Source organism: Brevibacillus ginsengisoli (assembly GCF_050113715.1).
GTDB lineage: Bacteria > Bacillota > Bacilli > Brevibacillales > Brevibacillaceae > Brevibacillus_H > Brevibacillus_H ginsengisoli.
Genome location: NZ_JBNJQR010000003.1, coordinates 171,536 through 284,069 on the forward strand (window position 1 = coordinate 171,536; position 112,534 = coordinate 284,069).

The window sequence follows — 112,534 nt, forward strand, 5'->3', positions numbered from 1 at the left end:
CGGATGTTGACAAGCGTCATGAGCAAGGTAAGCCCAATAATCCAAGTCCAACCGGGAACATTGGGAAATGCAGCTGACATATAGATTTTGCAAAGAAGGGCATTAATCATAGGGAGGAACAAGTAATCAAGTAGGGAAGCCCAACCTACCATAAAACCAAGATGAGGATTTAACGTTTTGCGTGTGTAGGTATATGCGGAACCCGCGGAGGGGAATTCTTTCACCATTTTGCCGTAGCTGGCTGCAGTAAATAACATGGACACAAGGGCCAAGATATAGGAGAGGGGAACATGTCCGCCGGTTTCATCGGTTACGATTCCAAATGTATCAAAAACTGTCATCGGTGTAAGATAACCCAGACCCAAAATAATGACATGAGGAAGTCGCAAGCTTCTCCTTAATTGAGGAGGTTCCATCTTTTGAGTAGTTATTTCCATGTATCTAAGCCCCTTTCAGTCTCCAATCAGACCAGATAATTTCTCGGTAAATAATTTTCAATTTAAAAAATTCAGATAAATGTAAGCGGTTTAGTGTTCTGGCAACAAAGAAAACTTGGCGATGCCAAGCCTCTGGCGCCGGTAGAGCCTTAGTTGCACTTGGATCGAAAAGAATTTTTATAGATTCTTTTCGACCAAAAAAATGAGTCATGCACTTCTTCGATTTTGCGATAATCAACTCCTTTACTTGCGAGTGACATTATTGATACCATTTTCTGAATTTAGCAAATTTCATGCCAAATTAGCGAATAGAGAAGGAAATGTTAATTTTCTGTGATTTTTTGGACTTTTTTCAAAAATGATCATGCAATTTTGAATAAGAATGCGTTTTTGCATAATTGTTTTTGCTTACAAGCAAATAGGCGATGACTTGTTGATTCGTTGGCATGATACTTGCTCTAACAAGGCATGTGTGAGCTGTACCATTATGTGCACTTTCTAGGAGGGTTAAAAAATGGGGAAACAACGTCGATTTGTCTCGGTCAAATCAGGGGTACCTGGTCCTCAATCAGCGGAGCTTATTCAACAAAGGCAGCAATTTGTCCCAAAAGGTGTCGGGAATAATACCCCAGTTTTCGTCAAGTCAGCCAACGGTGCTCTTCTGGAGGATGTAGACGGGAATGTGTTTCTTGATTTTGTGGGAGCTATCGGAACCTTAAACGTCGGGCATTGTCCGGTGGAGGTCGTACAAGCTATTCAAAAGCAGGCGGAACAGTACATTCATACTTGCTTTCATGTGGCGATGTATGAACCGTATGTGGCTTTGGCCAAGAAGTTAGCGGAGATCACCCCTGGTTCATTCGAGAAAAAAACAATTCTCTTGAACAGCGGAGCAGAAGCGGTGGAGAATGCTGTAAAGATCGCTCGCAAATATACAGGAAAACCTGGGATCGTCTCGTTTACACGCGGATTTCATGGGCGCACGCTTTTGGGGATGTCTCTTACCAGTAAAGTGAAGCCGTACAAGTTTAAAATGGGGCCATTTGCTCCCTCAATCTATAAAGCGCAGTATCCTTATCCATTGCATCGCCCAGAAAGCATGACGGAAGAAGAGTATGCCTCCTATTGCATCAAACAGTTTGAGGATTTTCTTTTGACGGAAGTCTCTGCTGAGGAAGTAGCGGCCGTAATTATGGAGCCTGTACAAGGTGAGGGCGGCTTCATTGTGCCACCGAAGGAATTTGTTCAAGGAATCTATCGAATCTGTAAGGAGAATAATATTCTGTTTATTGCCGATGAGATCCAGACGGGATTTGCTAGAACAGGAACCATGTTTGCTTCTACTCAGTTTGAGATTGAGCCTGACATCATTACCATGTCCAAATCAATTGCGGCAGGGATTCCAATTAGTGCCGTAACTGGCCGCGCGGAAATCATGGACGCTCCCAACCCTGGCGAAATCGGAGGTACATACGGGGGAAGCCCATTAGGGTGTGTGGCTGCTTTAGCTGTTATTGAAAAGATTGAAAAGGAACAACTAACTGAACGCTCACAAGAAATTGGCGATACGATTCGCAACTATTTTGTGAATTTGCAGCAAGAGGTACCAGAGGTTGCCGAAGTGAGAGGACTCGGAGCTATGTGTGCGATCGAGTTTTTGCATCCTGTCACGAAACAACCGATGAAGGAATTCGTGGCCAAATTACTGAAAGGATGCCTGGAGGAAGGCGTGATTCTCCTGAGTGCCGGTGTACACAGCAATGTAGTCCGTTTCCTTGTTCCGTTGGTGGTTACCGACGAACAGCTGCAAGAGGGCCTGGACATCATTGCCGAAGTTTTGCGTAAAGTAGGAAAAGAAGAAGTGGGAGCGGGGGTATAACGATGGAACAAAAACAGATCTTTATCAATGGACAATGGGTGAAGACTAACTCCTATATGGAACTAACTTCTCCTTATTCACACGAGGCAATCGCACTGGTTGCTCAGGCGGAAGAGCAAGAGACCGAAGACGCCATTCAAGCAGCGGTTCAAGCTAGCAAAATCATGGCGAAGATGCCAGCGCATGAGCGGGCCAGCATTCTAGAGAAAGCCGCATCGATTATGGAACAAAGAAAAGAAGAACTTACCCGAATCTTGGCTTTGGAAGCGGCGAAACCCGTGAAAACAGCTCGAGTTGAAATCAATCGGACGATCCAGACCTACAAATTTGCCGCCGAGGAAGCGAAACGGATTCACGGAGAAACGGTTCCAATGGATGCTGCTCCTGGCGGGGAAGGACGACTCGCCTTTATTTTGCGTAAGCCTATCGGTGTGATCGGTGCAATTACACCGTTTAACTTCCCGTCCAACCTGGTCGCGCATAAAGTCGGTCCCGCGATTGCCGCAGGGAACTCCGTTGTCTTAAAACCAGCCAGTCAGACGCCGCTCTCTTCCTTGGCCTTAGCGGAGATCATGCACGAAGCAGGTCTTCCCGCCGGAGCGCTGAATGTCATCCCAGGCAAGGGAGCCGTTGTAGGAGAGAAGTTGGTGACGGATAAGCGGATTGCGGCCATTACCTTTACCGGAAGTCCGGAAGTGGGCATCGCGATGAAGAACAAGGCGGGTTTGAAGCGTGTTACCCTTGAGCTGGGATCTAATGCAGCCGTTATTATTGATAAAGGTGTGGAAATCACTAAGGCGCTTATTGATAGATGCATCACCGGCGCATTTTCTTTTAGCGGTCAAGTCTGTATTTCCATTCAGCGTGTCTACGTCCACGAGAGCTCCTATGAAGAATTCCGTGAGAAGTTTACGCGTGCGGCAACAGAATTGATCATAGGAGACCCTCTTGAGGAGTCAACGGATGTGTCTTCAGTGATCTCTACCAAAGAGGCAGACCGGATCTCTTCTTGGGTAGAGCATGCAATCGCGGAAGGAGCAACCCTTCTGACAGGCGGGAAGAAGTTAGAAGGTAGTCTGTATCTGCCTACAGTGTTGGAGAATGTGAAGGAAGATTCCAAGGTATCTTGTCAAGAAGTGTTCGGACCAGTGGCCATCCTTGCTCCATTCTCTGCATTGGATGAAGCGATTGCCAAAGTAAATGATTCTCGCTACGGATTACAAGCGGGTATCTATACCAAAGATATCTCATTAGCCCTGAAAGCGGCAGAAGAACTGGAAGTCGGCGGTGTGATGATCAATGATATTCCGACATTCCGTGTAGATAACATGCCGTATGGCGGTGTGAAAGAAAGTGGAATTGGTCGCGAAGGATTGAAATACGCGGTAGAAGAAATGACCGAGATGAAACTGATTATGATGAAGTTATAAAAATGAGGCCTTTCCTGGCGAGTATCGCAGGGAAGGCCTCTTGTATTATTGGAAAGTTCAATTGCTTTACAGCGGTAAAGTAATTGAACTTTCCTTCCATTCGCGTAAGCCCGCAATAGAAAAGACTTCGACCGCTTGCAGTCTCCTTGGGAGTGAAACTCAGCGAAGGAAAGGAGAAAGGGATAAAAGGCGCCACCCAACCCGAAGGGCGCGAAGCGTTTGGCGACTTCCTTTCGGATTGAGAGAGCGGACTTTTATACATCATTGCGAACTTCCATAGAGCGACGTTTCAGTCCTCCGATGAGAGGGGAAAAGGGGCGAAGTCTTTTCTCATCGTAGGAGTTTTTTCATATTTAATGCGACCAGGCTGGAAAATTCATGAATTAAGGTGGCAGCCAGTAAGGAAGTGATTTGTGTCGGATCATAGGATGGAAGAACCTCTACCAAATCAAAGCCAATGTAATTAAGGTCAGTCAGTGAACGGACGAGTGCAAGCGTGTCTGTGCTGCTAAAGCCGCCAACCTCTGGTGTGCCAGTTCCCGGGGCAAAAGCTGGATCAACAAAATCAATATCAAAAGTCAAAAAACAGGGAGTATCCCGAATGGTATCCTTTACCTGTTTCATGACGTCAGCAAATCCACGTTGCCTAAGCTCTTGGGAGGTGATGACGTTATAGCCTAGCTCATTGCTTGCCTCCAGATCACCAGGATGATTTAACGTCCCTCTTATACCGATTTGAAAAACTTTGCTCGGCTGTAAGAGCCCTTCTTCATGTGCGCGAATAAAGGGTGAGCCATGCCAATACTTTTCTTCGTAGTACGTATCCCAGGTATCGGTATGGGAATCAAATTGGATCAGGGCAACCGGTCCATAAATCTTGGAGGCCGCTCGCAAACTGGCTAGCGTGATGGAGTGGTCACCTCCTAATCCGATCGGAACAATCCCTTTATGCATGAAATCAAGAATGGTTTTCTCGATTGTCTCATAGCTTCGGTGGATATTATGGGGAATAACGGGAACGTCTCCGATATCGATAGCGCGAGTTTCTTCAAATGGGTACACCTGATGGATCGGATGATAAGGAAATAAAGTCATAGACGCTTGCCGAATGGCTTGGGGAGCGAACCGTGCGCCTACACGAAAAGAAACGGCCGTATCAAATGGAATTCCAACAATGGCAAGCTTAGCGTTATCCCTAACAGCGGGGAGTCGCATAAATGAACCCGTCGAACAAAACTCTGGCTTGATATCTGGAGAAAGTGGATATTGCATTGGATTTGCCTCCTTTCCTCTTTAATCGCTCCCAAGGCATATTTCATGAAGTTTTTCCTCCAATGTTGCAAGGGTAGTCTCCGGTTCTATAACAGATCCTTCTGTAATTTCAAGGGAAACGAGTTGTCCGCTAAAGGAAGAGCAGATTTCTACCGGCTGACCATCACCATTTTGAATGACAGCAAGGACATCGCCTTCAAATATGTAATGGTCCGCTTGAGGAATCACTTTTTGCACAGTTCCTTTCCACGGGCTCGTAATCTCAAATGTAACAACCATTTTCATTCCTCCCAAACTTCCTTTCTAACAGGTATATGCAGGGACTATGCCAACAGAAGGGAGCGGGAAAAAGGGAGGAAAGACCAAGTTAACCTCTTGGATTATTCAAAATTTCAAGGGTTATGCATTTTTGCATGATTGCTTGATGCAGTTTGCCATATTGCCTACGGAAATCAGCATCATACTATACTGGCATCAAAATTGCTTCAACTCACCTGCAAAGAAAAACAAAGGGGTGTAGCGATTATGACGACAGGTTTGCAACACAATGTACAAAGGGAAGTAGAAGAGGAAAATCCTTTAACGGCTTTTCAGATGTTACTGAGAAAAGCGACGGACATTCTTCGTTATCCGTCAGAAGTGTACGAGTTTTTAAAAGAACCGATGCGTTTTTTGGAGGTTCATTTTCCGGTTCGAATGGATGATGGAAGCACGCGGATTTTTACAGGGTATCGCGCTCAACACAATGATTCTGTAGGGCCGACAAAAGGAGGAATTCGTTTTCATCCGGAAGTTACAGCGGATGAAGTGAAAGCGCTTTCTGGGTGGATGAGTTTGAAGTGCGGGATTTCTGACCTTCCTTACGGGGGTGGAAAAGGCGGAGTTATTTGCAATCCCCAAGCGTTATCGATGACAGAACTTGAGCGAGTCAGTCGTGGATATGTGCGGGCCGTCAGCCAAATTGTAGGACCAAGTAAAGACATTCCCGCTCCGGACGTTTTCACGAATGCTCAAATTATGGCATGGATGTTAGATGAATATGATCATATCCGTGAATTTGATTCGCCCAACTTTATCACAGGGAAGCCAATTGCTTTGGGTGGGTCGCTCGGTCGAGAAACCGCTACATCCAAAGGAGTGCTGCACGTTCTGGAATTAGCCTGCAAGGAGAAGCGGTTGGATTTACAACAACTTCGCGTGATTGTCCAAGGGTTCGGAAATGTGGGCAGCTATTTAGCCAAAATGCTTTATGATAAAGGGGCCAAAGTTATTGGTATTTCGGATGTGTACGGTGCCATCTACGATGAACGTGGCTTGGATATTCCTTCGCTCATGGAACGCAGAGACTCATTCGGAGCGGTAACCCATTTGTTTGCGAATAAAATAACAAACCAGGAATTGTTGGAAAAGGAATGCGATGTGCTGGTGCCAGCGGCCTTGGGTAACCAAATAACTGGAGAGAATGCGGATCGGATCAAGTGTAAAATTGTGGTAGAGGCAGCCAATGGTCCTACGACAACCGAGGCTCATGAGATACTAAGTGAGCGCGGAATTATGGTTGTTCCCGACGTTTTGGCCAATTCGGGCGGTGTTGTGGTTTCTTACTTTGAGTGGGTACAGAATAATCAAGGCTTTTATTGGACAGAGAGGGATGTAGCAGAGAAATTACAGCAGAAAATGGAGCAAGGCTTTGCAAAAGTGTTGGAAACTTCCGTTAGATATCAGGTTGATTTACGGACAGCAGCTTACGTGGTCGGAGTCAGAAGATTGGCTGAGGCGTCGTTTTATCGGGGCTGGATTCAACTAAACTGATTGATTGAGCTGAAAAAATAGGAGCGGGCACGCTTAAACTATAGGTGAATGTCCGTTTCGGGCGGTCAGATCAAAAACATAGTATAGTATGCCTACAGGACGAGGCAAAACAGTCAGCCATCTTTGGGATGTTACCAAGGATGGCTTTTTAATTGGATCAAATATCGAGTGAATGTTCGGATGACTTTGATGATTTGAGTGGTTTGAACATTCTGGAGATGACGAAGGGCAAATAAAGCAAGAAGAATATCACGACGGCAACCACTTCAAGTGAGAGGATGTACCAAGGATAAGGCCCCAAGTAATCGATCAAGCTGGGATTGCCAGGCTTATGGGATACGAACATATAATTGCCGCCTGTCCCTTTATTTACAATCAAGGCAACCACTAGCAATCCATTAAGAAGGCCCATCGTTTTCCAAATGGAAACAAGCGTCGGTTGGTATTGCTTTACCCAAGTCATGTACAGGCTGGCCCAGATGATCGCAGCATGCGCAATAAAAAAATGAAAGAATCGCACATGTGGAAACGGATAAAACAATTCGGGAGTAAACATTGCCGATGCTGCGCCGCCAAGCCCAATAAAGTAGGTAATCTCAAATAGACGATAACTATTCGTTAACAACATCCAGATGGAAAACAATAAGGACACGCTGCATAGCTGTAACGGCAACGTATAGGCGGACGACCAATATCCGGTCCAGAGGTGCCAGAGTTGGAAGAAGATCTCCGTTAATAGTAAGAGTCCCGCAAGTATATACCGAACAAGACGATCCGTAATAGTCTCTTGCAATCTCTTACGGAAGAGATAAATCAGAATGGAAACAGCTAGGCATACCGCTAGTGCAACGAGATGCGGCAGAGAAAATAGCCGAAACGGCTCTCCGGTAAGTTCATAGGAAAAGAAGCGTAGCTCCATTGGAATGTCCTCCTTGGCTTATTCACTTTCTTCGTTGAAAAGTGGTCACCGTTTAAGTTGGGAATAGTCGTAATCGTCGTTGATTCCTTGTTTATGTAAATAGACAGAATTTTTTACACGGTAATATTGTCCCATCACGGTTAGGAAAGCCACGAAAAAGAGGATGATCCCATAGGCAAGCATAAATCTGTCGGTGGAAAAGCAGAAAACAATCGTTGCCAGTGCAAGAGTAATCAAGGCATAAAGAATTTTCTTCATCATCAAAAGGACCTCCGCTTAAGTTTGAGTAAACGCCAACCTGTCACCTAATATATGGTAATATAAGTAAGGCGGTTTGTTTAGTTTTTTTCAAGGGGTGATTGATCTTGATGACCTTTACAGAAGCTCAGATCTATACGAACTTTGTCGTGCTTGAACCAACGGATCTTCCGGAAGCTTCCAGGGTGTCGAGTTTTAGCGTCCGAAAAGAGACCGAGCAAATCCGTTCTTCCATTCGTTTTGAAGTCGCGGATGAGAGCAGAGTGTATCAACAGCATGACTATTATGTACATATTCGGGCCAATCATCGACTGACGGAAGAGCAGGTGCTTAATCTGATGCGACAGATGATCGTTACTTCTGCTTTGAGTTCAAAACCTCATGAATGATTTGGGCAATTTCAGGACTCTCGATAAAATAGGCGATAGTACGTGATTGAGAATTATCCCTGCGCTGCACTTCTGGTCTTGTCCCGCATCCGCCTAACGAGATTCTTTGTCCGTTTTTCAAATTGATAAAGGCATGACAACCATATGTTGGTCCTGCAAACTCGTCGTTATCGTCGACGAATTTGGCTGAGTTGAATGCTTCAACCGTGGCGAGCTGTTGTTCTTTGGTAAAAGTAAACTCACCTTTTAACTCATCCCATACAGTTACACTGGCAACCTGTTCGATTGGAATTTTCGTATGATAAAGGGATGCTTTTTGAATAAAAACACCAACAATCAGAACAACTAGAACAGTAACCACTACTAACTTCTTCACGACGAACACTCCTGTTATGTGAAAATTAGGAATTTTTCTCTTTTAATTATTCAAGCTAGTAGGCTCTCTCTCCTTTGTGAATACACCGCCAATCACTGGTGAAAACTGGTGGTAAAACACAATGGAGGTGTTCATTATTCAAGGCTTTATTATGAAAGTCATTTTGGTTCCAGTCCTTTTGGTATTATCTGATTATGTATTTCCCAATTTGAATTACGGCAACTTGACGCAGGCGGTACTCACGGGTCTTGTGATTGCGGTAATAGGTCAGTTAATGGAAGTCATGCTCCTTCACAAAGGGACCGTGTTTACGAGTACCGTACTTGATTTTTTCGTATCCTTTCTTGTGATTTACCTTAGTCAATTCGTCTTGGCTGGCACTCGAATTACATTAGTCGGCGCATTTATGGCTGCACTCGTCATAGGAGTCGTTGAGCATGTCGAACATATCTGGCTTGTCCAAAGTGGACGCACGGAGAAAGGACAATAATCGTCTGGACATGAAACTATTCGTTAAGCGGGTGGTTTAAATTTTTAAAAAGTTTATCTGCTTTACATTGGTAAAGCAGTTAAACTTTTTTTCTTTTCGTGTAAACCTGCTGTAGAAAAGACTTCGTCACTGGAGACTCATTTTAAGCGAAACAAAGCGCAGAGAACGAAGGAAGGGAAAGAGTCGGCATTCTTTACGTCAATGAGAAGCGAAGTGATTTTCTTGTCGACTCCCTTCCGTAGTGAACGAAGCGGACAGTATATGCTACAAGCGAGCTTAAACAGAGCGTAGAGGGACGAAGTCTTTTCTTAGCGCTCACATTGTCATGAATTGTCGGAGCATAGGAAGAATAAGTGCAGAATATTCTTTATTACAGAATAGCGTATTGTCCAGCGCATCCACCCTTGATTGGACAACACATGTTGAATAGGCCACAGCAAATTTTACCTTGAAAGGACTGAGAAAGAATGGTGGTTTCCCCATGCTGTGGCGCCCCGGTGAAAATGGCCAAACGGCCTGATCACCCTCTCGTGTATGATGACACCTATGATTTTCAGACGTCTGTTTACTTCTGTACGATGTGTGGCAAGGAATTGGTTCAGTCTCCCGTTTCAGATCCAACGATGCGAGAAAATTCGGTGGATAAGGAAAATTTGATGTAGAGGAGAATGGGTATGCATTTGCAGAGAGCCTTGACCCCAAGCAACAGAGCGGACTTCTTGGTGGAAATGGTTCAGACGGTCAGTGGCTTGTTGTTGGTTGGGTTTCTTTGGACGCATATGTTGTTTGTAGCCAGTATCTTGTTAGGAGTGAATGCTTTTAACGCGCTGGCTTCTTTTATGGAGCAATTCAAGCTGTTGCACGTGGCGGTTGTCTTTATCATTTTGGCGGGATTATCTCATGTGGGGGCTGTGCTACGGCGTATTCCTGGAAGGTGGCAGGAACAGAAGGTCGTATGGAATCATGCCAAAATCATCAAACATCGGGATACCTGGTCGTGGCTGTTTCAGGCGGTAACGGGAAGCGCAATGCTGATCCTGATCATCATTCATGTGTTTGTGGTGGTCTATGCGGGTATAGATGCGAAGCTGAGCGCCAATCGGGTGGATTCATGGATGCTTGGTTTTTATATTGTTTTTCTTTTGTTAGCGGAGTATCACGCGAGTGTGGGAATCTATCGGACTCTCGCCAAATGGGGCTTTGTGAATCGGCACAGCGTGAAAAAAGTATTATCGGTGGTAACCGTCTGCACAGTCCTGCTCGGGCTAGTGAGCTTGTTGGTATTTTATAAGCTGGGGGGTTCCGTATGAGTCGTTACGACATTTTTACCACAGACGTATTAATTGTCGGAGCAGGGCTGGCAGGGGAACGCGCGGCTGTAGAGGCGGCGGATCATGGCTTGAATGTCATCCTTCTCAGTATGGTTCCGCCCAGACGGTCCCACAGCTCGGCTGCTCAAGGGGGGATGCAGGCTTCTCTTGGCAACAGCGCAATGGGCAAAGGGGATAATCCGGATGTTCATTTTGCCGATACGGTCAAAGGATCGGATTGGGGCTGTGATCAGGCGGTAGCCCGGATGTTTACGGAGACGGCCCCAATTGCGGTACGTCAAATGTCCTACTGGGGCGTACCGTGGAATCGCATTCAAGCGGGTTCTCATGTGTATGACGGGCAAGAGATTCGCGAAGATCCCGAGAAAAAAGGGCTGATTACCGCTCGTAATTTCGGTGGAACGGCCAAGTGGCGCACCTGCTATACCTCAGATGGGACGGGTCACACTCTTCTTTATACGATGGACAGTATTGTGTTGAAGCTGGGGATCACCGTGCATGATCGAACGGAAGTGATCTCACTTATTCACGATGGCAAGAAGTGTCATGGGGTTGTCTCCAGGTGCTTGCGAACCGGGAAACTGCGAGTGTACATCGCCAAAACAACAGTGATTGCGACCGGCGGATATGGAAGGCTGTACGGCGCTTCGACCAACGCGATTATCAATGAAGGGAACGGAATGTTTGTCGCGTTGGAAACAGGCGTCGTGCCACTCGGAAATATGGAAGCTGTTCAATTCCATCCGACGGGGATTGTTCCTTCATGGATTTTGATTACAGAGGGAGCTCGTGGGGATGGCGGGTATCTTCTCGATAAGGATCACCACCGCTTCATGCCAGACTATGAGCCGAAAAAGAAGGAATTGGCTTCTCGTGACGTGGTATCGCGTCGGATCATGCAGCATATTCAAAAAGGCTTCGGGGTGGCAAGTCCATACGGAGAGCATGTCTGGTTGGATATCCGGCATCTAGGCGAAAAACATATCAATACCAACCTGCGAGAGATCGCCAACATCTCCCGCAACTTCACGGGGATTGATCCCGTGCATGACTTGATCCCTGTTCGGCCTACACAGCACTACAGTATGGGCGGCATTCGCACGAATCGAGACGGAATGGCCTACGGACTGGAGGGCTTGTTCGCACTGGGAGAAGCGGCTTGCTGGGATTTGCACGGATTTAACCGATTAGGTGGCAATTCCTTGGCCGAGACGATTGTTGCCGGCATGATCGTCGGAAAGAAAATCGCCGAGTACACCAAAGACGCAACGTTGCACGTATCGAGTCGTCTGATCGAAGAGGAAGTGCGGGTACAGGAAGATCGCATACAAGCGTTGATTCAAGGGCGCAACGGGAATGAGAATGTCTATAAATTGCGGAGTGAAATGGAAAAGACATTAAGTGAAAATGTAGGCATTTTCCGCTCCGAGCAACCGTTGCAGTCCGCTGTGACCAAATTGCAAGAATTGCTTCAGCGTTCCTATCACGTGGGACTTCGCAGCGGGGGACAAGGCGCCGATCCCGAACTGGCTTCGGCTCTTAGGATCAAGGGGATGCTGCGCCTCGCTTATTGTATCGCGGCGGGGGCTCTAGCAAGGAAGGAGAGCCGAGGCAGTCATTATCGAGAGGATTATCCCAAACGAGATGACGACAATTGGCTCAAGCGAACGCTCGCTTACTGGCCGCAGGGTGCCGATCGTCCAGACCTTCAATATGAGCCAGTGGAAATCACCGAGTTGCCGCCAGGTGATCGGGGCTACGGAGAGGCGAGCGCTCAGGCTGTTACCGCCAAACCATAATCCAGGCACGATCAGGTAAGACAGGACACTGTACCAATCAGTTTGATAAATGGAGGAGAAGAGGATGGCCCAGCGGCAATTGACCTTTCATATCTTTCGCTATAACCCCGAAGTTAATGATTTCACGCCAAAAACAGAGTCTTTTCAGGTAAAAGAAGAAGTAGGAATGACGTTGTTTATTGCTCTGAACAAAATTCGAGAAGAACAGGATCCCACCCTGAAATTCGATTTCGTCTGTCGGGCTGGTATCTGCGGCTCTTGCGGCATGCTGATCAACGGCAAACCCAGCTTGGCTTGCAAAACTTTGACCAAAGACTTGCCAGACGAGATTACGCTCATGCCGCTGCCTGTGTTCAAGCTGCTTGGAGACTTGTCGGTCGACACGGGTACGTGGTTCCGCGATGTGTCTTTGCGAACGGAATCGTGGGTTCACACGGAACGTGCGTTTGACCCCACTGCCGAAGAGGAACGGATGAAAAATGAGACCGCGTTGAATATTTACGAGGCGGAACGCTGTATCGAGTGCGGCTGCTGCATTGGCGGTTGTGCGACGGCCAATATCAAGCCGAATTTCATTGGGGCGGCGGGTGTCAATCGAGTAGCGCGGTTCATGGTCGATCCTAGGGATGAGCGGAATCAGCAAGAGTATTTTGATATTGTTGGTTCTGAAGAAGGAATATTTGGCTGTATTGGATTGATGGCTTGCGACGATAATTGCCCGATTGGCATACCGCTTCAAGAACAGCTGGCATTTGTGCGCAGAAAAATGGCGGTAGCGGGCTGGAAGCGATAAGTGAAGCGAGAAAAACCCTTGGTGCTCAAGGGTTTTTTTTATTTTCAAGCGTCTATCGAACTTATTTGGAATGACTCTCTCCATCCACAGCGAGAACATCCAAGGAAAAGGTAAATCAATTGATTTTCAAAAATATGTTGACTCTCTTTTTGTATCAGTGTACTATGTCATTAGTACACTATAACACGAACACAAAGGAGCGGCGTTTAATGGATGCATGCCTTCGATTACTAGGAAAAGAATTAAAGTTGATGAAAGGATGGATGTTGGGAAGTATAGCTATACTGGTTACCGTAGGGCTACTTGGTGCATGGTCTGCTTATCAAAAACCTATAGGCTTAATCAGTCTTTTGATGATTGTCATTCTCTTTATCCATGTCTTTTATGTACCGGCCTATCTATGGATTAGTTTGTCGAAAGAATGGAAAGGAACCTATCTCAATTGGCTTCAATTCCCTCAATCCGGGTGGACATTATTGGCAACAAAAATGCTTAGTGCTGTGATTAGCCTATGTATCTCGTACGCTATCGCCTACGCTTTTTTCTTTGGTATCGGCCACTTAGACCTGAACAATACTCATTTGCCAGCACAATTAGTCGATCCGAATGGGTTTGATCCAAGCGTCAATATCCGTTATATGCAAGGTTCCTTTTTATCAGTGTTTTCTATGGTTCTGTACATGAGTCTGAGTCTTGGCGTTTGGATTCTTTTACTCAATATCACGATTCAGGCGGTAAGACGCAAACTACAAAAGTTTAGCGGGTTTGTTACATTCGTGCTTTTCACCTTTTTGTTTTGGGCAGAATTGACATTTAGTGGCACAAAGATGTATAGCGCTTTAACGAAATGGGGAGCTTTTTCGGGGGATTCCGTCTGGGCGCACCTTCAGATGCACGCGGGAGAAATTGTATTTGGACTACTAGAAATGGCAGTGTTTTTCTTTGTTGCGGGATGGTTACTGGACAGGAAGGTAGAGGTGTAATAATGGGCGAAGAGTTTAACGCTTCACAACCGATTTATCAGCAGATTGTGGCGCGAATCTGCCGACAAATTGTTCGAGAGGAAATAAAACCTGGTGAGAAACTTCCCTCTGTGAGGGAGATGGCCATACAATCAGGAGTCAATCCAAATACGGTACAACGTGTCTATTCTGAACTTGAGCGAATGAAAATTATCGAGGCAAGAAGAGGCCAAGGGTCATTCGTGACAGAGAATATGGAAGAATTGGAGCGATTGCGCGTGCAGCTTAAGGTTGAATATATCGGAGATTTTGTAAGGAATATGCAGGAAATGGGTTTTTCGTCTGCCGAGATTGTGGAAGGCATCCTGAATTATTTGGGACTGGAAAAATAATACACGCGGTCAGGAGTGAGGATTCTATGTCAGATGTGCTGGTGAAATTTCAGCATGTATCCAAAAAATACCGGCGTCAAGTTGCCCTTCGTGATATAAGTTTTGAATTGCCAAGAGGTAAAATCATTGGGCTTATCGGCACGAATGGGAGTGGGAAATCGACAACGTTGAAACTGATGGCTGGGTTGATCAGGCCAAACAGTGGAACGGTTATGATTAATGGGGAGGTGATCAAAAGGCGGATTCCAGAACAGGTTTCATTTTTACCGGATAGCGATCATTTATATCCATTCTATACGGTGAACCAGACGATTGAATTTTTCAGCAGTATCTATCGTGATTTTGATAAGAAGAAAGCAGTAGAGATGTTGGCATTTATGGAGTTGCCGGGTGATCAGCTTGTAAAAGGACTATCAAAAGGCAACAAAGGGCGGTTAAAGATTATTCTGGCGCTATCCCGCCAAGTGCCGCTAATTGTGATGGATGAACCATTGTCTGGGCTTGATCCAATTGTTCGAAGCTCCATTATCAAAAGTTTGATTTCTTTCATTGATATTGAAAGCCAGACTGTTATCATGTCTACGCATGAAGTCGCAGAAATCGAACCGCTTCTTGATATGGTAGTGCTTATTCAAAATGGCGAACTTCAAATGGTTCAAGAGGTTGAGCAGATTCGTTTAACCAGCAACATGAGTCTTGTTGAATGGATGAAGAAATCCGCCGAGTAGATTAAGATACTTAGCAAATTTCTAAAAAAGAGGAGAAATTAAAATGAAAAAAATGAAGAGAATTTTAGCAAGTGCAGGTGCAACCATCGTATTATTGACTGGCTGTTCGTCTGTTGGGAACATGGATTTTACTCAATATGCAGTAAACCAATTGGAAATCAAATCATTGGAGTCTAATGGAGTAACTACTTTCCATTTGAAATATGACGAGAAAAAAGTTAAAGATGAAAAAGCATTGAAGCTGTTGAAGTTATTCAGTGACATAAAAATCACTGCTCACATGATCAGTGAAAATGACGACACCATGTCAATTGAGGGTACAATGACCGTGAAGAAGGGTGACATTCCATTTAAGTTGTTCCTTAAACAAAATGAATTCATTCTTCAGTTAGATAACGCAAGTAAGCCGATTCGAATTATTGATAAATCAGGTTCACCAACTGCTAACACCGATCATTTTGTTGCTGCCATAAAAAAACTTACTCCGTACATTGTCAAACATTTGCCGAATCCATCAACACTTGAAGTAACGTCCAAGCAGGATAAAGTAATGGGTGAGAACATAAATGGGAAAAATGTGCATGTAGAAATATATGGAGATGAAATTCCTTCTCTTATTCTTAGCTTTATGGAAGGAATAAGTAAAGATAAGGAAGCGATCGAGATTCTGGTCAATGCCATTAATCAAGCAGATGATTCAGTAAAACTGACAACACAATCATTCAAAAATGAGCTGGATACAATGGTTGTGAAACTGAAAGAACAACTTCCTACGCTGAAGCAAGATAAAACATTTCAGCAAGTCTTCAGTAAAAATAATTATATGAAGGCTGATATTCTACTTGATAACAAACTCCATGAACGCAAGTCCAATCTGACATTCCATTTCGCATTTCCGACCCCTAATGTAAGCGGAATTGAATCCATGGAGATCAATACGACAGCTGAAAACTGGAATATAAACCAATCTGTAAAAGCTCGAAATATTTCCGCAGCTCAGTATCTTACGGATGAACAGCTTGCAGATGGTAAAAAAGGCAAAGCTTTCTTAGATACCTTAAATAAGGATCATAGCGTTTTATACGATATTCTTGTGAATGATTTGAAGGTAAATGTAGATAAAGAAAAATAGTGGTTTATCAATTTCTGACGTGACGGTTTCCTCTTCTTATGCAAACAGTTGGCCAAACCTTCATACGAGATGTAAGGTATAATGAGGTCAGCAGCAAATAGTGATAAGAAGAGGTGACCATGATCCATGAGAAAAGGAAAAGCATTAAGGCAAGGTGACACGATAGGAGTTCTTGCCGCTTCCAGTCCATGTCCACCTGAAGTGGTACAAAAGGCCAAGGCAGAGCTGGAAGCGTTGGGTTTTCGAGTCAAGCTAAGTGAAACCTGCTGGGAGGATCTCGGCGGTTTTTTGGCGGGAACCCCTCAACATCGAGCGTGTGAACTTGAGGCTATGTTTACGGATCCTGAAGTGGATGCGATTCTCTGCTTGCGTGGAGGGTATGGTTCACCACAGATTTTGCCTCTACTGGATTACGAGTGCATCGCTAAGCATCCCAAACTTTTCATCGGTTATAGCGACGTAACGGCATTACATACAGCGCTTGGACAATGTTCCAATCTCGCTACCTTGCACGGGCCGATGGCTTCGATTGGTTGGATCACGGGTGTTGATCCATTTTCCAGGGAGTATCTTCACAGGGCCATAACTTCTGCTGATCCACTGGGACAGATCGTCAATCCACCAGGTGAAGAGATGATGTGTCTGGTTGGAGGAGAAGCCAGTGGCCCCATCGTGGGTGGGAATCTCTCCTTGATCGCTTCCTTGATGGGTACGCCGTATGAACTGGATACCCGCGGAAAAATCCTGTTCATTGAAGACGTGGGAGAGGAACCGTACCGAATTGACCGAATGTTGACCCAATTGTCGCTAGCCGGTAAATTCGCCGATGCAAGCGGAATCCTCATTGGAACCTGGGCCGATTGTTCACCCGATAAGTACCCGGATGGATTTGATGTGTTAGATGTAGTCAAGGCCATCGTCACTCCCTATCAGAAGCCTACGATTTGGAATGTGCAAGCAGGACATGGGGAATACAACATAGCGCTTCCGTTCGGGGTTCAATCCTACATGAATGCGAGTACATGCACCGTAATCATTGAAGAGAGCTTAGTGAATGATGATGAATAACCAAAGGATTTGGCAAGAGTCCCAACGCCTTCTTCCATGGTTGCGAGAGATCAGACGAGATTTTCATCAGTACCCGGAGCTTGGGCTAGAGGAGTTTCGAACAAGGGATCAAATTGTTCACTATCTTACAGAGCTCAACATCCCGTGCAAAGTGGTAGCCAAAACGGGAGTACTCGGATGGATTGAAGGAACTGCTCTGAACGAGCAAAGCGCAAAAGGGAGAACAGTTGCGCTTCGTGCTGATATGGATGCCTTGCCAATCCTTGAACAAAATAACATCTCGTATCGCTCCACGGCGGATGGCAAAATGCACGCGTGCGGACATGACGTTCATATGACGGTGCAGCTCGGTGTAGCACGTATTTTAAGCGAACAACGAGAGAACTTCTCGGGAACAGTCAAATTACTATTTCAACCAGCCGAGGAGACAGTAGGCGGAGCAGTGCCGATGATTCAGGAGGGTGTACTGGATAATCCGCAGGTTGACGCGATCTTTGGCCTGCATGTAGCTCCTGACTTGCCGGTTGGTCACATTGGGGTGAAATACGGGCAGATGAATGCCTCTTCAGACACGCTCCACCTCAAAATTCGTGGGGAAAACGCTCATGGGGCTTACCCACATATGGGCAGGGATGCCATAGTCATAGCCGCGCAAGTCATTGTTGCCCTTCAAACCGTTGTCAGCCGCAACGTCGATCCCAGGCAATCTGCGGTTGTTTCACTGGGAACGATTCAAGGTGGAACTCAAGGAAACATCATGGCGGGTGAAGTCAGACTGACGGGAACCGTGCGAACCTTGGACGCCCGAGTCCGTACCTTGGTGAAACAGCGAGTGAGAGAAGTGGCTCAGTTAACCGCACAAGGACTGGGTGGAGAAGCGATCGTGGAATGGGAGGAAGGGTATACGTCTTTGGTCAATCATTCAAGCATGGTTGATTTGGTCAATGCTTGCGGTGAGAACCTGCTGGGCAAGGAAAAGGTCCGCGTGAATGAATGGCCATCACTTGGGGTGGAGGACTTCGCCTTCTTTTTGGAACGAGTTCCCGGCGCTTTTTATCAATTAGGCTGTCGGAATGAGACGCTTGGAATTACGTATCCGCTCCATCATCCCCGATTTGGGGTGGACGAAGGCTGTCTTGCGATAGGAGCAGCGATGCAGGTGTGTAATGTATTGAGCTTTTTGAGGATGGAGAATATGCCGAGCCAATAAAGTAGAAGTGTCGGTCGAGCAAATATCCTCTCATGTAAAATGGCCCGGAGCTATGCTCCGGGTTTTCTTGGGTAATCCTCTCTGTTATAACTTGTCCTGAGTATTACAAGGATTGCATGGTTGCCTGAGCTTTTCAAATGAATGCAATTGGAGGGGTAGCGTGAAGAAGGTACTAGTTTTAGGGGCAAGCGGGTTTCTCGGGGGGAGGATCCTGAGGGAATTACAGAGCCAATCAGAGGTGGAAGCATTGGGAACATACTGCCGCAGTGGTTCCCTTGGGTTAAAGCAGCTCGATGTGACAGCCGAGGGGGAATTCGCCAAGCTGTACGAGTCCTTTCAACCTGCTGTCGTCATCTGGTCGGTGATGAGCGGTGTGAATGAAGACGACTTAATCAGTCGAGGGCTTCCTCGGGTGGTTGAATCGCTTGATCCAGCCACGAAACTCGTTTATTTATCAACGGATGGCGTATTTTCGGACGGGCTTGGTAACTACAACGAAACGCACCAGCCCTCTTATATGCAAGTGGACACCCCATTGGCGCACTATTCAAATGCCAAGCTTCAAGGGGAAGAGCTGATTCTAAAGTGTCATTCTGAGCATGTCATCGTACGGACGGGGCCGATTTATGGCACCGATGTGAACGGTGAATGGGACAAGCGTATTGCCCAACTGATAGAAGAACTGACAGCAGGAAGACAAATCGTTCGATCAACCAATCTCTATCGAAGCTTTATTCATGTGGAAGATTTGGCGAAAGCCACCGCGGAGATCGCAATTGGAGAGCTGAGCGGATATCTGCACGTTGGACCTGACCAGAAGGAGAGCTACTACACCTTCAATCGTAAAATGGCGATCAAGCTTGGACTTCCAGCTGATCTCGTGGTGGGATCGACTGTTGATCCTGTGGAAGCAAAAGAAAAGGGACTCCCACTGGATACCTCCCTCGACACATTTCATGCAAGATCCAGTCTGCGAACCATTTTCCGAAGGGTGTAGGAACGCATGATTGAATTCACAAAGTTCAGTAAGAAACAGCCTTTCAAAATTGGAGGGCTGTTTTTTTACCTCAACTTCCAGAGAATGACGACTAAAAAAATGAATTTTTTGTGTCCTCTCCGTATAGACTTTCGATATAGAAGATGCTAATCTAATAAGTAATAAACTTGATTTCATGCGGATTTCGTCATATCTTCTTGTCTTTTGTACGTGGACATTTGTTTTTGCGGAAATGACTCCTAATGAATAGACATAATGAATGACGCTGCAGCTGATCTAAGTGAGGAGGGGTAACCTTGGCAAGTAAGATTCTCGATCAATTCTTACAGGAAAATTTAGCCGATTTGAAGAGCAAAGGACTCTACAATGTTATCGACCCATTAGAAAGTCCCAACGGTCCGAAGATTAAAATCGCGGGCAAAGAACTGATTAACTTATCATCCAATAACTATTTGGGCTTGGCAACGGACCCTCGTCTTCAGGAAGCTGCCATTGAAGCGATTCATCGATACGGCGTGGGTGCCGGAGCCGTTCGCACAATCAACGGAACGCTTGATATTCACATCAAGCTGGAGAAAAAACTGGCGGAATTCAAGCACACAGAAGCGGCTATCGCCTACCAATCGGGCTTTAACTGCAACATGGCGGCAATCTCCGCGGTGATGGATAAAGACGATGCGATTCTCTCTGATGAGCTGAACCACGCTTCCATTATCGATGGATGTCGTCTATCCAAAGCCAAAATCATTCCTTTCAAACATTCAGACATGGAAGACTTGCGGGCCAAAGCGAAAGCGGCTAAAGAGTCTGGCTTATATAAAAAAATCATGGTCATTACCGATGGCGTTTTCTCCATGGACGGGGATATCGCCAAGCTTCCGGAACTCGTTCAAATCGCCGAGGAATTCGATCTCATTACCTATGTGGACGATGCACATGGTTCAGGCGTATTGGGCAAAGGTGCGGGAACTGTGAAGCACTTCGGGTTATCCGATCGTATCGACTTCCAAATCGGTACACTTTCCAAAGCCATTGGGGTCGTGGGTGGTTATGTAGCGGGTAAACAAGATTTGATCGACTGGTTAAAAGTTCGCAGCCGTCCATTCCTGTTCTCCACCGCGCTTACTCCAGGGGATGTTGGTGCTATTATCAAAGCGATTGATATTTTGACAGAGAGCACAGAGCTGCACGACAAACTCTGGGAGAACGGCAACTACTTCAAACAAGGCCTAAAAGCGATCGGCTTCAACATTGGTGAGAGCGAAACGCCAATTACGCCTACCATAATCGGAGAAGAGAAATTGACTCAAGAGTTCAGTAAACGTCTCTATGCGGAAGGCGTATACGCTAAAGCGATTGTATTCCCAACGGTTCCAAGGGGCACAGGGCGGGTTCGCAACATGCCAACGGCCGCACACACCAAGGAAATGCTGGATCAAGCCATTGCGATCTATGAAAAAGTAGGCAAAGAAATGGGGATTATCTAGATGAAAAAAATCGTCGTCACTGGGGCGCTGGGACAAATCGGATCTGAGCTTGTCATGAAAATGCGTGACGTGTACGGTGCGGATAACGTCGTCGCTACGGACATTCGGCAACTAGAAGGAAACAAAGTCGTAGAATCAGGTCCGTTCGAAATTCTCGACGTGACTAATGCGGAAGCGATGTTTGAAATTGCCAAAAAACATCAGGTGGATACCGTGATTCATCTCGCCGCATTGCTTTCAGCGACGGCGGAAGCGAAGCCTCTTTTGGCTTGGAACTTGAACATGGGCGGTTTGGTGAACGCGCTAGAGGTATCACGTGAGCTTGGCTGCCAGTTTTTCACGCCGAGTTCCATTGGCGCTTTTGGTCCAAGTACGCCAAAGGACAACACACCGCAGGACACGATTCAACGTCCAACCACGATGTATGGCGTGAACAAAGTGTCTGGTGAACTATTGTGCGATTACTACAATCATAAATTCGGCGTGGATACGAGAGGGCTTCGTTTCCCTGGACTGATCTCCTATGATACGCCTCCGGGCGGCGGCACGACGGATTATGCCGTTGAAATTTACTACGAAGCAATCAAAGCGGGCAAGTACACTTCCTACATCGGTCAAGGAACCTACATGGATATGATGTACATGCCAGACGCGTTGAACGCGATCATTAACTTGATGGAAGCGGACGCATCCAAGCTGATTCACCGCAATGCGTTTAACGTAACAGCGATGAGCATCGAGCCAGAAGATGTAGCGGCGGCGATTCGCAAACATATCCCGACCTTCGAGATGAGCTACAATGTTGACCCGATCCGTCAAGCGATTGCCAACAGCTGGCCAAATTCCATTGACTCAACAGCCGCTCAAGCGGAATGGGGTTTCAAAGCCGAGTATGATCTGGATAAGATGACAGAGGATATGTTGTCTAAGCTTGGAGAGAAATTTCTTCACAGCGTAAATTAATTTAAAAGCTTTAAAGATAAAGCGAAAGAGGTCTTCTACGAGAGAAGACCTCTTTTTTATTCAATCGGAAAGTTCAATCCCTTCCCTATTCGATGCGATTCGGGCTTGCTTAATGAGAATCACTCCGTACATGACGACAAACAAAACCATGAAGAACGAGGACATTTCATACATCCCCGCATAACCTGTTCGAGTCGCCACCATGCCAAGCAGAGTGGAACCAATGGCGATGCCGAGGTCAATTGAATTAAGGAAGGTGCCGTTCGCCATTCCCCGTTGTTCGGCAGAAACCCGTTTAATCATCCATGCCTGAATGGAAGGCTGAAGGATACCATAGCCAAGCCCATAAAACAAAGCAGAAGTAAGCATCAGCGAAGTATTGCGGGAATTAGACAGCAGCACCAATCCAATAATCACAAAAACAGCCCCGGGAATCAGGACAGCGGCTGGCCCTTTGCGATCGAATACCTTGCCGGAAATAGGGCGAATGAGGACGATGGCCATGGCGTTGCAAAGGAAAAACCACCCGACGTTGGGGATATGCGTCTCCATTCCAAATAGCGCCAAAAAGCTCAAAAGTCCGCCATAAGTAACGGACAGTAAAAAGTTAAGGAAAGAAGGCAAAAGCAGTTTTTTGTTGAACCAGTCCGATCTGGTTGTTGGTTGCTTCCGAAGATTCTCTTGGGGCTTCGTCCGATTGCCTAGACTCGGCAGATTGACTAACAATAAGAGCGGCAGGATCAGAACGACGGCAAGTGAAGAGGAGAAGATGAGAGATCCGAAACCGAATTGATCGAGCAAGGTTAAACCAAGTATCGGTCCCAATGACAAGGCCAAGCTGGTGGAGAACCCGTAGTATCCCATCCCTTCGCCCATTCGTTGGTTCGGGATGCGATCGGATACCATGGTCGGAAATGTCGTGCTTGCGATGCCGAATCCCACACCGTATAGGACACGACAGCCAATCAACATGGTGACGGAAGTGGCCCAGAAAGCGCCCGCCGTCGATAAAGCTGAGATGGCGAGTCCAATCAGGAGAATCACGGCTTTATTGCCCCGCTTCAGCCATTCCCCGGTCACGATGCGAGCCAGTACCGCTGCCAGCGCGAACAGGCTGATCACCAGACTAATTATGGTGTTGTCGGCTTGAAAGGTGCTTTTGACATAAGCGGGAAGCGGGCTAATCACCATTTGCAAATTCAAAAACAACAAAAAATTGCTCAGCGTAAGTAAAATAAATTCTTTTGTCCATAGTTTCTCTTGCTGTTGCACTCCATAGCACTCCTATTTCTCTCTGTTTGTAAGATTCTCAATGATTTGAACCAAAAGCTTGTGAAAAAGCTCCCGCTGTTCGGAGGTTAAACCGCTTTGCATCTCCTCAATCGTTTCACGTTCGATCGGGCTAATTTTATCCAAGAGGCAGTTTCCCTTATCTGTCAGATAGATGCGGAAGGCTCGCCGATCATTGGGGCATAGCTGTTTCTTTACAAATCCTTTTTTCTCCAGTGCGTCAAGGATGCGTGTGATGGTAGGCTGATCCTTGGCGCTTCTTCTGGCGATTTCCTTTTGATTAATGCCATCCTGCTTGCTTAAGCGATAGAGCACCGACCATTGCTCGGGGGTTATATCATATTCTTTTAGCCTAACGTTTAATACTCCGAGTAGCTTGCGATAGCTCAAGCCGAGTAAAAAACCAAGCGATTCATCTGCTACATCCAACCCCACGTCATGAACCTCCTTTCATCTTCATATACTTGTCATGACAATTATATTTAAAGCAACTAATTTTGTAAATGAAAAAAGACCATGAGTGCTCTCAAGGTCTACACGAGTACTAGTACAGGTACGGCTCACCGTCATAGCCGAAGATGGAGCGTACTTTGCTATATTGTCTTACGTTCACATCCGGGAACACAATGCCAATTTCCCCCCACGGTAAGGACTTCAAGGAATAGGGTAGCTTGGCTGTATCCAGTTTTCGCACAATGAGCGGGGCATCACGCCAGGTGACGGTGTAGAAGAAGGACTTATCGAATGGCATGGCACATACACACTCCTCACGTCATATATTCCTAGATTACCCAACTGAGTTGAAAAATAAATAACATGCTGGATGAATTGCAGATACATAGAGGAGAGTATCGAAAATATCAAGATCAATGACTTTTGGAATATTTAGAAAATATACAATAAATGCTAAGATAGTTTATAGATTCCAAACAAAGCCCCACACTAGTAAAGGAGGGTCATATGCGAAAAACGAAAAGCAGATGGTGGAAACTTATTCTCATGTGCAGCTTGTCTATTCAACTGATGCTTGTGCCCGCGTACGCTGAGGCGGCGAGTGCTCCGGCAGCCATTGAACCGCTAGCTCACAATGTAGAGAAGCTGCTCTTGGATTTGACCAAGGATGTTAACAGCATGGGGATGCAGCCAGCGATCTCTGTCTATGATGTGACGAAACAAGAGGTACTGTATCAGCACAATGCCCAGAAATCCTTGATTCCTGCCTCCAACATGAAGCTGTTCACGACGGTTGCGGCGTTGGAGAAGCTGGGGCCAGAGTACCAGTTCAAAACGGAGGTGTATCTGGATGGTACCCCTCTGCCCAACGGAAAAGTAAAAGGTGATCTCATTTTAAAAGGGTATGGAGATCCTTCACTATCTGTGGAAGATTTGCAGAAAATGGCCAAAGAATTGAAGGACCAAGGAATTGAACGGATAGATGGACGGATATTGGTAGACGAAAGCTATTTTGATTCTGTCCGATTGGGCTATGGCTGGATGTGGGATGATGAACCGTTTGGTTACAGCGCCCAGCTAAGTGCGCTTGCCTTACATAAAAATAACCTGACACTCACCATCACACCTGATCATGCTGTTTCTGAGGCGCCTACAGTCTCAATCGAACCACAAACATCTTATGTACAAATTGTCAATCAGGTTAAGATCGTCGACGGCGAAGAATCTGATATCACGGTAACGAGAAGTCGGGCACATAATGTTGTGACACTTAGCGGGACGATTGGCAAACAGGCGGAGCCGTATCAAGAGGACGTGACGATGGAAGATCCGGCGATGTTTGTCGCCAAAGAGTGGGCCAAACAATTGGAAGCAGCGGGGATTACACTCGGAAAGCACGATGGGCCTGGGAAGACCACCCTTCAAACGGGAACCCCGATGGTCACACATCTTTCCAAACCGCTGCAAGATATCTTGGTCGAGCTTAACAAAGAAAGCGACAACTTCTATGCGGAAACGTTGCTAAAAACCTTGGGAGCCACACAGAAGGGAGTCGGAACCGCTCAAGCAGGCACACAGGTCGTGGCGGAGGTCTTGAAGGAAGCGGGAGTAGAAGCCGGGTTTCAACAAGTGGACGGTTCGGGGTTGTCTCGCCTTGATCTCATCACAGCAGACCAGATGGTAAAATTGCTGGTGTTTGCGGACGGACGTGACTACCGAGATCTTTTTGAAAAGACTCTGCCGATCGCCGGAGTTGATGGGACGCTGAAAACGAGAATGAAGGGTACGCCAGCCGAAAACAAACTGATCGCCAAGACAGGCTCGATGGGCGGTGTGTATTGCCTTTCTGGTTATGTAAACGCAAGGAATAACGATAAGCTGGCCTTCTCCATTCTGATCAACGGGGTCTACAAATCCAAATATGCGAGAGAACTACAAGATAAAATAGGGGTCATTCTCGCAACATACCCGGAGATAGCAGATATGGATTACCAAGCCCCAGTCAAACCAACCTACAAGCTCTCTGCCTTGTTGGATCCCATTTTGGAGCAAAAGCAAGCCACGGGTCTTACCGCAGGTGTCATCGTTAAGGCATTGGATGGCAAACCGGAAGATTCCGTATGGTATGAGCATGAAGCGGATCAACTGCTGACGCCAGCTTCCAATTTGAAGCTGTTGACGGCTGCGTCAGCCTTGAAGCAGTTAGGAGAAGACTACCGCTTCAAAACGGAGCTTTATGCTTCTGAAGCAATCCCAGGCAACGGCGTGCTGAAAGGAAACCTGTACCTAAAAGGGTATGGAGATCCAACATTGCATACGGAAGATCGCTTGAAGGTGCAAGATGGTGTTTCCATCGAGGGAATTGTCAAATGGCTCAAGGATCGGGGCGTCAAAAAAGTGAATGGAGACTTGATTCTCGACGAGAGTTTTTTTGATCGTGAGCGGTTAGGTCTAGGCTGGGCGTGGGATGATGAAAGCTACTACTTTAATCCGTTGCTTGGCGGATTAGCCTTGAACCGTGGCACCGTGATGGTCGAGTATCAACCGGGGAATAAAGCGGGCGAACCAGTGAAGCTTGCGCTCTTGCCGAAAACTCAATACGTGAAAGTGATCAACGAGGCGCACACAGTCGAAGCGGGGCAGGAGAACACGCTGGCGATTGAACGAGAACGCGCAACCAACGTCATTCATGTGAAGGGGAATCTGCCGTTGGGTACACAAGGAGATTACGAGCGAGTGCCTGTGGAAGAACCGGCACTCTACGTGGGAACCGTGCTCAAGGAGAAACTGTTTGAAGCGGGTATTGTCATGAATCCCAAGAGTCGCATCGTAATCGGAGAGGTTCCTCAAACGGCAGTGAAGCTGCAAGAGTTTACCTCTGTACCTCTACGAGAGCTTGTGTCCTACATGCTGAAAAAAAGTGACAACTTCTATGCCGAAATGCTGCTGAAAACATTGGGAGCATCAAGCAAGCAGCCAGGCACTTCTACGGCAGGAGTAGAGTCTGTAATGAAGACGATACAAGCGTTTGGAGTAGCGACCAATTTTGACATGGTGGATGGCTCTGGCTTAACCAGATACAACCAGATATCGACTCGTCATATTGCTTCTGTTCTGGAAGGGATGTCGAAGGAACCAACCTTCCAGACCTATTATGATTCACTGCCGATCGCTGGAGTAGACGGTACACTCAAATCAAGGTTGAAGGGAACACCAGCCGAGAAGAACGCGCACGCCAAAACAGGCTCGATGACAGGAGTGAACAGCTTGTCCGGTTATGTGACAACCCGAAGTGGAGAGAAGTTGGTCTTCTCCATCATTCTGAACGGTTACACGGAGAATGATGATGTGTTGACAGCCATTCAAGACCAGATTGTGACTGTGCTTGCTTCCTATCAACAGCCGTAAATAAGAGAGCCGGAAGAAGGGAGATTTTCGACCCCTTCTTCCGGTTCTATAATATTGGAATGATTAATTACTTTACAGATTTAAAATAATTAATCATTCCTTTCATTTGCGCATGCCAAGCAAGAATAGAGGGACGATATCTTTTCTTATCTTGGGAATTGTTAAAGGACTGTCAAATTCAGCCTTTTCCTCCTATGGTACAATATGGGATAGTGTAGGGGGTATGGGCATGAAGCTGGAGGAACAAGAAGTAGAAGAATATTCTGAAAAACAAATCCATCAATTTGATCAAATTGATGATGAAAAATCAGAACAGGTTGCGCGAAAAAAGTACCAAAAAATATTCTGGGCCGTCATCATCGCCAGTGCGCTGGCGTTTGTCATTTTTGATACCGTTTTGATTGTGAATATTGTAATGCGCTAGGCGTCAACCCGATTCGGGGTGGCGTCTTTTTTTGGAGAGAAATAAGAAAATATGAATATAAATGCCTAATTATTGGCAGGTAAAAGCGAGGAATTTGTAGAATTATTGGGGATTGTGGTGTTTTTTTACATAAAAATTCATAACCAATGACAACTGCTAAAGGAGGGTTTTCTCGCGAATAGTTGTAGCATCCATCGTAAATGAAAGAGTAAGTGAAAAAATTATCGGTAAACAGGAGGAGCACGAGATGGCGTATTGTATCGAATGTGGAAAGTCAATTGAAGATGGTAAGGTATTTTGTTCGGAGCATGAGAATGAAGAGATCGCTAGTACGCAAGCGGCTGATACAGCATCAGTCGGGCCTGCATTGAATCAGGTATCTAACTACCTCAATCAATGGCTTCCTATTCTCAAGCAAATTGTCTTGCAACCATACACAGGATTACGAAGTGTAGGGAAACTGCCAAATCCGTTTTTGGGAATATCTTTGATTGTTCTGGGCGCATTGCTTAAGGCCATTATTTTATCATCAATTTTGGATAGCTTTGCTAGAAAAATGGGACGAATGCTCGGTATGGGAATGATGACGATGGGTGATCTTTCCGATGTAATGGAGAATGATTTTACCAATCATATTTTCTTTAAAGTATTCCTGTATGACGTTGTTGAATTGCTACTCTTTGCTGTTGTTTCCTTTGCGGTACTTAAATTTATTTGTAAGAATCATGAGATATCCTTTACACACGCGTGCAACGGAATCGGTATTACACAAGTTTATATCATTCCTGGACTTTTAATTGGATTACTTTTGATAAAAATTTCCGCAATTGTTGGATTTCCATACTTGTTTGGATTATTTCTGTTTGTCCCTACTGTGTTACATGCTTATTTCCGTGAGAATGGTTGGATCAAGCCGGCAAATGTATATGCGATCCCGCTCATCTTTTTCTTCACCATATTCATTACGGCTATTTTCTTGTAGGGGTAGGGGGAGTCTATGAGTTATTGTAACCATTGTGGGAGTAATATTCGTAATGCGAAATTCTGTAATCAGTGTGGGAAGCCCGCTATTGTCTTTACTGAGGTGGCTACTTCTGTACAAGCACCAATCGTACCTTCCTTCCAATGGAAGAGTCTCGGCCAATGGAATTGGAAACGAATTTTACCCGTAATCGGGATTGTTGTTGTATGCGTTATTTTTTACACGCTGGGAAGCGCCTCGGCTGATCCGAAGAAAGTCGTTGAGAATTTTGAACGGGCTGTTAAGGAGAATAACTCGGCTCTAATGCTGGAACAGCTAACCTTGCCTGAACAGATAGAAGATAAGTCAGTACTTACCGAAGAGGTTGCCAAAGCGATTCTAGCCGACATTCAATCCAATAGAATGCTAGAAATGTATAAAGCAGATTTCTTGCAATCAGCAAATAACCTACATGACAAACCGGACGTTACCTTAAAGCATGACAAGCAGCGAGAAGCAGCAAGACTGACGTTTGTGAAGGACGGGCACAAGTGGTTGTTCTTTGACAATTACAAAATCCTGATTTCTCCGGCGTACTCTACGCTCCGTGTCCCAAACAAGGTTAAGCTAGAGACGAAGGAAAAGGGGATTCAAATTGAGTCAATGATAGAAGGATCGTCCGAAGAACAGAAGAATTATATCATTGGACCTCTCTTACCTGGCAAACATACGTTGGTCGCTCGATTTACATCTGATTTATTTGGGGACATGACGGCGGATACGCCCTTTGAGGTGAAACTACGGATGTATCCAGACATTCCGCTTCATTTGTCTACAAAACAAGTCGAGATCAGCGTCGATTCAAACGAGACGAAGCTTTACTACAAAGACAAGCAGATACCTGTACAGTATCAGGAATCATGGAACGGCTTTAGGGCAGAATTGGATGAAGTTCCTACCATGCCAATTTCGCTAACGTACAAGGTGGTCACACCATTTGGCGAAATTACTCACGAACAAACACTCGGTGAACAAGACCGGCTGCTTCAATGTCCTGCTTCCCTTGCAGAAGCGCCTGAATTTAAGAAGGTAGTAGGCGATTTGATGCGTGATTACAACCTAGCCTGGGTGATCTATGCTCAGTCCAAGAGTAATCTGGATGGACTCAAACCGTTCCTCACACCTAATTCGCCAACTTTAAACCAATATACGGAAGAGATTGCTCAACCTGCTTCGAGGGTTTTTGTGGGTAAGCTCACGAATTTGGCCATTGACTATCAATCGGCCAAATTAAAAGACGCGACCCATCTGACAGTACCGGTTATCGAAACATACGATGACCAATGGAAGAATGTTTCGACTGGGGAAATTAGCTCGAATGGCAGTAAAGAAGTGTTTTGGCGATACACGCTGGAATTGACGGACGGAAAGTGGAAGATATCGCAAAACGAGACATTGTTTAGTTGGGGACTGAATCGGGATCAATTCGAGGCTATTCCATTAGACAAAGGAAGTTCACCAACTTCTGCTACGTCACAATCGATCTCCAGTAATTCTCAGGAAAAGCAATTGTATCAGGTTGATCCTGCATCAAGAAAGCTAAAAGTCGATTCAAATTTCTTGAAGGTAGCCCAGCAGGGAAAGCTTCAGGGAATAGTTTTTGGACTCTCTGATGATTTTAAGAAGATTGACAATTGGTGGGGAAAACCTGAAGTTCAATACGATGAAGGGACCAATGGACACTACTACGGAAATATCGAGTTTAGGGAAACCGCTGAAGACTCCAATAAAATTGCGGATATGTGGGTATCTGAAGATATTGCCTTGAAAAAGGACGAGCTTATCAAGATATTTGGTAACCCAAAAGACTCATCGATTAACGATATGACGGGAAAATATGAAATGAGTTATCCTGCGGGAAAAAATGAAGTGACATTCATCTTTTCTGATGAGAAGAGCAATGTCTCACAGGTTCGACTTAGCCCTATTAAGTAATGTAAGGAAAGACTTAGATACGAAGAGAGTACCCGAGATAGGTACTCTCTATTTATTATCGTTGCCTTCTAAACCCCTTATACCGCGTCCCTTGATAGGTTAGCGTTCCGGTATCTCCCTCGATAAGTAAGCCGAACTCGTCTCCCGATACATGAAACTCAGCTCTCTCTCCAGTGTCATATTCAAAGGTCAAATAATAAGAGGTACTCACACTTGAATTACCAGAGCCTCCAGAGGTTCGTGTTCGCTTGCCAATCACTTTGGCTGAAACCGTAAGGATCGGAGACGCGTTATTTTTCGACCAAGTGATCAATCCCTTCATGATAGCGTATAGAAAGATGCTTAGAATAATGCCGAAAACCAACAGAAACCACCACGGAGCCCCATGTAAGAAGAGAGAGAAAGTAGACTCATAGGGAGGTTGAAAATCATTTGATTCAAACAAGTCAAATCACCTCATGTCTATCATTAAATCTGCGTTTATTCAACAGCGAACAGCTCTCTTATCTTGTTGACTGTCTCTCCAATTCCCGCATGAATCACAACCTCAAACATCTCTTCGAACTCAGCAGGGTCACGATTAATGAGCAGAAGGTGACGCTTCGAATCGGAATTGGCGATGGGTACAAGCTGGTTCACTGGTGTTACTTTAAGTGAACTTCCCATCACGATGAAAAGGTCAGCGTTCTCGACAGCGGCAACAGATGGTTCCAATTCCTGCACGGCGTCACCGAACAATACGATATTGGGCTTCAGGATTTCCTTACAGTACTCATTGGTGCAGACGGGTACATCCATTTTCATGATGTAGTCAAGCGGATAAGGGGTCATACAGGCATGACAATGAGCTCCCTTGGCGTTGCCATGTACTTCGTAGACGCGAGTGCTGCCAGCTTTTTGATGAAGTCCGTCAATATTTTGCGTGATAATGGTTACGTCTTTTCCCAGCGACTCCAATTCAACAAGGAAACGATGTCCAGCGTTCGGTTGAAAAGTTTCGGCGACTTTTAACGAAAATAATTCCTTATAAAACTTCCAGAAGTCCTTCGGGTTATAGTAAAAGTACTCTGACGAGAGCTTATGCTCTGTATGGCGATTCCAGAGACCCGCGTCTGAACGAAAATCAGGGATTCCTGACTCTGTACTAATACCTGCTCCGGTTAGAACGGCGATTCGATTCGCTTGTTGCAAAAGTTGTGCGGCGTGCGATAGCTGCATACGAAATACCCCTTTCATCCGATCGATTCCCTATCTTCAAGAATATACCAATCTGGTAACCGTGTGTAAGCTATTTTTTACAGCTTATCGAACAAGGAATACTCACTCCTTCGACCAATTTGTGATAGCATTAGATACGTAAGATTCCAAAAAAAGTTGCAACTCCAAAGCAAACAGGAGCTAGGGAGAGAGGAGAATTCAGGAAGGAGAACGCAATGCCAGCACAACATTCTAACGGGCAAACCGCCATCCTCGTAATTCACGAAATATACGGAATGAATCGGCATATGACGGATTGGAGTGAACAGCTGAAAGCTCTGGGATACAAAGTGTATCTACCGGATCTGTTAGCGGGACATCCACCATTTGACTATACCGAGGCGAATGAAGCGTATCGTTATTTCACCGAGCAAGTAGGGTTCGAACAGGCTGCGCAAATCGTAAAAGAATTAGCGATTTCCCTTCGTCCAAGCTATGACCAAATTATTCTCATTGGGTGTAGCGTCGGTGCCACGATTGCTTGGTTGGCAAGTGAAGAGGAAGGCCTTTGCGACAAAATGGTCGGTTTCTATGGCTCACGAATCAGGGATTATCTGGATCACGAGCCTCACTGTCCAAGCTTGTTGCTGTTTCCTGAACGGGAAAGCTCATTTGATGTCCATCAATTAATCAGGGAGCTTCGCACCAAAGCAAATGTACACGTCAATGCCTATGCGGGTGAACACGGCTTTGCCGATCAGTATAGCAATCACTACCTGGAGGAATCAGCGAAACGCGCGTGGGATGAGATGTTGGCGTTTATTCAACCTGTGAGACCCAAATAGCAATCATCATTGAAACGGCAAGACATCTCAGAGGGGGAAGAATCATGAAGCTAGAAAGAGAAATACTGTTGACCAAATTACTAAATCTTGGAATTAGCGAAGCATGCGGCAAGCCAGTGGAAGAAGCATCGATTAACGATCTTCAAACGGAATGGGCGAAGAATGAACCGACTTACGAAAAGATGAGTCGCTCCAATAAAAAAGCAGAATAACTAGTAGGAACCAAATAGAGTATGAAGATAGGAGGAACCATCATGCCAATCGCAAGAGTACGAGAATATGTACAGCAGTACGAACCGGCGATTGAACCGCTTGTTTTTGAAGAAGAGCTCCACACTTCTCAAGCAGCAGCTGACGCATTAGGTGTCGAGGTTGGACAAATTGCCAAATCCATTTTATTTGCTTCACAAGGAGAGTATGCGTTGTTTGTAGCTTCGGGTGATGTGAGGATCAATAGCAAAAAGATGAAGGAGCTCTTGGGAAATAAGGCAAAGATGGCAACTCCTGAGGAAGTTGTGGAGGTTACGGGCTTCATCGTAGGAGCTGTCTGTCCGTTTGCCTTGCGACAGGAGATTCCGATATACATAGATGAGACGCTTGTACGGTTTGATCGAATCTACACGGCAGCAGGGATTCCTGAGTCGGTGCTGCCGCTGACATTCGAGCAATTGGTTCGCATTTCAGGAGGAAGCGTAACCGCTGTGTGATGATATGACCATTCGGATAGAGGTGTAGAAGGGGAGAGAATGATGATCGAATTACAACACATGAATCGTAGTCACAAGGATACGTTGCGCAATCTGTTTGAGCTGTACACCTATGACTTTAGTGAATACATGAACGCTGAAGTGGATGATCATGGAAGATATTCAGTGAATTATAGCGATCAATATTTAATGGATGAGAGTTATTCCACCTTTCTTGTGTTGATCGACGGTCGTACGGCAGGATTTGCAGTAGTGAAGGCTGATCATCATGAAACCTTTTCGATCTCTCAATTCTTCATTATGCGAAAATATCGACGAACAGGAGCAGGAAAACTTGTGGCCACCAAATTGTTTGACCAGTACCGAGGAAATTGGAGAGTGGCCCAAATTGCCAAGAATTTGCCCGCGCAAGCATTCTGGCGTAAGGTGATTGCCGAATATACGAAAAGCAATTATACGGAAAGATACCAGCAGGATCGTATCTGGAGTGGGCCCGTTCAAGAATTCAACAATCGATAATGTAAACGATCAAAAAAAGGTTGAACCACTACCCGAAATTCCTTCACAATCCGAGTCGTTTGTTTGCGACGGATCGGAAAATCGGGTGGTTATTCAACCTTTTCATATAGGAATGGACGGGCTAGTGGATGCTGTTCTTTTTGAAACGACCGCCCCGCACATCGTGAATATTGCCCACTGCGAGAAACGCCCCAGGGTCAACATCTTCGACGATCAACTTCAGCTTGGCCTCCTCCAGACGGGTGATGATACAGAAGATGACTTTTTTATCATCACCGGTATACCCGCCTTCTCCGTTCATATACGTAACTCCACGACCCAGACGCGCCAAAATGACGTCGCCAATTTCACGGTAGTGATCACTGATAATCCAGACCGATTTGGACTCCTGAAATCCTTCAATCGTGAGGTCAATCATCTTAAAGGCAATATAATAGGCGATTAAGGAATACATCGCGTGATCCCATCCAAAGACAAATCCGGCGCTGCCCAAAATAAACAGATTGAAGAACATGACGGTTTCACCGACTGAAAACGGGAGCTTCTTGTTGAAGAGGATCGCGACAATCTCCGTACCATCCAAAGAACCACCGTAACGGATGACAAGACCAACGCCGATCCCGAGAATAATCCCGCCAAACACTGCCGCCAGAAGCGGATCCTCGGTTAACTCCTTAACAGGGTGCAAGAGTGCCGTACCAATGGACATTGTCGTAACTGCGAACAGTGTAGAGAGGGCAAATGTCTTCCCGATTTGTTTATAGCCGATCAGCAAAAATGGCAAATTGAGCAGGAACAAAAAAATACCCAGTGCCAACCCTGACAGGTGAGAGAGGATAATTGAAATCCCTACAATTCCTCCATCAATAATGTGATTTGGTACCAAAAAAATTTCCAAACCAACGGATACCAGTGAAGCCCCCAAAAATATAGCGATAATTCGCTTGGCAAGTTTCCCGAAGCTTAGTTTATGGTGCTGTGTCTTTTTTAAGACTTCATTCAACGTTAACTCAGCCTCCTTATGAAATGGAATAAAAAAACTCCTCCTTTCATTATAACGAAAGAAGGATGGATGATGAACTGATTGTCAATTCAAAAGATTATAGTAAAATCGACAACCAGATTTTCAGTGCGGTAAGTCCAATTAGAACCGCGAGTAAATAGCGAAGGACGCTGACATCTAGTTTTTGGCTTACCAATGCGCCGAGCGGCGCGCCGACCAAGCTTCCGATAACCACAATCAGAGTGGGGAGAAGCGGGATATGACCGGCGATGATTTTACCGATCACACCGCCAATGGCCGACAGAAACACAATGGATAGAGATGAGGAAATCACCTTACGCGTCGGTATCTTAAACACCGCCAGCATAACAGGAACGAGCAGGAATGCACCGCCAGCCCCGACAATTCCCGCTACCAAGCCGATCAAGGAGGTAAGCGTAATCGCCAGCGGTTTATTGATTTGAACAGGTGACAGTTCGCCAACGTCATTGGCTTTGGCCGGTTTGAGCATAAACAATAGAGCCAACAGAGCCAATATGCCATAAACAACATTAATCGCTTCTCCACTGACATAGTGAGAAATCAATCCCCCTGCCAGACTCCCCAGCATCAAGGGAATACCCATTAACCAAATCAGCGAGTTGGATGGCTGATCTTCCTCTATCTTGGCTTTACGGTAAGCAAGGACCCCCGATAAAGAAGCGAAAAACACCTGAAACATGCTGATGGAGGAGACCTCCTGAGACGTAAATGGTGTAAATCCGAACCAGAGCGGGAAAAACAAAAGCATTGGAAAATTAATAATGGCTCCTCCAATGCCTAAGAGACCTGAGAAGAACGAACCGGTTAAGCCGATGGCCATCAAGAGTGCAATCTCGCCGAAATTCATAGGAACCCCCAAGATGTAAAAAAAATAGTATGTGGTAACCGAAAAATGCTATATAATAATTCCGAGTAAACTAATGGGATAAATGAGGAATGTCCGATGATGAGGTTTTTTATGAATTGCTTTAAAGAAAAATGCCCAATCTGCCACGGACCGCTTCAATCCGAGAAGACCCGAACCTGCTCCGCCAGGATTTGCGAGCATGGACACTATAAAGTAGAAACTTATCATCATCTCGGTGTCCGAATTGTTTATGAGAAGGAACACCTGTGAAAAGTATAGCACTTTGCCCAAAATGAAAACATCCCCGAGCTAGCCGCCAGGGGATGTTGCCGTTAAGCAGTCTTCAATTGTCACAAGCTTTCCGCTTTGTATCCGCAGTATTTTCTCGCCGAGTTTTTGCGCTTCATTGGCATCGTGCGTAACCATTAGCACCGGAATACTCCATTGCTGGTGAAGTCGTAACAAAATATCATGGCACTGGGAGCGGGTTTCTTGATCCAGCGCCGAGAAGGGCTCATCCAATAGAAGCAGGTCGGGTTGGAACGCCAAAGCCCGGGCTAAAGCGACCCGTTGCTTTTCGCCTCCGGAAATTTGTGACGGAAAGCTCCTAAGCAGATGCTCAATTCCGATCACTTCGAGAATCTGCTGGATGAGCGGTGAATCGATGGAGAGGCCCTTCGCTTTTGCTCCGTACATGATATTTTGCGCGACACTCATATGTGGAAACAGCGCATACTCTTGAAACAAGTAGCCAATGTTTCGTTTCTGAATCGGGAGCGGTCGCTTGTTGGATTGGTAAAAGAACTGATCGTCTAGCGAGATGAAGCCGGAATCAGGGTGGGTGATGCCCGCGATACTGTTGAGGATCGTGGATTTACCAGACCCGGATGGACCGAACAGTACGACAATCTCATCAGCGACCGTGAACGTGACATCAAGTGTATAATGGGACAAGGCTTTTTGGATGGCGACATTCAGCATGATGATCCCTCCTGATTCACGAGTGGCGACCGGGCAGTTTGCTCTTGGTCCACCAGTTTAACCACATGATTGTACTAAAGCTGAGAGCGACGATGATCACGACCCAGAACGACGCTTTCTGCATGTCCCCGCCTTCTACCGCAAAATAAATGGCAATCGGGATAGTATCGGTTTTGCCTGGGATGTAGCCCGCCAGCATGAGCGTTGCCCCGAATTCCCCAAGAGCTCGGGCGAACGCGAGGACAAGCCCTGCAAGCACGCCTGGCCAAGCCAGCGGGAATGAAACGGTCCAGAAGATCCGCCATTCTGAGGCTCCCAATGTGCGAGCCGCAATCTCCAGCTTTTTGTCTACCGTTTGAAACGCAGCCGTTGCGCTCTGATACATGAGCGGGAATGAAACGATCGTCGATGCGATCACAGCCCCGACCCATGTAAACACGATGGTCACGTCAAACTGCTCTAACAGCCATTTGCCAATCAGGCCATTTTTCCCGAATAAAAGCAGCAAGCCAAAACCTACGACAGTAGGAGGCAACACTAATGGCAATAAAAGACAAGCTTCCAGAAGGCTTTTGCCCAAGAATTCTTTACGAGCCATTAAGCGCGCCAATACCACTCCAAGGAAGAAGACCAGAATCGTGGCGATTCCCGCTACTTTTAACGATAGGAATAAGGGGGTATAGTCTGTCTGTACCATAAAAGCAACCGTCCTATCAATCGCTTACATTCAAGTGTTATAAGCTTATTTTACATAAAAACCATGCTTTTGCAGAATGGAGATTCCCTTCGCGCTGTTCAAATAATCGAGAAAGACATCGGCTTGAGCAGGATGCTTGGAAGCACTGATCACAGCACCCGGATATTGAATAGGCTTGTGCCATTCCGGTTTGGCAATTGCAAGAATTTTGATTTTATCCGTGCTTAACGCGTCAGAAACGAAGACAATTCCCGCGTCAACATTACCTGATTCCACGTAGGTAAGAACCTGACGCACATCGCTTCCGTAAACAACCTTGTCTTTTAAGCTATCCCACAGCTTTAAGTTTTCCAATGTTTCTTTTCCATAACGTCCAGCCGGTACGCTATCTGGATTTCCCATGGTCATTTGGTGAATCGATGCTGGGTTCAACTGGTCGAAACCGACAACTGGCAGTTTGGTATCTTTTGGAGCGACAAGTGCCAATTGGTTATGCGCGAAAATAATACGGCTGCTTTGAAGAATGAGGTTACTTGATTGCAGCGTATCCATCTCTTTTGGGCTAGCGGACAAGAACACGTCAGCAGGAGCGCCTTGTTGAATTTGAGTCGCCAATTTACCAGAGGCTCCGAATGTGAAGGTCAACGGGTAGTTCGGAAAATCTGTTTGAAACGATTGTTTAAGCTCATTTAACGCGTCTGTCAGACTGGCCGCGGCGGAAATGGTCAATTCCGCTTTTTGGTTCTGTAAGGCGGGAGTGACAATCGACACTGTACTTGAGTGCGAATTCCAGATTACTTTGGCACCCAAGGATTCACTGATGAAGCGAACTGGCACCATGGTTTTGCTGTGGATGATTTGTGCGGGAACTTCAAGAGAGACGCTCTTCTTGTCTATTTTTGCAGTTTTTTCGCCTATTTTCAATTCAATTGAAGTAGATCCTTTTGTTCCGGCAACAATTTTGGATGAAGGATTGTAAGTTACCTTGGCTCCCAATGCTTCAAATATGTCTCGCATAGGGACAAGCGTTTGTCCGTTTATGATCACTGGCGGCTGACTGACGGTTTGAGTTTTTCCATCAATTTTGAGAGAAATGGAGCTGGCTGCTTCCACCTGAGTGGTAAAGAGGGGGGTTACTTGTGTTAGTAATAAGCTAAAAGTTAATAAGACGAAAAATGCGATGGATTTGAATTGTCTGAACAATGTCCTCACTCCTGTAATCGTATGTACGTATTGAAGATTGCGTATTGAAGATAAACCCGCTACACCGTTGCGATCTATTTCTTGATCAAACACCCCCTAATTATAATTGGATATAACTAATTATAATTAGTTATAATACATTAGTTTTTTAATAATGAATACTAGGGAATTCCCTGATCTTTGTCGAGAAAGTGACCAAAAAAAGGTGCTTCTATTTCAACCATAGAAGCACCTGTACTGTCATTATGCGGTTGTTTACTATTGAAATCCGTATTTGTGTAGAATGGCTTGCCCTTTCTCACTCTGCAAATAGTGAAGGAATGTCTCCGCTTCCTTCCGATGTGTCGTGCTGCCGAGGATCGCTCCCGGATAGACGATCGGATCATGCCATTCTGGTTTTGCTGTAGCCAGCACCTTCACATTCTTGGAAACGAGTGCATCTGAAGCGTATACAACGCCTGCGTCCGCGTTGCCTGACTCCACAAACGTCAGCACTTGGCGCACATCGGAACCGAATACGAGCTTAGACTGCAGCTTGTCCCATTGTCCGAGCTTCGTTAACACTTGTTTGGTATAACGTCCTGCGGGTACGCTATTAGGCTCTCCAACGGCCAGGTGTTGGATGGAGGCTTGATTCATCTCTTCAAACGAATGTAGAGCGAGCGGGGAATCTTTTCGGGTAATCAGAACCAACTCATTGTGGGCGATGGTAGTAATTGATTCGGGAGCTACCAGTTTGTTGTCTGTAAGCTTGTCCATATCTTTCTTGCTAGCAGACAAGAAGAGGTCAACAGGAGCCCCTTGCGTAATTTGTTGAGCCAGTTTTCCAGATCCGCCAAAGGAATACGTGAGCGTGATGTTCTGATTTTCCTGTTCAAAAGTTTGCTTCATTTCTTTCAACGCGTCTGTTAAACTAGCGGCAGCAGCAATTATCAGCTCGCTTTTTGCCAAAGACGATTGGTCAGGTTGGTTTGTTTGAACGGGTGCTGGTTGTGACGATTGCGGGTTAACATTGCCGCATCCAACTGGGATAAGTAAGAGACATGCGGCAAGACCAAGTTGTAATAAGCGGGTAAACATATGTTACCTCCGGTGTTTTTTATTTAAGTATAACGGATTATGTTCAAATTAGTTATAAATAAATATGACAGTCTATAAGTAATGATGGTTAAGTGTTGTGAAAGCAGGTGAAAGCAGAATGAACCAAGAGGTCTCGTATACGACCGAAGAGATTGCTCAGATTTTACGTGTTTCTAAACTGACGGTCTATGATTTGATCAAAAAAGGAGAGTTGCCCGCATACCGCGTAGGTCGGCAAATGCGCGTGGATGCCGCAGATTTGGAAGCATACAAACTGCGGTCGAAGGGTGGCACCAAACCAACAGCTCCCCAACCTAACTGGTCCGAACCGACTGCTGTAAGACATCCCAACGTCTCTGATCAAGAGAAACGATCAAGTCATGCTCTAACGAATCAGGCGGTGATCATCAGTGGTCAAGATATTAGCCTGGACTTGTTGGCGAACAAAATTGAAAAGCTCGGGAATGGGATTCGTCCCTTACGATCGTATAACGGCAGCTTGAATAGTTTGCTCGCCATGTACAAGGGGGAATCCGATGTCGTTAGCACCCATCTGCTGGACGCGGACACCAATGAGTACAACATCCCCTACATTCGTAAAATACTGGTTGGTCAATCGTATCTGGTCGTCAACCTGATGAGCAGGTGGGCGGGTTTGTATGTCCAGAAGAACAACCCCAAACAACTGAGTAAATGGGAAGACCTGGGGCAAAGCGGTATGCGTCTCGTCAATCGTGAAAAAGGATCGGGAGCACGCGTCTTACTAGATGAACAATTGCGTATTCATAAAATATCCAAGTACGGCATATTCGGCTATCATCAAGAGGAAACAAGTCATCTTGGGGTAGCCAGTGTCATTGCGGCGGGACATGCCGATGTCGGAGTGGGGATTGAAAAAGCGGCGCAAATTGTCGGAGTTGATTTCATCCCGATGATCAAGGAAAGCTATGATTTAGTCATCCTGAAATCCCAGGAAAATCAAAGGTTGATTGAAGGTATCCTGGAGATTTTGCAATCCACCGCTTTTCAACAGGAGATACAGGCCATCGGAGGATATGATGTCTCCAGAACGGGCACAATCGTGTACGAGACGGAGTAAAAGGAGACTTGAGATGAAAATTCTAGTGTTAAATGGCAGCTCGCGAGAACGAGGAAATACGGAGCGGCTAACGCAAGCGGTTCTTCGGGACCTTCCGCATACTGTGATTAACTTGCGTGAGAAGCGCATCCTGCCGATCGATGACAAACGACATACGGAAGAGGGTTTTCAGCCGGTCGATGATGAGTTCGATGAAGTGATCACACAGATGCTCAGTCATGATCTGCTGATTTTTGCCACGCCACTATATTGGTACGGCATGTCCGGGTTAATGAAGAACTTCGTGGATCGGTGGTCTCAGGCGCTCCGTGATTCCCGTTATACCTTCAAGGATGACATGATGAAAAAAGAAGCATACGTCGTGATCGTTGGCGGGGACAATCCAAGGATCAAAGCGTTGCCGCTGGTTCAGCAATTTCAGTACATTTTCGGGTTTGTTTCGACTCCATTCCGTGGCTATGTGATTGGTGAAGGCGGCAAACCAGGCGATGTGGAAAACGACGAACGCGCGATGCTGGAAGCGGAAGCTCTACATAAGCAGTTGAACATGAAGCTCCACGGATAATACGAAAAAAGGCGGTAGGCTATAATGCCTGCCGCCTTGCTGTTATTGTGGTTCAAACTATTTCCCCGCCTTTCGGAAGCCCGCATCCTTAGCTTCTTGCTCGGTACAGAACCATTCTTCCGGTTTGGTCTTTTCATAAGCAGGGCTATCCGGGAGATGATAGATTTTCTCGCCCTTCTTGTTGATGTTACCTTTAATTTGCGGATTGGCACAACCAGCTTTAGGGACTGCCGATTGTGATGGATTGGATTGCTTTGGTTGTTGCGATTTGTTCGATTCGTGCGTAGACTTGTTCGCTTTGTCAATCACTTCCGGGTGATACCCGTCCTGTCTGGCATAATCCTCGATGGACCAGATCCCAAGGCCTTTTTTCTGTGCTTCTGACTGGATGGCGCGATATTTGTCCACGTATTTAACATTGGGGGCATAAATGTAGGCGACGCGAGCTAGGCCTTGTTCAAGCAGCATTTCCTGAACCGACTTCCCGTTTACATAGATGTAATAGAGGTATCGACCATATTTGTCAGGGCCAGGGGAGACGTCCTTCTCTAGCTCAATCTCTTGACCGTCTAACAGCTTTTTGGTAAATTGGGACGCTTCCTCTCCGAAGGGCTGTTTGCCGAGTCGCGGATGGTGCGTCTCCGGTGTATCAACCAAGAGAAAACGGATGGTGGCTGTCTTGTTGTCGAAGCGGGCTTTAATCGTGTCTCCGTCAATCACCTCTACTACTTGAGCGGGGATCCGATTGGGATCTGATTTGGCGGTAGATTGAGAACAAGCCGTCAAAAGAAGAATGAGAGCCAAAAGATAGAATGTGAGTATTTTCTTGGTTCGCATGTTTTCACCTTTTCTATGTAAGTTTCTTTCTGGTGGTGTCTACCATTATAAATTTTCATGAAAAAAGAAGCAAAAGCAACAGAAACAAATCCGAAGAACGTGACGTAAAAAGTAACGGACCGAAGACTTATTGGCGTAATCAACATGGGGAATAGAACAGCCGATAATGAAATAGACGCATCTTCTTCAGATACGTCTTGATTTTCAGGGGAGGTATTATTGAGATGGAACTGTTTCGCTTTGATCGAGAGGTTGGCCGAGAAATTAAGGCATTTAATAGCACCAATTTCATTATGAGTAGAATCGGCCATTTGGAGGAAGTTCACCTTGGTCTTATGCACATTGGCGAGAATGGGGTGGTTGGTTACCATCAGGCGGTGACTCCTCAGATGTTTCTGGTTGTTGCGGGTGAAGGCTGGGTGCGTGGTGAAGAGCAGGAACGTACGCCAATCAGGGCAGGTCAAGCGGCTTTTTGGCAAACGGGTGAGTGGCATGAATCAGGCTCTCTTCATGGCATGACGGTGATTGTGATTGAATCCAGTTCCTTGGATTCCACGCTTTGGGATCAACTCTAATTTCCTCTGTTCGCAGTCAAATGGATTAGGTTGATGGTGTTGATTTGATGCAATTTCTGAAAGAGGAAAGCTCTTACTTTTGAAAAATACGTATTAGACTATTCAATCCTTCCGTACGAAAAGCCACAATATGCCACCTCACTGGCATTGCATAAATCCTGTCGCCTCTCATCTTCCGTCAGCGGAAGTGAGCGGCGACAAGATGATCCGATAAAGACAAAGGGCTTTCCAAGTGCCATATACTCCTTGATAGCAAGGAAGTCATCTTGGATAACCCTGTAGTTGTAAGCACTTCTACGTTTATGGTACCTGGCCGGTTTCTGCCTTGCGCAAATACGCCCCCGTTATCGAATGCTCGGCAGCAGAAAGCTGGACAGGAGTGCCTTGGAATACAATTCGGCCACCCCGGTGGCCGCCCTCGGGACCCATGTCAATGATCCAGTCTGCGCTCTTGATCACATCCAGGTTGTGTTCGATGACCACCACCGTGTTGCCCCCGTCGACCAAGCGGTTCATAATGTCCATCAGACGAGAGATATCGGACATATGCAGTCCGGTTGTCGGCTCGTCCATTATATAGAGACTGCCTTCCTTGTGAAGTTCCCCGGCCAGTTTGATGCGTTGGCATTCCCCGCCCGATAAGGTGCTCAGAGGCTGGCCCAGCGTTACGTATCCGAGTCCCACATCCTCCAGCGTTTGCAATTGACGGAGCAGTTCCTTCCTGCTGAAGAACTCCGAAGCTTCCCGTACCGTCATGGCGAGGACGTCGCTGATGGATTTTCCGTTCAGCTTATACTCTAGCACTTCATCGCTGAACCGCCTGCCCGCGCAAATTTCACAAGTCGTCCTTATTGGATCGAGAAAGGCCAAATCCGTGTATATCATCCCGAGACCCTGACAGTTGGAACAAGCTCCCTTGGAGTTGAAGCTGAACAACGATGCGCTCACCTTGTTGGCGGCTGCGAACAGCCGCCGGATCTCGTCCATCATCCCCGTATAAGTGGCCGGATTGGAGCGGATGGATGTGCCCACGGCTGACTGGTCGATGACAATCGACTCTGGATGCAATGGCAGGAATGCTCCGTTAATCAACGTACTTTTGCCTGAGCCGGCTACACCCGTTACCACGGTCAGTACACCGACCGGGATATCGACGGTCACATCCTTCAGATTGTGAAGCTTGGCGCTGGTGACGGTCATCCAGTCCATAGGCACCCTGGTTGAAGTTTTCAAGGGCAGACTTTGCTTCAAGTACCGTCCTGTCAAGGTATCCGCGCGGAGCAAGCCCGCAAAGTCGCCTTCGTAGACGATTTCTCCGCCGCGGGTTCCCGCATAAGGTCCGACATCAATGATGTAATCGGCGATCACCATTACTTCGCGGTCGTGTTCGACGACGAGCACGGTATTCCCTTTGTCCCGGAGCTGGCACAGCATGCCGTTCAGACGATGGACATCCCGCGGATGCAGCCCGACGCTCGGCTCGTCGAAAATGTAGATCATGTCGGTAAGACTGCTGCTCAGATGACGGACCATCTTGATGCGCTGCGACTCCCCGCCCGACAAAGTTGAGGTCTGTCGGTCCAGACTCAGATACTCCAGCCCGATGGAGACCAGATGGTTCAGCCGGGTCAGAATCCCGTCAATCATCGGGCCGGCAACGGGATCCCGAATGGCTCCGATCATACGAATAAGCTCTCCAATCTCCATCGCTGCGCATTGGGCTATGTTGTAACCGTTAATCCGGCAGCCCAAGGCCTCTTGATTAAGCCGGCTTCCCCCGCAAAGGCTGCATTCGCTGTAGGACAGGAACCGGTCAATAGATTCGCGTTTGGCTTCGGACATCTCGCTGCTGTCCCGCTTCAAATACAGGCGGGTGAATTTGGGCAGCAGACCTTCGTAATCCGATTCGATTGCCCCGCCTTTGGTGTGGTAAACGATCTTGCTCTCTTTACCGTGAAGGAGGACATCCCACTCTTCCGGCGTATAGTCAGCGAGCCGCTTGTCGTTGTCGAACAAGCCAGAATGGGCATAAGTATTCCATAACCAGCTCCCCACTTTAAATGCGGGGAACAGGATCGCGCCTTCATTCAGCGACTTGGACCTGTCAAGCAGCTTATCTACATCGAACTGCACCACCTGTCCGACTCCGGAACATTCCGGGCACATACCGGCCGGGTCGTTAAACGAGAATACATGCGAATTGCCGGCAAAAGGTTTACCGATTCTGGAGAACAGCAGCCGGAGCATTGCATAAATATCCGTGATCGTGCCGACCGTCGAACGTGAGTTGCCGCCGAGCCTTTTCTGATCGATCACAACCACCGTAGACAAGTTCTGGATGAGATCGGTATCCGGCTGACTAAACCGGGGCAGCCGATTGCGGATGAATGCGGAAAACGTCTCGTTAAGCTGCCGCTGAGCTTCGGCGCTAATGGTGTCGAAGACCAAGGAAGATTTGCCCGATCCCGAGACGCCGGTGAAGATCGTGATTTTTCGCTTCGGGATGCGGACATTCACGTTTTTCAGGTTATTCTCGCGTGCTCCTTCAATTACGATATCATTGACGTCCATAGACTCCACCTCGGATTTCTATTTTCTAAGCTTTCACAGTATAACTGAAGAATCATGACAACAAGTGTCATGATTAGACGAATGATTTCATAAAGTTTGTTCGGCACCTGGAAGGCTGACGATGCAGAGACTCGCCAGAGCAACCGGGGCGAAAATAAGTTTTAGACTGAACCCCATAAATGAAAAAGCGGCGGTCGAAGACCAAAAAATAAAGTCTTAGACTTGCCGCTAAACTAACGATTTTATCATTGGAATGTGTAATATTATTTGTTCGCATCAAAATGATAAATTAGTTGTACAACGCCTGAGGAGAACGTTCTGGTATTAACCATTTTTAAATTCAACCTCTGTTTTATATCCGCAAACAGCGGTTTCCCTTCTCCCAAAACAACAGGGTGAACAGATAATCTAAATTCATCAACAAGTCCTAAATTGATAAAAGTTGTAATCAGACTTGCTCCACCATATAGCCAGATGTCTTTACCAGGCTTATTCTTTATTTTATTTACTTCTTCGAGAATACTATCATTTATGAATACTGCTTTATTATCAGTCCCCTTTTGCGTCCTGGAAAACACATATTTCTCTTTACTATGAACCAATTGCCAAAATTCTTTTTCAAAATCCGTAGGTTCGATTTCCGGAGTAAATTGTCCCCATAAATCATAGCTTTTTCTTCCATAGAAAATGGCATCAATTTGATTTAAAAAATTTTTAAACCCCAGCTCAGAGTCCATAATGCACCAATCAACTTCACCATTTTTCCCTTCAATAAAACCATCTAAAGTAACTGCTAAATCTAAAATAATTCTTCGTTTCATGATTTATTACTCCTTTCGTTAATCTACCACCCATTATAGACCTCAAATACGTCACCTTATGTCATATTAAAAAGAGAGGATATCTTTTTAACAATGCTGTCCGTCAGAGCGATTCCCTAAAAGCAATACAAGCATTTCTTCTACGTGGGTTCTCATCAACCATTGAAAATAGTTTCAACACGAAAGTAAGTTGTATCCACCGTTGAAATCCTTTTTAGGGCATACGGGAATAGAAGAAACGCTCTTGAACATTTCCCTAGAGCTGTTATCTACTGCACACATTCTCCACAAGATGCCCTGAAGTTTACCATCCCATGGCTCAACGGGTCTAAGCCCTTACATTCCATTAGACAATACACCTTTTAATAATATTAGTTCAATTCCTGTGTTGTTATTATTGAATAGATCGGTTATACATCCATGCTTTTCACGTCTAACAACTTGAGGCGAAATGAATTTCTTAAGTAAGAAACTTCATTACCTCTTTAATATAACGTTCAGGCTCTTCGATACTTGGGGCATGACCAGAATGCATAAATTCAATGAAGGTCGTATCAGATATCAGGGAAGCGGTCTCTTTACCTCTATCTGGAGGATTCAAACCGTCATATTTTCCACTAATGACTAATGTGAGTGCGGTAATTTTATTCAAATTATCTCGGAAATCAAATCCTTCTAGTGCTTTGTTTGATGCTTCTTGCTCTTGAGGCAATGTCAGCATTGCCTGTTGATCATTAAAATCGCTAAAAGCTTTCTGAACAGCTGTGTAATTATGAAAGATATACTTGAAAGCACGGTTGAATTTTTCTTCAAAAGAGAGTCCCTCTAGTTCCTCTGCATGACGGGCGAAAAGCTCTTGCATGGAAGATGTTTTGCCATGGCTTTTCGGGACAACGAGAATCAGCTTCTTTATTCGATCGGGGACGGCAATCGCCACACCATGCGCGATATAACTCCCCATGGAGATTCCCATAAGATCTACAGTTTCATCCCCGAGATGATCCAACAGGTTAATCACATCTTGTACATGCTCTTCCATCGTATAATGGGGGGGGCGGGCTGACTTTCCATGTCCGCGCGAATCTAGTGCAATAATACGAAAATGTTCTTTCAGCCAGTTGATTTCATGCCTCATCATCTTGCTGCTACCATGAAGACCATGAAGTAAAACTAAAGGAGAACCTTCTCCTTCTTCATAATAATAAAGTTGTGCACCGTTTGAAGTAAAAGTCGGCATTTTTGTCACCCCGTTGAATTATAGAAGTATATTCTTTTCGTGAATAATCGCCACTTTATTAATCTTAAAACACCGTTCTGGGTTGTAAATATTTCCATTTCCATATCACTACGCTAACCTGCCCGGTAGCTGAATAACTTACTGTCAGTCTAGAACGTTATTATCACATAACATCCTCAACAAGTTACCTCAGCCAAAGTGAGAGAATTCAAGCGACAAATCCTAACCAAATCAGAATGATGAGGATTCCGGCAATCTAATTACTGCCTTGTTGTTTTCTTTCATCACAAACAGCTTGGCATGCAGCGGTGTCTTTGGATCACGATAGGCTCAGATTTAAAAAATGCTCCGCTAAACGCCGGAGCATTCCACTTCCTGTATGAGATTTTTCACCTTTTGGCGGAGCTCATCTGACTCATCCAAATTGACATCGATAGTAAAATGCAGCGACTTTAGTTTGTTCAAGGTTGATTCCTTGGTAATACATCGGAGGGTGTGGTCTATCATGGTGCATTCAAGTTCCTGCGTGACATACCTTCTCAGTTGATTGCGATTCACGCAAATCCACCTCCACATTCTCATTATCTCCATCATAATCGTTCAGTTGCGCAAAGACTGTCGAGATATGTAAGGACGATGGGAAAATGTGAAATGGAAATTCACAGGATACATGCGACACATGTGGGAAGACTAACACCGAATCGCTGATCTGTGTCGAGGAGGGCAATATGGAGATGAACATGGGAAACCATATGGAAACCAAAGAGATTCCGCACGTCGATATCCCCGATGAATTCACACAAGTGGACAGGCCTGAGGTGGAAATTACCACCCCACACCCACAGCCTACGAATCCGCAAGTGGCAAGCAGCACATCTGGACTGAGTACGGTTGATCAGGAAGAGCAGACAGCTGAAATGATTGGCTTTACCCGCTCATAACGTTGAGCAAGATTGTATAAAGACTCATCCCTTCCACCAAGGTTGAAATGGCAGAGAAGTTTGCACGCTTTCCCAATTCCCGTCAAAACGAATAGCCCGATCGTCGATATAGGCGCTCGCTTTGGGCTTGGTGTTGGTGACGGGAATGTATGGGAAAGCGTTTTTTTGTAGCCATTCGATGATTCTCTGCGGTTTTCGTACGGTATATATCACGAATTGATAACTCGACTGATTCGCGTTGATAAATTCAAGCGCACCAGGGATGGGGTTGCCCATATGGTGTTCGCCTTGCCAGCCAGAATACTCCGCAAGTACCCCATCAAAATCTAACGCAATGATCGGCCTTTTTGCCATGATGCATCCCTCCGTTTACACGACTCCCGATTAGTATCCAACGATCTCACTAGCTTTCACTCAGGAAAAAGGTAACAGTCAACTTCAAACAAGAAGAGCAAACACTACACTCAAGAGAACAGAGGAGGCAAGTGAATGCACACAACGTGGAAAGGCTCCATCAGCTTCGGACTAGTGCACATTCCGATCAAATTGTTCACGGCTACTGAAGAAAAGGATATTCGCATGCGTCAGCTTCACCGCGAATGTCATAGTCCCATCGAATATCACAAGTTTTGTCCGGTCTGTAACAGGGAGATTGAAATGAATGAAATCGTCAAGGCTTACGAGCATCAACCTGGGCAGTTTGTCATCCTTGAGCAATCCGAACTCGAGAACCTAGCGGCGGAGAAGAACAAAAACATTGAGATCATCGACTTTGTCAATCTGGAGGAGATTGACCCGATCTATTTCAATAAATCGTATTTCATTGGTCCGAGCGAAGCAGGTCATAAAGCATACTCCTTGTTACGTCAAGCGATGCAGGAGACAGGCAAGATCGGAGTGGCCAAAATTACCATGCGATCCAAACAGAATCTGGCGGTAATCCGCGTTTATGATAAAGGCTTAATGATGGAAACGATCTTCTATCCGGATGAGGTTCGCAACGTCGACCAGGTCCCCGGTGTGCTGGATAATCTGAACGTAGAGGTTAACCAAAAAGAAATGGAGATCGCTAAGCAGCTGATCGAACAATTAACGGTTTCCTTTGATCCCTCCAAATACACCGACGAGTATCGATTGTCTCTGATGAATCTTATTGAAGCAAAGATAAATCATGCAGAGATCAAGGTAGCCAAAGAAGCGCCAGCGTCCAATATTATCAACCTGATGGAAGCCCTTCAGGCGAGTATCAACCAAGCCCAAAAACAAGCCATTTCCGTGAAAACGCCCAAGGAAGATAAGCGAGAGGAGATTAAGGAAGAAAAGCTGGAGGTGCTCAAAGAAATGACCAAGGGTGAATCCAAAAAGAAAAAAGCAGCGAAGAACAAATCCGCGAAGGAGAAAGCAGCCAAATGAAGGGCGATCGGCTCCTGCTTGAACCAATCATTCCTTTTGAACCTGTCAGTACAGATGTGATCCCACAAGGGGAACAGTGGATTGCCCAGATCAAATGGGATGGTGTTCGGATTCTCACTTATTGGGATGGACAACAGGTATCGCTTTATAACCGGAAGCGTAATCCAAGATCTGTTCAATTTCCGGAACTGCTTGACATCAAGCGATATTGCAAGGCATCTTCTATTATCCTGGACGGTGAAGTGATCGCGTTTGATAACGGACGCCCTTCTTTTCACGAGGTCATGAAGCGGGATGGTATACGAAAAGAAGCAAACGTAGAACGTGCCAAGGAGCAAACTCCGATCGCCTATATGATTTTTGATGTTTTGTTTTGCAATGGTGAATGGGTCACGCATTTGCCGCTCCAGTCAAGGATGGAACTTCTGTCCGAGTGGATTGTGCCGCAAGAGGATGTTCTGATCGTGGAGAGCTTCCATGACCCGGAGGTTTTATATCAAGTCACCGTGCAACATGAACTGGAAGGTATCGTCTGTAAGGATCTCACGAGTATATACAGCGTGAACGAGAAGAATCGACGTTGGCAGAAGAAAAAAATATTTCGAGATCTGAATGCGGTGGTCGGTGGTTTTACGCTGAGCAATGGTCTTATCAATGCGCTGTTATTTGGCGTTTATGATGAGCTTGGACAGCTTCAATACATCGGACACGCGGGTAGAGGCAAAATGAAACAAGCCGAGTGGGAGGCTTTAAGTGAAATGCTGAAGCAGTTGATTCAGCCAAAGAAAGCGTTTGTAAACCAACCAGAGCGATATAAAGAAGCGGTATGGGTTAAGCCTTTGCTTACTGCCAAACTTCAATTTTTGGAATGGACGAAGGGCAGAACACTTCGACAGCCTGTGATACAGGCTTTTGTGAATGTATCGCCGGAAGAATGTAAATCCCCTCCCATCAAATTGTGAGAGGGGGAACAGTCATGACCTTTTTAATGCAATTTTTCCATCAGGTGTTTCAGCATATGCGTGATCCACGTATTTTTAGTCGGTTCCTGACGCAGTTCCCCCAGCAACATGAAATATTCGTCGACCGCGGCTCTGATAGAGGCTGCGATCTGAGCTTGTTCCCTTGGCGTCAGTAAACGGTGTCGATCAGACACATTACTTAAATACCCCATCTCCACGATAATCGAGGGACAAATCGAATGACGAAGCAAATAATACGTTTTCCCCACTTGTGGCTTGCCATGTACCTTATACAGGAGGTTAAGTGAGTTCTGCATCAGTTCAGCCAACATGTAACTTTGGCTGTTGTGCTGATAAAGGACAAGCGGCCCGCTGGCTCTGCTTGAATTTGACCAGTTAACATGCAGGCTGACCAATATCTGTGGTTGCAACTCCATCGCAAGGTGTCTTCGCTGAGCGAGATCCTTAAGGTGGCGTGAACGACTTTTTGACCAATGGTTTTCATCGCTTAGCGCATAATCTCCATCGCGATTCATTACCACATGATAACCTTTTTCAGCTAAAGCCTGATAAAGCTGCTTCCCGATGGCCATGTTGATGTCTTTCTCAAGAATGTTACCATAGGTGGTTCCACTGTCTACCCCTCCGTGTCCCACATCAATTAAGACGTCGATTGGATAATCTGATGGGGAGGCTTGAACAGTTGAAACCGGGAGTAAGAGTCCGATCATAAGACAGAATCCCATCACTTTTTGCTTCATATTAATCACCTGATACTAGCGAATTTGGCTCTCTTATCCTTCCCTTTTACTCAGCAGTCATACGGAAACCATGGTGTAAATCAATTGTAGAAAAGCCAAACTACCCGTACGGCAAAATTTTGTGTAAAGGAGTGTCGAGATGAGGCAAGCTTCGATTAAATACAGGGCTTTAATCGCATATGGTCTTCTGATCATTCTGCTTGTAACGGATAGTGGAAGCACTAATGCCGCCCCATTAGATAACCCTGATCCTAAGAGAATCGCCATCGTCATTGATGATTTTGGAAACAACATGCTAGGGACAGAAGAAATGTTGAAGCTCCCTTTTCCCTTAACCGTTGCCGTTATGCCATTTTTGTCGACCACCAAGCGGGATGCCGAGTGGGCTCATCGCTTGGGACATGAGGTTTTTGTTCATATGCCGATGGAGCCGTTGCGGGGAAAGGCTTCCTGGTTGGGACCCGGCGCTATTACTACCGACCTCTCAAATGAAGAGATTAAAAAAAGAGTAAATGCCGCTTTTGAAAATGTTCCTTACGCAGTGGGGATCAGCAACCACATGGGCTCCAAAGCGACAGCCGATGTACGAGTCATGCGCGCAGTCATGGAGGTGTGCAGAGACCGTGGAAAAGTGTATTTGGACAGCCATACGACCTACTTTAGTGTAGTGGAAAAGGTAGCCCGCGAAATGGGTGTGCCTTATATTCAGAACAATCTCTTTCTCGATAATCAATATAGCAAACGGCATATCGCCAAAAAGGTGTATTCCCTGCACGACTATTTAAAGACCAATTCAAATTGCATCGCGATTGGACACGTTGGAATCCAAGGGAAGAAGACAGCCTCAGTTTTAAAGGAGAATAGTTCCTTTTTAAAAAATGAAGGCAAGCTGGTGACTGCCACCCAGTTAATGGATCCGAATTATCACGTGATTGGTAAGCGTGAACGAAAGGAAGGGAACAAATGACATCAGCAACGATGGAACGTGTTGAGCTGATGGTGGATGGAACGCCCGTTGGTATTTCCAATCCGGACAAGCTGTTATGGCCGCAGAAGCCTATCAGCAAAGTCCAGTATCTCGAATATTTAATTCAGGTGGCTCCATATATGCTTCCTCATGTAATGGATCGGGTATTAACAGTCATTCGCTTTCCTGACGGGGTAACCAAAGAGAAGTTTTATCAAAAACACTGTCCGTCATATGCTCCCGATTTTGTCCAAACCTATCTTGTGGAAGATATTCGGTATATTCTCTGCAATGATTTAGCCACTTTAATTTGGTTGGGGAACCAAGCCTCCATCGAATTGCACGTTCCATTTGTCACCATCCATTCCACTAAACCGCAAGAAATCGTATTTGATCTTGACCCTCCGTCACAGAAAGAATTTGCTCTGGCTGTACATGCGGCCTTGATGATGAAAGAGATTTTTGATCAGTTGAAGCTTGTCTCGTTCGTCAAAACATCAGGAAACAAAGGCTTGCAAGTGTACATTCCGCTTCCTAAAGAACAATATACATTTGAAGAAACCAGAAGCTTCACCAAATTCGTTGCCGATTATTTGACTGCGCGCGAACCCTCCCTTTTCACAACGGAACGATTAAAAAAGAATCGCGCCAACCGACTGTATCTGGATTATGTTCAACATGCGGAAGGAAAGACGATTATTGCTCCCTACTCGGCTCGAGGCAACGAGGACGCATTGATCGCCACACCATTAATCTGGCAGGAAGTGAACGAAAAACTTCGTCCTCATGACTTCACGCTAGAGATGCTACCTAGGCGGATTCAACAGAACGGCTGTCCATTTGCACAGATGGAGGAGAGCAGATCCCGGCAGAATTTTGACTATTGCCTGGAATGGATTTCTAAACAAAAAACAAGTTAATCACCAATAGCCACTTCAGAGGTATAATATATAGATGTATAGGAGGTGGCTTCTTTGATTTATCTTAAATCAGAGGAAGAGATTAATAAGATGCACGCGGCGGGCCAGATTCTGGCAGCTTGTCATCAAGAGATTGCGAAATTAATCAAGCCGGGAATTACGACTTGGGAAATCGATCAGTTTGTGGAAAAATTTCTGGCTAAACATAACGCAACACCCGAACAAAAAGGATACCAAGGATACGAGTACGCAACCTGCGCGTCGGTCAATGATGTGATCTGTCACGGATTTCCTTCCAAAAAGGAGTTGCGCGAAGGAGATATTGTGACCATTGATATGGTTGTCAGGTTAAATGATTGGTTGGCAGACTCCGCTTGGTCATATGCGGTAGGCAAAGTGTCCACCGAGGCACAGCGTCTGTTGGATGTGACCAAGCAGGCCCTTTTTGTCGGGATCGAAAAAGCGGTGATCGGCAACCGTTTGGGAGACATTTCTCACGCGATACAGGAATACGGGGAGTCTCAAGGGTATTCGCTTGTTCGTGATTTCTGTGGACACGGAATCGGCAAGGAGATGCATGAAGATCCGGTTGTTCCCCATTTCGGACCTCCCGGACGAGGCGTTCGTCTCAAAGAAGGCATGGTGATTACGATTGAACCGATGATCAATACCGGGACGTACCATGCCACCGTCGATGATGACGGGTGGACAGCGCGTACCGCAGATGGTAGTTTATCCGCACAGTACGAGCACACCATTGCGATCACCAAATCGGGTCCGCGAATTCTTACCCAACTGGATCTTTAATACTTTCTTTTGCATTTCTAGTTGTCTGTTTCACTTGATTCTGTTAGAGTAAATACAATTGAATCAGGTGTAAATAGAGGTGCGCTGCGAATCAGTAATTCTTGGTCTACGGGAGAAGGGGCTCCGGATGAGAATGAAAGGTCAAAGTGCCGAAGTCGACGTTGCCCCCCGCAACATCGGCTGGGGTGTCCGTGAATAACGGCCATCTTGTCATGAAAGGCTACTTTCGTGGAGCGCTATTTATCATTTGCAGGGGAATCAAATGCAATGAGTAGATATGCTGCTCATTGCATTTTTTGGTTGATGTCAATGCTAGATTACCTGCGGTACAAAGAAAGAATCAGTTGATGGTTAAACCAATGTGGAGGTAGAAAGTAATGAACATGATGAATGCCAACGAAATCATCGCTTTTATCCAGAAAAGCGTCAAGAAAACCCCAGTACAAGTACATATCAAAGGACAATTGGAAGGCATTGACTTTGGAGCTAACACCAAAACGTTCATCACAGGCAATGTAGGCGTATTGTTTGGTGAGTGGAGCGAGATTGCACCAGTATTAGAACAACACAAAGACCAAATTGAAGATTACGTAGTGGAGAGCGACCGCCGCAATTCGGCAATTCCTATGCTTGATACCAAACATATTCAAGCTCGTATCGAGCCAGGCGCAATTATCCGTGATCAGGTGACAATCGGCAATAACGCCGTCATCATGATGGGGGCTATGATCAACATTGGCGCTGTGATTGGCGAAGGGACCATGATCGACATGAACGCAGTCGTAGGCGGACGCGGAACCATCGGCAAAAACTGTCACATCGGAGCGGGTGCCGTTGTAGCTGGCGTAATTGAACCACCTTCCGCAACCCCTGTCATCATTGAAGATGATGTTGTTGTAGGCGCCAATGCCGTTATTCTGGAGGGCTGCCGAGTAGGTCAAGGCTCTGTAGTCGCTGCAGGTGCTGTGGTGATTGACGATGTGCCTCCGTATGTAGTAGTGGCAGGTACACCAGCACGCGTGATCAAAAAAATTGACGAAAAAACCAAATCCAAAACCGAGATTAAACAAGAGCTTCGCCAACTGTAATACTCACGCTAGGTCCAAAGCGAAGGAGGAGAGACCCTTGGAAGATTGGCGTTCATTAGATGAAAACTATATCATGTCAACTTACAAACGATTACCTATTGCCATAGCCAAAGGGGAAGGCAACTACCTGTTTGACACGGAAGGAAAACAATACCTTGATCTGTTTACGGGGCTTGCAGTGAATATTCTCGGCCATTCACATCCTCATGTCATGCAAGCATTGCGTGAGCAGGGTGAGAAGTTTCTGCACATCTCGAATTATTTTCTCAATCCGCCCGCTATTCAATTGGCTAAGCGTCTGGTAGAGAATTCGATTCCAGGTAAGGTCTTCTTCGGGAATTCGGGAGCAGAAGCAACAGAAGCGGCGATTAAACTCATTCATAAGTGGACGCTCAAGCGGGGAAATGGTCGCGAGGGAATCGTCGTATTGAAAAACAGCTTCCATGGTCGGACACTAGGAGCGCTTCGTCTAACTCGACAACCGCATGTCTATCAGGATTTTCCACAACCAGATTTTCCGGTGTATGAGCTTGAGGTGGATAACATCGCTGAGCTGGAAGACCTTTGCGCTCGTGTGAAGCCAGCGGCTGTTTTAATGGAGCCGGTGCTAGGCTCAGGCGGTGTCATTCCGTTGCGTATAGAATATCTTCAGCAGGTGGCTGCGATTACGGAGCGTGAGGGCATGCTTCTATGCATTGATGAGATCCAAACGGGAGTTGGCCGTACAGGAAAATTCTTCGCGTACCAACATGCGGATGTGACCCCTGATCTCATCTTATTTGCCAAAGGCGTGGGTGGAGGCCTGCCGCTTGGCGGACTCATCGCTGGCCATAAACTGAGCGACTTATTTCAACCGGGGGACCACGGAACCACGTTTGCTCCCTCTCCATTAAGCGCCGCTTTGGGCAATGCCGTACTCGATGTTGTATTCGACGAGGCATTTATGGAGAAATCTCGTACGGTAGCAGCCTATTTGTGGGCTCAATTGAACCGTTTGAGCGAAAAGTATCCTGATCTGCTCCAGGGTTTGCGTGGAAAAGGCATGATGCTTGGACTGCCGACCCAATTGCCTGCAGAGCAAGTAAGTGGAATCCAACGATATATGCTCCAACGAGGCATACTTGTCGATGTGACGCAAAAAACGATTATTCGTCTGCTTCCGCCGCTTACAATGAAGCAAGAAGAAGTGGATCGACTCATCAGCTTGTTGCAAGAAGCCATTGAACATGTCGTCGTTTCGAAAGGAGCTGTAGAATGAACGCTACAGGCTCTTCTTTCATTAAAATAAGACGCGAATTGCACCAGATTCCTGAGCCAGGCTTCCAAGAATTCAAAACACAAGCCTATCTACTTCAGTTTATCGAGCAGCTTCCGCAAGATCGGTTGGAGATCAAGACATGGCGGACAGGCATTCTTGTTCGCGTACGCGGTTTGAATCCAACAAGGACGTTAGCTTGGCGCGCGGATATGGATGGTTTGCCGATCGTAGAGGAGACCTCCTATGAATTCGCCTCCACACATCAGGGGTATATGCACGCGTGTGGTCATGATATGCATATGACGATCGGGTTGGGAATCCTGAGCCACTTTGCCCAAAACCCGGTGGATGATGATTTGCTGATGATTTTCCAGCCTGCTGAGGAAGGACCGGGCGGGGCTCTGCCCATGCTCGCAAGTAAGGAATTCCAGTCCTGGAAACCTGACGCGATTTTTGCCTTGCATATCGCTCCCGAGTATCCGGTGGGAACCATCGCTACCAAACCGGGAATCCTGTTTGCCAATACCTCAGAACTGTTCATTGATCTTGTCGGAAAAGGCGGACATGCCGCACACCCGCATAAAGCCAACGACATGGTGGTGGCCGCCAGTCATCTGGTTACGCAGCTGCAAACGATTGTTGCGCGCAACCTTGACCCGCTGGATTCGGGGGTCGTGACGATTGGCAAAATTGAGGGAGGAACCAAACAAAATATTATTGCAGAGAGAGCCCGTATCGAAGGGACCATTCGCACACTCTCTATGCCATCGATGCAAAGAATCAAATCCCGTATTGAGGCGTTGGTTCGCGGGATTGAGGTTGGCTTCGAATGTCAGGCAACTATTGATTATGGCTCAAACTACTGCCAAGTATATAATCATCACGAGCTGACCCATGACTTTATGGAGTGGGTTCTAGCCAACGAAAAGGTTCAGTTGATTGAATGCTCGGAAGCCATGACTGGGGAAGATTTCGGATATTTTCTCGCGGATATACCGGGCTTCCTGTTCTGGCTCGGTGTCGATACCCCGTACGGACTACATCACAGCCGAATTGAACCAAACGAGGATGCGATCGAGGTAGCAATTCGTCTGATTACGGACTATTTCACATATATTGGCAAAAAGATAAAGTAAAAATTTCTGTCGCTTCTTTTTCTGTCGGGGAAAGAAGCTTTTTTTTATATTTTCTGTGGATAACTCAACTGAATCCTTGTAGATCAAGCCTGTGGATACTGTGGATTCTGTTGAAAAAAATATCAAAACATGCACAACTTATTTCACTTTGGTGCGTCTAAGATAATATGAAAAGAATTCGGAAGCTTGATGTGAGCATTTCGAACAGTTGAAAAGGAAATCGTACTGGAGGAAAGTGGTTATGAAAAAGTTAGCGTTGATGGCTCTGACTAGTTTAATGATTGTGGGAGTTTCAACGACAGCATTAGGCGATGGTAGCTTAGACGTGTTGGTGGATAAAACACGGACCCATGTAGAGCTTCCAGCTTCATCGGTTGAGTCCGTTCAGGATTTAGTAGACAAAATGGGTGGATTTACTTCATATGATAAAAAATCCGGCAAATTAATTGTTGAAACACCTCGGGTAAATATGCTGGTTCTCGAAGGTATTCAACAGGTTCGTAATAAAGGTCTGGTATTTACCAACCCGATAAAAGGTTGGACTGACAAAGACATCCCGCGCAGCTTTGGCGTTTTCGTTGAGGTAGATGACGCGCCTGTTTCCAAGGAGCTTGAATGCCAGGTTGTTTTGATCGCACCAAATGGAAAGGAATTGGATAGTGGAAAACAACAGAAATTCTCCACAATCAATGGAAATTCCTTCTTCTTCTCCGAGCCGTTCATTTCCACCAAGTTGCCTTATTATGGTACATACAAGGTACAGCTGAAGATGAGACGCTCAGACAAAGACCCGTATACCATCGTGGGTGAAAATAGTTTCACTGTAGGAAGATAGCTGACTTCGATTTTAATTTGAACGCTTTCATGGTATAATCGACCCTAAGGGTATAAACTGAATATATCCAAATTTAGTTTACTTGAGAAAGGAAAGATGGGAGCGGATGAAGACGAATCCCGCGAGGTCATCCACAGATGTAGAGGACCCCAGTATACGAATTGCTTGGAAAGACGATCAATCACTGTTAGCCAGTTGGTCTATGACGGAGAACTTTCGTCAGGAAGTAGAGCGAGACTTTGGTATTCCATTTGCGGAACTGCCGTTTATTCTAAGGCTTTATGACCTGACAGGACGAAACGAAATCAAGAATGACGGTACAGACAGCTATACCGATTTTGATATTAATCATCGTTCGTCTGATTGGATTCTCTACGGCTGCATGGAAGGCTTAACATATTGCGCTGACCTGGGAATTCGTATGATTGACGGAAGATTTTATTCGCTGTCACGTTCTGAGGCTATATCTTAATACTTAATCAGAATGATAACAGGCTCTCTATGTGGATAGAGAGCCTGTATTTTTTTGTCCAAAAGACAGATCATTAACAATTTCCCCGATAATGCCCTTCGTTTGGTGTACACCTAAATCAGTATTTGTCATAATTACAGCTCCAGCTCCTACATAAGGATAAGCGAGCAGCATACATTGAAATCCTACACCCCAGCCGAGTGAATAGATTTCGAGCTCTTGATTGGAATTGTCAAGGAAGACACCCAAGCCAGTCCATTGTGAGCAGCCTTGAGGGGAGATCATATCCCTGCAAAGCTGTGGAGAAATCCCCAGCTTCCCCTTCCCGTTAAGAGAATTCATGAGCTCGATGACGAGAGACGATAAGTCTGTAGGTGTTGACCAAAGACCAGCGGCGGCTAGGTACGGGTATATCGGATATTTGCCGTTCACTACTTTCCCGTCTTTATGGTGTCCGCTCGTAAATCTCTGGTGTATTTCTTCTGGTACGCGATACTCTAGTAGGCTGTCTTTCATCTGTAACGGCTCGAAGATAAGATCGTTCATTAACCGCTGAAAAGACTTTTGAGTAACCTCTTCAATAAGCTGTTCAATTAAACAAAAACCAGCGTCTGAATAGTGGAAGCTGCTGGCAGGCTCATATTTTACCGTGAAAGGTTCTGAACAATATGAGGTTCTGCCTTCCATTAGGTCAAGCATTGCAGGGATTCCTTGATTAGGATCGAATGGGCTGAAACTGCTCTCTGGGTCGATGAATCCTGATTGATGACTGAGGAGTGTCCGCAGTGTAACCTTTTTGTGTTGAGTAAATTCATTTGCAGGCACCTTCCACGACTTCAATGTATCATTCACGTCCCGATCTAAATCGAGAATGTTACGTTCGACAAGTGTGAGAACCAGCATGGATGTGGCAAGCTTACTAATCGAACAAGCATGAAAAATAGAGCGACTATCTACTTGATGGTTTGTTCCTCTCTCCATTACACCGTGGCCCCGAGACAATACAAGCTTACCATTTTCAATAACAGCAAGACTTAATCCTGCCACATGATAATGCTTTAAACGTTCATCCAGATTGAGCTTCATATGGAATCACTCGCTTTCTTTGACTCCTTTTATAATAGAACGTTTGTTCTATATTTTCAATATTTTAACACTTTTCGCTCCATAAAAAAACAGCCTTCCGTCAAACGGTAAGACTGCTTGATTTAAACGATATTGGTTATGGCTTGCGAGGTTGAAAATATTGAACCCGTCCATTAAACAGGTGAGCTTCCCCTTTAAATTCGCGTCCGAAATAGCGTGTAAATTCGTTCGCTTTTCCTTTATCGCCATGTGTAGCCGATTCCGGCAGGGAAACCTGAATGTAGCTGCGCTCGGTTCCATTCAATGCTTTAGAGCCTACACCGATGATGATGGACTTGTAGCTGTCCGGGTCTTTACCTTTAAGAAGGAACCAGGAATCTTTTCCTTGAGGCTTTTCGTCAATGACGTAAGGGAATGCAGAATTGCTGTAATCCCAACCGAGTTGTTCGCCAGTTTTTTTAGTAGCTTCGACAAAAGCTTGCAATTTAATTTTGACATCTGCAAGCGAAACAGTTGGTGCAGTAGACCCTTCGACCAAATATATGTAGGATGACTGTAGATTCACGAAACGTTCACTCCCATATCCACTTTCATTTATTCCAAGGATAAGTGTAGCATTCTAAGCGATGATTTGACAACTAATCCTATTGGAAAACAATTGCTTGTTTATTCAGAAAAGTTTATAATGTACTTATATTTGGTTTACGGGTAAACAGATAGATAACCATTGGGGGAGTGTATGGAATGCATGATGCTTCGATACGACAAGTTTATGAGACATTGAATACGTTACGTGCCATTAATGTCGTCAATAATGAAGACTGGGAGCGTGCCGCCAAAGCAGCAGAACTGGATTCATCCGTCCAATTGAATATACTTTGGATCGTATATTCATACGAGGGTGTTCGGGTGACGCAAATTGCCGAGTGGACGTTCTGGCATCCTTCTTCCATTGTCATTCACATCAAGAAGCTAATGGATAAGGGCTTGGTTACGATCGAGAAATCAGACGTAGACGGTCGAGTTGTCAATGTTTACCCAACGCAACTGGGTAAACAAGTAATTGAAGCCAGCAGACAAAACTCTCCTACAATCTTTCGTTTAACTTCTGCGCTGGAGCAATTACGTGAACGTTATAGTCCAGTTGTGGTTCAATTGTTTTTTGAATGTCTTTCTTTCCTTGCTCAAGCTTTACATGGAGAAGAAAAGGTTCGCTGGATACAAGAAAGCGAAATGCGTTTACCCTTAAATGAGAAGACCGTAAGTTAACTCAATAATGAATAAAGAAAAAAGTTGGCGCAAATTTTTGAGTCAACTTTTTTCTTTGTTATTGGAATGTTTAATAGCTATACAGAGGTAAAGCAGCCCCCATCTGCCGTCACTTCTATGGTGATCAGATGGGGGAGTGGAATCTGTTCGTTATTTACGAATCGGGAACAAGGTCAGTTTCTTCGTCACCGTTTTACCCGTTTCACTCGTTATAACTACATCGATGATATAGTTTTTGCCAAGGTCAGCCTCTCCAATTCGGAAGACGAGAGGAAATTCTTTTATTTCATTAGCGGCCAGATCTGCCTCGGAAGGTGTAGTGCTTTGCCAGGTTTGTGGAAGCCCTTTATACGAGATCGTGTAGTGAACCGGATTGTTTTTCAGATTTTCAACGGATAAATCGAAGCTGTAAATCAGTTGCTTTTCAGAAGGAACGCCGTTTACCTTTTTTGTCAGACTTGTGTAAAAACCGGCGCTGGTGGTAGCAAAGTATATCGTGCATGAGATCAAGGCTGTCATGATCACCAGTAAAACAAGTCCGACCCCAGAGAACATGGTTTTGGAGAGGCTTCTCTTCTGATTACCATTGGAGAGGATCATCTGCAACATGCCATAAGGGCAGGCGTTCTGACAAAATTTATAGCGCAAGCGATTAATCATAATGAAGAAAAATACCAAAAGTACAATAAAGGCGATCCCCGTGATATTCAGGAAGTTACCTGAAATAATCGTGTGCCAAATATCAAGCGGGTTAATAAAATAAGCTAAAAGACAAAACGTAATGATAGGCGCGAAAATAATCGATAAGAGCAAATCAATCACATTGCGGACCGTTGGATTACTGAGAATATTCCATTTGGTTACCCGAATCAAATATCCAACGAAGGTATTGTGTGGACATAACCAGCCACAGAATTGGCGTCCAAACCACTGTGAAATGGAAACGAAGGTAAATACAAGGGTCAAAATAGCGAGGAGGAGAGTAAATCCTTCATTAAAAGAAAACTTCTCCGTCAGTAAGAAAAAATGCTGATTCACTAAATCAATTCGAAACAGGTTCAACAACGGAACTAGAAAAAAAAGTACCAGAGCTATTACCTGCGTCAATGAACGAATGAAAGCGCTATCCATGCACATTCTCCTTTATCACTCAAAATCTTTCGTTGTAGATTCATGAGTTTTCTAACAGTTAATTATTTACTGTTTTATTCTCGCATACTCTCCTAGGTATTTGGTGTGACATAATTGACAGAAGATTGAACATTAGTTGAACATAGGAAAATGGTCTAAGTGACAAGAGTGGAGTGATATGATAAAATGGATAGATAATTCAAAAACTTCTGATAATAGGAGGGAGCCTATGGACCGTTACGATTTTTTGTATAATGAGACAGAGTCAGCCCAAGTTAATTTCTTCGGTTTCATTTCTGACAAATCCCGTTTTGACTTCGGGATTGTCCATACTCATCGTTTTTTCGGTAAGGCATTAGTCATTTGTATGCAAACAGGCCAATCCGCCCTTCTAAGTTCCGAAGACGCGATCAATCCAGATTATCTTCAACAAAAATTCCGTTTGAGCTGTCCGATTGATGCCAAGGAACTTTCAGAGTTTTTCCAAGATCACTTGCCACCCATGCCATTTGAAGAAAATCAATATTAATCAATCCAAACGAGTGAGCAGGAGAACTTCTTCTGCTCTTTTCTTATTTTTGCCGGCATTCCACGGGGATCACTTTCTATTGGGCAACGGCTAGGTATATGATGGAAGTATCAGATGAAACAGGAGGAACAATGAATGGAATTATTTTATCGTGACTGGATAACCGACGAGGCCAAAGGCACTATCCTGCTCATTCATGGGACTTCGGAACACTCCGGTCGATATGAGCATGTAGCTGAATTCCTTGTTTTGCATGGATATAATGTTGTAACGGGAGACCTCCCTGGATGGGGACGCTCCCCGGGATTAAAAGGACATATCGAGTCATTTAAACAATACTTGGACGCTGTGGCAACATGGCTGCACATGGCGCAAGCCAAATTGCCAAGATCGCTGCCGTTTTTTGTGATGGGACATAGCTTAGGCGGATTGGTTGCAACTCGTTTTATCCAGGAATACGCTCACCCTGAACAAATCAGTGGATGTATCCTGACGTCACCTTGTCTGAAATTAAAAATGGATGTGCCGGCGTGGAAGGCATCACTCGCGGGCCTGTTGGATAAAGTGTGGCCGACTTTGCGAATGGGAAATGAAATTGCTCCGAATCACGTGACCCGTGATCCAAAAATGCAAGTGCAATACAATATCGATCCGCTCAATTTCAAAAAAGTGAGCGTGCGTTGGTTTAATGAACTTCAGCGTGAAATGAAGAATGCCAATGAGCGGGTGAAGCGGATGAATTTACCGCTGCTCGTTTTACAGGCGGGGAGTGACTGCTTGATCGACCCAGTTGGAATTGAGAAGTTTGTGGGGCAAGTTCCGCATGAAGATCGAACATTTACCGCATTTCCTGGCTTGTACCACGAGGTATTGAACGAGCCGGAGAGAGATCAGGTACTGCAATGTTTGATAGAATGGCTCGATTCGCAAGTACAGATGAATCAGAAAACCGAAATTAGTTAAATGTGACATACTAATTAGTGAATAAAAACCCTATTGACGTAATTGGTATAACATATTAAGATGAATGTAGTTAAAAAAACACATGAATTTTGGTTGAAGCCGTTAATTATGATATGTTAAAACCAACTTTGCGGAGGGATCTTGAATGGGTACAATCGTATGTCAAAGCTGTGGAACTATTATCGATCATTTTGATTCCAACCAGGCAAAAACCTTATACGGTGTTTGCGAATGTGCGTGTGAAGAACACATCAACGAGCACGAATAATCAAATGTCTAATTTGTAAGCGTTTCCTATAAACGCTAACGATAAGAATGAGTCTTGATGGATTCTCGAATGAAGGATTCGTCAAGGCTTTATTTTTTTTTTGTTTACTTCCCTTACCCTATCCTTAATAATGTAAAGAGATGACAGATCCTGTTAAGAAAGGGAGAGGGGATATAGATGAGGAAGAAACGTACCGGCGGTTTCCTTGCCGCAGCTCTACTGGCAACTTCGCTTTTGAGTGCGCCAGCCGTACAGGCAAGCGGGATTGGAACCGAAGTGAAAATTGGCGGAGATGCTCTTGAACCCGATATTTCCGTAGGCATGGACTTAAGCAAAGACTACGCTGTCTGGGTGGAAAAGGATGATTCGAAGAAAGCGGTTGTTATTTTTAATAGAGATAACAGCAAGGAAGAAAAGGTTGCCGATGATAGTCGCACCAAAAGCTTCCTGAAAGTAGCGGATCACTATGCGGCTTGGATAGAAGAATCGAGCAATCGAAAAGATATCTACTTATATGATATTTCCCTACATAAAACCACCAAGATTACGGATGGAACAGAGGTTCCTACCGAAATGGACTTTGACGGATCAACGATTGTATGGACGGATAAACGCAACGGAAAATCCAACATCTATGCGTACAAAATTAAAGATGGATCGGACGAACAAATCACAACCTCCAACAAAGCGAGCGCTCCAACTGTAAGTAAAGGCTATGTGGCTTGGCAAGATCAACGGAATGGAAATTCAGACATCTATTATTACGATTTGACCAAGAACACAGAGAAACAGGCTACGAGCAATTCGTACAATCAAGAGAACCCGTCCATTGACTCCGGTGTGATTGTCTATGAGGATAGCCGCAAAGGAATTAAGAACATCTATTCCTACGACATTTCTGATCGAAACGAAACGGCAATTACGAATCAAAGCGACGATTCCCGAAATCCTGTAATCTATGACAATTACGTCGTTTTTGCGCAAAAAGGGGAGCTTAAATACGTTAATCTAAAAAACCAGAAATCCCAAACCTTCACGGATAATTTCTATACACGCAGTATCCCGGCGATTTACGATAATGACGTGTTGTATGTGACCAGAGAAGACGGGAAGTACAAACTGAACCTCTACGATTTGAAAAAAGAAGAAAGCGCACAATTTGGCAGTCATAACGGAGACCCGGCTCAACCCGATGCGAGTGATAAATATGTGGTTTTCGTCAATCAAGGAAAACATGATGAAATCGTGCTTTACGATGTTGCTACTGCCAATATGAAGGTGATTTCAGGAGCGAAGCAAGCTCCATCTCATCCTGTCGTAAGCAACAGCTATGCCGTATGGTATGACGATGATACAAGAGCGCTTTTCGCCTACGATATTAAAAAGCAAAGCATGAAGCAAGTTACCAAAACCAAAGAGGAGCCATCAGAGAACCTCTTTGATATCGATGGAAACAATCTTTTCTGGATTGATGAAAGCGGACGAGACATTTCGCTTAACCTTACGAACCTTTCGACTGGAAAAACTTCAGAGATAGAAACCACCGGTGCTGACATCAAATCGGTAGACATTAAGGGAAATCATCTCTTATGGGTAACACAAAAGGGTAAGAAAAACATGATGTATTATGTTGATCTTTCCAATAAAGAAGGCTCCTTCGAGGTAAGACATGACGCGGTTGAGGTTGGAGATGCCCATTTGGCTGACGACTTTATTGTCTGGTCAGAGAAAAATAATGACTGGGATATTTTTTATTATGAGTTCAGTAGTGAGCACATCTATTCGTTGCTCCGAAATCCTAAAAAAGACCAAGTACGCCCACAAGCCTCTCACAATTTCATCATGTTTGAAACGAATGAGTATAGCCGAGACAACAAATTTGAGCATCAGTTTTATGATTTAGACGATCTGGAATACTCTGACATCAATTTCTCCGATGAGGCTGATCCGTCCGAGATTCGTCTTGGTGGAGATCGAATTGTCTGGATCGATAAGCGTGATGATAAACCGGAGCTGTATACCATGCAATTTGCCGAGCCTAAGGATGATGACGGTGGTACAGATCCTGGTACAGATCCTGGTAATCAGCCTGGCAAATACACCATGGATGAGTTGGTAAAAAAAGATGAGCTCGTTGACATCTTGCTGAAAAACGATCCGAAAAAAGTGGTGTTTATCTTCAATGAAGGCACTTCCAAAGAAATCAAATACACGTTTGACGAATTGGCAAAAGAAAACAGTGATAAGATCGTTCAATTGTTTTTGACAGTACCATTCGACAAAATTATGATCGAGGTTCTCCCATAGTAAACAAAACAATTTGATTGATGCAAAAAGCCATTAGGTTTACACCTAATGGCTTTTTGCTGCTTCCAGCTATAAGGGGAAGCGGTTAATCTATTTATCCGGAGATCGCTGTTTGGCGTTTCAATACCTTAATGGTTTGTATACTTTCATCTTCTGGACCCTGAACAGGAAGCCCGGCATGAATGTTCTCCAGAATATAGGCGATATTTTCTTCTGTAATGATCTCTCCTGGGAGGAAAATTGGAATTCCAGGCGGATAAACCATGATGAATTCAGCGATAATCCGACCAGCGGATTCTTTCAACGGGATAATCTCGGTCTCCGAATAGAAAGCATCGCGTGGTGATAAAGAGAGAACAGGAATTTTTGGAAGCGTTACAGTGGGTTTCTCCACGGCTTCCATATGAGAGAACTCCACCGCAAGATCACGCAAACCGTTGATCAAGGATTGAATGGTCTCCTCAGTGTCTCCAGCTGTAATGAAACAAAGAATGTTATACAGGTCGCTCATTTCCACTTCAATGTTGTGTTTTTCGCGTAGCCAGTTCTCAGCTTCCCAGCCAGTGATTCCTAAATCTTTGACATGAATGAGAAGCTTCGTTTTGTCCATGGCGAACGTTGCTGGCTTCCCGAGAATTTCTTCGCCTACACAGTAGAGACGAGGAATCAGATTGATCTGTTTACGTGCTTGTTCGGCTAGCTCAATGGCGCGCTCTAATAACATGTGACCGTTCAACGCCAGGTGTTGTCGGGCCATATCCAGTGAAGCAAGCAGGATATAAGAAGTGGAAGTGGTTGTTAACATGCTTAAAACCGTTTTTACGCGATTAACATCAACGAGTCCTTCACGAACATTCAGAATCGAGCTTTGCGTGAGGGAACCTCCAAGTTTATGCACACTGGTTGCGGCACAATCCGCTCCAGCCTGCATAGCCGAGATCGGCATATCCTCGTGGAAGCGAATATGCACACCGTGTGCTTCATCAACTAGCACGGGTACCTGGTAGTTATGGGCAAGGCGAACAATCTCTCGCAAGTCTCCGGCAAAACCGAAGTAGGTCGGATTAATCACCAAAAGCGCTGCCGCGTCCGGATGTGCATCCAGAGCTTTTTGTACCGCTTTGGTCGTAATGCCGTGAGAGATTCCCAATCGTTCATCCATAGCCGGGTGAATAAAGACTGGAATAGCGCCTGAGAAGATAATGGCGGACATGATCGATTTGTGCACGTTTCGGGGTACGATAATCTTATCGCCCGGGTTACATGTTGCCATGATCATCGCCATGATTGCGCCGCTGGTTCCTTGTACCGTAAAGAATGTATGGTCAGCGCCGAATGCTTCCGCTGCTAATTCTTGAGCTTCTTTAATCATCGCTTTGGGATGGTGCAAGTCATCCAATGGAGCGATATTAATCAAGTCGATAGACAGGGCATTATCCCCGATAAATTCACGAAAAGTAGGATTCATTCCCGACCCTTTTTTATGTCCTGGAATATGAAATTGGATCGGATCTTTTTTGGCATGTTCAATCAGTCCGGTGAACAGTGGGGTCTTTGCTTGGCTCAATTCAATATCGCCTCACTTTTTTCAAATTTAATGTATCTTAAAGCCGCTTCAACGTGAGTGTTCGACGACAGCATTGGAATGGCTAAGGTCTTATAAAGGTTAGTGAATAAACAAACAAAATTGAGTATAGCAAAAAGAGGGGGGAAAGCAAGAAGTTTTTTGAAGCAACTGCTAGGAAAAGCTTAGCAGGGCAGGAGTTTTTCTTCTTGTCGAGAAATTTATTAAAGAATCGACGCAATTTTAAGGAAATGAATCATTTGGTTTATATACATAAGGAGGGTTCGTTCAAATGAAAACGAGAGTGACTGAGCTGTTGTCCATCCGTTATCCGGTTGTACAAGGAGGGCTGGCTTATTTGGCCTATGCGGAATTGGCTGCAGCGGTTTCCAATGCGGGAGGATTAGGTCAGATTACGGCCATGTCACTGCCTTCCGCTGAAGCACTGCGAGAAGAAATTCGCAAGGTGCGGACGCTGACGGATCAACCATTCGGTGTTAATTTTGCCATTGGTCAGCATAATCGGGCTTACGAGCATATGCTGGAGGTCGCGATTGAAGAAGGCGTGAAGGTTGTATCGATTACAGGAGGCAACCCTGAACCGTTGATCCGCCGACTTGACGGGCACGATGTGAAGAAGCTGGTGCTGGTCGCCGCCGTACGTCAGGCGCAAAAGGCAGAAGCGATTGGAGCAGACGCTGTCATGGCGGTTGGACAGGAAGGCGGCGGACACCTTGGACGAGATGATATCGGTACGATGGTGCTTATCCCGCGCGTTGTTGATGCTGTGAAGATCCCCGTTCTTGCCAGTGGTGGAATTGGAGACGGTCGAGGCATTATGGCGGCACTGGCTTTGGGGGCGGAAGGAGTGGAGATGGGTACGCGATTTATCGCGACTCAAGAGTGTGTTCATGCCCATCCGGCGTATAAAGAAGCCTTGTTGAAGGGAACAGAACACGACACCTCCGTAATTAAACGCACACTGGGCGCACCTGCGCGCGTGGTACGGACCAAGGGTTCAGAGGCCATTCTCGAAATGGAGCACAAGGGGTTCGGCTATGAGCAATTGAAGGAGCACATCAGCGGCGCGAACAATCGGGCGTTCATCTATGAAGGTAATGATGAGAGGGGCTTTGGTTGGGCTGGTCAAGTGATCGGACTCATCCAGGATGTGCCAACCGTACAGGAATTGTTTGACCGTATGTTTACCCAAGCGGAGCAAATCAGCAATCGTCTTCAGCGAGCAATTTTTTCAAAAGAATAAGTCCATCTGATTTCCCAGGACACCTCAAAATAGAAAGAACAGGTTCGCAGCTGGATGAAAGCGGACCTGTTCTTCTGCATATATATTAACTTACATCCGCACCCGCATCCCTTACAGGCGAACTGCCGGTCTGCTAAGCTTGTACAACTGAGTCAATATTTCGAAAGTATCTTCCATTCGAGCAAGCAATCCAGGGCCATCCCTGAGGATCGGATCGTGACGATCAATCGTAATCCCGCAAAGCAGCTCCGCTTTTTTTATGGTTTCCAATCGATGAATCAGTTGATGTACACCGTCCTTACCTAATTCACGCTGCGTCGTGCTTTTTGGCGAAGTGTGATCAGGGGACCAACGAAACTCATCTGGAACCAATTGTAAGATTTGCTCCAAATGATTCGTCATGGATTGTGCGATTTCTTGTTTAAACGGAGACTCATAGATAACGGCATACCAGATAAACAAATGTGTCTCCCACAGACCAATTTGAAAGTGAGGATGTTTCTTATATCCGCGTTTATCTGCGGCCCATGCGATCCACGTATCTTGGGGAGGATTGACTGTCCGTCTGGCGTGCTTGGCAATATGAGGGGCCATTTCATTGCCGCAAGTAACAGACAAAAGCGGGGTGAACTTCTCGGCAAGGAGCTCAAATTTAGGACGGATGGTTGTCTTAATCGCATCCATTCGCGCATCAAGACCATCAACGGTAAATACATCAAAGTCTTCTGAATGAAATCCTGTAAAAGTAATCATTGCGATATGTACTCCTTTCCTGCTGCTTGAGGCTTATTTATCCTTTAGTAAAAAAGGGCGCGATTTTAAGTCAAATCTTAACAAGGCTCCCCATATGATAACATAACCTCAACGAAAAGAAGAGCAAATGCAGAATAGGTACAAGAAAGAAAAAGGAGTTGGGGAATAGCAAAAAGAGATTCTGAATAATATGATATACCAACCGCTCCAATCAACCTACAACATGATTAGTCAGAGTATTCTGTGAAATGCAGGACATGGTGAAAACGGTCAATGAAACCACTTCGTCGTAAGAAAAAATCCGATGCGGCGAGGGGATCAGAATAGTTGAGATCAAAGGAGCTGAGAACAAGATGATTTACGAAAAAGCATGCAGTGTGACCATGGATCAGGTAATTGCCGCGTTGAAACGTCGTGACGCTGAGGAGAGAATTCCTGTACTTCGATTAGAATTGGACTATGAACTTTCTACCTTATATGATGCGATGCAAATGAACGACACCGATCAAATGAACAAATCGCGGGAATTGTTGCGAAAGTTGAGAAGGGAAATGCTGTTGCTCGAGGCTTGATCCAATCTCGAAGATTCCCACAATGACGGATAGGTAGGTTGATCATGCAGCCAATCGAATGTAATTCAGAATAGGAAGCGGTTTCTTCAAATGTTGAAGATACCGCTTCTTTGCGTTATTCCAGATTAAAGGGGAGAACCGATCACTGTGGCTGATTCATGTATGAGTGAAAGCTGCTGGTTTAAAACATAGTCCACAATCAGTCCCTGAGCCTTGGGATGAATCTCTACGAATTCAAAATGATAGCGTGACCAGTCAGGAGTGATGGTTTTTTCAACGACTTTGGCATAAGCCAATAATGTGGATGTATGAGGAAGCGCAAATGTCAGTTCATAAAGTGGAGTATTGGGTAGGGACTTTACATATTGGACCAGCATACCGCCACCGCCTATATTTACAATTGTGGCGTCATGCATCGTAGGATCATCGATGGAACGGATTTGAACAGGAAGCGATGCTTGTAAGGAGATCCGCGCAAATTTACGTTTTTGCTTTTGTTGGTTTTGGGCAATACGAAGTTGTTCAGCCACACAGTAGGCGATGATTTGTTGTTGTTGTGACGTGTCAATTTCTAGGAATCGAACAGAAGGAATCGATAGGTCGTCCACAAACGCTTTGCGAACAACTTGTCCAACGGCATGAATCTTTTCATCTGAATCAGGTAGTTGAAATGAGAATGTAAGGATCGAGTCTTTATGGATGAATTCTTGGGTCATAAACCGAAGGCCGCTTCCGCTGATATCCTTGATGATTCCTTGACCCGCTGGATAGTCGTCAGGATACAAAGGACTAAAAACAATGGGTACTTGCTCATCGGGTTCAATTCGAATAAAGTTGCGCTGTTGCTTGTGGGTCATCTGAAACGGAGGCTGTAAAGTCAAACAAAGACCGCCTGTTGGGGAGAGTGTTGCCTGTAAGTGATCGGCTACAAGGGTGTAGATCCCCGAGTTGTCGATGTAGCGAAACTCGGCTTGAAGAATGTGCTCAGTGGGAATAACGGTTTGCCAGGAGGATAACACTACAATCGAGTTCGGGCTGATGTGGCCGATAGAGGCAGCGGCAGTCATTTGCTGGTCATTTTGGAATCGAAGTGTCAACCAGCCTTTTTGTTCTACAGGAATCAGTTGAAGATACAGAAGTGAAGCATCCGTCATGGACATCCCTTCTTTCAAAGGATATTTGTGCGTTTTTTGCCAGTTCTGCTCTACAATAGATAGTATTCCTTTAGTATAGAACATTTTGAACAAGCCGGGTATTGAAGGTTTTTTGACTAATGAAAATAACTTCCGTTTGAACAATGCGAAAGTCAGGAGTAAAATAGGGAACGACTTGACAGTTTGAGAAGGGAAGACTAGGAAAATCATGCAAGCATTTTTACTCTTGTTTTCACAGCCAATCGTACCAATAATAATTGCGGCGATCTGCCTGGTGTTGTTCATGATTGTGCTCGTACAAGGCATTCAAATTAGTAAACTGAAAAAGCGGATGAAACGGTTCTTCACAGGAAGTGACGGACGTAACATTGAAGAGCAGTTGGGGAAACTGTTTGATCATATTGAAGATTGCAGAAACAAGCAGGATGATCAGCAATTCACAATCAATCGCTTGTCACAGCGAATCGCTCAATCCGCGGGTAATTTAGCGATTATTCGCTACAATGCGTTTGGAGAGGTAGGGAGTGATTTAAGCTTCTCTTTGGCGTTAGTGGACGAATATCAGAACGGAGTCGTTATTACGAGCATCTACGGAAGAGAAGAATCCAGAACATACGCGAAGCCAATTGAAGGCGGAAAGTCCGTTTATAACCTGTCTGAGGAAGAACTGGCTGTGTTGAAAAAAGCGAGTCTAATGGGAAAAGCCCAAGGAAAATAAGAGGATAGGCTCAATTTCAGAGGAATCTGGAGATAAATTGATCAAGAGTAAGCCAACTATCGAAAATCCGATTACTCGGTGAAAAACCATGATTTTTCCGAGATTCTCCCGTTTATACGGGAGGATTTTTTATTACAATTCATGTATAATAAAAAAGTAAATTCGTTTTACTATTTCAAAAGTAGGTGATCCGCCTTCATTACCCCATACGAGTTTCGACTCACTGGGCAAGGCCAGGTTCTGCAACGTTCATTTGTCGATACTTAGCTTCTCTCTCCAGAAGCGCAGACGCTAATCAGCAGGCTGCACCGAGTCATTCGGACTTGGAAAACTGGGAGAATCGAGGAGATACTTATGGCACAGCGTTTAACCACTAATTACGCGAACGCCTATTTTACGATGAATGAACGCGAATTGAATGATTTCGTTCAACTGTTTCTTGACGAACATGTTACCATTCAGGTGAAGATTTGTGATAATGGCGACCGTGATATTGTGATTGCGGATCGACATGGAAAAATTCAATTGCCATTCCGTCATAGCGAAGGGCGATTCATTTGCGACAGTTCTTATGTCATTGAAGATTTGTCTCTGGCAAATACGATGCGTAAAGCGATGAAGGCATTTAAAGGCCACGGAATTGTTCATCGTGTATACGAAAACTTTACCATGGTTTACCACTATGATGAAGGTGCCGTTACTCGAATTGAGGAAGTTACGGACGAAGCTGGTCTACCAGTCTTTGAAGCGAACCAGGAAGTTCTGCATGCAGCCAGAGAATTGGAGAAAGTTTTTTGCAAGACTGACACCGAACAGGAAATCGTCTTGATCCGTCAAGAAGTTGACCGATTACTTGACCTGCGTAATTGGACCCAAAAAGTCGTTCCAGAACGAATTTCTTATATTGATCAGAAGTTGTCTCAATATTCGCATCGACTGTTTGTATTAGAGGCATAAAGTAGAATAAACAGTGAAAATGGGTGCTTAAGCGCCCATTTTTCATTTCCAGCAAGATTTTTTTAAAAAAGGTATTGTCATTTCGCCCGAAGCATGATAATTTTATTTTCGTTGGAAAACAGGATTAGGAACCAGGATTCACTTTAAAGGGTGGATAAGTACGGGAGAAACCGCCCCCGTTAGTGAATGACGCAGGTCCTAGCGATGTTTCAAGATTACACTTGCTAGGAAGGGGGAACCGAAAGATGGAATACTCGACTTTCGGAAGACATGTTGCCGTTGATACTTGGGGTGTTCAATTCGACCTTTTAAACAACGCAGATTTTTTAAAGCAACAAATGATTGAGGCAGCAGAAGCCTGCGGAGCTACCGTATTAAGCGTTCAATCGAAGCAATTTTCTCCACAAGGAGCCACCGTTTTGGTGCTTCTCTCGGAAAGCCATTTGTCCATTCACACCTATCCTGAGCGCGGTTTTGCAGCGCTGGATTGCTACACATGTGGTGAAACGGTTGATCCTCAAATCGCAATTGACTACATGGTCTCTGTTTTGAAACCAACACAAGTTCATGCGAAGAAATTGGTTCGCGGTATCGGGGAGCTTCAAGTAATGGATCCAGAAGTTAAAGTTCCTGTTACAGTAAAGAAGTAATTACCGCGTCGTCAGAATAAAATGCAAAAGGGTGCTCATGTAGCACCCTTTTTTTATTTTTATCTGAATGGGGCTGTGACCGTACGCCCCAAATCTCGGACCAAGGCGCCGAAATCCCTGGTCGCGTTGGCCATGTTAGGGCCTACAGTTGTGGGGCCAGTTACCATTGAATGTCCGTATCCCTTGACGCCCTGGGCTAGTGTACGAATGCGTGTAACCATTGTCGCGTCAGAGGTAATGCGGATGTTGTAGTTTGGAGCTATGGAATGAACGGCCGAATAGACTTGTTTCTCAATCACGCGCTTTTGGGTAACGGTTTGATTGGTCGCATGAGTATTGATCCCGACAACGATATCATGGCCAGAAACAACTGCCGTAGCCCCCTGTACTCCAGGTACCTGATCTGCCACTTTGGTGACACGGTCAGCCAATTTTTGATCAAATGCCGTTTGGGAGTTCTGTGCATTTGGTGTTGTAGCGGTTCCGGTTGTTCCTGCAGTACCGGTAGTTCCGGCTGTTCCAGTTCTTCCAGGTGTAGCTGTAGTACCTGGATGACCTGGATATCCAGACTGATGAGTAGAAGACCATCCAACATTTCCGGCAGGATGCACAGCATTGTAATTTTGAACTTGGGTCGTTTGTGGTGTCGTGCGTGGAGGAGCAGCTTTATACGAACCACAAGCGGTTAGGGACGAGGCAATGATCAAACAAGACACAGGATAGATCCACTGCTTCATTTTCATTTTCCCACCTCCACCTTTATTTTGCGTAAAGACGGAGTTAATACTCAGGAATGTAACGCCAGCAATTGTGTGAGAGGCTAGTCGACATTTTCTCTGAGAACACTTCCCTTTACAAAATTTACATTGATACGTTGTGAAACTTACATCAAACTGTTAAGATGGAGTGTATGTGTTAGACATGAGGGAGGAAATTATGAAACGCCTTGACATTCGCAACATCGCAATTATCGCACACGTTGACCACGGGAAAACGACTTTGGTAGATAAATTGCTGATTCAATCGGGTACATTCCGCAGTAATCAACAGGTTGAAGAACGAATGATGGATTCCAACGATCTGGAGCGTGAACGTGGAATCACCATTTTGGCAAAAACGACTTCTGTAAAATATCAAGACTATACGATAAATATTTTGGATACACCTGGACACGCTGACTTCGGTGGAGAAGTTGAGCGGATCATGAGCATGGTGGACGGAGTATTGTTGATTGTAGACGCGTTTGAAGGCTGTATGCCACAAACTCGCTTCGTGCTTCGCAAAGCACTGGAAGCAAAAGTTACTCCGATTGTTGTATTGAACAAAATTGACCGTGAGAACGCTCGTCCACAAGAAGTGATTAACGAGATTTACGATTTGTTCATTGATTTGGATGCGACAGAAGATCAATTGGACTTCCCAATCGTATATGCCTCTGGTCTTCAAGGAATCGCCGGATATGAACCAGACAAATTAGAGGGCGATTTAAAGCCATTGTTTGATTCGATTATCGAGCACATGCCTGCACCTGAAGCAGACGAGAACGCTCCGTTGCAATTGCAAGTAACCATGCTTGATTATAACGACTTCCTTGGTCGTATCGGGATTGGCCGTATTTATCATGGAACCGTGAATGTTAACGACTCCGTGTTGGTCATGAAGCGTGATGGATCTTCCAAACGCATGCGCATCCAAAAGCTGTTCGGCTTCTCTGGTTTGCAACGTGTGGAACAGAAAACGGCCAAAGCAGGCGATATCGTAGCCGTTGCTGGTTTGGAGGATATTAACGTAGGGGAAACCGTTTGTGATCCAGAAAATCCAAATCCACTTCCACTGTTGAATATCGATGAACCAACCCTGCAAATGACTTTCGTGGTAAACAACAGCCCATTTGCAGGACGTGAAGGTAAACACGTTACCTCCCGCAAATTGCGTGATCGACTTATGGATGAGTTGGAAACGGACGTCTCTCTTCGTGTGGATGAATCCGATTCTGCCGATGCCTTTATCGTATCGGGTCGTGGGGAATTGCATCTATCGATCTTGGTCGAGAATATGCGCCGTGAAGGATATGAATTGGCTGTCTCCAAACCAGAGGTCATCATTCGAGAAATCGATGGCATGAAAATGGAGCCAGCTGAGCGATTAATTGTTGACGTACCGGAAGAGTATACCGGACCTGTTATGGAAACATTGGGGATGCGCAAAGCCGAAATGGTTAACATGGTGAATAATGGATTTGGTCAAGTTCGCTTGGAGTTCATTATCCCATCCCGCGGATTGATTGGTTACCGTACAGAGTTCTTAACCATCACACGTGGATACGGAATTCTTAATCACTCTTTTGACAGTTATCGTCCATTGATTCAGTCAGAGGTAGGCGGACGCCATGCGGGTGTGCTGATTTCCAGTGAAACAGGAACAGCTTCAGCCTATGGTTTAATGTCCGTAGAAGATCGCGGAATTATGTTCATCGAACCAGGTACAGAAGTGTACGAAGGAATGATCGTCGGTGAGCACAGCCGTGATAATGACTTGACTGTAAACATCTGTAAAGAAAAGCAAAAGACCAACGTTCGTTCCGCAACCAAGGATGAGACAGTAAAATTGAAGTCCGCTCGTCTGCTTACTTTGGAAGAAGCGCTTGAATATCTCAACGATGACGAGCTTTGTGAAGTTACGCCACTTTCGGTTCGCTTGCGTAAAAAGTACTTGAATAAAACGGATCGTGAGCGTGCATCCAGATCATCAAAACGTTGGGATGCCCAACCACTAGCTTAAGTCCAAGTAACATCTGAATAACCTGCAATGCATCTCTCATTGGAGATGCTTACTGAAGCCGTTTTGGATGCCACGTGTATCCAAAGCGGTTTTCATTTTTGACAGGCCGTATGGCAACTGATAAAGTAATCTTGTTAGAAGCGTAACGTTAGAGGTGAAACTGTGAAAATCGGATGTCATATTAGTGTGGCCAAAGGCCTTGAACAAGCAACCAAAGTCGCAATTGAAATGGGCGCTCAATCTTTTCAGGTGTTCACCAAGAATCCCCGCGGCTTAAAGCCGAAGAAGGTTGATTACAAGGACGCGGAAAAAGGCGTCGCCTTGATGAAGAAGCATGATATTACCTTAGTTTGTCATACGCCATACATAACCAATTTGTCTACACCGAAAGAGGATTTGCAAGAAGCAACCATTCGTTCCATTCTTGAAGATTTACATATCGCGGAAGCGTATGGAGCCGTTGGTGCGGTTGTTCACTGCGGGAAGCATGTAGGAGAAGGCGAAGAGTACGGCACCAAACGAATGGTTGAGACGCTTGATCTCATCCTTGAGCAGTACAACGGACCTGTAAAGCTGTTGCTGGAGAATACAGCGGGACAAGGCTCTGAGCTTGGGCTTACAGTCGAGAACCTGATGAACATTCGAGGTGCGACGAAGTACCCAGAAAAAATAGGCTTTTGCTTTGATACCTGCCACTCTTTTGCGGCGGGACAATGGAACCTGGAGTCCTTCGACAAGCTGGTAGAAGAAATGGAGAAAACCGGCTATCTGGAAAATCTGGTCGCGATTCATTTTAATGACAGTAAAGCGCCGTTCGCAAGCCTTAAGGACCGCCATGAAAAAATCGGCAAAGGGGAAATCGGTAGTGAGGCCCTCGCCAAATTCTTGACTAGCGAGAAGTTTGAACATCTTCCGATCGTACTCGAAACGCCAGCAGAGGATGAACGCGAGTATGCGGATGAAATGGTGTACCTACAACAACTAAGAGAAGCGGGAGCCAAGTAGAAATAGTCAGACGGGGGAGAAACGGATGGAATGGTTTGATCTGGTTTCCACTTATGAACCAACCAATAATCCACTCAGCACCTATGATCAATTGCGCCTTTGGTTTGATCATATGCGGACGTATGTTATCTTTATTTACCTGATTCTCTTGTACTACACAGGGTTTGCTCCCAAGGGACGGATGCCGATCCTCAAAACGCTTCTGTTAATCGTGGTGCTATTCATGGGAGCGATGCTGTTCAGTGTTTTGGATATTATGAATTTACCTGTGAGAAGTGCGCTGTTTGTCGCGCTGATCATTATGGCATTAGCACGTTTACGTCGAAAAGATTTACGAGAGGAAGCCTAGGGGGCACGTATGAAACTGGAAGATGCACTGTTTAACTGGCTGCAAATTAAAGTCGTTTCAGAAGCCAGATTGAATGACCGTTCAGCGAAGGATACATTGAACTTTTTTACTGATATTATTTCGGAAGACCATCAGGTAAGCGAGATGGAGTACACCAAGGACGCGACCATGTATACGCTGCGCTATACGGTGGGTGGAACACGCAAGCTGCAAATGTACCCAATCGAACTGGTGGAGCAGCTGCTCAATGCGATTGAAAACGAACCCAAGTTTAATGTTGAAGAGGAAGCGTAAAAAAGCTGGGGACCTGTGGGTCCCCAGCTTTTTTGGTGCAACTACGGCTCTGCTTTCGCCAAAGGCTTAGGCAATCGCCTAGTTTTCTAATACCAATGAAAGCAACTAATCTCTGACGGCATCGATTGCTCCTAATACGATGTGTGCAAGTCCAAACCCGGCAATTCCCCAAGCGTAAGGATTGTCCGCGCGAAAACGATTGTGGTTTGACCTGAGTAACCCAAGCCCAGTTGCAGTCACTGCGGAACCAAGCACAATAGGAACGATTCCTTTTCTCATGACTTGTCACCTCCACCTGTAGTTTGTCCGATGAACGATACCGAAGTCAGGTTTTTTCTGGTCTTCTAAAGGCTTAAGGTGTTATCCTGTACGATATTTAATTGCTTTTGCTCATACATACTGCGGCCTTTGCCATAGAAGATCAGACTGATCATCGATAAAGCGGCGAAGAACAGAAACATCGCGGGTCCGCCATAGCTGGTCAAAATCATTCCACCCACCCAAGGTCCCAAAAAGCTCCCGAACTCATTGAACCCTTGCGCCCCGTAATACGTTCCGCGCATGCCGTGAGGGGTAATTTGATCCAATTGCGCATATTCCGAAGGCACCACGATGATCTCCCCAAAGGTATACACAAGCATGGCGACGATAAAGCCTGCCCATCCCGCTGACAAAGCAAAGCCAATATTTCCTGCCGCAAATAGCATACAACCAATGATCATCCGTTGGAATAAAGTAAATCGCTCCGAGAAGCGAGTCAGCGGAATCTGCATCAGCAGCACGGTGAATCCGTTTAGACTCATCAAAACGCCAAACAATTGGATACCTTTCTCGAGATTTGCTTCCAGATATTGCGATAGCGTAACGGACATTTGGCCATGTACGGTAGTCAACAAGATTCCACCGACCAGGAAGAGAAAGAGAATTCGGTCATTTCGGATGACATTGAACGCAGACGCAATCGTCATGCGATCCTCTGATGGCTGATTTTGTTCTGACAAGATTACCTTCTTGAAGGAAAGCGCTAATACCGCCAGATAGACCAGGTAAACACAAGCTGTAAGGAAGAAGGCCAAGGTACTTGCTCCTATTCCTAGCAAAGCGCCTAGCATCGGACCAATCGAAAATCCCAGATTGATGGCAAAATAGCGGTTGGCAAACATGCGGAAACGCATATTTTCGGGAGTCAGGTCTCCCATGAGCGCTTTGGAGATCGTAGAGAAAAACGCGCCGGATATTCCTCTCATAATACTTAACCCCATCAAAAGCAAAGGATTCGCAGTATAAACAAATCCGACGAAAGAGAGGGCAAGTAAACCTAATGACATGAGCATCAACCGCTGTCTTCCCATTAAGTCAGACAATACCCCACCGATGAAACCGCCAAAAGTGGCTGCTAACGGGCCAGCCCCAAGAATGAGACCGATCATTGGCGGATCAAGATGAACCGTTTGATGCAAGTAAATCGCCAGAAACGGCATGCTCATGGAACTGGTCAAAAAGGTGAAGACAGTGCCGACCATCAAGATATGTACGATCGGATGATAGCTGTGAATGTAGCGCTGAAGTCTATTCATGCTCGGCCTCCTTATGAAGCAGTAGCTCTTTTAGTTTCTGATGAAACCCATCAATGAAGGGTTCTCTTAAGGAATAGTAGGATGGAGTTGTGTGATCAAGAAAATGAATGCGAACCATCCCGGCCCGACGAAGTGTCGTCATATGATGGTGAACGGTACTCTTCGCTAATTTCACATGCTGTTGAATTTCGGTCAGTGTGCATGCTTGTTTGGACAGATACAGAAGAATGCGCAGTCTCTTCTCATCCGCCAGCGCTTGGGCTAGTTGGAGAAATTCTTCGGTAGCTGTTTCCTCAGTTAATTTCATTGGCCAAGCTCCATACAGACAGGTCGCTTTCTTGCGGAAAAAGTCAAGAATGGTAGAAGGAGCACAATGATACTGGGGAACGAGTATCACTTCCTCTAATTGTTCGGTTGGTTCGATGCGAATCCCGTTGGTTGCTTGATCAATCAACTCAATTGGCTGAAGTTTAGTGGACAGGGCAGTCAAGTGATTCGCCTGATCACTTAAATAGGTAAGGATGCTCGGTTCCAAGCGTCTGAAGTAATGTTCGTTCCACTTGGTAAGTAAATAGGTGCTTCTGTCTCGAAGCTCACCCAAATTGAGCGGGATGCTGCTTACCCATGGTGCCAAGCGCTCGTACAGTTCCCCTGCGGGTAATTTCTCAAACCAGTCAAGGAATTGTTCTGCAGTAGTCTTTTGGGGGCATTGGGAAATTAACAGAACGACCCGATGAAGCACTTCCCACCGTTCATCCGCCAGCTCTTCGGCAAATGATTGAGGAAGGCTTTGTTTGGTTTCGTGATACCAATCAGTTCCGAGCTGAATGTTTTTGAGATTGGAATGATAAATGTACGTATAAAAGCTGGTGACTAATTCATATGCGGGAGAAAATTCAATAGAAACAGAATACGTTTTATCCATTCGATCACCATCGAATCGTAATTATTTGTTGATTTGATTCTAATGGGAATGGTCGTAATTGTCAAAACAAAAAAACTTCTTGTTCCCCTTGCAACCTTTTGCGAGAATGCACCGTCTGGAAAATTGACCGCAATACGAAAGGGGAAAAACACAGATGAAAAAATACTTAACAAAACCGGTTATTGCTGCTCTGACTGTTGCCGCGCTTGCGGGTGGTCTGACACCAGTGTGGGCGAGCTCTTTGACAACGTCAGGCACTACGAATACAGATAGTAAGGTTGTCATGAATGGAAGCAATCAAGAGGTTACCCGCTATCGCTTGAAGGATCTTGTAGAAAACGATCTATCAACCTTGAATCTTCTTATGAAAACGGAGTCAGATCATCTCTATGTAGTAGTCGATGAGATTAACCTAAACGAGAAGATGAGCACATTCATTGAAGAAAATGCGGATGAGTGGAAGAAAATTTACAAGGACCATTATGCGGATATTTATCTCGAGGTTCGCTACGATGATCAAGCGGGTATCGTTTCATTGAAGCAAGAAACCAAGAACGACCTCCTGTACATCACAGGAAAAGTCTCTGCCGATGTAGATAAAGTTGTTCTCAATACTCCGAATAATGGCAAGATTGAAGTAATGAGTTTCGTTGACCATACCTTTACCGTAACGATTCCAGCCGTAATCAGCTCCACACCACAATACGTAACGGTCAATGCGTATAATGGTGACAAATTGTTGGAGACGAAAAAGCTTCGAGTGAATCCAGGAACCGTGGAAGAACAAGATGCGATTGTGCATACACAAGCAAGCTATAATGCTGACCAGAAACAAGTAAAGGTTCTTGGAGTCGTTAAATCTTCTACGGACGAGGTTTATGTGACGTATGAGGGTGTGAAGAAAAAAGCGACACTCAAATCCGTGTGGGATGGAACCGAGGCGTTCTCTGTTGAATTTAACAAGGAGAAGCCAACTTCCAAAGAAGCGTTGGTTGAAGCTTACAATAACGGGGTAAAAGTGGATTCAGAAAAAGTGGAAGTAACCAACATCAAATCTCCTGTGGTTAATCCAGGTACTTTCACCATTAAAGGAACAGCAACTATTAGTCCTAAAGACAAAAATGTGACCGTAAAAGGAACCATTGAGTCCACAACAAACTTTGACGCTGCCAAATACAAAATCTATGCAATCGCTCCAGATGGCGTGAAGTACGAAATCAAACTTAAAGATGGCAAAGCATTCGAAGCCAGTCTGCCATTTAAAAACCGTTCCTTTAGCTCCAAAGGTGTAACCATTCAGGTTTTCGACGGAGATAAATTGGTAACCCAAACGTTGATTGCTCACGGTGTACCGGTTAATGTCAAACCTCCACAAAAGGCTCCAAACATTCACCCAGTCAAACTGGATGAGAAAAAAATGAAACAGAAGGATAAAAAGAAAGGCGATCAGGACGACGAGGATGACGATGATCAAGGCGATGAACACGGTGAAGGGCATGGAAACGGACACGGACATGGGCATGGAAAAAAACATTAACGGATAATGAAAAAACCTCCTTCTTCCAAACGAGTGGTGACGACCCTTCTCACTTTGGAAGAAGGAGGTTTTTCTAATTAATAATGGCTTCTGGAATAGTATCCGTTGACATAGTTAATGATTTCGCGTATGTAATCTCCAATAATCGGAATGGAGACGAACTGGCCAATAAACGATCCAAGGATAGCCAAGACGATTGCGGTTCCGATTGTCAGTCCAAGCCCGCGAGCGAGACCAGCGAAAAAATTGTTGAAAAGCAGCCGTCGGGGTTTGGTGTAATTCAATAGGATATCGGCAATCTCCGTTTTTTTTAAGAACAGAGACAAGCGGTCCATGCGATTCGTCAGCTTCTCGATCTCTTCCAGTCGATCCAGTAATTCATCCAGTTTGGCATTTAATTCTTCCGTAGGTACGGGTGGACGTGTCATGGCATACCTCCTACGAACTAGTTTATCCCAGTTTACGGAACATCACGGTGAGGTTCAAGTGATTGCGCAGAGATTTGTAAACATGATATTCTTACCACAAAAGCAAAAGAAGGGGGAACCAAAAAATGGCTGAAACCGTTTCAAATTCACTTTCGGATGAGTTATATCAGTTAGTACAAAAAGAACGTTTTGTTTTACTGGGAACAATTGATCATGAGACACAGGCACCATCGATAAGCGCGATCTCGTGGGTGTTTGCTCCTGATCCAGGGACGATTCGCTTTGCTGTCGATAAACACTCGCGAATCGTCGCCAACATCCAAAACAATTCGAAGGTCGTACTTAATCTCATCGGAGCAGATTCCACCTACTCCATAAACGGAACTGCCAGGATAGCCAGTGAGCGGATGGAAGATGTTCCGTTGAAATTAGCCATGATTGAGATTGCGATTGAGTCAGTACGAGACGTTATGTTTTATGGTTCCCGAATCTCGGTTGAGCCACAATATGAAAAAACCTATGACAAGAACGCCGCGGCCAAACTAGACCAACAAGTCATGTCCGCTTTACGGAAATAACCTGTATGCAGATTATAAAAAGGCTGCCTTCCCGAGTTAGATATCGGGGAAGGCAGCCTTTTTTATTTTGAATCGGTGTACAGCTTACGCTTGCAGTACAGGAGTTGGTTTCGTGGTTGTATCGGACATGAATTGGCTCAAGCGTTCATTGTAGCCGTTCACCCAAAGTGATTCAATCAGGTTCATTTGTTCTTGGGTAAGTGGCGCTACTTCGGAAGCCATTGCAAATTCTTTGAGATTTTCTTCACTCGTGAAGTTAGGCAGAACAGTCACGATCGATGGATGGAAAAGCGAGAATTGGATTGCCAATTGACCAATTGTGCGGTCCGTTTCATTAAACAAGCCGTTCTCTTTCATTTCCTTCACAACATCGACACCTGCTTGCATCCAGTGAGCTGGACGGTGATTGCGGTGATCGCTCTTATCAAAATGCTTGGCAGGATCGTAAGTGCCATCCAGGAGACCGGACGCGTGCGGAACACGAACGATCAGCGCGCGTTTTTCTTCTTCTGCGACAGGGATCACTTCACGTGCTGGGTCTTGTTCTACGATGTTGTTGATAATTTGGATAGCGGCGTATCCTGGGCGTTTCAAAGCGGCAACCGATTCCTTTTTCCAGCCGATATCTGGACCCATGGCTGCGCCGTATTCACGAATTTTACCTTCTTCTTTGAGGCGTTCCAAAGTTTCGTGCACTTCATCGTTAAGCACCGTTTCCATACGTGGGTTATGGAGCTGGAAGAAGTCAATGTAGTCCGTTCCGAGACGCTTCAAGCTTTGTTCGCAAGCGTAACGAATATGTTCCTTGGACCAGTTTTGTGGAAGCTCTGAATGGCCTTGGCGCTCACCTGGAAGATTGTAGATATCATAACCGAATTTGGTCGCAATGATCACTTTGTCACGGATGTCTTTGAATGTATCGGCAAGAATTGTTTCTCCAAGTCCATTGCCGTAGACGTCAGCTGTATCGAAGAAGTTGATGCCATAATCTTCGTAAGCGGAACGGAGCAGTTTTTTTCCGAAATCTACATCTTTAACGCCCCACCATTTGGTGGCAACGGACCAAACGCCAAAGCCAACCTCGGAAACAGAAAGATTAGTTCCTGGTAATGTTCTATATTTCATTATGTACAAACGCTCCTTACAATTTGTATTTTGTCTACAGGTATTTTACCACGTTTATCATTTGGTTTACATTGCAAAAACCTGTGACAAATCTTACATCTTTGTGAAAAATAGGGGATTTGTTACTCACAAAAAAAGCCCAACCAGCGTAAGCAGGCAGGCTTATAGGGGGTGGCATTACTTTTGTGTTGGAACCTTCTGAGTGCCTTGTGGAGTGGTTCCTTGTTGAGAGGTACCTGTTTTGGCGCCCTGTTGAGTGGTTCCATTTGGATTGGGATTCGTTTGATTGGTTTTTTTCATCTGATTTTCTACGGTATTAGGCTGCTCGCGTTTTTTTACGTTTTGAGGCAGTTGAGGCATGAGTCGGCCGACAATATCGCCAAGTTCCTCCATAATACCCGTAACCGGTCGGCCTTGTCTGATATCGGCGCCCATTTCACGCAGGCGTTGCACAATCGCTGGATCCGCTGTAACGATAGCATTCGCACCCTGAGGATCTTCTTTTAACGCTTCGGCGACAGAGTATTTGACCACGCCAACCTCGGATCGCTCCAGTGTGGGTTTGATGTTGATTCCGACAACAGCGTAGCGACCTAGTACGACAGCAGTCGCACCGTTTACGTTTTTTACTCTGGAGGCCAATTCTGCTAAACGCTGCGCTTTGGCTTGTGATGATTGATTATATGGTGGAGTTGGCGCAGTTTGTTGTACACGCTGAGTCTCAGCAGGTCGTTGGTTCGGATTGGGTGCCGCCTGGTTGGCTGGGGGAGTATTGGCTCTATTGCAGGCCGCAAGTAGTAGGATCATCGATGTAATCATAAGTAATCGTTTCAAAGCATATCATCCTCTCATGTTATCAATCATTCGCGAGTGGCTCTTTTTATTTTGAGCACAATGATACGCTTTCATTCTCAAGCCTTCGTCTATCTGGACTGACGCGTACATACACTTTATTACATTCGCCTAGTGTTAGTCAGACCAACATTTCATCATTTGCATAATCTATAGTAGAAGGGAATTAGGAGGCGAGAAATTGAAAAAAATCTACGTACTAGATACGAACGTACTCCTGCAAGACCCAATGGCGATTTTCTCGTTTGCCGACAACGAAATCGTCATTCCAGCTGTGGTATTGGAAGAAGTTGATTCCAAAAAACGCTATACGGACGAAATCGGTCGCAACGCCAGGCACGTGTCCCGATTACTGGACAGTTTCCGAAAAGACGGACAGCTTCACCAAGGAGTTACATTAGAGACGGGGGGCGTGCTAAGAGTTGAATTAAACCACTCTTCTTTAAACAAGCTGCAAAAACAGTTCCACGAAATCACCAATGATAATCGGATCTTGGCAGTCGCGATCAATTTACAGGAAGAAGAAAATGTCCAGCCACAACCTCGTCCGGTTATCCTCGTCAGTAAAGATGCACTGATGCGGGTAAAGGCTGACGCGCTGGGGCTGACCGCTGAAGATTTTCTTTCTGATCGTGTCGTCAGGGAATACTCCAGTATTTTCCCTGGATTTTATAAATTATTGGTAGATTCGGAAGTCATCAAAACTTTTTACGCGAATCGTAAATTGTCTCTTCCGTCGTTGTTTCCGAAGCTAACGTTCTATCCCCACCAATTTCTTGTCCTCAAGGATGAATGCAATCCATCCGCCTCGGCGATTGGAAAAGTGGATGCGGATGGGCGGACGATGGAGGCTTTGGTGGTGGATGACGATCCGATTTGGGGGATTAAGGCGCGCAATGTTCAGCAGCGGATGGCCATTGAGCTTTTGCTGCGTAACGATATACCATTAGTAACCATGACAGGAAAAGCGGGAACAGGCAAAACCTTGCTCGCACTGGCTTCAGGATTGTTGCAAATCGAGGATATGCAGAAGTATAAAAAATTGTTGGTTGCGCGTCCAATCGTTCCACTGGGCAAGGATATCGGCTATTTGCCGGGGGAGAAAGAAGAAAAACTGCGGCCATGGATGCAGCCAATCTACGATAATTTGGAGTATCTGTTTAATACCAAACGGCCGGGTGATCTTGATAAAATCCTCGCGGGCATGGGAAGCATTCAGGTTGAGGCACTCACTTATATTCGTGGTCGTTCCATTCCTGGTCAGTTTATTATCATTGACGAGGCGCAGAATTTAACCAAACACGAGGTGAAAACCATTCTGACCCGTGTCGGTGAAGGCTCCAAGATCGTCTTGATGGGAGACCCGGAACAGATTGACCATCCCTATCTTGACGAGAGCAACAATGGGCTGACCTATATCGTGGAAATGTTCAAGGATCAAAAGTTGGCGGGCCACGTCAAATTGGAAAAAGGGGAGCGAAGCACTCTCGCCCAGCTCGCTGCGGATATTTTGTAAGCGCACATGATGTTTACGACGATTGCTTATGCTACGGGAGTCTGATCAGGCTCCCTTTTCCATTTGCGTGACAGAGCGACGTTTCAGTCCCCCGATGAGAGGGGAAAAGGGACGAAGTCTTTTCTTCAAGCTTGCCCCATATGGTGTAACATAGGGGGGGCGAAGCGGATGGTGAATTTGGACTCATCTATTTCTTTTTTACTTTACATAACGGCTGTTTCCAGCGCGGCTGCAGGGGTAACGGAAGCCTTCAAATCGATAATCCCGTTCATGGGTACCGACTACATTCCAGAGGATGAAGACTTTGAGTCGCATAATATGGCAGCAAGGCTGACCAGTTACAAACGTTTTCTAAACCTGGTGATCTCAACGATTTCGGCTGGGGTGATTTTTGCGTTGATCGGTATAGATCCCGGCTTGATTCTAATAGGTGCGCAGAAGGTTTACGTGGAGCATTCATGGGAAGTAGGAGTTTGGGTGTGGGGTATCGTGGCCGTATTTGGCTCACCGTTCTTTCATTCATTGTTGAAGATCATGGAGGGGCTGAAGCAATCGGTTAATGATGTCTCTTTTAAGCCAAGGCAAAAAGTGAAGAAGCCTTAGAAGACGCTCTGTCTGAACCTTGCTTAGGCTGGGGGAACTGGTATAAGATAGGAAGCAAACGAATTGTGATCGTAAAAGGAGTAGGAGACTTGACATGGGTAGACATTATTATCTTCTCACCAGCCTAATCATTGCAGCATTCTTCCTCTTAAGCGGATGCAATCAGACAACCACACCGTCGAGTACACAGACTGCCAATCCAGCTGTTGCGGATAAGTTTGATCCAGAGAAGCAACAAGAATACGGAATGTTGGGAATCTATCTCGGTGAAGGTGTTAAAGAAGCCATTGACCAATTGAAGCCGACTCATTATGAGTTCATGGATGCGATATCCAGACAAAGTTTGACGGTTGATCAGCTGGCAAAGGGAGAAGGCACAGTATCCACAGGTATCGTCACCCTGGGCCCTTCACAGGTTATGTTGAAGGTGCGCGGTGGCGTAGTGGAAAGCATTATGACGGGTGGCATTCCAGAATCCGAAGGGAAAAACATCAAGACCAATCGCGGTGTGGCGGTGTACGAATCCACCGAAAAGGTCAAACAAGTATACGGAGATCCGCAGTCAGAGAGTGACAAAGAACTCGTATATAAGGGTTCTACGTATCAAATGCAATTTGCCGTGTTTCAAAATCGAGTAATCGGTTACCGATTTGATCGAGTTCAATAAAATATCGTGTTGAATGAAGCTTTTCTTCCTGGTTGTTATGGGAGAAAAGCTTTTTCTTATTTATAAACAATAAAGGTTTCATTCATATTTATGGCGGGTATAGTTATAACAAAAATGTAACAAAAAAGTCAGAGATTCGACAAAATATCCTGAAGGAGAGGGACGCCATATGAATATCAGAAGGTTCTTTCGGATATCCATTCGCAAAAAATTGATTATTTCATCGATCATGTTGCTATTGATTCCAAGCTTGATTATCGGAGGGTCCGCGTACGATAGCGCAAAAAATAAAATAGAGGAACAATTAATGCGATCATCTTCGCAAAACGTCCAATTATTGGATGAAAGTATTAACGAGTTCCTGAATACCAAGTCAAAAGATGCTGGAATGATCGCCAAAAACATTTCCAGGGACAAGTTTACAGCAAACGGCAGTCCGGCAGTGATGCAATTCATTAATAGCTACCAGCAATCTCATCCCGAGATTAAAAACGCGTATGTAGGCTCCGATACGGGAATCATGTTAATTTCTCCACCCTCTAAGTTCCAAGATGGTTATGATCCCAGGACCCGTCCTTGGTATCAAAATGCAATACAGAAGAAGGGTGAGATTGTATTAACCGATCCATATGTGGATGCCGCTTCTGGACAGATTGTCACTACAGCATCTTGTGTGTTGGCAGATGGCAGCGGTGTAGTAGGCGTCGATATCAGTATGGACTATCTTAAGGAATTGGCGCAGACGGTAAAAATCGGGGAGAATGGCTATGTGTTTATCCTCGATAAAGAAAAGAAATATTTGGTGCATCCTTCCGCCAAAATCGGGGACGTAGATACAGAAGGTTATGTCAATCAAATGTATGGACAAGAAAGTGGTTTGCTTGATATTTCAACAGCCAAAGGCATCGAAAAAGCCAGTTTTATTACGAATAAGCGGACTGGCTGGAAAATCGTCGGATCCATGCAATCCGTGGAGGTTTCCAATGCCGCTCAACCTATCTTCGTGACAACTGGATTGGTCGTTCTGATTGCGCTGATAATTGGTTTGACTCAAACGTTTTTTATAAATCGTTCCATCATTCGACCGCTTCATCAATTAGTGGGTGCATCTCGTAAGGTGAGTGAAGGAGATCTGACTCAACATATAACAATCTCCAATGATGACGAGATAGGGCAGCTGGGAATTAGTTTCAACAAAATGAGCGATTCTCTTCGCGAAGTATTGCATCAGTTGTTGGAGACGACGGAACAGGTTGCCTCCTTGTCAGAACAGCTTACGGCCAACGCAGAACAAACCGCAGAAGCGACCAAACATGTAAGCCGCTCAATTGAAGAGGTTTCCGCTGGCGCTCACAATCAGGTACAGGGTGCTGACGAAGGTGCTCGCGCGATGGAAGAAATGGCGATTGGCATTACACGCATTGCAGAATCCTCCACACATGTAACGGAAGCAGCCTATGAAACCACGACTGAAGCGGATCAAGGAAACCAATCGATTCAAAAAACGGTTTCACAGATGAATTCCATTAATCAATCGGTCCAAGATTCCGCCTCTATTGTTCAGTTGCTCGGCGATCGATCCCAGGAAATCGGTCAGATTGTAGAGGTAATTTCAGGCATCGCTGCGCAAACGAATTTGCTTGCCTTGAATGCAGCGATTGAAGCGGCTCGGGCAGGAGAACAGGGACGAGGGTTTGCCGTTGTAGCAGACGAGGTTCGCAAACTGGCTGAACAGTCCAATTCGTCCGCCAGCCAAATCGCGACACTCATTCAGGAAATTCAACACGATACCAACCGAGCTGTTACCTCCATGGATTCGGTGGTACATGAGGTGCAAGTCGGCTTGCAGTCCGTCGTTGAAGCGGGCGAAGCCTTCAAACACATTGTTGAGTCCTCGCAGAATGTAGCCGATCAAATTCGTGAGATTTCCGCAACCTCCCAGCAGATGTCGGCAGGCTCAGAGGAAGTCGCGGCTTCCGTGGATGAGATGGCCCGCATTGCCAAGGATTCGGCAGACAATGCGGATCGAGTTAATTCTCTTTCCAAAGAACAACTGCTCTCGATTGAAGAAATCTCTCACTCAGCCCTTGTGCTTAGTACCAAGGCGCACGAGCTGCAAAAGCTTATTGAGAAATTTGTTCTATAAACTGTAACGGAACATTATATTTTCGAGCAATGTGTTCGGCAAGATCCTGGTGGGTTGAATCCAGTACATAAATCATGCCCGCTGGATCAGGGATTTTGGCGATGAGATGTTCCTGAAGCTGTTCGATGACGGCCCAAGCGTCAGATGGGTCGTCATTTTTTCTAGGATCGACAGGAAGAGGAGGTTCAAGACGAAACAAGCTGACCAAGTGGGCAAACAGATAGGTGTTGCCTTCAATGCTCTTTAAACCATAATCGTCAAGCAATGGAACCTGCAAGCTAGTCGGAAGTTGGTACAATTCAGATGAATCGGTTGTCATATTGTATTGGGAGAGAATCCGCTCAAGTTTCTCCAGTTCATCTTGGCTAGAAAGAATAAAGGTCGAATCAAAGCGATCGTAAACCTGGACCTGATCGCCGATTTTATGAATAATTTGGGCATAGAAGCCAGGGAGCTTTCCAGCGGGAACATCCATTTCAAGCGCAAACAGCTGACGAATCATTGGTACACCTCTTTTAACTTTGATAGTATATGGAATGAACCATATGTTACCTTATCGATTGACACAAGGAAAGGGGATAGAAAAGCACATGCAATTAAAAATTCGTTCTTATAGTTTGGGACCGTTCCAAACCAATGCGTATCTGATTACAAATGAAACAAATGGGATGTCGATTGTTATCGATCCTGGAATGCAACCGGGCAGTTTATTGGAAGCCATACGAAATGAGAACGTCGTAGCCATTCTATTGACTCATGCGCATCTGGATCATATTGGGGGCTTGCAGGCTGTCCGTAAACAGACTAACGCCCCTGTTTATATACATCCCCTGGAACAAGACTGGTTGACGAATCCAGACCTGAACGGATCTACAAGATGGCAATTATCAGAGCCGATTGTTTGCGACCCCGCCGAGAATAAACTGCAAGATGAACAAAGCCTGGAGCTGGCGGGCATCCCGATTCAGGTATTGCATACTCCCGGACACTCCCCAGGAAGCTGCTCATTTGTCATGGGTCAACATTGTTTTGCAGGAGACGTCTTGTTTGCGCAGTCTATTGGACGAACAGATCTCCCAGGTGGCGATTATGAAACGCTCATGGCAAGTATTCAAGACAAATTGTTTGAATTAGAGGATGACACGATCATCTATCCAGGGCATGGGCCCAAAACAACGATTGAAGCGGAGAAAATGTTCAATCCCTACGTAACCGGTCTGCTCCGTTAGGCTGTGTCATACGTCACATAACGTTCAATCTTGAGTTTGTTCAATTACTGGCGCTGCGGTTCAAAGCCTGATACACTGAGGAAGAACTTCATGTAATTTTTTCTAAAGTTGGCTCATACTAGTTGTAGCGTTCTGTGAACAAACGGGAGGTATAACAAATGACGGTGAGTGGGATTTTTCTTTTGATTATTATGGCTACATTTTCGGGGTCAGCCATTTTGATTTGGTATTGGGCTCGCAAAGACGGTCAATTCGAAAACGTGGAAGACGCGAAATACCAGATGCTAAATGATGAGGAAGAATTTGATCAAATTAAACAAAGGCTCCAAAATTCGTAAAAGTGGCAGTAGAGGAGCATATAAAAACGACTAGCGGAATGCTAGTCGTTTTTTCGTTGATTAAAAACTGAAACCCAACTCATATTTTACTTGAAGCTGGAGCTTATGGTCGTTTAAAGATAAGCCTTCTACCCGGATGTTGGGGGAGATGAGTGCTGGATAGAACCCCAGATCATACTCCTTTTCCAGTTCATCAATGGTGGTTTGAGGCAAATCGAATCCGTCAAACACTAACTGGCTCATGTGAAACTTTAATTCAGTGGGGGAGACCAAGTCGTATTGTCCGACAATTTTGAGATTCATTTGATCAAGATTCCCCTCGACGACTAGCTGATTATTGTCGAATTGAAAGGATGAACCTTTGAAAATATCGTTCTTCCCTGCAAGGAATTGATTGAATTCCTCTTGTCCAATCGTCAATGTAAGTGAGCTAAAGCCGTTGGGTTGAAGGTGATTGGGCGTAGCCAACTCCTTAATCTGGCCCATCGTAGAAGCTAATGTCGAGAAGTATTTGCGAAAAGCTGGAAGTCCACGGTTTCGCCAATCGACGATCAGGTGATCCATTAAGGATTGAACAGCGGTCGGATCCTTCAGGGTTTTCAAGTTTTGTTCCTTTTCTTCCTGAATCCGCTTGATATCAGCCAACTGCTTCTCAAAATGAATGCGCAGCTCTTTTATTTTTCCCAGCCGTTCATGTTTGTCTACCTGCAGTTTGGCGACTTGAGCTCTCTCCTGTTGGAACCTCTCCAGTTTCGCCATGTCATGCTCAAACAATAATTGTAGAAAATCAACCAATAAGAGCAAATCATTAAAGTCTTTCGCCTCAAATAACAGCGAGAGCAGAGATTCGCGCTGCCCCGTGTAATAGGCTCGGATTGTGTCTCCCGCACGTTTGCGTTCTTCCAAAATGGTGCTTTCCTTTTGCGTTAATTGCTGATCAAGATCATCGATTTGTTGTAAGAGATTGTTCTCTTCTTGCTTCAACAGCTCAAGATTGCGCTCTAGTTCGAGCTGAGTAAAATGTTGTTGCAAAATCAACTGTTCGATTGGTAAAGGTTTCTCCGCCCCAACGAGGAGCGGAGAAAGCAATATGCACATGATCATTATCAAGATCAGGCTTTTTCGCATAAAATCACCTTTAGAAGGAGCCGTTCATCAAGCTTGTGTAAGGAACCACTTCCTCCGGCTTCGGAGTGCTGATCTCCCATTTTGGAGGTTGGTTGAAGTTGCTCATTTTTTGATCAAACGTCATACCCAGCGTGACAGAACCTTTTTCTTCAGGTGGTGTAATTTTTAATTTCAAGTCAACCAATTGATAAGGAACATGGTTTTCTTTGTCGATAACGGAGATGAAATCAGCTTTTTGGATGTCGACGGTTTTCTTCAGTTCTGGAGCTTTTGTTTCGAATTCTTTCAAAGAAGCTTGCAGCTCTTCCTTGGTTTTATCGATATCTTCCTTCTTCATATCTTTACCCAATTCTGAACTTGCGACAACGTCCAATACTTCAGGCACGATGGAACCCAACAATGTTTTTACAAACGGAGCCAGGTTATCGTTCGTTAATTGGAACTTCACAACACGGCCATCTTTAATGTCTTGAGGTAAAGTGACTGCATCTTTGGCTACATCAACGAAATATTCTTGGCCCAAATGTTTAGAGACGATATCTGCTGCCTTTTTCCCAACTTCCTGTTGAGCTTTCAGATTTTGCGTGAAGGTAAGCGGTTGTTTGCTCATTTCACTCAATTGTTTCAAGTCAATCTCTACATATTTGCCTTTCAATTGTTGCAGGGATGGAATGAAGTCAATTGCTGGAATCTTCGCCCAGAGCTTATCTTGATTGAACAAGATTGGCATGTTAAAATTCATGGACATGCCTTGGAATTCAATTTTGGCGTCCAGGATTACTTCTGTTTGCATCGGGTCGATTGAAGTGGACCCATGATAGGACAGTTCTGATTTTTTTAATGCGTCTATGAATGTAGCAACACTCGGATCAGATTTTAGAAGCTCAGCATCCGCATCAACCGAGAATTTCATGGTTCCCTGGAAACTGTAAGAGTTGTTGCTTGATTGCTGCTTGAATGCTTCTAGCATTACGTCTTTTGCTGCCCGCTTATCTCCACATCCAGTTAGTAACATACCGACTAGTGCGAATACGAGAAACAGCGGAATCCAAATTTTTTTACGCATGGTTTGTAAAGCTCCTCTCAATTAAATAAACATACGCCTTCCATTATAACTGTAACTGGAAGATTTGTGTGTACTATTTGGTAAATAATGTTTTGTTGATTCTGAAGATTGGAGTTAGGTCCCAATGGAAAGCAAGTTATTATCGATCATTTGTACCGAAATTGAGCAAAGTCCTCATCAAGTGATCCCATTTTCAAGGTTTATGGAACTAGCTTTGTATCATCCAGAGCATGGCTATTACACCTCTTCTAGGCCGAAAGTTGGAAAAGAAGGGGACTTCTTCACGAGTGCGACGGTTCATCCTGTATTTGCCGAGACGTTGGCGGATGCCATCTGTGGCTGGTGGGATGAGTTGAAAACCGACCAGCCCACCCTAATCGAGGTAGGTGGGGGAACCGGCTATATGATGAAGCACATGATCGAACGGATCAAAGCGACGAGATCGGATCTCTATGTACGGATGCAGGTCATTCTCGTGGAAGCAAGTCCCTACCATCGTGAGCTTCAGGCGGAAGCAATCCTTGAGTTTCCTGGTCGCAAAGTATGGTACTCCTCCATTGAGGAAGCGGCTTCAAGCGAGAAAGTCCGTGGGGTCATTGTCTCCAACGAATACTTTGACGCGTTTCCGGTACATATTGTGGAGCGTAAACCAGATGGCTGGCATGAAATCGGCGTCACCGCGAAGGCAGGGGAATTGCGTGAAGTTCGTATGCCTTGTCTGACAGAGGAGATCGCTGTTTTTATGGAGGAAGAGAGTCTGGAAGTTCGCTCCGGTATTCGTTTCGAGGTCAATCTCGGGATGAAATCAGCGATTGCTCAGATGGCGCAGTTGCTGGAGGAAGGATACGTTCTAACCATCGATTACGGGGATGTTCAAGAGCAGTTGTATCATCCGAGCCGGAATCGCGGAACGCTCATGTGCTATTATCGTCATCAGGCACACGAGGACCCTTTCATTCACATCGGAGAACAGGATTTGACAGCCCATGTCAACTTCTCAGCTTTAATGAAGTGGGGAGAAGGGGTGGGGCTTAAGACCGTCAGTTACCAGCGACAAGATCAGTTTCTCGTCGAGCACGGAATCTTGTATAAAGCCCAAAATCATCAGGATACCAATCCGTTTACCAGCCAAGCGATGAAACGAAATCGAGCCATCCAACAGTTAATTCTTCCTGGAGGGATGGGAGGAGTTTTTCAGTTTCTCGTTCAACGGAAGAGTTGAATGAATACCAATTATAAAAGCAATGAAAAAAGATGCTCACGAGGAGCATCTTTTTTTGCGTCTTCAAACGATGGAGGTGCGTCCACCTGAAGAGAGGATGGTAAAACAGGGTCTGTTACATGATCAGCTGTAAAAATGAATGTTCTGCTCCGCCAACAGGCATCAAGAAGAATGTGTAGTAGGTAAACCCTACAAACGAGCAGAACATAAATCCGAAGAAGATTTTTATGTAGGTCTTTTCGGACAATTGCATGTAGCTTAGCGCTACAAAAACTGCGGTTAGAGCAAAAAACAATAATGCCATTTTGGTAATCGAGCCCCAAAGAGCCATAAGTGCAATCATCAACGTCCAAAAACCAAGAACACGATACATGCGATCCATCCAAAATCCCCCCTTCTGGCAGTATTTCCAATAGCAAGATTTCCCTTCCAATTATAATGGACATGGAGAAATGTGTAAATCCGTAAGCTATGTCGTTTTTATGACGCTTACATTGCTATGTTGACGCCTATTCTTTTGGTAAGCGTACGACGGAATAACTGCAAGATTGGCAACCACTCATCATTGATTGTTCTTCTTTTAATTCAACTTTTCCAAAATAAGCTTCAAACATTCCTGCGAGAAGGGCATTATGCATTTTGCATACGCTTTGCGGATATTTTTTCGCGGCATCGGAGAATGTGCAGTTGAATACGCGGAAGCGAATCGTCCCTTCCTCCGTCACATGAATCTCAGGATTAAGGCCTTGCGCGATGATCAAACGGGTGATGCTGTCTAAAGCTTTCTGAAATGGAAGATTGCTAGGATCGAGCGAGGTCTCCATCAGAGCTCTTTTTGCTGCTTCCAGACCCATACGGTGGCCCATACTAATCAAGGCGGTTTCCGCATGTTCCCCTAATGACATGATCGTTTCAATCGCGATATCTGCTAATGTTTGGTAGTCACGCGGTGGAAATTGCAAACTAACCACCTGATCGGATAATGAATAAAGTCTACTTGGACGGCCACCTTTACCGCTTTTATCAGAAATCGATTGAAGCAGGTCTACGTCTTCCAACTTACTTAAGTGGAGGCGTGCCACATTGGGATGTATGGAGAAGTGATCCGCAACCTCTTGAACAGTTACTGCCTGACGACTTGCAGCAATGTACTGGTAAATGGAGAAACGGGTGGGGTCGGCAAGAGCGTTGGTTAATTTTTGAGCATCGTTTTCCATACGCTTTCCCCCTTTCAAATATTGTCGAAGTCTAGTGTAGCTGATTTTTAGTGGATTGTTAAGCTTGTAACATACATTTCACAATAATACCTCAAAGTTTAAATTTATTATATTAAATACTATTGACATAGTGTTTTTGTGGTCTGTATAATTTTCCTATCTATAAAGCTAGTTGGATTCTCTTACATTCCTAATAATATGTGCGTATTGAAGGGTTTTAACCTAAAATCAGCTGAAGAGAAGAATAAGTGAATGAAAGACAGATCCAATTGATCAAAAAGTTGAGATTACACAAAAAATTCGTGTAATCTGTATGGAGGGGTTGTCATGGCGACTGCTACTCAAGGACAAACAATCACATTTTTTACATATCCGAGCTGCACATCCTGTCGAAAGGCGAAGGCGTGGTTAGCTGAGAATGGCGTGAAGTACGTGGAACGACACTTGTTCAAAAACCCGCCATCCGCGGAGGAGCTTCTCGAGATCATCAAAATGACAACGAATGGAATGGATGAAATCCTCTCTACTCGCAGTCAAAAGTTCAAAAATCTCGATGTGGAAATTGAGGATATGACAGTTAGCGAATTGCTTGAAATGTTAAGTGAGGATCCTCGCCTGTTGAAACGTCCGATTCTAACCGACGGAGAAAATGTGATTATTGGCTTTAATCAGTCAGCAATGAAAAACTTGTTAGCTTAATAAACGAGTCATGATAAGGAAGTGATGGAATCAACATCGCTTCCTTTTTTGTATGTTGGCTGTGGAAAAAGACGAGCCTGCTTGATACGATTAGGAATATTCTCTGTGATCAAATGAAAACTTAGATCATGAGGCAAAATGGAAAGGGGACAGGACGCGTTGGAAACCATACATTCAACAGTGGAGCAAGGGATTGCGCTCATCACGCTTAACCGTCCGGAAAAAAGAAATGCCATCAATTTGAAGATGGTAGAAGAATTAACCGTATTACTTGATCAATACCGTCAGGATCCGGAAGTGAAGGTACTGATCTTTACGGGGGAGGGACAAGTTTTCATCTCGGGTGGAGACTTGAGTGAGCTCATTTTGGCCAAAGGAAAAGAAGAAGCGTTTCCTGTGCTCTACAAAATCGGTGAATTACTGGAAAATATCGACCAGTATCCAAAACCGACGATTGCCATGATCAACGGAACAGCCATTGGCGGAGGTTGTGAATTCGCGGGCTCCTGTCATTTTCGTTTTGCGGTCGACACCGCGATGCTTGGATTTGTCCAGATTGGGATGCATATCATCACAGGATGGGGTGGAGGAAGTCGCCTGTTTGACAAATTAAACGAGGCGAATGCACTTTCGATGCTTTTGACCGGAGAACGAATTTCTGCGGAAGAAGCGAAACGACTGGGTTTCCTTCAGGAGATTTTTCCAGCAGAGCAGTTGGAGGATTCGGTGATGAATTTCGCGAGCAAGATTGCTTCCCAGCCGATTGAAGGAATTGAAGCTTACCTGCGAATCCTCTCGTGGAAGCGAGAAGGAGTCAGTAGAGAAGAACGGATCAAGCGAGAAATTGAAAAATGCTCGACCATGTGGGGCAGTGAACAGCATGCTGCGGTGGTTCAACGGTTTCTAAAGAAACGCTAGTTTGGCGGTAAATAGACTCCTCCCGTTTAATTTTTATGAGGCTTGGAGATACTTTTTCTATGTCGATAGGATATCAAACACTCCAAAGTCGCTTTGACTTGGAGATTGCTAAGTTTCCTGATAGAAAGAGATTCTACGAGAATAGGAAAAAGCATAGAATGAACTAATTCACCTCATAAGTATTCGGGAGGGACATCACATATGGTAGCTTCAAGACAAGATGCTTGGACAGATGACGATGATTTGGTATTAGCAGAAGTAACCCTTCGCCTTATCCGTGAAGGCGGCACGCAACTCGCTGCTTTCGAGGAAGTGGGGCAGCGGCTCGGTCGTACAGCGGCGGCATGTGGGTTTCGCTGGAACAGTGCCGTCCGTAAAAGGTATGAGGCTGCAATCGCGATCGCTAAGAGTCAGCGACAGCAGTTGAAGAAAGCGGGGCGGATTCAGGTGCTCGCGGAAATGGCTACAGAAGATTTCCACGAGATGAATGTTAACCCGACACCATTGCCTCAAGTCACAACGCCGACGCCGACTATTGCCCAGCCTCCAACTGTTGGGCAAGACGAGGAACAGTTGGATCAGGCTATCCGTACATTGATGAAGTACAAAGATGTGGTACGCCGTCTCAAGCAGCTAGAGCGAGATTTAGAGCACAAAGAAACAGAGTTGAGAGCCCTGCAAGAGGTCAACTTCAAAATGAAAAAAGAGCTGGACAGTGTACAGGGAGTCAACGACGATTACAAGGCTCTGTTGCAAATCATGGATCGAGCGCGAAAGTTGGCGTTCCTCAAAGAGGAAGAACCCTCTAAACCCGTATTTAAAATGGATGCTAACGGGAATTTGGAGCGAGTAGAGTAGCAAGAAGATAAGACTTCGTCCCTTTTAGCTCTGTAGAAGCTCGCATAGTAGTGGAAATGTCCGTTCTTTCTCTGCGAAAGGGAGTCGCCAAACGCTACGCGCCCCTAAAGGGGTTGAGTGGCGACTTTTTTCCCTTTCTCCGTTCCTTCACTTAGCATCGCTTCAAAGGAGGCTGCAAGTGGACGAAGTCTTATCTTAAGTGGGTTTAATAAAATGGAAAGAAGCGGAGCTAAGCTCCGCTTCTTTTTTAGTCTTGCATCTCGACCCCTTCAGGCAGCCACACGTACGGATTTTCCCCACGGTCGCGCATGAAGTTGTATTTTACTGGCGTAAAGCCCATTTTGCACCAGAACTCATCCGCGCGGCATCGAGAGTTGGTTTTGATTGGACAACCAAAGCTTTTCGCGTGGTTCACGAGTGCGGTACCGAAATCTTTTACGCGGTAATCAGGCAATACTTCCAATTTCCACAACTCGTAATAGTCTTGTTGCGGTTGAAAATAGCGGTCATACTTGCTGTCAATTTTGTATAAGCTCATACGGGCGATCAACAGGTTATCTTGATAAATTCCGTAGAATGGAGATTCGGAATCATTTTCGATAATATTGGCTTCCAAATCGTCTTTCATGGACAATTCTTCGATTCCGAATTCACGAAACTTCTGGAACTCCTCTAGAGTCTTGTAGTTTATACGTAAGCGTTTTACTTCGTACATGTCAGACACTCCCCCTCAAGACATTTACCACATATTTTTTCTTTTTTCTATTATACACAAATTAGGTAACAAATTCTCCATTGAAACAAGTAAAACGACATTTTAGATAGGTAAAAAGGAAATGATTTCGTTTTCCTGCAAGGAAATTGAAATTTCCTGCTAGAAGAATCGTCAGAGAAGTGGCAAAATAGAGAATAGATAATGAAGAAGGGAGAGTAGCCATGCGTAAGGTATTGATCGCAAATCGCGGGGAAATTGCCCGACGAATTATTCGCACCTGCAAAAAGCTGGGGATTGCCACAGTGGCTGTTTATTCTGAAGCAGATAAAGACATGCCGTTTGTTCGTGAAGCAGATGAAGCCGTTTTGATCGGCCCTCCACCTGTTCCGCAAAGCTATTTGAATTTGGAAGCCATTATGACCGCCGCCAAATCAACAGGTGCGGATGCTATTCATCCAGGCTATGGATTACTGTCGGAGAATTCTCAATTTGCAACAAGATGTAAGGAAGAAGGAATTACATTCATTGGCCCAACTCCAGAGGTTATTGCCCATATGGGAGACAAGGTTACTGCCCGTAAGATTATGCGCGAAGCAGGGGTTCCCGTTGTACCAGGAATCGAAGCGGATATGCCGACTGCGGAGGAAGCCATCCACTTTGCCAATCAAATCGGCTATCCCGTCATGTTGAAAGCAAGCGCGGGCGGCGGCGGAATCGGGATGCAGGTGTGCAACTCCGATGAGGAGCTTCGTCAGGCGTTCCAATCAGCCAAGGGTAGAGCCAAAGCCTATTTTGGCAATGATACAATGTTCCTTGAGAAGTTCGTGCAGAATCCGCATCACATTGAAGTGCAAATTATAGCCGACCAGCATGGAAACTACCTGCATGCCCTCGAAAGAGAATGCTCCATTCAACGACGCCACCAAAAGGTCGTAGAGGAAAGCCCTTCTCCATTCTTAAGTGAGAGTACACGCTTATCCATTTGCCAAGCCGCTTTGGATGCCGCGCGTGCCGTCAACTATACCGGTGTTGGCACCGTAGAATTTATTATGGATGCAAACCAAACCTTCTACTTCCTCGAAATGAATACGCGGCTGCAAGTCGAGCATCCGGTAACCGAAGAAATGACAGGACTTGATTTGGTGGAATGCCAAATTTTCATCGCCCGCAACGAAGCGTTGGGGATCTCTCAGGAAGAGATTCGAGCACATCGACACGCGATTGAACTGCGCGTTTACGCGGAAGATCCGAAGACTTTCTTCCCGTCGCCAGGAATGATCGCCGAGTACCAACCGCCAACAGGAGAAGCCATTCGCATTGACGATGGCGTAGAAGCCGGCACACAGGTGACACCGTTCTATGATCCGATGATTGCCAAAGTGATCGTAACGGGCAGCACACGTGAAATTGCGGTAGCCAAAGCGAAAGAAGCGATCGAAGGCTTCCACATCAGCGGGATTAAAACCAATCTCCCATTCCTTTTGGAAGTAATAGAGGATGACGATTTCAAACGAGGCGTCTACGATACGCAATTTATCCAGAATAAAGCGTTAAAAGCATCACAATAAATGCGAACATTCGCAAGAGTTCAACTCTACATTACAAATAAACAAGGAGTGTATCCAAATGAAAAACGTTACAGCAAATATGGCAGGAACCCTTATTAATGTATTAGTGCAAGTAGGCGATGATGTGAAAGCGGGTCAGGATGTTTTGGTACTGGAATCCATGAAAATGGAAGTGCCTTTGCAAGCCGAAGCAGATGGCAAGGTCGTGGAAATCAAAGCGGCGATTGGTGATTTCGTCAATGAAGGCGATGTCATCCTCGTTTTGGAATAATTAATTGATCACGCTTACCAACTGAGCGCTCGCTAGGTTTGTGAAAAGGAGGAAGCGTATGGATATCCGAATTGTAGAAGTAGGCCCTCGTGACGGACTGCAAAATGAGCGAGAAATCGTTTCTACTGCAAGTAAAATCACCTTGATCAATAAGCTTGCTGACGCAGGTTTACGCCAGATCGAGGCGACGTCATTCGTCAATCCGAAGTGGATCCCGCAGCTAGCTGACGCTGTGGATGTACTAAATGGGATTGAACACCATCCAGAAGTAATGTATAGCGCTCTCGTCCCCAATCGTAAGGGGATGGAGCGTGTCCGCGAAACAAACCTGCGTCAAATCGCTGTCTTCATGTCGGCAAGTGAGACGCACAACCTCAAAAATATCAACAAAACCATTGAAGAGACCTTCCCGGTCTTGCAAGAAGTGGTAGAAGAAGCAAGGAGTTTGGGGATTGGTGTTAGGGGATATGTCTCAACCGTTTTTGGTTGCCCGTATGAAGGGGAAGTCTCCATCAAGAGCACGTTAAAGGTGACGGAAGCGTTGTTTACGATGGGTGTTGATGAAGTATCCATCGGCGATACGATTGGAGTTGCCACGCCCAAACAGGTGCATGAGAAATTTGCGGAGCTTGTGCGGAATTTTCCGACTGAGCGCTTAGCCGCCCATTTTCATGATACGAGAGGGACTGGACTTGCCAATGTGGTTGCTGCGTTGGACAAGGGGATTCACATTTTTGACAGCTCGATTGGCGGCTTGGGAGGTTGCCCATACGCTCCTGGAGCAGCGGGCAATATCTCAACCGAAGATCTAGTCTATTTGTTAGAAGGAATGGGCTATTCAACAGGGGTCAATCTGGAGCGGTTATTGCAAGCGGGCAGTTATATCCAACAGGAGCTTGGACGTGAATTGCCCTCCAAAATGTTGAAAGCCTACAATTGCCAAAGCTAGTTTAGCATGGGGGAGGAGAGACATAAGTGACCGTAAGTTTACGAGTAGAAGGCAAGGTCGGAATCCTGACGATAGAACGTCCTGATGTATTCAATTGTTTGAATCTTGAAACACTCCGTACCATGCGAGATCATATCGCCAGACTTCAATTTGAGAAGGACATCCGGGCCGTAATCGTTACGGGTGCGGGGGAGAAGGCGTTCTGCGCGGGTGCCGACCTGAAGGAACGCCGCACGATGAGCGAGTCTCAGGTACAAGAGTTTATCCGCACGATTCGTGATACGTTCACCGAGCTTGAGCGCTTGAACAAACCAGTGATAGCGGCGATCAACGGAGCCGCGTTTGGTGGTGGAACAGAATTGGCGCTATCCTGCGATCTGCGCGTGTTAAGCGAAACGGCTCTAATGGGCTTAACGGAGACCTCGCTTGGAATTATTCCGGGAGCGGGAGGAACGCAGCGCCTCCCACGCATTGTCGGCAAGGCGAAGGCGAAAGAGCTGATTTTTACCGCGCGTCGCATTTCTGCGCAGGAAGCGCTCTCGATTGGATTGGTCAACCGAGTAGTTCCTCAAGAGCAAGTATTAGCCGCTGCCCTGGAGTTGGCTGAAGAGATTGCTCAGAATGCGCCGATTGCGTTGGCGCAAGCCAAGTATGCGATTGATTTTGGCTTGGAGGTTGATTTGCAGACTGGACTTGCGATGGAGAGCAATGCCTACCAGGTGCTAATTCCAACGAAAGACCGCTTAGAGGGCTTGGAAGCTTTCAAGGAGAAGCGCAGGCCCAATTACCGCGGGGAGTAAAGAAGCGTAGAGTGATGAGGAGGGTATTATGAGCAAACATTTAGAAGATACGCTGCGCGAACGAATGGCGCAGGTACATGAAGGCGGAGAAGCCAAATATCACGAAAAGTTGAAAGAACAGAATAAATTGTTTGTGCGTGACCGTCTCAAGCAGCTATTTGACGACGAGTTTATGATTGAAGATGGTCTGTTTGCCAACTTCATGGCGGGAGATCTTCCAGCTGATGGCGTAGTCACCGCAATAGGCAAAGTGAATGGTCAAACTGTATGTGTCATGGCCAATGACTCAACAGTAAAAGCGGGATCTTGGGGTTCGAGAACGGTAGAAAAAATCATCCGCATTCAAGAAACTGCGGAGAAGCTGCGTGTTCCTTTGATTTATCTCGTGGACTCTGCTGGAGCAAGAATTACCGACCAGTTGGAGATGTTCCCTGGACGTCGTGGAGCCGGACGGATTTTCTACAACCAAGTGAAGCTATCAGGTAAAGTTCCGCAAATCTGCGTCTTGTTCGGACCTTCCGCGGCTGGTGGCGCCTACATCCCGGCTTTTTGCGATATTGTGATTATGGTTGAGAAGAACGCAAGCATGTATTTGGGGTCGCCTCGTATGGCCGAGATGGTTATTGGTGAAAAAGTGACACTTGAAGAACTGGGTGGCGCGAGTATGCATTGCTCCGTTAGCGGCTGTGGAGATGTGCTTGCAGCCAATGAGGAAGAAGCGATTGCCCATGCCCGTCGCTACCTGAGCTTTTTCCCAGTGAACTATACAGAAAAACCACCCGTGTTGGATGGCAAACTGCCGAATCCAAACGCGAAGGATATTACTACGATCGTACCGGAAAATCAGAATGCGCCGTTCAATATGCATGATTTTATTGACGCATTAGTGGATGAAGGATCTTTCTTTGAAATCAAGAAATTGTTTGCGCAAGAGATTGTGACCGGTTTGGCGCGCTTAAACGGAAAGCCAGTTGGCATTGTGGCCAACCAGCCTCGGGTCAAAGGCGGAGTGCTGTTCGTCGATTCAGCGGACAAGGCCGCCAGGTTCATTAATCTGTGCGACGCGTTCCATATTCCACTCCTGTTCCTTGCCGATGTTCCTGGGTTCATGATCGGAACGGCAGTGGAGCGTGCGGGAATTATACGCCACGGAGCCAAAATGATCTCGGCCATGGCGGAAGCGACCGTACCGAAAATCTCCATTATCGTACGCAAGGCGTATGGCGCAGGTTTGTACGCAATGGCAAGCTCAGCGTTTGAACCAGACTGTTGTTTGGCGTTGCCAGGTGCACAAATCGCTGTAATGGGTCCTGAAGCGGCAGTCAATGCCGTCTATAGCAATAAAATCCAGGCAATCGAGGATCCTAAGGAGCGTCAGGCATTCATCATGGAGAAACGCAAGGAGTACCAGGAGGATATTGACCTGTATCTGCTTGCTTCCAACTTGATTGTTGACGGAATTGTCGCTCCAAGTGATTTGCGCCAGGAATTAATCAACCGCTATGAGGCCTACAGCAACAAACGACAAACCTTCACTGACCGCAAGCATCCAGTTTATCCTGTTTAGTTGTAACGAAATTCTTGCAAAACCGTCTCAATTGAATGAGGCGGTTTTATTATTAGAAAAATTTTCTATTCTCGTAAGACTAGCTCTTTGGTATGCTTGATAAAAATATTTTAATTCAGAAGATCTGGAGGCACACAAGATGCGAGCGGTGATTGTTGGAGGGGGTTCAGTCGGATTACTGATGGCTGCTAGATTGCAACTCGGCGGGGTAGCTGTCCATCTCCTTACTCGAAGCGAAGAACAAGCGGAATGCATTCGGGCATCCAAGATCATCCTCCATGAACTGGACAATCAGATTCAGACGGTTCCGGTACTCGCTTCTTCATTTGAACAAAAATGGCCGCTGGCAGACATCTATCTGATCGCAGTTAAGCAGACCCAACTAAACTCCATCGTCCAAAAGCTCCAGCAAATCCCGCCTGGCGCCAAAGTGATCGCCCTGCAGAATGGAATGGGGCATCGGGAGCTTCTAGCCGAGAGTGTACCTTCTGACCAACTTTATTTTGGCGTCAATACGGAAGGAGCGCGCAGAATCTCTCTCCATGAAGTTGTTCATACTGGACAAGGTATCATTCGAATTGGTCCTTGGGTTGCTCAGCTGGCCCAAGATCCTGTCGTTCAAGCGTTTGTCGATAGAGCTAGGCGTGGTGAGATCCCTGCCGAGTATGTTGACGAGACCAGCTCTCTTCTGTGGCGCAAATTGGCGGCGAATGCGGTCATTAATCCTTTGACGGCCATCGCTGAGGTTTCCAATGGTCAGCTTCTGGAGGTTCCTTCGATGTTGGAGCTAATGAGAAGCGTTTTTGAAGAAGTGAGAATGGTTGCAAAAGCATTTGGACACAAATTAGCTGAGAATGATTGGCAGGATATTCTATACATTTGCCGAAGTACTTCAAAAAATTATTCTTCGATGCTGCAGGACTTGTTAAACAACAAGGAAACTGAAATCGATTCCATCAACGGATATATCGTTGAGCGAGCGCGTGAACTAGAAATAATGACACCCATGAATGATACGCTGTATCGAGCGGTTCTCTTGAAGTCAAACCTGCCGCGATCAAAGGGAGAGACCTTTGATGAAATTGCTGAGTAGTATTTGGGGTGTGTTTACCACTGTTCCGTTTCTTGCTTTTTTCGTAGTTTACGTGTTGTTTCTGTTGGCTAGCAAGAACAAACGCATGGCCGCAAGATGGGCCGTAAACATTACCAATGTGTTTTTGATTCATGCGGTCATAGTCGCCTATGATCAAATCTGGCCCAGAAGCATTACCGTATGGGTGTGGATCGGGTTACTTTTTGCGCTCATCGCTTCTTTATTAATTTGGCTGCAAAAACAGAAGCGCGGTAGGATCTTATGGGGCAAGGTTAGCTTTTCTACCTGGCGCCTATCCTTTTTGTTCTTTATGCTAGCCTACTTCGCGCTGTTTGGAACAGGAATTTGGAAACAAATGCAGATCGGTTAATTCATACATGAAAATACATAAAAGGAAATAATCGGGCTTAGGAGAAAGAGGGGGGTTATCATGAGGCTTCCAATTGAGATGGTGGGACAAAAAATTCGGAACGTTCGAAAAGAGAAAGGCTTTACGCTCGAAATTTTGGCGTCCCGAACTGGATTAAGTAAAGGATTACTAAGCCAGGTGGAACGAGGAATATCACAACCGTCGCTTGAATCGCTCTGGAGGATATCCAAAGCTTTGGAATCCAATTTTTCTTACTTTTTTGAAGAGATCGACCATAATTACGTTCATGTCATCCGACAGGAAAAAAGAAGACAGATGATCCTACCTGATTCAACTGGTACCTATTCACTTTTGTCCACTGGTCGAAATTCTCGCCTGGGTGTACTGGAGGTAAGGCTTCAACCCGGTGAAGAGACGCGTGACCAACTAGTGCAAGCAGAAGGAGAGGAATGTCTGGTAATCATTAGCGGGTCCGTCAACATTCGGATGGGTGAGGAAGCATTTGAGCTGGAAGCGGGTGACAGCGTTTACTTTGACAACGCTCAGACTCATATCATTTCCAACACAGGCAAGGATGAAGCCGTCATCATCTGGACGGTTACGCCTCCACAATTGTAAAAGAAGAGTAGGAAAAAAGGACAACCACCAATCGGTTGTCTTATTTTCATTCTGGGGAATTTCCATGCTATAATGCTCAAGAGGACACAAGAAAGAAGGAAGAGACATGAAAAACGAAAGTATCTTACTTTCTCAAAGCAATGATTTAGCAGAAGATTACGTCAAGGCTAAAGAAACTGCTATTGATTTCTTTGAATATGCTCCTTACGAGATGGCTTCCTATCACGCCCGTCTAACTTACTTAAAATCCCGCCCATTCGCGCATCGCAATGAATTAGTGAATGGCTTGATGGCATATAACCGTGAGATTGGTAATCATTCGTATGCGCTGGAGCGTATTGATACACTTCGCCAAAAGGACACCGTAGTGGTCATTGGCGGACAGCAAGCAGGAATTCTGACAGGTCCCTTGTACAGCATCCACAAAGCGATCAGTCTCCTTCAAACAGCCAGGCGCATGCAAGAAGAATTGGGGGTTCAGGTTGTTCCCGTCTTCTGGATTGCCGGGGAAGATCACGATTTGGATGAAATTAACCACACCTACCTGTTGTCGGGAGAAGGGCGTTTGGTCAAAAAGAAGCTGTCGACAGAAAAAGCGGGGAAAGTGTCCGCAAGTCAGTTCGCTTTTGATCAGGAGCAAATCGATAAACTGATTCATCAATTTTTCGCTGAACAATTAGAAACCCCTTACACAGAATCCCTGCGTATGGAAGTGAAGAAGGCTGCCGAGCAATCTGAGACCCTTGTGGATTGGTTTGCGCGAATTATGGCTCATTTGTTTGGTAAACACGGCTTGGTTCTGGTCGAATCGAGCTCCGATTACATTCGGGCTTTAGAAAAACCCGTTTTCCATTCCGTCGTTACTTCGTCAGAGGCAATCCAGGATCTCTTATTGGCTGCGAGCGATAAACTCGAACGCAACGGTTATCCACAGCAGATTCAACTGGATGAGAAACAGGCCAATTTATTTGTCTATCATAATGGAGAACGCTTGCTTCTCTATCGAGAGGGGGAGCAATTCTTCACCAAACATCGTGAACTCGTGATGACTCGTACGGAGCTATTGCGGCGGATTGATCAAGATCCTACGCAATTTAGCACCAATGTCGTATCCCGCCCGATGGCCCAAGAGCATATTTTTCCGACACTTGCCTTTATCGGTGGACCAGGGGAGATTGCGTATTGGTCCTATTTTAAGGCGTACTTTGAGAAATTGGGTTATCAGCTGCCGATAGTTTTGCCAAGAACGTCGATTTCGCTGGTAGCTGGAGCGATTGAGCGATGTATGGAGCAATTCAACCTGACCGTCTCCCAAGTGATCAGCGGCTACTCCGAGTGGAAAGCCAACTTTTTAAACAGCTTGGTGGACGCGAATCTGACGGAGCAATTTGCCCAAGCGCGACAAGAAATGCTGTCGTACTATCGACCGCTAGTAGAACAAGTCGGCCGTTTGGATCAGGGGCTAGAAGAGTTAGCGTTAACCAACCTGAAGCGTATTGAGCGAGAAATTCATTTTCTCGAAACCAGAAGCAAGCAAGCTCAGATCGATAAGCATCAGATACGATTGAAACGGCTGGAGCGGATTGAAACGTCACTGCTGCCGGAGGGAAAACTGCAAGAGAGAATGCTCAATCTGTTCGTCTTCATGAATTTGTATGGACCAGATCTCGTGGATCGTTTGGTCGCAGCTGAGTTCTCGTTTGATGCCACGCATAAGGTGTTTTATCTTTCATAATTTGCAGAAAAAAGCTGACTTCCCATTAAGAGAAGTCAGCTTTCCTTTCATATCGCAAGCCTCTTCTTTTTTCAAAAATCAACAACACGACAACAATGACGAGCGGATATAGGGCCGACCAGCCGAGAAACGGATAGAGGCCAATCGTCATCACGAGGGAGATCCAGGCGCAAGCTTTGCCGAACCGATTGTCGCCAAGAAGGCGAACTCCCGCAAGACAACCCCCGATGTACGTCGCAAAAAACGTCGCGTTGGGTAACTGGATCAAGTGAGCCAAATCCACTACACCGCTGTACAGGACGCCAAGCACAATGGCAAAGCAGATACTTAAGAAAAGAAGTCCGCCTACTGGAGTCGAATGTTTGCGATGCAGGATGCCAAACCATTTTGGGGCGATTCCCTCTTTTGACAAAGCGTAAGCGATTCGCGCCGCGGCACTCACATAGGCGTTGGCAGTGGCGATACAGATGAACAAGGCGGTGATGGCGACGACCCACCCACCAGCTTTGCCAAGCGAAAGTTGAACCATAACGCTAAGTGAAGCTTCCGATAATCCGTTGCCATAACTGTGAGTAGCGACGGTCATCAAGGCGACACCGAAATATAGTAGCGCAACAATACCCGCACTCCAGAGGACTCCGCGAATGGCGTTTTTTTGCGGGTCAACAAACTCCGCTGATAAGTGGGTGACGGCCTCCCAGCCGATGAAGCACCAGAACAACAGCCCAGCCGCCTGCAAGACGCTTACCCAGCCGTTTGGAGCAAAGGGGACAAAATTGTGAATGGAAGCGTGGGGAATTGACGTCCCAATCGCTAATAAAAGAATGGCGACAATTAAGGAAACCACGATGGTTTGGACTCTTCCGGCGACTTGCAGCCCGACGACGTTCATCATTACGACACTGATCAGGATGAGAGCAGCCAAGGCAAACACCTGACTTTCACTCCAGTTTAACAGAAGTGCGACATACTTGGAGCCTGTGATGGAGAGGATGGGAGCCCCAATAGGTACGGAACAAAGGAAAAACCATCCAACCATATTCCCCAGTCGGTCGTCATAGGCGAGACGAACAAAGTGGGAGACACCACCCGCGTGGGGATGTTTGGCCGCCAGAAGTCCCATGGTGATCGCCATTGGGATGACGAGTACGGACATGGCAAGCCAGGCAAGGATAGAGGCGGGGCCGGCGATTTCTGCCGCTAATCCCGGAATTAACAAGACTCCTGAACCAACCACGGCTCCGATGTAAAGAGCGACAATCTGCGGGAAAGACAAGGTTTCCCGCAGTTCATGCGCTTGATGGGTGACTTTTTCCATATGAAATCCCTCATTTTCTCATTTGTAGCATCAGTGTAACATAGACTGTTCAATCACTATTATCTATAATAATTGATAATTGCAATCGGTTTTTTTGATGATATGAATTTGCTTGGGATCGTTATTGTGAAATAACGGCCTGGTTTTACGAAATGGGGGGACCTGAAACGAATGGATACGCGGTATTTACGGACTTTTCGTGAGGTGGCCAAATGGCAAAGCTTTACACGAGCGGCCGAATCGATGGGATATGCCCAATCCAGTGTCACCACTCAAATTCAGAATCTGGAGCAGGAGTTTGGGGCGATCCTTTTTGAACGTTGGGGGCGGAAAATACAACTGACACAAGCTGGAGAGCTTTTGCTTCGTTATGCGGAGCAGGTGCTATCCCTAATCGACGAAGCCAAGGAACGCCTTTCCGAGGAAGAAAAAATGGAAGGAACCCTAAACATCGGCACGGTAGAATCGTTGGCGGCTTTTTACTTGCCGCCTTATCTGCAAGCCTTTCGCAGAGAGCATCCCAATATCAAGATGTTTTTGACGCCTGGCATTTGTCATGATTTGCGACAAGGAGTGCGTGAGGGGAAGTTTGACTTTGCAATTGTCCTTGATTATCCGCAAACCCACCCCGATCTGGAAAGCGTCTCGCTTCACGAAGAAGAGCTGGTGATGATCGCTTCTCCTGATCACCGGTTAAGCAAGGCCCAGATTGTCAAACCGGAAGACTTTGCCGGCGAGACCTTGATTGTTACGGAGCCGGGATGCAGTTATCGGCTGATGCTGGAAACTGTCCTAAGAGAATCAGGCACGAGACCAGAAACCTCGCTAGAGTTCGGCAGCCTGGAAGCGATCAAGCAGTGTGTGGCCTATGGGTTGGGAATAGCTCTGGTTCCGCGGATCGCAGTACATGAGGATGTGGATAAAGGTAAGCTGATCATCCTGCCGTTCTCGCATCCTGAGATTCGTGTCTGCAAGCAGCTCGTTTACCACAAGAAAAAATGGCTTCCGCATGCGATTCGCAAGTTTTTTGGGCTCTTGTTGGGTGAAGATCAACCCACAGCTTCGACGACTATAAAATAGATGAAGCGCATAGACAGGTATGGTAATATAGTGAAAGATTGGTTTTGAGAGCCTATGTTTCCTAAAAGGAGGATCACAAGAATGAACACCGTTTCTGAAAGCATCGTCAAGGATATGGCATTGGCACCAAATGGTCATTTGAAAATTGACTGGGTTCAAGAGCATATGCCGGTTTTGAACCGCATTCGTGCCCGCTTCGAAAAAGAGAAGCCATTTGCAGGCAAAAAAGTAGCAATCTCCTTGCACCTGGAAGCGAAAACGGCTTATTTGGCAAAAGTAATCGCCGCAGGTGGAGCAGAAGTAACCATCACGGGTTCTAATCCTCTTTCTACTCAAGATGACGTTTGTGCAGCACTGGTGGAAGACGGGATTCGCGTTTTCGCCAAGTACAATCCGTCACCAGAAGAGTACAAAAGCCATCTTGTCAAAACCCTGGAAACTCGTCCTGACCTGATCATCGACGACGGCGGAGACCTGATTACCATTCTGCACAGTGAACGACGTGATTTGTTGACTCAAGTATTGGGTGGAGCGGAAGAAACCACTACGGGCATCCTTCGCCTGAAAGCATTGGAATCGGAAGGCAAGCTGGAATTCCCGATGGTAGCGGTTAATGACGCGTTCTGTAAATACTTGTTTGACAACCGATATGGTACGGGCCAATCCGTTTGGGATGGGATCAACCGAACAACCAATCTCGTAGTTGCCGGAAAAACCGTTGTTGTTGCGGGTTATGGATGGTGCGGCAAAGGCGTGGCCATGCGTGCCAAAGGATTGGGCGCAAAAGTCATCGTAACCGAAATCAACCCAATTAAAGCAACCGAAGCGTATATGGATGGATTTGAAGTGATGTCCATGAACGAAGCGGCCAAACGTGGTGACTACTTCGTAACCGTAACAGGAAATCGTGATATTATCCGCAAAGAACACTTTGAAGTGATGAAAGATGGCGCCATTCTGTCTAACGCGGGTCACTTTGATGTCGAAGTGAACAAGGTGGAATTGGAAGCTCTCTCGACATCCAAACGTGTCGTTCGCAAAGATATCGAAGAATTTGTCATGACAGATGGGCGTAAATTGTATCTGCTTGCGGAAGGACGTCTGGTTAACCTGGCGGCAGGTGACGGACATCCGGCAGAAATTATGGATATGACATTTGCCTTGCA

At 45.6% G+C, this 112,534-nt stretch carries 120 protein-coding genes, 1 pseudogene and 1 riboswitch (2 of these 122 cut by a window edge); of the genes and pseudogenes, 77 read left to right on the top strand and 44 right to left on the bottom strand.

Going from position 1 to position 112,534, the window contains the following annotated elements:
• A protein-coding gene (locus ACQCN2_RS07945) for an APC family permease (RefSeq protein WP_426928352.1) crosses the window boundary here: on the bottom strand, nt 1-437 show its 5' end (the start). The gene continues 931 nt to the left of window position 1, outside the view; only the first 437 of its 1,368 coding nucleotides appear in the window; the start codon lies at nt 435-437; its stop codon lies beyond the left edge, outside the window.
• A 514-nt stretch (nt 438-951) separates the two neighbouring features.
• On the opposite strand from ACQCN2_RS07945, the gene gabT reads away from it, so the two are divergent.
• Together gabT and ACQCN2_RS07955 are read left to right on the top strand one after the other, a co-directional pair.
• Entirely contained in the window at nt 952-2,316 is a 1,365-nt protein-coding gene (gabT, locus tag ACQCN2_RS07950) for a 4-aminobutyrate--2-oxoglutarate transaminase (protein ID WP_426928353.1), read from the top strand.
• Between the two features lie 2 nt (nt 2,317-2,318).
• Nucleotides 2,319-3,746, top strand: a complete 1,428-nt coding sequence (locus ACQCN2_RS07955; protein ID WP_426928354.1) for an aldehyde dehydrogenase family protein — start codon at nt 2,319-2,321, stop codon at nt 3,744-3,746.
• Nucleotides 3,747-4,076: 330 nt separating this feature from the next.
• On the opposite strand, the gene speB is transcribed toward ACQCN2_RS07955, so the two are convergent.
• Both speB and ACQCN2_RS07965 read right to left on the bottom strand, forming a co-directional pair.
• The gene (gene speB, locus ACQCN2_RS07960) at nt 4,077-5,018 is read right to left on the bottom strand and encodes an agmatinase (protein ID WP_426928355.1); all 942 of its coding nucleotides are present in this window, start codon (nt 5,016-5,018) and stop codon (nt 4,077-4,079) included.
• 21 nt (nt 5,019-5,039) lie between these two features.
• On the bottom strand, nt 5,040-5,297 hold the full coding sequence (locus ACQCN2_RS07965; protein ID WP_426928356.1) for a biotin/lipoyl attachment domain-containing protein: 258 nt from the start codon (nt 5,295-5,297) through the stop codon (nt 5,040-5,042).
• A gap of 315 nt (nt 5,298-5,612) precedes the next feature.
• On the opposite strand from ACQCN2_RS07965, the gene ACQCN2_RS07970 reads away from it, so the two are divergent.
• Nucleotides 5,613-6,830: a Glu/Leu/Phe/Val family dehydrogenase gene (locus ACQCN2_RS07970; RefSeq protein WP_426928663.1), complete on the top strand. Its 1,218-nt coding sequence runs from the start codon at nt 5,613-5,615 to the stop codon at nt 6,828-6,830.
• Nucleotides 6,831-6,987: 157 nt separating this feature from the next.
• On the opposite strand, the gene ACQCN2_RS07975 is transcribed toward ACQCN2_RS07970, so the two are convergent.
• Together ACQCN2_RS07975 and ACQCN2_RS07980 are read right to left on the bottom strand one after the other, a co-directional pair.
• Entirely contained in the window at nt 6,988-7,749 is a 762-nt protein-coding gene (locus tag ACQCN2_RS07975; RefSeq protein ID WP_426928357.1) for a YwaF family protein, read from the bottom strand.
• A gap of 45 nt (nt 7,750-7,794) precedes the next feature.
• Nucleotides 7,795-8,010, bottom strand: coding sequence for a hypothetical protein (locus ACQCN2_RS07980; protein ID WP_426928358.1), 216 nt, complete (start codon nt 8,008-8,010; stop codon nt 7,795-7,797).
• Nucleotides 8,011-8,114: 104 nt separating this feature from the next.
• On the opposite strand from ACQCN2_RS07980, the gene ACQCN2_RS07985 reads away from it, so the two are divergent.
• Complete coding sequence (locus tag ACQCN2_RS07985; protein WP_426928359.1) at nt 8,115-8,396, top strand: hypothetical protein; 282 nt, start codon at nt 8,115-8,117, stop codon at nt 8,394-8,396.
• Here the strand turns inward: ACQCN2_RS07985 and ACQCN2_RS07990 are convergent.
• Nucleotides 8,362-8,772, bottom strand: a complete 411-nt coding sequence (locus ACQCN2_RS07990; protein ID WP_426928360.1) for a hypothetical protein — start codon at nt 8,770-8,772, stop codon at nt 8,362-8,364. The genes ACQCN2_RS07985 and ACQCN2_RS07990 overlap by 35 nt on opposite strands.
• Nucleotides 8,773-8,893: 121 nt before the next feature.
• On the opposite strand from ACQCN2_RS07990, the gene ACQCN2_RS07995 reads away from it, so the two are divergent.
• The 14 genes from ACQCN2_RS07995 (at nt 8,894) to ACQCN2_RS08060 (ending at nt 22,124) form a co-directional block, all read left to right on the top strand.
• A complete protein-coding gene (locus ACQCN2_RS07995) occupies nt 8,894-9,262 on the top strand; it encodes a DUF2512 family protein (protein WP_426928361.1) in 369 nt (122 codons plus the stop codon).
• Between the two features lie 467 nt (nt 9,263-9,729).
• Nucleotides 9,730-9,924 carry a hypothetical protein gene (locus tag ACQCN2_RS08000; RefSeq protein ID WP_426928362.1) on the top strand — a complete coding sequence of 65 codons (195 nt, stop codon included), beginning with the start codon at nt 9,730-9,732 and terminating at the stop codon, nt 9,922-9,924.
• A gap of 12 nt (nt 9,925-9,936) precedes the next feature.
• The gene (locus ACQCN2_RS08005; protein ID WP_426928363.1) at nt 9,937-10,572 is read left to right on the top strand and encodes a succinate dehydrogenase/fumarate reductase transmembrane subunit; all 636 of its coding nucleotides are present in this window, start codon (nt 9,937-9,939) and stop codon (nt 10,570-10,572) included.
• A complete protein-coding gene (locus ACQCN2_RS08010; RefSeq protein ID WP_426928364.1) occupies nt 10,569-12,392 on the top strand; it encodes a fumarate reductase flavoprotein subunit in 1,824 nt (607 codons plus the stop codon). The genes ACQCN2_RS08005 and ACQCN2_RS08010 overlap by 4 nt, the downstream gene beginning before the upstream one ends.
• Before the next feature lie 64 nt (nt 12,393-12,456).
• Nucleotides 12,457-13,185, top strand: a complete 729-nt coding sequence (locus ACQCN2_RS08015) for a fumarate reductase iron-sulfur subunit (protein WP_426928365.1) — start codon at nt 12,457-12,459, stop codon at nt 13,183-13,185.
• A 209-nt stretch (nt 13,186-13,394) separates the two neighbouring features.
• A complete protein-coding gene (locus ACQCN2_RS08020) occupies nt 13,395-14,168 on the top strand; it encodes a hypothetical protein (RefSeq protein ID WP_426928366.1) in 774 nt (257 codons plus the stop codon).
• Between the two features lie 2 nt (nt 14,169-14,170).
• Entirely contained in the window at nt 14,171-14,539 is a 369-nt protein-coding gene (locus ACQCN2_RS08025; protein WP_426928367.1) for a GntR family transcriptional regulator, read from the top strand.
• 26 nt (nt 14,540-14,565) lie between these two features.
• Nucleotides 14,566-15,267 carry an ABC transporter ATP-binding protein gene (locus tag ACQCN2_RS08030; protein ID WP_426928368.1) on the top strand — a complete coding sequence of 234 codons (702 nt, stop codon included), beginning with the start codon at nt 14,566-14,568 and terminating at the stop codon, nt 15,265-15,267.
• 43 nt (nt 15,268-15,310) lie between these two features.
• Nucleotides 15,311-16,399, top strand: a complete 1,089-nt coding sequence (locus ACQCN2_RS08035; protein WP_426928369.1) for a hypothetical protein — start codon at nt 15,311-15,313, stop codon at nt 16,397-16,399.
• 126 nt (nt 16,400-16,525) lie between these two features.
• Nucleotides 16,526-17,467, top strand: a complete 942-nt coding sequence (locus ACQCN2_RS08040; RefSeq protein ID WP_426928370.1) for a S66 peptidase family protein — start codon at nt 16,526-16,528, stop codon at nt 17,465-17,467.
• Nucleotides 17,454-18,677: a M20 metallopeptidase family protein gene (locus ACQCN2_RS08045; RefSeq protein ID WP_426928371.1), complete on the top strand. Its 1,224-nt coding sequence runs from the start codon at nt 17,454-17,456 to the stop codon at nt 18,675-18,677. The genes ACQCN2_RS08040 and ACQCN2_RS08045 overlap by 14 nt, the downstream gene beginning before the upstream one ends.
• Nucleotides 18,678-18,837: 160 nt before the next feature.
• Nucleotides 18,838-19,674: a sugar nucleotide-binding protein gene (locus ACQCN2_RS08050; RefSeq protein WP_426928372.1), complete on the top strand. Its 837-nt coding sequence runs from the start codon at nt 18,838-18,840 to the stop codon at nt 19,672-19,674.
• A 296-nt stretch (nt 19,675-19,970) separates the two neighbouring features.
• The gene (locus tag ACQCN2_RS08055) at nt 19,971-21,161 is read left to right on the top strand and encodes a glycine C-acetyltransferase (protein ID WP_426928373.1); all 1,191 of its coding nucleotides are present in this window, start codon (nt 19,971-19,973) and stop codon (nt 21,159-21,161) included.
• A complete protein-coding gene (locus ACQCN2_RS08060; RefSeq protein ID WP_426928374.1) occupies nt 21,162-22,124 on the top strand; it encodes an L-threonine 3-dehydrogenase in 963 nt (320 codons plus the stop codon).
• A 60-nt stretch (nt 22,125-22,184) separates the two neighbouring features.
• Here the strand turns inward: ACQCN2_RS08060 and ACQCN2_RS08065 are convergent, their stop codons facing one another.
• The 3 genes from ACQCN2_RS08065 to ACQCN2_RS08075 form a co-directional block, all read right to left on the bottom strand.
• Nucleotides 22,185-23,396 carry an MFS transporter gene (locus tag ACQCN2_RS08065; protein ID WP_426928375.1) on the bottom strand — a complete coding sequence of 404 codons (1,212 nt, stop codon included), beginning with the start codon at nt 23,394-23,396 and terminating at the stop codon, nt 22,185-22,187.
• Nucleotides 23,397-23,408: 12 nt separating this feature from the next.
• On the bottom strand, nt 23,409-23,849 hold the full coding sequence (locus tag ACQCN2_RS08070) for a MarR family winged helix-turn-helix transcriptional regulator (RefSeq protein WP_426928376.1): 441 nt from the start codon (nt 23,847-23,849) through the stop codon (nt 23,409-23,411).
• A gap of 109 nt (nt 23,850-23,958) precedes the next feature.
• Nucleotides 23,959-24,165 carry a hypothetical protein gene (locus ACQCN2_RS08075; RefSeq protein WP_426928377.1) on the bottom strand — a complete coding sequence of 69 codons (207 nt, stop codon included), beginning with the start codon at nt 24,163-24,165 and terminating at the stop codon, nt 23,959-23,961.
• Nucleotides 24,166-24,374: 209 nt separating this feature from the next.
• Between ACQCN2_RS08075 and dacB the strand changes: the two genes are divergently transcribed.
• The 4 genes from dacB (at nt 24,375) to ACQCN2_RS08095 (ending at nt 30,655) form a co-directional block, all read left to right on the top strand.
• Nucleotides 24,375-27,275: a D-alanyl-D-alanine carboxypeptidase/D-alanyl-D-alanine endopeptidase gene (dacB, locus tag ACQCN2_RS08080; RefSeq protein ID WP_426928378.1), complete on the top strand. Its 2,901-nt coding sequence runs from the start codon at nt 24,375-24,377 to the stop codon at nt 27,273-27,275.
• Between the two features lie 229 nt (nt 27,276-27,504).
• Nucleotides 27,505-27,699, top strand: coding sequence for a hypothetical protein (locus tag ACQCN2_RS08085; protein ID WP_426928379.1), 195 nt, complete (start codon nt 27,505-27,507; stop codon nt 27,697-27,699).
• 247 nt (nt 27,700-27,946) lie between these two features.
• A complete protein-coding gene (locus ACQCN2_RS08090) occupies nt 27,947-28,681 on the top strand; it encodes a hypothetical protein (RefSeq protein ID WP_426928380.1) in 735 nt (244 codons plus the stop codon).
• Nucleotides 28,682-28,696: 15 nt separating this feature from the next.
• Complete coding sequence (locus ACQCN2_RS08095) at nt 28,697-30,655, top strand: TcaA second domain-containing protein (RefSeq protein WP_426928381.1); 1,959 nt, start codon at nt 28,697-28,699, stop codon at nt 30,653-30,655.
• Nucleotides 30,656-30,710: 55 nt separating this feature from the next.
• Here ACQCN2_RS08095 and ACQCN2_RS08100 read toward each other — a convergent pair whose 3' ends face one another.
• Together ACQCN2_RS08100 and ACQCN2_RS08105 are read right to left on the bottom strand one after the other, a co-directional pair.
• On the bottom strand, nt 30,711-31,100 hold the full coding sequence (locus ACQCN2_RS08100; RefSeq protein WP_426928382.1) for a DUF2500 domain-containing protein: 390 nt from the start codon (nt 31,098-31,100) through the stop codon (nt 30,711-30,713).
• Between the two features lie 35 nt (nt 31,101-31,135).
• A complete protein-coding gene (locus ACQCN2_RS08105) occupies nt 31,136-31,873 on the bottom strand; it encodes an NAD-dependent protein deacylase (protein ID WP_426928383.1) in 738 nt (245 codons plus the stop codon).
• Between the two features lie 215 nt (nt 31,874-32,088).
• Between ACQCN2_RS08105 and ACQCN2_RS08110 the strand changes: the two genes are divergently transcribed.
• From ACQCN2_RS08110 to ACQCN2_RS08125, 4 genes are read left to right on the top strand one after another with little or no spacing between them, the layout of a single operon-like run.
• On the top strand, nt 32,089-32,697 hold the full coding sequence (locus ACQCN2_RS08110) for a dienelactone hydrolase family protein (RefSeq protein ID WP_426928384.1): 609 nt from the start codon (nt 32,089-32,091) through the stop codon (nt 32,695-32,697).
• Nucleotides 32,698-32,741: 44 nt separating this feature from the next.
• The gene (locus tag ACQCN2_RS08115; RefSeq protein ID WP_426928385.1) at nt 32,742-32,909 is read left to right on the top strand and encodes a hypothetical protein; all 168 of its coding nucleotides are present in this window, start codon (nt 32,742-32,744) and stop codon (nt 32,907-32,909) included.
• Nucleotides 32,910-32,951: 42 nt separating this feature from the next.
• Complete coding sequence (locus ACQCN2_RS08120; protein ID WP_426928386.1) at nt 32,952-33,404, top strand: YbaK/EbsC family protein; 453 nt, start codon at nt 32,952-32,954, stop codon at nt 33,402-33,404.
• Nucleotides 33,405-33,443: 39 nt separating this feature from the next.
• Nucleotides 33,444-33,923, top strand: coding sequence for a GNAT family N-acetyltransferase (locus ACQCN2_RS08125; RefSeq protein ID WP_426928387.1), 480 nt, complete (start codon nt 33,444-33,446; stop codon nt 33,921-33,923).
• Nucleotides 33,924-34,044: 121 nt separating this feature from the next.
• On the opposite strand, the gene ACQCN2_RS08130 is transcribed toward ACQCN2_RS08125, so the two are convergent.
• The 6 genes from ACQCN2_RS08130 to modA (ACQCN2_RS08155) all read right to left on the bottom strand — a co-directional run bounded on the left by ACQCN2_RS08130 (nt 34,045) and on the right by modA (ACQCN2_RS08155) (nt 39,776).
• Nucleotides 34,045-34,926 (bottom strand): YitT family protein, encoded by an 882-nt coding sequence (locus tag ACQCN2_RS08130; protein ID WP_426928388.1) that lies wholly within the window; start codon nt 34,924-34,926, stop codon nt 34,045-34,047.
• A 97-nt stretch (nt 34,927-35,023) separates the two neighbouring features.
• Entirely contained in the window at nt 35,024-35,815 is a 792-nt protein-coding gene (locus ACQCN2_RS08135) for a sulfite exporter TauE/SafE family protein (protein WP_426928389.1), read from the bottom strand.
• A gap of 309 nt (nt 35,816-36,124) precedes the next feature.
• Nucleotides 36,125-36,796, bottom strand: coding sequence for an ATP-binding cassette domain-containing protein (locus ACQCN2_RS08140; protein WP_426928390.1), 672 nt, complete (start codon nt 36,794-36,796; stop codon nt 36,125-36,127).
• A 16-nt stretch (nt 36,797-36,812) separates the two neighbouring features.
• On the bottom strand, nt 36,813-37,493 hold the full coding sequence (gene modB, locus ACQCN2_RS08145) for a molybdate ABC transporter permease subunit (RefSeq protein WP_426928391.1): 681 nt from the start codon (nt 37,491-37,493) through the stop codon (nt 36,813-36,815).
• A 45-nt stretch (nt 37,494-37,538) separates the two neighbouring features.
• Nucleotides 37,539-38,696, bottom strand: a complete 1,158-nt coding sequence (gene modA / locus ACQCN2_RS08150) for a molybdate ABC transporter substrate-binding protein (protein WP_426928392.1) — start codon at nt 38,694-38,696, stop codon at nt 37,539-37,541.
• Between the two features lie 258 nt (nt 38,697-38,954).
• On the bottom strand, nt 38,955-39,776 hold the full coding sequence (gene modA, locus ACQCN2_RS08155) for a molybdate ABC transporter substrate-binding protein (protein WP_426928393.1): 822 nt from the start codon (nt 39,774-39,776) through the stop codon (nt 38,955-38,957).
• 118 nt (nt 39,777-39,894) lie between these two features.
• Between modA (ACQCN2_RS08155) and ACQCN2_RS08160 the strand changes: the two genes are divergently transcribed.
• Nucleotides 39,895-40,875 (top strand): substrate-binding domain-containing protein, encoded by a 981-nt coding sequence (locus tag ACQCN2_RS08160; RefSeq protein WP_426928394.1) that lies wholly within the window; start codon nt 39,895-39,897, stop codon nt 40,873-40,875.
• Nucleotides 40,876-40,888: 13 nt separating this feature from the next.
• Nucleotides 40,889-41,440, top strand: a complete 552-nt coding sequence (locus ACQCN2_RS08165) for a flavodoxin family protein (RefSeq protein ID WP_426928395.1) — start codon at nt 40,889-40,891, stop codon at nt 41,438-41,440.
• Nucleotides 41,441-41,497: 57 nt separating this feature from the next.
• On the opposite strand, the gene ACQCN2_RS08170 is transcribed toward ACQCN2_RS08165, so the two are convergent.
• On the bottom strand, nt 41,498-42,277 hold the full coding sequence (locus ACQCN2_RS08170) for a thermonuclease family protein (protein WP_426928396.1): 780 nt from the start codon (nt 42,275-42,277) through the stop codon (nt 41,498-41,500).
• A 224-nt stretch (nt 42,278-42,501) separates the two neighbouring features.
• Between ACQCN2_RS08170 and ACQCN2_RS08175 the strand changes: the two genes are divergently transcribed.
• A complete protein-coding gene (locus ACQCN2_RS08175; protein ID WP_426928397.1) occupies nt 42,502-42,852 on the top strand; it encodes a cupin in 351 nt (116 codons plus the stop codon).
• A gap of 300 nt (nt 42,853-43,152) precedes the next feature.
• Here ACQCN2_RS08175 and ACQCN2_RS08180 read toward each other — a convergent pair whose 3' ends face one another.
• From ACQCN2_RS08180 to ACQCN2_RS08195, 4 genes are all read right to left on the bottom strand, one after another.
• Nucleotides 43,153-45,423, bottom strand: coding sequence for an ATP-binding cassette domain-containing protein (locus ACQCN2_RS08180; RefSeq protein WP_426928398.1), 2,271 nt, complete (start codon nt 45,421-45,423; stop codon nt 43,153-43,155).
• A gap of 263 nt (nt 45,424-45,686) precedes the next feature.
• Entirely contained in the window at nt 45,687-46,244 is a 558-nt protein-coding gene (locus ACQCN2_RS08185) for a dihydrofolate reductase family protein (protein ID WP_426928399.1), read from the bottom strand.
• 460 nt (nt 46,245-46,704) lie between these two features.
• Nucleotides 46,705-47,481 carry an alpha/beta fold hydrolase gene (locus ACQCN2_RS08190; protein ID WP_426928400.1) on the bottom strand — a complete coding sequence of 259 codons (777 nt, stop codon included), beginning with the start codon at nt 47,479-47,481 and terminating at the stop codon, nt 46,705-46,707.
• A 351-nt stretch (nt 47,482-47,832) separates the two neighbouring features.
• Complete coding sequence (locus ACQCN2_RS08195) at nt 47,833-48,039, bottom strand: hypothetical protein (RefSeq protein ID WP_426928401.1); 207 nt, start codon at nt 48,037-48,039, stop codon at nt 47,833-47,835.
• A 170-nt stretch (nt 48,040-48,209) separates the two neighbouring features.
• Here ACQCN2_RS08195 and ACQCN2_RS08200 point away from each other — a divergent pair, with 170 nt between their 5' ends.
• Complete coding sequence (locus ACQCN2_RS08200; protein WP_426928402.1) at nt 48,210-48,422, top strand: hypothetical protein; 213 nt, start codon at nt 48,210-48,212, stop codon at nt 48,420-48,422.
• Between the two features lie 24 nt (nt 48,423-48,446).
• On the opposite strand, the gene ACQCN2_RS08205 is transcribed toward ACQCN2_RS08200, so the two are convergent.
• Nucleotides 48,447-48,776, bottom strand: coding sequence for an HAD family hydrolase (locus ACQCN2_RS08205; protein WP_426928403.1), 330 nt, complete (start codon nt 48,774-48,776; stop codon nt 48,447-48,449).
• Nucleotides 48,777-48,911: 135 nt separating this feature from the next.
• On the opposite strand from ACQCN2_RS08205, the gene ku reads away from it, so the two are divergent.
• Nucleotides 48,912-49,835 (top strand): non-homologous end joining protein Ku, encoded by a 924-nt coding sequence (gene ku, locus ACQCN2_RS08210; RefSeq protein WP_426928404.1) that lies wholly within the window; start codon nt 48,912-48,914, stop codon nt 49,833-49,835.
• Complete coding sequence (locus ACQCN2_RS08215) at nt 49,832-50,797, top strand: ATP-dependent DNA ligase (RefSeq protein ID WP_426928405.1); 966 nt, start codon at nt 49,832-49,834, stop codon at nt 50,795-50,797. The genes ku and ACQCN2_RS08215 overlap by 4 nt, the downstream gene beginning before the upstream one ends.
• A gap of 23 nt (nt 50,798-50,820) precedes the next feature.
• On the opposite strand, the gene ACQCN2_RS08220 is transcribed toward ACQCN2_RS08215, so the two are convergent.
• Nucleotides 50,821-51,558, bottom strand: a complete 738-nt coding sequence (locus tag ACQCN2_RS08220; RefSeq protein WP_426928406.1) for an N-acetylmuramoyl-L-alanine amidase family protein — start codon at nt 51,556-51,558, stop codon at nt 50,821-50,823.
• 139 nt (nt 51,559-51,697) lie between these two features.
• On the opposite strand from ACQCN2_RS08220, the gene ACQCN2_RS08225 reads away from it, so the two are divergent.
• The 8 genes from ACQCN2_RS08225 (at nt 51,698) to ACQCN2_RS08260 (ending at nt 59,041) form a co-directional block, all read left to right on the top strand.
• Nucleotides 51,698-52,525, top strand: coding sequence for a divergent polysaccharide deacetylase family protein (locus tag ACQCN2_RS08225; RefSeq protein WP_426928407.1), 828 nt, complete (start codon nt 51,698-51,700; stop codon nt 52,523-52,525).
• Nucleotides 52,522-53,445, top strand: coding sequence for a non-homologous end-joining DNA ligase (gene ligD / locus ACQCN2_RS08230; protein WP_426928408.1), 924 nt, complete (start codon nt 52,522-52,524; stop codon nt 53,443-53,445). Before ACQCN2_RS08225 ends, ligD begins: the two co-directional genes overlap by 4 nt.
• Nucleotides 53,446-53,499: 54 nt before the next feature.
• Complete coding sequence (map, locus tag ACQCN2_RS08235; protein ID WP_426928409.1) at nt 53,500-54,252, top strand: type I methionyl aminopeptidase; 753 nt, start codon at nt 53,500-53,502, stop codon at nt 54,250-54,252.
• A gap of 66 nt (nt 54,253-54,318) precedes the next feature.
• Nucleotides 54,319-54,499, top strand: a riboswitch (Lysine riboswitch).
• A gap of 130 nt (nt 54,500-54,629) precedes the next feature.
• A complete protein-coding gene (gene dapD, locus ACQCN2_RS08240; RefSeq protein ID WP_426928410.1) occupies nt 54,630-55,340 on the top strand; it encodes a 2,3,4,5-tetrahydropyridine-2,6-dicarboxylate N-acetyltransferase in 711 nt (236 codons plus the stop codon).
• 73 nt (nt 55,341-55,413) lie between these two features.
• Nucleotides 55,414-56,598 (top strand): aspartate aminotransferase family protein, encoded by a 1,185-nt coding sequence (locus ACQCN2_RS08245; protein ID WP_426928664.1) that lies wholly within the window; start codon nt 55,414-55,416, stop codon nt 56,596-56,598.
• On the top strand, nt 56,595-57,734 hold the full coding sequence (locus ACQCN2_RS08250) for an N-acetyldiaminopimelate deacetylase (protein WP_426928411.1): 1,140 nt from the start codon (nt 56,595-56,597) through the stop codon (nt 57,732-57,734). The genes ACQCN2_RS08245 and ACQCN2_RS08250 overlap by 4 nt, the downstream gene beginning before the upstream one ends.
• Nucleotides 57,735-57,975: 241 nt before the next feature.
• Nucleotides 57,976-58,569: a hypothetical protein gene (locus ACQCN2_RS08255; protein ID WP_426928412.1), complete on the top strand. Its 594-nt coding sequence runs from the start codon at nt 57,976-57,978 to the stop codon at nt 58,567-58,569.
• A gap of 106 nt (nt 58,570-58,675) precedes the next feature.
• Nucleotides 58,676-59,041: a DUF4912 domain-containing protein gene (locus ACQCN2_RS08260; protein ID WP_426928413.1), complete on the top strand. Its 366-nt coding sequence runs from the start codon at nt 58,676-58,678 to the stop codon at nt 59,039-59,041.
• Nucleotides 59,042-59,068: 27 nt separating this feature from the next.
• Here ACQCN2_RS08260 and ACQCN2_RS08265 read toward each other — a convergent pair whose 3' ends face one another.
• Together ACQCN2_RS08265 and ACQCN2_RS08270 are read right to left on the bottom strand one after the other, a co-directional pair.
• Complete coding sequence (locus ACQCN2_RS08265; RefSeq protein ID WP_426928414.1) at nt 59,069-60,127, bottom strand: serine hydrolase domain-containing protein; 1,059 nt, start codon at nt 60,125-60,127, stop codon at nt 59,069-59,071.
• Nucleotides 60,128-60,263: 136 nt separating this feature from the next.
• Nucleotides 60,264-60,692 carry a DUF1885 family protein gene (locus ACQCN2_RS08270; protein WP_426928415.1) on the bottom strand — a complete coding sequence of 143 codons (429 nt, stop codon included), beginning with the start codon at nt 60,690-60,692 and terminating at the stop codon, nt 60,264-60,266.
• Between the two features lie 179 nt (nt 60,693-60,871).
• Between ACQCN2_RS08270 and ACQCN2_RS08275 the strand changes: the two genes are divergently transcribed.
• Nucleotides 60,872-61,396, top strand: coding sequence for a MarR family winged helix-turn-helix transcriptional regulator (locus tag ACQCN2_RS08275; protein WP_426928416.1), 525 nt, complete (start codon nt 60,872-60,874; stop codon nt 61,394-61,396).
• A 150-nt stretch (nt 61,397-61,546) separates the two neighbouring features.
• Here the strand turns inward: ACQCN2_RS08275 and ACQCN2_RS08280 are convergent, their stop codons facing one another.
• A complete protein-coding gene (locus ACQCN2_RS08280; protein WP_426928417.1) occupies nt 61,547-62,527 on the bottom strand; it encodes a 4Fe-4S binding protein in 981 nt (326 codons plus the stop codon).
• A 229-nt stretch (nt 62,528-62,756) separates the two neighbouring features.
• Here ACQCN2_RS08280 and ACQCN2_RS08285 point away from each other — a divergent pair, with 229 nt between their 5' ends.
• From ACQCN2_RS08285 to ACQCN2_RS08300, 4 genes are all read left to right on the top strand, one after another.
• The gene (locus ACQCN2_RS08285) at nt 62,757-63,056 is read left to right on the top strand and encodes a DUF3055 domain-containing protein (RefSeq protein WP_426928418.1); all 300 of its coding nucleotides are present in this window, start codon (nt 62,757-62,759) and stop codon (nt 63,054-63,056) included.
• Nucleotides 63,057-63,191: 135 nt separating this feature from the next.
• On the top strand, nt 63,192-64,019 hold the full coding sequence (locus tag ACQCN2_RS08290) for an alpha/beta hydrolase (protein ID WP_426928419.1): 828 nt from the start codon (nt 63,192-63,194) through the stop codon (nt 64,017-64,019).
• A gap of 145 nt (nt 64,020-64,164) precedes the next feature.
• Nucleotides 64,165-64,287, top strand: coding sequence for a GapA-binding peptide SR1P (locus ACQCN2_RS08295; RefSeq protein WP_426928420.1), 123 nt, complete (start codon nt 64,165-64,167; stop codon nt 64,285-64,287).
• Between the two features lie 177 nt (nt 64,288-64,464).
• Complete coding sequence (locus ACQCN2_RS08300) at nt 64,465-66,594, top strand: TolB family protein (RefSeq protein WP_426928421.1); 2,130 nt, start codon at nt 64,465-64,467, stop codon at nt 66,592-66,594.
• A 94-nt stretch (nt 66,595-66,688) separates the two neighbouring features.
• Here the strand turns inward: ACQCN2_RS08300 and ACQCN2_RS08305 are convergent, their stop codons facing one another.
• Entirely contained in the window at nt 66,689-68,161 is a 1,473-nt protein-coding gene (locus tag ACQCN2_RS08305) for an aminotransferase class I/II-fold pyridoxal phosphate-dependent enzyme (RefSeq protein ID WP_426928422.1), read from the bottom strand.
• Nucleotides 68,162-68,450: 289 nt separating this feature from the next.
• Here ACQCN2_RS08305 and ACQCN2_RS08310 point away from each other — a divergent pair, with 289 nt between their 5' ends.
• Nucleotides 68,451-69,422 (top strand): NAD(P)H-dependent flavin oxidoreductase, encoded by a 972-nt coding sequence (locus ACQCN2_RS08310; protein ID WP_426928423.1) that lies wholly within the window; start codon nt 68,451-68,453, stop codon nt 69,420-69,422.
• 111 nt (nt 69,423-69,533) lie between these two features.
• Here ACQCN2_RS08310 and ACQCN2_RS08315 read toward each other — a convergent pair whose 3' ends face one another.
• Entirely contained in the window at nt 69,534-70,175 is a 642-nt protein-coding gene (locus tag ACQCN2_RS08315; RefSeq protein WP_426928424.1) for a YktB family protein, read from the bottom strand.
• 293 nt (nt 70,176-70,468) lie between these two features.
• Here ACQCN2_RS08315 and ACQCN2_RS08320 point away from each other — a divergent pair.
• Nucleotides 70,469-70,747, top strand: a pseudogene (locus ACQCN2_RS08320) (hypothetical protein); the annotation flags it as partial.
• 125 nt (nt 70,748-70,872) lie between these two features.
• Here ACQCN2_RS08320 and ACQCN2_RS08325 read toward each other — a convergent pair.
• Complete coding sequence (locus tag ACQCN2_RS08325; RefSeq protein ID WP_426928425.1) at nt 70,873-71,901, bottom strand: PilZ domain-containing protein; 1,029 nt, start codon at nt 71,899-71,901, stop codon at nt 70,873-70,875.
• Nucleotides 71,902-72,109: 208 nt separating this feature from the next.
• Between ACQCN2_RS08325 and ACQCN2_RS08330 the strand changes: the two genes are divergently transcribed.
• The 3 genes from ACQCN2_RS08330 to speD all read left to right on the top strand — a co-directional run bounded on the left by ACQCN2_RS08330 (nt 72,110) and on the right by speD (nt 74,226).
• Nucleotides 72,110-72,619, top strand: a complete 510-nt coding sequence (locus tag ACQCN2_RS08330; RefSeq protein WP_426928426.1) for a DUF4446 family protein — start codon at nt 72,110-72,112, stop codon at nt 72,617-72,619.
• Nucleotides 72,620-72,973: 354 nt separating this feature from the next.
• Nucleotides 72,974-73,576, top strand: coding sequence for a hypothetical protein (locus tag ACQCN2_RS08335; protein WP_426928427.1), 603 nt, complete (start codon nt 72,974-72,976; stop codon nt 73,574-73,576).
• A 245-nt stretch (nt 73,577-73,821) separates the two neighbouring features.
• Nucleotides 73,822-74,226, top strand: coding sequence for an adenosylmethionine decarboxylase (gene speD, locus ACQCN2_RS08340; RefSeq protein ID WP_426928428.1), 405 nt, complete (start codon nt 73,822-73,824; stop codon nt 74,224-74,226).
• A 59-nt stretch (nt 74,227-74,285) separates the two neighbouring features.
• On the opposite strand, the gene ACQCN2_RS08345 is transcribed toward speD, so the two are convergent.
• Entirely contained in the window at nt 74,286-74,969 is a 684-nt protein-coding gene (locus ACQCN2_RS08345) for a YhcN/YlaJ family sporulation lipoprotein (protein WP_426928429.1), read from the bottom strand.
• Between the two features lie 193 nt (nt 74,970-75,162).
• On the opposite strand from ACQCN2_RS08345, the gene typA reads away from it, so the two are divergent.
• The 4 genes from typA to ACQCN2_RS08365 all read left to right on the top strand — a co-directional run bounded on the left by typA (nt 75,163) and on the right by ACQCN2_RS08365 (nt 78,655).
• Nucleotides 75,163-77,007, top strand: a complete 1,845-nt coding sequence (gene typA / locus ACQCN2_RS08350) for a translational GTPase TypA (RefSeq protein ID WP_426928430.1) — start codon at nt 75,163-75,165, stop codon at nt 77,005-77,007.
• 162 nt (nt 77,008-77,169) lie between these two features.
• Nucleotides 77,170-78,012, top strand: a complete 843-nt coding sequence (locus ACQCN2_RS08355; protein ID WP_426928431.1) for a deoxyribonuclease IV — start codon at nt 77,170-77,172, stop codon at nt 78,010-78,012.
• Nucleotides 78,013-78,037: 25 nt separating this feature from the next.
• Nucleotides 78,038-78,361, top strand: a complete 324-nt coding sequence (locus tag ACQCN2_RS08360) for a YlaH-like family protein (protein ID WP_426928432.1) — start codon at nt 78,038-78,040, stop codon at nt 78,359-78,361.
• A gap of 9 nt (nt 78,362-78,370) precedes the next feature.
• The gene (locus ACQCN2_RS08365; RefSeq protein ID WP_426928433.1) at nt 78,371-78,655 is read left to right on the top strand and encodes a hypothetical protein; all 285 of its coding nucleotides are present in this window, start codon (nt 78,371-78,373) and stop codon (nt 78,653-78,655) included.
• A 105-nt stretch (nt 78,656-78,760) separates the two neighbouring features.
• Here the strand turns inward: ACQCN2_RS08365 and ACQCN2_RS08370 are convergent, their stop codons facing one another.
• From ACQCN2_RS08370 to ACQCN2_RS08380, 3 genes are all read right to left on the bottom strand, one after another.
• Nucleotides 78,761-78,934: a hypothetical protein gene (locus ACQCN2_RS08370; protein WP_426928434.1), complete on the bottom strand. Its 174-nt coding sequence runs from the start codon at nt 78,932-78,934 to the stop codon at nt 78,761-78,763.
• A 65-nt stretch (nt 78,935-78,999) separates the two neighbouring features.
• On the bottom strand, nt 79,000-80,232 hold the full coding sequence (locus tag ACQCN2_RS08375; protein ID WP_426928435.1) for an MDR family MFS transporter: 1,233 nt from the start codon (nt 80,230-80,232) through the stop codon (nt 79,000-79,002).
• Nucleotides 80,225-81,157 carry an ArsR/SmtB family transcription factor gene (locus ACQCN2_RS08380; RefSeq protein WP_426928436.1) on the bottom strand — a complete coding sequence of 311 codons (933 nt, stop codon included), beginning with the start codon at nt 81,155-81,157 and terminating at the stop codon, nt 80,225-80,227. Before ACQCN2_RS08380 ends, ACQCN2_RS08375 begins: the two co-directional genes overlap by 8 nt.
• A gap of 154 nt (nt 81,158-81,311) precedes the next feature.
• On the opposite strand from ACQCN2_RS08380, the gene ACQCN2_RS08385 reads away from it, so the two are divergent.
• A complete protein-coding gene (locus tag ACQCN2_RS08385) occupies nt 81,312-82,694 on the top strand; it encodes a hypothetical protein (RefSeq protein ID WP_426928437.1) in 1,383 nt (460 codons plus the stop codon).
• A 77-nt stretch (nt 82,695-82,771) separates the two neighbouring features.
• Here the strand turns inward: ACQCN2_RS08385 and ACQCN2_RS08390 are convergent, their stop codons facing one another.
• Nucleotides 82,772-83,122 (bottom strand): DUF5665 domain-containing protein, encoded by a 351-nt coding sequence (locus ACQCN2_RS08390; RefSeq protein ID WP_426928438.1) that lies wholly within the window; start codon nt 83,120-83,122, stop codon nt 82,772-82,774.
• 125 nt (nt 83,123-83,247) lie between these two features.
• Between ACQCN2_RS08390 and ACQCN2_RS08395 the strand changes: the two genes are divergently transcribed.
• Entirely contained in the window at nt 83,248-83,700 is a 453-nt protein-coding gene (locus ACQCN2_RS08395) for a pyridoxamine 5'-phosphate oxidase family protein (protein ID WP_426928439.1), read from the top strand.
• Between the two features lie 84 nt (nt 83,701-83,784).
• Here ACQCN2_RS08395 and ACQCN2_RS08400 read toward each other — a convergent pair whose 3' ends face one another.
• The gene (locus ACQCN2_RS08400; RefSeq protein ID WP_426928440.1) at nt 83,785-84,825 is read right to left on the bottom strand and encodes an aldo/keto reductase; all 1,041 of its coding nucleotides are present in this window, start codon (nt 84,823-84,825) and stop codon (nt 83,785-83,787) included.
• A 177-nt stretch (nt 84,826-85,002) separates the two neighbouring features.
• Nucleotides 85,003-85,659 (bottom strand): YhcN/YlaJ family sporulation lipoprotein, encoded by a 657-nt coding sequence (locus tag ACQCN2_RS08405; protein ID WP_426928441.1) that lies wholly within the window; start codon nt 85,657-85,659, stop codon nt 85,003-85,005.
• Nucleotides 85,660-85,858: 199 nt separating this feature from the next.
• On the opposite strand from ACQCN2_RS08405, the gene ACQCN2_RS08410 reads away from it, so the two are divergent.
• The 4 genes from ACQCN2_RS08410 (at nt 85,859) to ACQCN2_RS08425 (ending at nt 90,609) form a co-directional block, all read left to right on the top strand.
• Nucleotides 85,859-87,193, top strand: a complete 1,335-nt coding sequence (locus tag ACQCN2_RS08410) for a PhoH family protein (RefSeq protein ID WP_426928442.1) — start codon at nt 85,859-85,861, stop codon at nt 87,191-87,193.
• Nucleotides 87,194-87,361: 168 nt separating this feature from the next.
• Complete coding sequence (locus ACQCN2_RS08415) at nt 87,362-87,796, top strand: hypothetical protein (protein WP_426928443.1); 435 nt, start codon at nt 87,362-87,364, stop codon at nt 87,794-87,796.
• A gap of 94 nt (nt 87,797-87,890) precedes the next feature.
• The gene (locus ACQCN2_RS08420) at nt 87,891-88,463 is read left to right on the top strand and encodes a hypothetical protein (protein ID WP_426928444.1); all 573 of its coding nucleotides are present in this window, start codon (nt 87,891-87,893) and stop codon (nt 88,461-88,463) included.
• 169 nt (nt 88,464-88,632) lie between these two features.
• Nucleotides 88,633-90,609 carry a methyl-accepting chemotaxis protein gene (locus ACQCN2_RS08425; protein WP_426928445.1) on the top strand — a complete coding sequence of 659 codons (1,977 nt, stop codon included), beginning with the start codon at nt 88,633-88,635 and terminating at the stop codon, nt 90,607-90,609.
• On the opposite strand, the gene ACQCN2_RS08430 is transcribed toward ACQCN2_RS08425, so the two are convergent.
• Nucleotides 90,587-91,111 (bottom strand): hypothetical protein, encoded by a 525-nt coding sequence (locus ACQCN2_RS08430; RefSeq protein ID WP_426928446.1) that lies wholly within the window; start codon nt 91,109-91,111, stop codon nt 90,587-90,589. The genes ACQCN2_RS08425 and ACQCN2_RS08430 overlap by 23 nt on opposite strands.
• Nucleotides 91,112-91,199: 88 nt before the next feature.
• On the opposite strand from ACQCN2_RS08430, the gene ACQCN2_RS08435 reads away from it, so the two are divergent.
• Both ACQCN2_RS08435 and ACQCN2_RS08440 read left to right on the top strand, forming a co-directional pair.
• Nucleotides 91,200-91,838, top strand: a complete 639-nt coding sequence (locus tag ACQCN2_RS08435) for an MBL fold metallo-hydrolase (protein WP_426928447.1) — start codon at nt 91,200-91,202, stop codon at nt 91,836-91,838.
• A 158-nt stretch (nt 91,839-91,996) separates the two neighbouring features.
• The gene (locus ACQCN2_RS08440; protein ID WP_426928448.1) at nt 91,997-92,176 is read left to right on the top strand and encodes a cbb3-type cytochrome oxidase assembly protein; all 180 of its coding nucleotides are present in this window, start codon (nt 91,997-91,999) and stop codon (nt 92,174-92,176) included.
• A gap of 60 nt (nt 92,177-92,236) precedes the next feature.
• Here the strand turns inward: ACQCN2_RS08440 and ACQCN2_RS08445 are convergent, their stop codons facing one another.
• Both ACQCN2_RS08445 and ACQCN2_RS08450 read right to left on the bottom strand, forming a co-directional pair.
• Nucleotides 92,237-93,304: a coiled-coil domain-containing protein gene (locus tag ACQCN2_RS08445; protein ID WP_426928449.1), complete on the bottom strand. Its 1,068-nt coding sequence runs from the start codon at nt 93,302-93,304 to the stop codon at nt 92,237-92,239.
• Between the two features lie 10 nt (nt 93,305-93,314).
• Nucleotides 93,315-94,370: a hypothetical protein gene (locus ACQCN2_RS08450; RefSeq protein ID WP_426928450.1), complete on the bottom strand. Its 1,056-nt coding sequence runs from the start codon at nt 94,368-94,370 to the stop codon at nt 93,315-93,317.
• 124 nt (nt 94,371-94,494) lie between these two features.
• Here ACQCN2_RS08450 and ACQCN2_RS08455 point away from each other — a divergent pair, with 124 nt between their 5' ends.
• Nucleotides 94,495-95,592 (top strand): class I SAM-dependent methyltransferase, encoded by a 1,098-nt coding sequence (locus ACQCN2_RS08455; RefSeq protein ID WP_426928451.1) that lies wholly within the window; start codon nt 94,495-94,497, stop codon nt 95,590-95,592.
• Nucleotides 95,593-95,707: 115 nt separating this feature from the next.
• Here the strand turns inward: ACQCN2_RS08455 and ACQCN2_RS08460 are convergent, their stop codons facing one another.
• Nucleotides 95,708-95,974: a DUF2626 family protein gene (locus tag ACQCN2_RS08460; RefSeq protein ID WP_426928452.1), complete on the bottom strand. Its 267-nt coding sequence runs from the start codon at nt 95,972-95,974 to the stop codon at nt 95,708-95,710.
• A 127-nt stretch (nt 95,975-96,101) separates the two neighbouring features.
• The gene (locus ACQCN2_RS08465) at nt 96,102-96,809 is read right to left on the bottom strand and encodes a helix-turn-helix transcriptional regulator (protein WP_426928453.1); all 708 of its coding nucleotides are present in this window, start codon (nt 96,807-96,809) and stop codon (nt 96,102-96,104) included.
• Nucleotides 96,810-97,136: 327 nt separating this feature from the next.
• On the opposite strand from ACQCN2_RS08465, the gene ACQCN2_RS08470 reads away from it, so the two are divergent.
• The 3 genes from ACQCN2_RS08470 to ACQCN2_RS08480 all read left to right on the top strand — a co-directional run bounded on the left by ACQCN2_RS08470 (nt 97,137) and on the right by ACQCN2_RS08480 (nt 99,284).
• Nucleotides 97,137-97,508: a Spx/MgsR family RNA polymerase-binding regulatory protein gene (locus tag ACQCN2_RS08470; RefSeq protein ID WP_426928454.1), complete on the top strand. Its 372-nt coding sequence runs from the start codon at nt 97,137-97,139 to the stop codon at nt 97,506-97,508.
• A 159-nt stretch (nt 97,509-97,667) separates the two neighbouring features.
• Complete coding sequence (locus tag ACQCN2_RS08475) at nt 97,668-98,426, top strand: enoyl-CoA hydratase/isomerase family protein (protein WP_426928455.1); 759 nt, start codon at nt 97,668-97,670, stop codon at nt 98,424-98,426.
• 201 nt (nt 98,427-98,627) lie between these two features.
• Nucleotides 98,628-99,284, top strand: coding sequence for an RsfA family transcriptional regulator (locus ACQCN2_RS08480; protein WP_426928456.1), 657 nt, complete (start codon nt 98,628-98,630; stop codon nt 99,282-99,284).
• A 247-nt stretch (nt 99,285-99,531) separates the two neighbouring features.
• Here the strand turns inward: ACQCN2_RS08480 and ACQCN2_RS08485 are convergent, their stop codons facing one another.
• Entirely contained in the window at nt 99,532-99,999 is a 468-nt protein-coding gene (locus ACQCN2_RS08485) for an N-acetyltransferase (RefSeq protein ID WP_426928457.1), read from the bottom strand.
• A 221-nt stretch (nt 100,000-100,220) separates the two neighbouring features.
• On the opposite strand from ACQCN2_RS08485, the gene ACQCN2_RS08490 reads away from it, so the two are divergent.
• The 9 genes from ACQCN2_RS08490 to bshC all read left to right on the top strand — a co-directional run bounded on the left by ACQCN2_RS08490 (nt 100,221) and on the right by bshC (nt 108,970).
• On the top strand, nt 100,221-101,567 hold the full coding sequence (locus tag ACQCN2_RS08490) for an acetyl-CoA carboxylase biotin carboxylase subunit (protein WP_426928458.1): 1,347 nt from the start codon (nt 100,221-100,223) through the stop codon (nt 101,565-101,567).
• A gap of 58 nt (nt 101,568-101,625) precedes the next feature.
• Nucleotides 101,626-101,838, top strand: a complete 213-nt coding sequence (locus tag ACQCN2_RS08495; RefSeq protein WP_426928459.1) for a biotin/lipoyl-containing protein — start codon at nt 101,626-101,628, stop codon at nt 101,836-101,838.
• A 58-nt stretch (nt 101,839-101,896) separates the two neighbouring features.
• Complete coding sequence (locus ACQCN2_RS08500; RefSeq protein WP_426928460.1) at nt 101,897-102,787, top strand: hydroxymethylglutaryl-CoA lyase; 891 nt, start codon at nt 101,897-101,899, stop codon at nt 102,785-102,787.
• Nucleotides 102,788-102,813: 26 nt separating this feature from the next.
• Nucleotides 102,814-103,587, top strand: coding sequence for an enoyl-CoA hydratase (locus ACQCN2_RS08505; protein WP_426928461.1), 774 nt, complete (start codon nt 102,814-102,816; stop codon nt 103,585-103,587).
• Between the two features lie 28 nt (nt 103,588-103,615).
• Nucleotides 103,616-105,154, top strand: a complete 1,539-nt coding sequence (locus ACQCN2_RS08510) for an acyl-CoA carboxylase subunit beta (RefSeq protein WP_426928462.1) — start codon at nt 103,616-103,618, stop codon at nt 105,152-105,154.
• A gap of 139 nt (nt 105,155-105,293) precedes the next feature.
• Complete coding sequence (locus ACQCN2_RS08515) at nt 105,294-106,247, top strand: ketopantoate reductase family protein (RefSeq protein ID WP_426928463.1); 954 nt, start codon at nt 105,294-105,296, stop codon at nt 106,245-106,247.
• Complete coding sequence (locus ACQCN2_RS08520; protein WP_426928464.1) at nt 106,231-106,617, top strand: DUF3397 domain-containing protein; 387 nt, start codon at nt 106,231-106,233, stop codon at nt 106,615-106,617. The genes ACQCN2_RS08515 and ACQCN2_RS08520 overlap by 17 nt, the downstream gene beginning before the upstream one ends.
• A 60-nt stretch (nt 106,618-106,677) precedes the next feature.
• Entirely contained in the window at nt 106,678-107,235 is a 558-nt protein-coding gene (locus ACQCN2_RS08525) for a helix-turn-helix domain-containing protein (RefSeq protein ID WP_426928465.1), read from the top strand.
• Nucleotides 107,236-107,341: 106 nt separating this feature from the next.
• On the top strand, nt 107,342-108,970 hold the full coding sequence (gene bshC / locus ACQCN2_RS08530) for a bacillithiol biosynthesis cysteine-adding enzyme BshC (RefSeq protein ID WP_426928466.1): 1,629 nt from the start codon (nt 107,342-107,344) through the stop codon (nt 108,968-108,970).
• Between the two features lie 25 nt (nt 108,971-108,995).
• Here bshC and ACQCN2_RS08535 read toward each other — a convergent pair whose 3' ends face one another.
• A complete protein-coding gene (locus tag ACQCN2_RS08535; protein ID WP_426928467.1) occupies nt 108,996-110,288 on the bottom strand; it encodes an APC family permease in 1,293 nt (430 codons plus the stop codon).
• Nucleotides 110,289-110,459: 171 nt separating this feature from the next.
• Here ACQCN2_RS08535 and ACQCN2_RS08540 point away from each other — a divergent pair, with 171 nt between their 5' ends.
• Together ACQCN2_RS08540 and ACQCN2_RS08545 are read left to right on the top strand one after the other, a co-directional pair.
• Nucleotides 110,460-111,368: a LysR family transcriptional regulator gene (locus ACQCN2_RS08540; protein ID WP_426928468.1), complete on the top strand. Its 909-nt coding sequence runs from the start codon at nt 110,460-110,462 to the stop codon at nt 111,366-111,368.
• A gap of 81 nt (nt 111,369-111,449) precedes the next feature.
• Nucleotides 111,450-112,534, top strand: the 5' portion of a protein-coding gene (locus tag ACQCN2_RS08545) for an adenosylhomocysteinase (protein ID WP_426928469.1). The gene runs 175 nt beyond the window's last position; 1,085 of the gene's 1,260 nt are visible here — the first part of the coding sequence; its start codon is at nt 111,450-111,452; its stop codon lies off the right edge, out of view.

What these genes read in the sequence shown, in the direction of transcription:
- gabT (WP_426928353.1), top strand. Translation starts at nt 952, where the DNA reads ATGGGGAAACAACGTCGATTTGTCTCGGTCAAATCAGGGGTACCTGGT.
- ACQCN2_RS07955 (WP_426928354.1), top strand. Translation starts at nt 2,319, where the DNA reads ATGGAACAAAAACAGATCTTTATCAATGGACAATGGGTGAAGACTAAC.
- speB (WP_426928355.1), bottom strand. Translation starts at nt 5,018, where the DNA reads ATGCAATATCCACTTTCTCCAGATATCAAGCCAGAGTTTTGTTCGACG.
- ACQCN2_RS07965 (WP_426928356.1), bottom strand. Translation starts at nt 5,297, where the DNA reads ATGGTTGTTACATTTGAGATTACGAGCCCGTGGAAAGGAACTGTGCAA.
- ACQCN2_RS07970 (WP_426928663.1), top strand. Translation starts at nt 5,613, where the DNA reads ATGTTACTGAGAAAAGCGACGGACATTCTTCGTTATCCGTCAGAAGTG.
- ACQCN2_RS07975 (WP_426928357.1), bottom strand. Translation starts at nt 7,749, where the DNA reads ATGGAGCTACGCTTCTTTTCCTATGAACTTACCGGAGAGCCGTTTCGG.
- ACQCN2_RS07980 (WP_426928358.1), bottom strand. Translation starts at nt 8,010, where the DNA reads ATGATGAAGAAAATTCTTTATGCCTTGATTACTCTTGCACTGGCAACG.
- ACQCN2_RS07995 (WP_426928361.1), top strand. Translation starts at nt 8,894, where the DNA reads ATGGAGGTGTTCATTATTCAAGGCTTTATTATGAAAGTCATTTTGGTT.
- ACQCN2_RS08000 (WP_426928362.1), top strand. Translation starts at nt 9,730, where the DNA reads ATGGTGGTTTCCCCATGCTGTGGCGCCCCGGTGAAAATGGCCAAACGG.
- ACQCN2_RS08005 (WP_426928363.1), top strand. Translation starts at nt 9,937, where the DNA reads ATGCATTTGCAGAGAGCCTTGACCCCAAGCAACAGAGCGGACTTCTTG.
- ACQCN2_RS08010 (WP_426928364.1), top strand. Translation starts at nt 10,569, where the DNA reads ATGAGTCGTTACGACATTTTTACCACAGACGTATTAATTGTCGGAGCA.
- ACQCN2_RS08015 (WP_426928365.1), top strand. Translation starts at nt 12,457, where the DNA reads ATGGCCCAGCGGCAATTGACCTTTCATATCTTTCGCTATAACCCCGAA.
- ACQCN2_RS08020 (WP_426928366.1), top strand. Translation starts at nt 13,395, where the DNA reads ATGGATGCATGCCTTCGATTACTAGGAAAAGAATTAAAGTTGATGAAA.
- ACQCN2_RS08025 (WP_426928367.1), top strand. Translation starts at nt 14,171, where the DNA reads ATGGGCGAAGAGTTTAACGCTTCACAACCGATTTATCAGCAGATTGTG.
- ACQCN2_RS08030 (WP_426928368.1), top strand. Translation starts at nt 14,566, where the DNA reads ATGTCAGATGTGCTGGTGAAATTTCAGCATGTATCCAAAAAATACCGG.
- ACQCN2_RS08035 (WP_426928369.1), top strand. Translation starts at nt 15,311, where the DNA reads ATGAAAAAAATGAAGAGAATTTTAGCAAGTGCAGGTGCAACCATCGTA.
- ACQCN2_RS08040 (WP_426928370.1), top strand. Translation starts at nt 16,526, where the DNA reads ATGAGAAAAGGAAAAGCATTAAGGCAAGGTGACACGATAGGAGTTCTT.
- ACQCN2_RS08045 (WP_426928371.1), top strand. Translation starts at nt 17,454, where the DNA reads ATGATGATGAATAACCAAAGGATTTGGCAAGAGTCCCAACGCCTTCTT.
- ACQCN2_RS08060 (WP_426928374.1), top strand. Translation starts at nt 21,162, where the DNA reads ATGAAAAAAATCGTCGTCACTGGGGCGCTGGGACAAATCGGATCTGAG.
- ACQCN2_RS08075 (WP_426928377.1), bottom strand. Translation starts at nt 24,165, where the DNA reads ATGCCATTCGATAAGTCCTTCTTCTACACCGTCACCTGGCGTGATGCC.
- dacB (WP_426928378.1), top strand. Translation starts at nt 24,375, where the DNA reads ATGCGAAAAACGAAAAGCAGATGGTGGAAACTTATTCTCATGTGCAGC.
- ACQCN2_RS08085 (WP_426928379.1), top strand. Translation starts at nt 27,505, where the DNA reads ATGAAGCTGGAGGAACAAGAAGTAGAAGAATATTCTGAAAAACAAATC.
- ACQCN2_RS08090 (WP_426928380.1), top strand. Translation starts at nt 27,947, where the DNA reads ATGGCGTATTGTATCGAATGTGGAAAGTCAATTGAAGATGGTAAGGTA.
- ACQCN2_RS08095 (WP_426928381.1), top strand. Translation starts at nt 28,697, where the DNA reads ATGAGTTATTGTAACCATTGTGGGAGTAATATTCGTAATGCGAAATTC.
- ACQCN2_RS08105 (WP_426928383.1), bottom strand. Translation starts at nt 31,873, where the DNA reads ATGCAGCTATCGCACGCCGCACAACTTTTGCAACAAGCGAATCGAATC.
- ACQCN2_RS08110 (WP_426928384.1), top strand. Translation starts at nt 32,089, where the DNA reads ATGCCAGCACAACATTCTAACGGGCAAACCGCCATCCTCGTAATTCAC.
- ACQCN2_RS08115 (WP_426928385.1), top strand. Translation starts at nt 32,742, where the DNA reads ATGAAGCTAGAAAGAGAAATACTGTTGACCAAATTACTAAATCTTGGA.
- ACQCN2_RS08120 (WP_426928386.1), top strand. Translation starts at nt 32,952, where the DNA reads ATGCCAATCGCAAGAGTACGAGAATATGTACAGCAGTACGAACCGGCG.
- ACQCN2_RS08125 (WP_426928387.1), top strand. Translation starts at nt 33,444, where the DNA reads ATGATGATCGAATTACAACACATGAATCGTAGTCACAAGGATACGTTG.
- ACQCN2_RS08135 (WP_426928389.1), bottom strand. Translation starts at nt 35,815, where the DNA reads ATGAATTTCGGCGAGATTGCACTCTTGATGGCCATCGGCTTAACCGGT.
- ACQCN2_RS08140 (WP_426928390.1), bottom strand. Translation starts at nt 36,796, where the DNA reads ATGCTGAATGTCGCCATCCAAAAAGCCTTGTCCCATTATACACTTGAT.
- modB (WP_426928391.1), bottom strand. Translation starts at nt 37,493, where the DNA reads ATGGTACAGACAGACTATACCCCCTTATTCCTATCGTTAAAAGTAGCG.
- modA (WP_426928393.1), bottom strand. Translation starts at nt 39,776, where the DNA reads ATGTTTACCCGCTTATTACAACTTGGTCTTGCCGCATGTCTCTTACTT.
- ACQCN2_RS08160 (WP_426928394.1), top strand. Translation starts at nt 39,895, where the DNA reads ATGAACCAAGAGGTCTCGTATACGACCGAAGAGATTGCTCAGATTTTA.
- ACQCN2_RS08165 (WP_426928395.1), top strand. Translation starts at nt 40,889, where the DNA reads ATGAAAATTCTAGTGTTAAATGGCAGCTCGCGAGAACGAGGAAATACG.
- ACQCN2_RS08170 (WP_426928396.1), bottom strand. Translation starts at nt 42,277, where the DNA reads ATGCGAACCAAGAAAATACTCACATTCTATCTTTTGGCTCTCATTCTT.
- ACQCN2_RS08175 (WP_426928397.1), top strand. Translation starts at nt 42,502, where the DNA reads ATGGAACTGTTTCGCTTTGATCGAGAGGTTGGCCGAGAAATTAAGGCA.
- ACQCN2_RS08180 (WP_426928398.1), bottom strand. Translation starts at nt 45,423, where the DNA reads ATGGACGTCAATGATATCGTAATTGAAGGAGCACGCGAGAATAACCTG.
- ACQCN2_RS08185 (WP_426928399.1), bottom strand. Translation starts at nt 46,244, where the DNA reads ATGAAACGAAGAATTATTTTAGATTTAGCAGTTACTTTAGATGGTTTT.
- ACQCN2_RS08190 (WP_426928400.1), bottom strand. Translation starts at nt 47,481, where the DNA reads ATGCCGACTTTTACTTCAAACGGTGCACAACTTTATTATTATGAAGAA.
- ACQCN2_RS08200 (WP_426928402.1), top strand. Translation starts at nt 48,210, where the DNA reads ATGGAGATGAACATGGGAAACCATATGGAAACCAAAGAGATTCCGCAC.
- ACQCN2_RS08205 (WP_426928403.1), bottom strand. Translation starts at nt 48,776, where the DNA reads ATGGCAAAAAGGCCGATCATTGCGTTAGATTTTGATGGGGTACTTGCG.
- ku (WP_426928404.1), top strand. Translation starts at nt 48,912, where the DNA reads ATGCACACAACGTGGAAAGGCTCCATCAGCTTCGGACTAGTGCACATT.
- ACQCN2_RS08215 (WP_426928405.1), top strand. Translation starts at nt 49,832, where the DNA reads ATGAAGGGCGATCGGCTCCTGCTTGAACCAATCATTCCTTTTGAACCT.
- ACQCN2_RS08220 (WP_426928406.1), bottom strand. Translation starts at nt 51,558, where the DNA reads ATGAAGCAAAAAGTGATGGGATTCTGTCTTATGATCGGACTCTTACTC.
- ACQCN2_RS08225 (WP_426928407.1), top strand. Translation starts at nt 51,698, where the DNA reads ATGAGGCAAGCTTCGATTAAATACAGGGCTTTAATCGCATATGGTCTT.
- ligD (WP_426928408.1), top strand. Translation starts at nt 52,522, where the DNA reads ATGACATCAGCAACGATGGAACGTGTTGAGCTGATGGTGGATGGAACG.
- dapD (WP_426928410.1), top strand. Translation starts at nt 54,630, where the DNA reads ATGAACATGATGAATGCCAACGAAATCATCGCTTTTATCCAGAAAAGC.
- ACQCN2_RS08245 (WP_426928664.1), top strand. Translation starts at nt 55,414, where the DNA reads ATGTCAACTTACAAACGATTACCTATTGCCATAGCCAAAGGGGAAGGC.
- ACQCN2_RS08250 (WP_426928411.1), top strand. Translation starts at nt 56,595, where the DNA reads ATGAACGCTACAGGCTCTTCTTTCATTAAAATAAGACGCGAATTGCAC.
- ACQCN2_RS08255 (WP_426928412.1), top strand. Translation starts at nt 57,976, where the DNA reads ATGAAAAAGTTAGCGTTGATGGCTCTGACTAGTTTAATGATTGTGGGA.
- ACQCN2_RS08260 (WP_426928413.1), top strand. Translation starts at nt 58,676, where the DNA reads ATGAAGACGAATCCCGCGAGGTCATCCACAGATGTAGAGGACCCCAGT.
- ACQCN2_RS08265 (WP_426928414.1), bottom strand. Translation starts at nt 60,127, where the DNA reads ATGAAGCTCAATCTGGATGAACGTTTAAAGCATTATCATGTGGCAGGA.
- ACQCN2_RS08275 (WP_426928416.1), top strand. Translation starts at nt 60,872, where the DNA reads ATGCATGATGCTTCGATACGACAAGTTTATGAGACATTGAATACGTTA.
- ACQCN2_RS08280 (WP_426928417.1), bottom strand. Translation starts at nt 62,527, where the DNA reads ATGGATAGCGCTTTCATTCGTTCATTGACGCAGGTAATAGCTCTGGTA.
- ACQCN2_RS08285 (WP_426928418.1), top strand. Translation starts at nt 62,757, where the DNA reads ATGGACCGTTACGATTTTTTGTATAATGAGACAGAGTCAGCCCAAGTT.
- ACQCN2_RS08290 (WP_426928419.1), top strand. Translation starts at nt 63,192, where the DNA reads ATGGAATTATTTTATCGTGACTGGATAACCGACGAGGCCAAAGGCACT.
- ACQCN2_RS08295 (WP_426928420.1), top strand. Translation starts at nt 64,165, where the DNA reads ATGGGTACAATCGTATGTCAAAGCTGTGGAACTATTATCGATCATTTT.
- ACQCN2_RS08300 (WP_426928421.1), top strand. Translation starts at nt 64,465, where the DNA reads ATGAGGAAGAAACGTACCGGCGGTTTCCTTGCCGCAGCTCTACTGGCA.
- ACQCN2_RS08310 (WP_426928423.1), top strand. Translation starts at nt 68,451, where the DNA reads ATGAAAACGAGAGTGACTGAGCTGTTGTCCATCCGTTATCCGGTTGTA.
- ACQCN2_RS08315 (WP_426928424.1), bottom strand. Translation starts at nt 70,175, where the DNA reads ATGATTACTTTTACAGGATTTCATTCAGAAGACTTTGATGTATTTACC.
- ACQCN2_RS08325 (WP_426928425.1), bottom strand. Translation starts at nt 71,901, where the DNA reads ATGACGGATGCTTCACTTCTGTATCTTCAACTGATTCCTGTAGAACAA.
- ACQCN2_RS08330 (WP_426928426.1), top strand. Translation starts at nt 72,110, where the DNA reads ATGCAAGCATTTTTACTCTTGTTTTCACAGCCAATCGTACCAATAATA.
- ACQCN2_RS08335 (WP_426928427.1), top strand. Translation starts at nt 72,974, where the DNA reads ATGGCACAGCGTTTAACCACTAATTACGCGAACGCCTATTTTACGATG.
- speD (WP_426928428.1), top strand. Translation starts at nt 73,822, where the DNA reads ATGGAATACTCGACTTTCGGAAGACATGTTGCCGTTGATACTTGGGGT.
- ACQCN2_RS08345 (WP_426928429.1), bottom strand. Translation starts at nt 74,969, where the DNA reads ATGAAAATGAAGCAGTGGATCTATCCTGTGTCTTGTTTGATCATTGCC.
- typA (WP_426928430.1), top strand. Translation starts at nt 75,163, where the DNA reads ATGAAACGCCTTGACATTCGCAACATCGCAATTATCGCACACGTTGAC.
- ACQCN2_RS08360 (WP_426928432.1), top strand. Translation starts at nt 78,038, where the DNA reads ATGGAATGGTTTGATCTGGTTTCCACTTATGAACCAACCAATAATCCA.
- ACQCN2_RS08365 (WP_426928433.1), top strand. Translation starts at nt 78,371, where the DNA reads ATGAAACTGGAAGATGCACTGTTTAACTGGCTGCAAATTAAAGTCGTT.
- ACQCN2_RS08370 (WP_426928434.1), bottom strand. Translation starts at nt 78,934, where the DNA reads ATGAGAAAAGGAATCGTTCCTATTGTGCTTGGTTCCGCAGTGACTGCA.
- ACQCN2_RS08375 (WP_426928435.1), bottom strand. Translation starts at nt 80,232, where the DNA reads ATGAATAGACTTCAGCGCTACATTCACAGCTATCATCCGATCGTACAT.
- ACQCN2_RS08380 (WP_426928436.1), bottom strand. Translation starts at nt 81,157, where the DNA reads ATGGATAAAACGTATTCTGTTTCTATTGAATTTTCTCCCGCATATGAA.
- ACQCN2_RS08385 (WP_426928437.1), top strand. Translation starts at nt 81,312, where the DNA reads ATGAAAAAATACTTAACAAAACCGGTTATTGCTGCTCTGACTGTTGCC.
- ACQCN2_RS08390 (WP_426928438.1), bottom strand. Translation starts at nt 83,122, where the DNA reads ATGACACGTCCACCCGTACCTACGGAAGAATTAAATGCCAAACTGGAT.
- ACQCN2_RS08395 (WP_426928439.1), top strand. Translation starts at nt 83,248, where the DNA reads ATGGCTGAAACCGTTTCAAATTCACTTTCGGATGAGTTATATCAGTTA.
- ACQCN2_RS08400 (WP_426928440.1), bottom strand. Translation starts at nt 84,825, where the DNA reads ATGAAATATAGAACATTACCAGGAACTAATCTTTCTGTTTCCGAGGTT.
- ACQCN2_RS08415 (WP_426928443.1), top strand. Translation starts at nt 87,362, where the DNA reads ATGGTGAATTTGGACTCATCTATTTCTTTTTTACTTTACATAACGGCT.
- ACQCN2_RS08420 (WP_426928444.1), top strand. Translation starts at nt 87,891, where the DNA reads ATGGGTAGACATTATTATCTTCTCACCAGCCTAATCATTGCAGCATTC.
- ACQCN2_RS08425 (WP_426928445.1), top strand. Translation starts at nt 88,633, where the DNA reads ATGAATATCAGAAGGTTCTTTCGGATATCCATTCGCAAAAAATTGATT.
- ACQCN2_RS08430 (WP_426928446.1), bottom strand. Translation starts at nt 91,111, where the DNA reads ATGATTCGTCAGCTGTTTGCGCTTGAAATGGATGTTCCCGCTGGAAAG.
- ACQCN2_RS08435 (WP_426928447.1), top strand. Translation starts at nt 91,200, where the DNA reads ATGCAATTAAAAATTCGTTCTTATAGTTTGGGACCGTTCCAAACCAAT.
- ACQCN2_RS08440 (WP_426928448.1), top strand. Translation starts at nt 91,997, where the DNA reads ATGACGGTGAGTGGGATTTTTCTTTTGATTATTATGGCTACATTTTCG.
- ACQCN2_RS08445 (WP_426928449.1), bottom strand. Translation starts at nt 93,304, where the DNA reads ATGCGAAAAAGCCTGATCTTGATAATGATCATGTGCATATTGCTTTCT.
- ACQCN2_RS08450 (WP_426928450.1), bottom strand. Translation starts at nt 94,370, where the DNA reads ATGCGTAAAAAAATTTGGATTCCGCTGTTTCTCGTATTCGCACTAGTC.
- ACQCN2_RS08455 (WP_426928451.1), top strand. Translation starts at nt 94,495, where the DNA reads ATGGAAAGCAAGTTATTATCGATCATTTGTACCGAAATTGAGCAAAGT.
- ACQCN2_RS08460 (WP_426928452.1), bottom strand. Translation starts at nt 95,974, where the DNA reads ATGGATCGCATGTATCGTGTTCTTGGTTTTTGGACGTTGATGATTGCA.
- ACQCN2_RS08465 (WP_426928453.1), bottom strand. Translation starts at nt 96,809, where the DNA reads ATGGAAAACGATGCTCAAAAATTAACCAACGCTCTTGCCGACCCCACC.
- ACQCN2_RS08470 (WP_426928454.1), top strand. Translation starts at nt 97,137, where the DNA reads ATGGCGACTGCTACTCAAGGACAAACAATCACATTTTTTACATATCCG.
- ACQCN2_RS08480 (WP_426928456.1), top strand. Translation starts at nt 98,628, where the DNA reads ATGGTAGCTTCAAGACAAGATGCTTGGACAGATGACGATGATTTGGTA.
- ACQCN2_RS08485 (WP_426928457.1), bottom strand. Translation starts at nt 99,999, where the DNA reads ATGTACGAAGTAAAACGCTTACGTATAAACTACAAGACTCTAGAGGAG.
- ACQCN2_RS08490 (WP_426928458.1), top strand. Translation starts at nt 100,221, where the DNA reads ATGCGTAAGGTATTGATCGCAAATCGCGGGGAAATTGCCCGACGAATT.
- ACQCN2_RS08495 (WP_426928459.1), top strand. Translation starts at nt 101,626, where the DNA reads ATGAAAAACGTTACAGCAAATATGGCAGGAACCCTTATTAATGTATTA.
- ACQCN2_RS08500 (WP_426928460.1), top strand. Translation starts at nt 101,897, where the DNA reads ATGGATATCCGAATTGTAGAAGTAGGCCCTCGTGACGGACTGCAAAAT.
- ACQCN2_RS08510 (WP_426928462.1), top strand. Translation starts at nt 103,616, where the DNA reads ATGAGCAAACATTTAGAAGATACGCTGCGCGAACGAATGGCGCAGGTA.
- ACQCN2_RS08515 (WP_426928463.1), top strand. Translation starts at nt 105,294, where the DNA reads ATGCGAGCGGTGATTGTTGGAGGGGGTTCAGTCGGATTACTGATGGCT.
- ACQCN2_RS08520 (WP_426928464.1), top strand. Translation starts at nt 106,231, where the DNA reads ATGAAATTGCTGAGTAGTATTTGGGGTGTGTTTACCACTGTTCCGTTT.
- ACQCN2_RS08525 (WP_426928465.1), top strand. Translation starts at nt 106,678, where the DNA reads ATGAGGCTTCCAATTGAGATGGTGGGACAAAAAATTCGGAACGTTCGA.
- bshC (WP_426928466.1), top strand. Translation starts at nt 107,342, where the DNA reads ATGAAAAACGAAAGTATCTTACTTTCTCAAAGCAATGATTTAGCAGAA.
- ACQCN2_RS08535 (WP_426928467.1), bottom strand. Translation starts at nt 110,288, where the DNA reads ATGGAAAAAGTCACCCATCAAGCGCATGAACTGCGGGAAACCTTGTCT.
- ACQCN2_RS08540 (WP_426928468.1), top strand. Translation starts at nt 110,460, where the DNA reads ATGGATACGCGGTATTTACGGACTTTTCGTGAGGTGGCCAAATGGCAA.